At 68.5% G+C, this 83659-nt stretch carries 82 protein-coding genes, 1 tRNA gene and 1 pseudogene (1 of these 84 only partly in view); 44 read left to right on the top strand and 40 right to left on the bottom strand.

Annotated features, from left to right (window positions below):
- Positions 1-111: 111 nt before the first annotated feature.
- From JHY01_RS09515 to JHY01_RS09470, 10 genes are all read right to left on the bottom strand, one after another.
- A complete protein-coding gene (locus tag JHY01_RS09515; RefSeq protein WP_205325382.1) occupies positions 112-468 on the bottom strand; it encodes a VOC family protein in 357 nt (118 codons plus the stop codon).
- 66 nt (positions 469-534) lie between these two features.
- On the bottom strand, positions 535-1008 hold the full coding sequence (locus JHY01_RS09510) for a twin-arginine translocase TatA/TatE family subunit (RefSeq protein ID WP_205325381.1): 474 nt from the start codon (positions 1006-1008) through the stop codon (positions 535-537).
- A 66-nt stretch (positions 1009-1074) separates the two neighbouring features.
- A complete protein-coding gene (locus JHY01_RS09505; RefSeq protein WP_205325380.1) occupies positions 1075-2508 on the bottom strand; it encodes a S1C family serine protease in 1434 nt (477 codons plus the stop codon).
- Positions 2509-2696: 188 nt separating this feature from the next.
- Positions 2697-2864, bottom strand: a complete 168-nt coding sequence (locus JHY01_RS09500; protein ID WP_091030400.1) for a DUF3117 domain-containing protein — start codon at positions 2862-2864, stop codon at positions 2697-2699.
- A 184-nt stretch (positions 2865-3048) separates the two neighbouring features.
- Positions 3049-3579, bottom strand: a complete 531-nt coding sequence (locus JHY01_RS26550; RefSeq protein WP_240192556.1) for a hypothetical protein — start codon at positions 3577-3579, stop codon at positions 3049-3051.
- Positions 3580-3591: 12 nt separating this feature from the next.
- Positions 3592-4035 (bottom strand): DivIVA domain-containing protein, encoded by a 444-nt coding sequence (locus tag JHY01_RS09490; protein ID WP_205325379.1) that lies wholly within the window; start codon positions 4033-4035, stop codon positions 3592-3594.
- 15 nt (positions 4036-4050) lie between these two features.
- Positions 4051-4716 (bottom strand): hypothetical protein, encoded by a 666-nt coding sequence (locus tag JHY01_RS09485; protein ID WP_205325378.1) that lies wholly within the window; start codon positions 4714-4716, stop codon positions 4051-4053.
- Positions 4713-7289 carry an FtsK/SpoIIIE domain-containing protein gene (locus tag JHY01_RS09480; RefSeq protein WP_205325377.1) on the bottom strand — a complete coding sequence of 859 codons (2577 nt, stop codon included), beginning with the start codon at positions 7287-7289 and terminating at the stop codon, positions 4713-4715. The genes JHY01_RS09485 and JHY01_RS09480 overlap by 4 nt, the downstream gene beginning before the upstream one ends.
- Positions 7290-7513: 224 nt before the next feature.
- Positions 7514-8773, bottom strand: a complete 1260-nt coding sequence (locus JHY01_RS09475) for a M18 family aminopeptidase (protein WP_205325376.1) — start codon at positions 8771-8773, stop codon at positions 7514-7516.
- Between the two features lie 193 nt (positions 8774-8966).
- Positions 8967-9131, bottom strand: coding sequence for a hypothetical protein (locus JHY01_RS09470; protein WP_205325375.1), 165 nt, complete (start codon positions 9129-9131; stop codon positions 8967-8969).
- Between the two features lie 153 nt (positions 9132-9284).
- Here JHY01_RS09470 and folP point away from each other — a divergent pair, with 153 nt between their 5' ends.
- Entirely contained in the window at positions 9285-10148 is an 864-nt protein-coding gene (gene folP / locus JHY01_RS09465; RefSeq protein ID WP_205325374.1) for a dihydropteroate synthase, read from the top strand.
- A gap of 46 nt (positions 10149-10194) precedes the next feature.
- On the opposite strand, the gene JHY01_RS09460 is transcribed toward folP, so the two are convergent.
- Positions 10195-10884 carry a TIGR00730 family Rossman fold protein gene (locus JHY01_RS09460; RefSeq protein WP_205325373.1) on the bottom strand — a complete coding sequence of 230 codons (690 nt, stop codon included), beginning with the start codon at positions 10882-10884 and terminating at the stop codon, positions 10195-10197.
- A complete protein-coding gene (gene dapE / locus JHY01_RS09455; RefSeq protein ID WP_205325372.1) occupies positions 10881-11951 on the bottom strand; it encodes a succinyl-diaminopimelate desuccinylase in 1071 nt (356 codons plus the stop codon). The genes JHY01_RS09460 and dapE overlap by 4 nt, the downstream gene beginning before the upstream one ends.
- A 39-nt stretch (positions 11952-11990) precedes the next feature.
- On the opposite strand from dapE, the gene JHY01_RS09450 reads away from it, so the two are divergent.
- Positions 11991-12920 (top strand): DapH/DapD/GlmU-related protein, encoded by a 930-nt coding sequence (locus JHY01_RS09450; RefSeq protein ID WP_205325371.1) that lies wholly within the window; start codon positions 11991-11993, stop codon positions 12918-12920.
- 138 nt (positions 12921-13058) lie between these two features.
- Positions 13059-13433: a YbjQ family protein gene (locus JHY01_RS09445; RefSeq protein WP_205325370.1), complete on the top strand. Its 375-nt coding sequence runs from the start codon at positions 13059-13061 to the stop codon at positions 13431-13433.
- 273 nt (positions 13434-13706) lie between these two features.
- Here the strand turns inward: JHY01_RS09445 and JHY01_RS09440 are convergent, their stop codons facing one another.
- Complete coding sequence (locus JHY01_RS09440) at positions 13707-14843, bottom strand: Mrp/NBP35 family ATP-binding protein (protein ID WP_205325369.1); 1137 nt, start codon at positions 14841-14843, stop codon at positions 13707-13709.
- A 100-nt stretch (positions 14844-14943) separates the two neighbouring features.
- Here JHY01_RS09440 and JHY01_RS09435 point away from each other — a divergent pair, with 100 nt between their 5' ends.
- Positions 14944-15780, top strand: coding sequence for a PhzF family phenazine biosynthesis protein (locus JHY01_RS09435; protein ID WP_205325368.1), 837 nt, complete (start codon positions 14944-14946; stop codon positions 15778-15780).
- A gap of 2 nt (positions 15781-15782) precedes the next feature.
- On the opposite strand, the gene amrA is transcribed toward JHY01_RS09435, so the two are convergent.
- Positions 15783-16442 (bottom strand): AmmeMemoRadiSam system protein A, encoded by a 660-nt coding sequence (gene amrA / locus JHY01_RS09430; protein WP_205325367.1) that lies wholly within the window; start codon positions 16440-16442, stop codon positions 15783-15785.
- Positions 16443-16802: 360 nt separating this feature from the next.
- On the opposite strand from amrA, the gene JHY01_RS09425 reads away from it, so the two are divergent.
- A complete protein-coding gene (locus tag JHY01_RS09425) occupies positions 16803-17717 on the top strand; it encodes an SDR family NAD(P)-dependent oxidoreductase (protein ID WP_205325366.1) in 915 nt (304 codons plus the stop codon).
- Positions 17718-17835: 118 nt separating this feature from the next.
- Positions 17836-18456, top strand: coding sequence for a vitamin K epoxide reductase family protein (locus tag JHY01_RS09420; protein ID WP_205325365.1), 621 nt, complete (start codon positions 17836-17838; stop codon positions 18454-18456).
- A 49-nt stretch (positions 18457-18505) separates the two neighbouring features.
- Here JHY01_RS09420 and cysC read toward each other — a convergent pair whose 3' ends face one another.
- A complete protein-coding gene (gene cysC / locus JHY01_RS09415) occupies positions 18506-20050 on the bottom strand; it encodes an adenylyl-sulfate kinase (protein ID WP_205325364.1) in 1545 nt (514 codons plus the stop codon).
- 355 nt (positions 20051-20405) lie between these two features.
- Between cysC and ppc the strand changes: the two genes are divergently transcribed.
- A complete protein-coding gene (gene ppc, locus JHY01_RS09410; protein ID WP_205325411.1) occupies positions 20406-23162 on the top strand; it encodes a phosphoenolpyruvate carboxylase in 2757 nt (918 codons plus the stop codon).
- 168 nt (positions 23163-23330) lie between these two features.
- Here the strand turns inward: ppc and JHY01_RS09405 are convergent, their stop codons facing one another.
- Positions 23331-23729 (bottom strand): nuclear transport factor 2 family protein, encoded by a 399-nt coding sequence (locus tag JHY01_RS09405; RefSeq protein ID WP_205325363.1) that lies wholly within the window; start codon positions 23727-23729, stop codon positions 23331-23333.
- An 82-nt stretch (positions 23730-23811) separates the two neighbouring features.
- On the opposite strand from JHY01_RS09405, the gene JHY01_RS09400 reads away from it, so the two are divergent.
- Together JHY01_RS09400 and JHY01_RS09395 are read left to right on the top strand one after the other, a co-directional pair.
- Positions 23812-24393, top strand: coding sequence for a TetR family transcriptional regulator (locus JHY01_RS09400; protein ID WP_205325362.1), 582 nt, complete (start codon positions 23812-23814; stop codon positions 24391-24393).
- Between the two features lie 105 nt (positions 24394-24498).
- On the top strand, positions 24499-25320 hold the full coding sequence (locus tag JHY01_RS09395; protein ID WP_205325361.1) for an RNA methyltransferase: 822 nt from the start codon (positions 24499-24501) through the stop codon (positions 25318-25320).
- A gap of 42 nt (positions 25321-25362) precedes the next feature.
- On the opposite strand, the gene JHY01_RS09390 is transcribed toward JHY01_RS09395, so the two are convergent.
- Positions 25363-26076 carry a hypothetical protein gene (locus tag JHY01_RS09390; RefSeq protein WP_205325360.1) on the bottom strand — a complete coding sequence of 238 codons (714 nt, stop codon included), beginning with the start codon at positions 26074-26076 and terminating at the stop codon, positions 25363-25365.
- A gap of 888 nt (positions 26077-26964) precedes the next feature.
- On the opposite strand from JHY01_RS09390, the gene JHY01_RS09385 reads away from it, so the two are divergent.
- Positions 26965-27639, top strand: coding sequence for a hypothetical protein (locus JHY01_RS09385; protein ID WP_205325359.1), 675 nt, complete (start codon positions 26965-26967; stop codon positions 27637-27639).
- Here the strand turns inward: JHY01_RS09385 and JHY01_RS09380 are convergent, their stop codons facing one another.
- Positions 27640-28503, bottom strand: a complete 864-nt coding sequence (locus JHY01_RS09380) for an arylamine N-acetyltransferase (protein WP_205325358.1) — start codon at positions 28501-28503, stop codon at positions 27640-27642.
- Positions 28504-28688: 185 nt separating this feature from the next.
- Here JHY01_RS09380 and JHY01_RS09375 point away from each other — a divergent pair, with 185 nt between their 5' ends.
- The 3 genes from JHY01_RS09375 to JHY01_RS09365 all read left to right on the top strand — a co-directional run bounded on the left by JHY01_RS09375 (position 28689) and on the right by JHY01_RS09365 (position 34504).
- Positions 28689-29507: a metal-dependent hydrolase gene (locus JHY01_RS09375; RefSeq protein WP_205325357.1), complete on the top strand. Its 819-nt coding sequence runs from the start codon at positions 28689-28691 to the stop codon at positions 29505-29507.
- 127 nt (positions 29508-29634) lie between these two features.
- Positions 29635-33240, top strand: coding sequence for a transcription-repair coupling factor (gene mfd, locus JHY01_RS09370; RefSeq protein ID WP_205325356.1), 3606 nt, complete (start codon positions 29635-29637; stop codon positions 33238-33240).
- Positions 33241-33385: 145 nt separating this feature from the next.
- Entirely contained in the window at positions 33386-34504 is a 1119-nt protein-coding gene (locus tag JHY01_RS09365; protein WP_205325355.1) for a site-2 protease family protein, read from the top strand.
- Positions 34505-34516: 12 nt separating this feature from the next.
- Here JHY01_RS09365 and JHY01_RS09360 read toward each other — a convergent pair whose 3' ends face one another.
- The 4 genes from JHY01_RS09360 to JHY01_RS09345 all read right to left on the bottom strand — a co-directional run bounded on the left by JHY01_RS09360 (position 34517) and on the right by JHY01_RS09345 (position 38820).
- Positions 34517-35239 (bottom strand): SDR family oxidoreductase, encoded by a 723-nt coding sequence (locus JHY01_RS09360; RefSeq protein ID WP_205325354.1) that lies wholly within the window; start codon positions 35237-35239, stop codon positions 34517-34519.
- Positions 35240-35309: 70 nt separating this feature from the next.
- On the bottom strand, positions 35310-35579 hold the full coding sequence (locus tag JHY01_RS09355) for a DUF2277 domain-containing protein (protein ID WP_205325353.1): 270 nt from the start codon (positions 35577-35579) through the stop codon (positions 35310-35312).
- An 89-nt stretch (positions 35580-35668) separates the two neighbouring features.
- Positions 35669-38002, bottom strand: coding sequence for an endo-1,4-beta-xylanase (locus tag JHY01_RS09350; protein ID WP_205325352.1), 2334 nt, complete (start codon positions 38000-38002; stop codon positions 35669-35671).
- 128 nt (positions 38003-38130) lie between these two features.
- Complete coding sequence (locus JHY01_RS09345) at positions 38131-38820, bottom strand: TioE family transcriptional regulator (RefSeq protein WP_205325351.1); 690 nt, start codon at positions 38818-38820, stop codon at positions 38131-38133.
- Between the two features lie 117 nt (positions 38821-38937).
- Here JHY01_RS09345 and JHY01_RS09340 point away from each other — a divergent pair, with 117 nt between their 5' ends.
- The 3 genes from JHY01_RS09340 (at position 38938) to JHY01_RS09330 (ending at position 40672) form a co-directional block, all read left to right on the top strand.
- Positions 38938-39528, top strand: a complete 591-nt coding sequence (locus JHY01_RS09340; protein ID WP_205325350.1) for a hypothetical protein — start codon at positions 38938-38940, stop codon at positions 39526-39528.
- Positions 39529-39617: 89 nt separating this feature from the next.
- The gene (locus JHY01_RS09335) at positions 39618-39947 is read left to right on the top strand and encodes a helix-turn-helix transcriptional regulator (RefSeq protein WP_205325349.1); all 330 of its coding nucleotides are present in this window, start codon (positions 39618-39620) and stop codon (positions 39945-39947) included.
- A complete protein-coding gene (locus tag JHY01_RS09330; RefSeq protein ID WP_205325348.1) occupies positions 39947-40672 on the top strand; it encodes a cation diffusion facilitator family transporter in 726 nt (241 codons plus the stop codon). The genes JHY01_RS09335 and JHY01_RS09330 overlap by 1 nt, the downstream gene beginning before the upstream one ends.
- Positions 40673-40736: 64 nt before the next feature.
- Here JHY01_RS09330 and JHY01_RS09325 read toward each other — a convergent pair whose 3' ends face one another.
- Together JHY01_RS09325 and JHY01_RS09320 are read right to left on the bottom strand one after the other, a co-directional pair.
- The gene (locus JHY01_RS09325) at positions 40737-40985 is read right to left on the bottom strand and encodes a DUF397 domain-containing protein (RefSeq protein WP_205325347.1); all 249 of its coding nucleotides are present in this window, start codon (positions 40983-40985) and stop codon (positions 40737-40739) included.
- Positions 40982-41788 carry a helix-turn-helix transcriptional regulator gene (locus JHY01_RS09320; RefSeq protein WP_205325346.1) on the bottom strand — a complete coding sequence of 269 codons (807 nt, stop codon included), beginning with the start codon at positions 41786-41788 and terminating at the stop codon, positions 40982-40984. The genes JHY01_RS09325 and JHY01_RS09320 overlap by 4 nt, the downstream gene beginning before the upstream one ends.
- A 523-nt stretch (positions 41789-42311) precedes the next feature.
- Between JHY01_RS09320 and JHY01_RS09315 the strand changes: the two genes are divergently transcribed.
- A complete protein-coding gene (locus JHY01_RS09315; protein ID WP_205325345.1) occupies positions 42312-42575 on the top strand; it encodes a hypothetical protein in 264 nt (87 codons plus the stop codon).
- Positions 42576-42688: 113 nt separating this feature from the next.
- Here the strand turns inward: JHY01_RS09315 and JHY01_RS09310 are convergent, their stop codons facing one another.
- Positions 42689-43114, bottom strand: coding sequence for a hypothetical protein (locus JHY01_RS09310; RefSeq protein ID WP_205325344.1), 426 nt, complete (start codon positions 43112-43114; stop codon positions 42689-42691).
- Positions 43115-43170: 56 nt separating this feature from the next.
- On the opposite strand from JHY01_RS09310, the gene JHY01_RS09305 reads away from it, so the two are divergent.
- The 7 genes from JHY01_RS09305 to thpD all read left to right on the top strand — a co-directional run bounded on the left by JHY01_RS09305 (position 43171) and on the right by thpD (position 48825).
- Positions 43171-43671: a MarR family winged helix-turn-helix transcriptional regulator gene (locus tag JHY01_RS09305; RefSeq protein ID WP_205325343.1), complete on the top strand. Its 501-nt coding sequence runs from the start codon at positions 43171-43173 to the stop codon at positions 43669-43671.
- A 184-nt stretch (positions 43672-43855) separates the two neighbouring features.
- Positions 43856-44446, top strand: coding sequence for a hypothetical protein (locus tag JHY01_RS09300; RefSeq protein ID WP_205325342.1), 591 nt, complete (start codon positions 43856-43858; stop codon positions 44444-44446).
- The gene (locus tag JHY01_RS09295; RefSeq protein ID WP_205325341.1) at positions 44443-45390 is read left to right on the top strand and encodes a MazG family protein; all 948 of its coding nucleotides are present in this window, start codon (positions 44443-44445) and stop codon (positions 45388-45390) included. Before JHY01_RS09300 ends, JHY01_RS09295 begins: the two co-directional genes overlap by 4 nt.
- Before the next feature lie 75 nt (positions 45391-45465).
- A complete protein-coding gene (gene ectA, locus JHY01_RS09290; protein ID WP_205325340.1) occupies positions 45466-46092 on the top strand; it encodes a diaminobutyrate acetyltransferase in 627 nt (208 codons plus the stop codon).
- A gap of 112 nt (positions 46093-46204) precedes the next feature.
- Positions 46205-47479 carry a diaminobutyrate--2-oxoglutarate transaminase gene (ectB, locus tag JHY01_RS09285; protein WP_205325339.1) on the top strand — a complete coding sequence of 425 codons (1275 nt, stop codon included), beginning with the start codon at positions 46205-46207 and terminating at the stop codon, positions 47477-47479.
- Positions 47476-47889 carry an ectoine synthase gene (locus JHY01_RS09280; RefSeq protein WP_205325338.1) on the top strand — a complete coding sequence of 138 codons (414 nt, stop codon included), beginning with the start codon at positions 47476-47478 and terminating at the stop codon, positions 47887-47889. The genes ectB and JHY01_RS09280 overlap by 4 nt, the downstream gene beginning before the upstream one ends.
- A 48-nt stretch (positions 47890-47937) precedes the next feature.
- Complete coding sequence (gene thpD / locus JHY01_RS09275) at positions 47938-48825, top strand: ectoine hydroxylase (protein WP_205325337.1); 888 nt, start codon at positions 47938-47940, stop codon at positions 48823-48825.
- 88 nt (positions 48826-48913) lie between these two features.
- On the opposite strand, the gene JHY01_RS09270 is transcribed toward thpD, so the two are convergent.
- The gene (locus tag JHY01_RS09270) at positions 48914-50377 is read right to left on the bottom strand and encodes a hypothetical protein (RefSeq protein WP_205325336.1); all 1464 of its coding nucleotides are present in this window, start codon (positions 50375-50377) and stop codon (positions 48914-48916) included.
- A gap of 19 nt (positions 50378-50396) precedes the next feature.
- The gene (locus tag JHY01_RS09265) at positions 50397-50909 is read right to left on the bottom strand and encodes a SigE family RNA polymerase sigma factor (RefSeq protein ID WP_205325335.1); all 513 of its coding nucleotides are present in this window, start codon (positions 50907-50909) and stop codon (positions 50397-50399) included.
- Between the two features lie 224 nt (positions 50910-51133).
- On the opposite strand from JHY01_RS09265, the gene JHY01_RS09260 reads away from it, so the two are divergent.
- Positions 51134-51208 (top strand) — tRNA-Gln (locus tag JHY01_RS09260).
- Between the two features lie 619 nt (positions 51209-51827).
- Here JHY01_RS09260 and JHY01_RS28085 read toward each other — a convergent pair.
- Positions 51828-52823: pseudogene (locus JHY01_RS28085) on the bottom strand (recombinase family protein); the annotation flags it as partial.
- 532 nt (positions 52824-53355) lie between these two features.
- Between JHY01_RS28085 and JHY01_RS09245 the strand changes: the two are divergent.
- Positions 53356-53937, top strand: a complete 582-nt coding sequence (locus JHY01_RS09245; RefSeq protein WP_205325334.1) for a hypothetical protein — start codon at positions 53356-53358, stop codon at positions 53935-53937.
- Positions 53938-54056: 119 nt separating this feature from the next.
- Complete coding sequence (locus tag JHY01_RS09240) at positions 54057-54587, top strand: hypothetical protein (protein WP_205325333.1); 531 nt, start codon at positions 54057-54059, stop codon at positions 54585-54587.
- A 177-nt stretch (positions 54588-54764) separates the two neighbouring features.
- Here the strand turns inward: JHY01_RS09240 and JHY01_RS09235 are convergent, their stop codons facing one another.
- From JHY01_RS09235 to JHY01_RS09225, 3 genes are all read right to left on the bottom strand, one after another.
- The gene (locus JHY01_RS09235) at positions 54765-55238 is read right to left on the bottom strand and encodes an NUDIX domain-containing protein (protein WP_205325332.1); all 474 of its coding nucleotides are present in this window, start codon (positions 55236-55238) and stop codon (positions 54765-54767) included.
- Positions 55235-55930: a TauD/TfdA family dioxygenase gene (locus tag JHY01_RS09230; protein WP_205325331.1), complete on the bottom strand. Its 696-nt coding sequence runs from the start codon at positions 55928-55930 to the stop codon at positions 55235-55237. The genes JHY01_RS09235 and JHY01_RS09230 overlap by 4 nt, the downstream gene beginning before the upstream one ends.
- Before the next feature lie 62 nt (positions 55931-55992).
- Positions 55993-56538 carry a hypothetical protein gene (locus JHY01_RS09225; protein WP_205325330.1) on the bottom strand — a complete coding sequence of 182 codons (546 nt, stop codon included), beginning with the start codon at positions 56536-56538 and terminating at the stop codon, positions 55993-55995.
- 250 nt (positions 56539-56788) lie between these two features.
- On the opposite strand from JHY01_RS09225, the gene JHY01_RS09220 reads away from it, so the two are divergent.
- Both JHY01_RS09220 and JHY01_RS09215 read left to right on the top strand, forming a co-directional pair.
- On the top strand, positions 56789-57979 hold the full coding sequence (locus JHY01_RS09220; protein WP_205325329.1) for a helix-turn-helix transcriptional regulator: 1191 nt from the start codon (positions 56789-56791) through the stop codon (positions 57977-57979).
- Positions 57980-58001: 22 nt separating this feature from the next.
- On the top strand, positions 58002-58481 hold the full coding sequence (locus tag JHY01_RS09215; RefSeq protein ID WP_205325328.1) for a hypothetical protein: 480 nt from the start codon (positions 58002-58004) through the stop codon (positions 58479-58481).
- Positions 58482-58565: 84 nt separating this feature from the next.
- Here the strand turns inward: JHY01_RS09215 and JHY01_RS09210 are convergent, their stop codons facing one another.
- A complete protein-coding gene (locus JHY01_RS09210; RefSeq protein WP_205325327.1) occupies positions 58566-59690 on the bottom strand; it encodes a hypothetical protein in 1125 nt (374 codons plus the stop codon).
- Between the two features lie 285 nt (positions 59691-59975).
- On the opposite strand from JHY01_RS09210, the gene JHY01_RS09205 reads away from it, so the two are divergent.
- Positions 59976-61325: a hypothetical protein gene (locus JHY01_RS09205; protein WP_205325326.1), complete on the top strand. Its 1350-nt coding sequence runs from the start codon at positions 59976-59978 to the stop codon at positions 61323-61325.
- A gap of 247 nt (positions 61326-61572) precedes the next feature.
- Here JHY01_RS09205 and JHY01_RS09200 read toward each other — a convergent pair whose 3' ends face one another.
- Both JHY01_RS09200 and JHY01_RS09195 read right to left on the bottom strand, forming a co-directional pair.
- Positions 61573-62742, bottom strand: a complete 1170-nt coding sequence (locus tag JHY01_RS09200) for an IS701 family transposase (protein ID WP_205325325.1) — start codon at positions 62740-62742, stop codon at positions 61573-61575.
- Between the two features lie 261 nt (positions 62743-63003).
- Positions 63004-64083: a replication-relaxation family protein gene (locus JHY01_RS09195; RefSeq protein WP_205325324.1), complete on the bottom strand. Its 1080-nt coding sequence runs from the start codon at positions 64081-64083 to the stop codon at positions 63004-63006.
- Positions 64084-64175: 92 nt separating this feature from the next.
- Here JHY01_RS09195 and JHY01_RS09190 point away from each other — a divergent pair, with 92 nt between their 5' ends.
- From JHY01_RS09190 to JHY01_RS09165, 6 genes are all read left to right on the top strand, one after another.
- The gene (locus tag JHY01_RS09190) at positions 64176-65606 is read left to right on the top strand and encodes an ATP-binding protein (protein ID WP_205325323.1); all 1431 of its coding nucleotides are present in this window, start codon (positions 64176-64178) and stop codon (positions 65604-65606) included.
- A gap of 84 nt (positions 65607-65690) precedes the next feature.
- Positions 65691-66101 carry an MFS transporter gene (locus JHY01_RS09185; protein WP_205325322.1) on the top strand — a complete coding sequence of 137 codons (411 nt, stop codon included), beginning with the start codon at positions 65691-65693 and terminating at the stop codon, positions 66099-66101.
- Positions 66102-66211: 110 nt separating this feature from the next.
- Positions 66212-67249 carry an L-histidine N(alpha)-methyltransferase gene (locus tag JHY01_RS09180; RefSeq protein WP_205325321.1) on the top strand — a complete coding sequence of 346 codons (1038 nt, stop codon included), beginning with the start codon at positions 66212-66214 and terminating at the stop codon, positions 67247-67249.
- Between the two features lie 122 nt (positions 67250-67371).
- Positions 67372-67530, top strand: a complete 159-nt coding sequence (locus JHY01_RS09175; RefSeq protein WP_205325320.1) for a hypothetical protein — start codon at positions 67372-67374, stop codon at positions 67528-67530.
- On the top strand, positions 67527-68723 hold the full coding sequence (locus JHY01_RS09170) for a YcaO-like family protein (protein ID WP_205325319.1): 1197 nt from the start codon (positions 67527-67529) through the stop codon (positions 68721-68723). The genes JHY01_RS09175 and JHY01_RS09170 overlap by 4 nt, the downstream gene beginning before the upstream one ends.
- Before the next feature lie 7 nt (positions 68724-68730).
- A complete protein-coding gene (locus JHY01_RS09165) occupies positions 68731-70152 on the top strand; it encodes a TfuA-like protein (protein ID WP_205325318.1) in 1422 nt (473 codons plus the stop codon).
- A gap of 51 nt (positions 70153-70203) precedes the next feature.
- Here JHY01_RS09165 and JHY01_RS09160 read toward each other — a convergent pair whose 3' ends face one another.
- The 3 genes from JHY01_RS09160 to JHY01_RS09150 all read right to left on the bottom strand — a co-directional run bounded on the left by JHY01_RS09160 (position 70204) and on the right by JHY01_RS09150 (position 73340).
- Complete coding sequence (locus JHY01_RS09160) at positions 70204-71055, bottom strand: arylamine N-acetyltransferase (RefSeq protein ID WP_205325317.1); 852 nt, start codon at positions 71053-71055, stop codon at positions 70204-70206.
- Positions 71056-71329: 274 nt separating this feature from the next.
- Positions 71330-72910, bottom strand: coding sequence for a multicopper oxidase family protein (locus tag JHY01_RS09155; protein ID WP_205325316.1), 1581 nt, complete (start codon positions 72908-72910; stop codon positions 71330-71332).
- Complete coding sequence (locus JHY01_RS09150; RefSeq protein WP_205325315.1) at positions 72903-73340, bottom strand: hypothetical protein; 438 nt, start codon at positions 73338-73340, stop codon at positions 72903-72905. The genes JHY01_RS09155 and JHY01_RS09150 overlap by 8 nt, the downstream gene beginning before the upstream one ends.
- 86 nt (positions 73341-73426) lie before the next feature.
- Here JHY01_RS09150 and JHY01_RS09145 point away from each other — a divergent pair, with 86 nt between their 5' ends.
- A complete protein-coding gene (locus tag JHY01_RS09145; RefSeq protein ID WP_205325314.1) occupies positions 73427-74299 on the top strand; it encodes a LysR family transcriptional regulator in 873 nt (290 codons plus the stop codon).
- On the opposite strand, the gene JHY01_RS09140 is transcribed toward JHY01_RS09145, so the two are convergent.
- Complete coding sequence (locus JHY01_RS09140) at positions 74296-75036, bottom strand: TetR/AcrR family transcriptional regulator (protein ID WP_205325313.1); 741 nt, start codon at positions 75034-75036, stop codon at positions 74296-74298. The two genes, JHY01_RS09145 and JHY01_RS09140, sit on opposite strands and share 4 nt — an antisense overlap.
- Before the next feature lie 127 nt (positions 75037-75163).
- Here JHY01_RS09140 and JHY01_RS09135 point away from each other — a divergent pair, with 127 nt between their 5' ends.
- From JHY01_RS09135 to JHY01_RS09120, 4 genes are all read left to right on the top strand, one after another.
- The gene (locus JHY01_RS09135) at positions 75164-76369 is read left to right on the top strand and encodes a DUF418 domain-containing protein (protein ID WP_205325312.1); all 1206 of its coding nucleotides are present in this window, start codon (positions 75164-75166) and stop codon (positions 76367-76369) included.
- A 101-nt stretch (positions 76370-76470) separates the two neighbouring features.
- The gene (locus JHY01_RS09130) at positions 76471-77406 is read left to right on the top strand and encodes an NADP-dependent oxidoreductase (RefSeq protein ID WP_240192583.1); all 936 of its coding nucleotides are present in this window, start codon (positions 76471-76473) and stop codon (positions 77404-77406) included.
- A gap of 41 nt (positions 77407-77447) precedes the next feature.
- Positions 77448-77975 carry an NUDIX hydrolase gene (locus JHY01_RS09125; RefSeq protein WP_205325311.1) on the top strand — a complete coding sequence of 176 codons (528 nt, stop codon included), beginning with the start codon at positions 77448-77450 and terminating at the stop codon, positions 77973-77975.
- An 85-nt stretch (positions 77976-78060) separates the two neighbouring features.
- Positions 78061-79281, top strand: coding sequence for an MFS transporter (locus JHY01_RS09120; protein ID WP_205325310.1), 1221 nt, complete (start codon positions 78061-78063; stop codon positions 79279-79281).
- 60 nt (positions 79282-79341) lie between these two features.
- On the opposite strand, the gene JHY01_RS09115 is transcribed toward JHY01_RS09120, so the two are convergent.
- Complete coding sequence (locus tag JHY01_RS09115; RefSeq protein WP_205325309.1) at positions 79342-80523, bottom strand: homogentisate 1,2-dioxygenase; 1182 nt, start codon at positions 80521-80523, stop codon at positions 79342-79344.
- A 192-nt stretch (positions 80524-80715) separates the two neighbouring features.
- On the opposite strand from JHY01_RS09115, the gene JHY01_RS09110 reads away from it, so the two are divergent.
- Positions 80716-81537, top strand: coding sequence for a hypothetical protein (locus JHY01_RS09110; protein WP_205325308.1), 822 nt, complete (start codon positions 80716-80718; stop codon positions 81535-81537).
- A complete protein-coding gene (fahA, locus tag JHY01_RS09105; RefSeq protein ID WP_205325307.1) occupies positions 81534-82772 on the top strand; it encodes a fumarylacetoacetase in 1239 nt (412 codons plus the stop codon). The genes JHY01_RS09110 and fahA overlap by 4 nt, the downstream gene beginning before the upstream one ends.
- A 23-nt stretch (positions 82773-82795) precedes the next feature.
- Here the strand turns inward: fahA and JHY01_RS09100 are convergent, their stop codons facing one another.
- Entirely contained in the window at positions 82796-83290 is a 495-nt protein-coding gene (locus JHY01_RS09100) for an Lrp/AsnC family transcriptional regulator (RefSeq protein WP_205325306.1), read from the bottom strand.
- A 130-nt stretch (positions 83291-83420) separates the two neighbouring features.
- On the opposite strand from JHY01_RS09100, the gene hppD reads away from it, so the two are divergent.
- Positions 83421-83659, top strand: partial view of a 4-hydroxyphenylpyruvate dioxygenase gene (gene hppD, locus JHY01_RS09095; RefSeq protein ID WP_205325305.1) — the start only. It continues 949 nt past the right edge of the window; only the first 239 of its 1188 coding nucleotides appear in the window; the start codon lies at positions 83421-83423; its stop codon lies beyond the right edge, outside the window.

Here is an 83659-nt window from a genome sequence, read left to right as displayed (position 1 = left end):
GGGCCCCCCCCCCCCCACCCCTACCCACACCCCCCCCCCCCCCGGGGGGGGGGGGGGCCCCCCCCCCCCCCCCGCTTCCGTTCGTCCGGAGGGCGGCGCCCGACGCGGTTCTCACATCGTGACGAGGCAGAACGGGTGCCCCACGGGATCGGCGTAGACCCGGAAGGTCTCTCCGCCGCCCGGGAGCCTGCGTGCGCCGAGCGCCAGCACCTGCCGCTCGCCCTCGTCGAGGTCGCCGACCTTCACGTCGAGGTGCATCTGCTGCGGGACGGTGGGGTCGGGCCAGGTGGAGGGCATGTAGGCCTCGGCCTGCTGGAACGCGATGCCGGGCTGGTCCGCCGAGATGCCGATGACGACCCAGTCGCCGTCGTCCTGCACTTCGACCATGCCGAGCATCTCGCGGTAGAACGACGAGAGCGACTTCGGGTCGGGGCAGTCGATGATGAGTCCGTGCCAAGTGCCGATCATCGACCCAGGGTCGCAGACGGGACCGACACGATCAACCGGTTCGACCGGTCTCGCCGGTCGGACGGCTCAGGTCACGTCGTCGAAGCTGGCGCTGCGCTCGCTGGACCGCTCGGCGGCCGGTTCGGCCGCGGCGTCTCCCGAGCCGTTGGACCCGTTGGCATTCCGGGTGAGGCTGCCGCGGTTGACACTGCGACGGGTGCTCTCGATGTCGCGCGTGGTGTCCGTGAGGCCCTCCTTGAGCGGCTTGGCGCCGTCCTGGAGGTCGCGCATCGTGGACTTGAGGGGGCTCGTCAGCATCTCCTGGTCCTCTTCGGTCAGGATGTGCTTGCGGACGAAGGTCTTGGGGTTGAGATCCTCGGGCCGGATGTCGGTGCCGATCTCGCGGCTGAGGTCCGCGGCGGCGTTCGACGCCATGTTGCGGGCCTTCGAGATGAACCGGCGCAGGTTGGCGAGCGCCTTGGGCAGCTTGTCGGGCCCCCAAAGGAAGATGGCGATGAGGATGATGACCAGGAACTCGGTTCCGCCCAAGCCTCCGAACACGCTGATCTCCTCATGACTGCCTGTGCTTGCTGATACCTGAAAAACCTGCGCCTAGCGTACCCCCACTCAGTCCGTAGCCGCCTCCAGCGTGACCTGGGCACTGTGTTCCTCGCCATCTCGCTCGTACACGACGGTCACAACGGTGCCCGGTGCGAGTTTGCGGATGAGCGCGATGAGTTCGGTGTTCTGGGCGACCATGTTGCCGTTGAAGCTGGTCAGGACGTCCCCGTCCTGGAGCCCGGCGTCGTCGGCGGGGGATCCGGGGACGACCTTGCTGAGGGTCACGCCGATCCCCAGTTCGGATTCTCCGAGCTCGGCGCCGAGCACGGTGTGGCTGGCCGATCCGGTCGCGATGATCTCGTCGGCGATGCGCTTGGCCTGGTTGATCGGGATCGCGAAGCCGATGCCGATGTTGCCGGCCTCGCCTTCGGCGGCGGTGGAGGCGATCGCCGTGTTGATGCCGATGACCTGCCCGGCGATGTCGGTGAGCGGCCCGCCGGAGTTGCCCGGGTTGATGGCGGCGTCGGTCTGGATCGCGGCCATCACGGACTCGACTTCGCCGTTGTTGTTCTCGGTGAGCACCGGCCGGTCGATGGCCGAGACGATCCCCTCGGTGACCGTGGAGGAGAGCCCGAGCGGCGCGCCCACGGCGAGCACGGGGTCGCCGACGGCGACCCGGTCGGAGTCGGCGAGGACCATCGCCGGGTGCTCGTCGCCTTCGATACGCAGGACGGCGACGTCGGAGTCGGGGTCGGAACCGACGACCTCGGCGGTGGCCACGTTGCCGTCGCTGAAGAGCACCTCGAGGGCGGCGGCGGGTTCGGTGCCGCCGCCGACGACCACGTGGTGGTTGGTCATGACGTAGCCGTCGTCGGAGACGATGAAGCCCGAGCCGTTGCCGCCGTTAGAGGTGAGGACGGTGACGACCGAGGGCATGATCTGCTCGACAACGCCCGCGACGGAGGTGACGTCGCGTTCGGTCTGCGGTTCGGCGCCGAGGAAGCTGCCGGTGCCGGAGCCGGACCGGGTGGCCCATATGCCGATTGCCGCGCCGAGCGTGCCCGCGATGAGCGCGGTGACGGCCGAGACGGCGATGACGATGCCGAGCGCGGGCCTGACGCGCGGCGTGCGGGCCGGGAGCGGTTCGGGCGCGGGCGCGTTGGGGACCGGTCGGGTCTCGATGACGGCGTGGCTGGTGGGGTCGCGCCACGGGTCGGAGGCGGCGGCGGGGTTCCACCAGGCCGACTGGTCGGGCTGCGGCGGCGCGTGGGTCGGTCCGCTCATGGAGGGCGCTCCGGGAGGCGCGGGCGGGTAGGCGCCCTGCTGCATGCCGGAGGCGGCGGATCCGTACGGCGCCGGCGTCTGCGTCTGCCCTGCGTGCGACATTCCCGGCTGCGGTGCGGCCTCATACGGACCGTTCGTCCGCGGCGCGCGGGAGACCGGTTCGGGGTGTTGCGGATTGCCCGGTTCTGCCTGGGGCGGCTGGGTGCCGGAAGTCATGACTGAAAGTCTATGCCGGAATTGCCGCTCGTTCACCTGCCCCGCCATTCCGCCCGGTGTCGGATGGTCCGCGCCGCGGGTCGCGGGCAGCAGAGGGTGAAGGACCCGCTCCGCGCGTACGGAGCGGGTCCTCAGGTCCGATCGGCAGCGGGGTGACCGCCGTGGTGGGGGGCGTGGTGGAGAAGGGACTACTCCAGGGCGCCCTGGAGCTCCTTGTTCAAGGTCGCTGCTTCTTCCGGGGTCATCTCCACGACCAGCCGCCCACCGCCTTCGAGCGGAACCCGCATGATGATGCCGCGGCCCTCCTGAGTAACTTCCAGTGGGCCGTCGCCAGTCCGCGGTTTCATGGCCGCCATTTTGGTCTCCCCTCGATCCAAGGCCGCAGGTTGCGACTCGACGTTGCTAGATCAAGTTTCCCCGATGACGTGGGCGAAGGCCAACTCGCCCCTCCGGGTATGTGACAATGTTGCGTAGAAATCTACCGGAAAGTGCCTTTTGCGACTTGCGTGATTTTTCTTAACGGAGTATGACCCCGGTCACTCACTCCTCCGGGTCCTGCTCATGCTCGACGCCCAAAAGGAACGAAGTGCCCTCAAGTTCCCTTCCGTACGGTGCAACGAACGTCGGCAGTTCCTTCGGGCCGAGCGAGCGGATGTACGACCAGAACTGGCGTACCGCCTCCGCTTTGTCGACCGCCTCGATGGGCAGCGAGAGGGTCACGAGCCAGTCGCTGCGGCGCTCAGGGATCGGCAGGGTCCGGACCAGGTCCTCCCACACCTCCGGGTTGAGCGGGGTCCAGGCTTCCTTCCCGAGGCCCTCGGCGTCGTTCGCGGCGCTGTAGACGCGCTCCGTCTCGGCGGTCGGAGCGGGCGCTTCGAGGCGGCGGCGGTAGGCGACGGCCGCACCGACGACCTCGCCGAGCGCGAACACGCCCTCCGGGCCCGCCAGCGCCACCTCGTCGCCGTCAGCGGCGTTCTCGGGGAGCGCCGCCGCGGGCTCGACCGCTTCGACCTCGTAGGCCTGTTGCTCGGAGTACTCGTCGTCGTTCAACGCCAGCAGCCAATAACGCATGGGCTTATCCCATCACGCCTCGCCGCGCGGCGCCGTCTCGCCGCCGCCCTCGCGCCCTGCCTCACTCCCGGAGGCGTCGGCGTCGGTCGCGGGGCCGTCGGGAGTGGACTCGTCCTCGCCGGCGAGCCGCAGGGCGGCCTCGGCGGAGGGGTCCGGCTCGGCGGTGCCGTCGAGCTGCGACCGCATCTCGGCGAGCATCTCGTCGCGGCGGCCGATCTCCCAGGCGAGGCGGTTCAGCGCCGCGTCCACTTGGTCGGTGCGGTAGCCGCGCAGGCCGGTGTCGAACTTGACGGAGGCGACGGCGGTCTCGTCCACCGACTCGCCCTCGCCGAGGCCGAGCGGCGGGCCCGCCGCGGTGATGTCCAGGAGCGTGTCGCGGCCGGTGGCCCACACGACGATCGAGAAGGCGATCCACACGCCGATGACGGCGACGATGACCGGCAGCACGAAACCCACAGGAGGCTCCTCCAACTAGAAGAACGCGAAATAGGCGAACAGCGCCATTGTGCCGACCGCGAGGGTCACTCCCAGACGCGGGTTGTGGGGGACGACCGCCTTGATGGGCCTGCCGCTCCGGTCCAGCAGCGGCAGGCGCGGCCGATTGGCCATCCCCACCAGCACGTATCCCACGATCAGCGCCATCACCGGCAGCAGGAACGTGACCCACCACAGCGACTCGCCTTCGCCGCCCGTCGCAGCGAAGTAGACGAACTGCACCGCGAGGCACGCCACCATGCACGAGCCGTAGACGAGCAGTTCGCGGAGCACGTGATGCGCCTTCGGCAGCAGCGTCGGCCGCTGCGCGGCCCGCGTCGTCGCCGTCCGGGCCAGCTCGGACTCCCGCAGGGCCGTCTTCGCGCGTTCCAAGACCCGGTCGGCATCGTCGGTGTCTTGCCCCGGAGGCAAGTCGGCCGCATCGGCGTCGACTTGCTGCGGCGTCAAGTCGGGCGTCGAGTGGCGCAACCGCGCGCACAGCTCCGCGAGCGCCATCGTCTGGTCGTCCAGTTCGGACCGCACCTCGCGCAGCGCCTCGCGGCGCCGCTCCAGCCGGCGGGTCGCCTGCGCGGTGCTCGCGGTCGTGTCGGCGTCGAGCCGTGTCAGTTCGTGCACCAGGTCCTCATAGGCGCTGAGACTCATCGCGACTCCACCTTTCCGGGGGTCTCCTGGACGGGCAGGCCGTCGAGCCGGCCGGGCCGCACGTACGGGACGGTGAGCGTCTCGGTGCCCGCGTGCCGGTCGATCACCAGGCACCGGTTGGTGCGGGCCTCCCAGGTGCGCTCGTAGCCGCCGGTGATCGCGGCGAGGTCGTTCCCCGCGATGTTGAGCGCCACGACCCCGGCGCAGTGCTCGCGCCCGGCCGAGCCGCCGATGTCGTCGAGGAACCGGCGCGCGCCACGCCACCAGCCGAGCAGGTGCACGCCGTCCGCCGGGCCGTGGAGGAGCAGGTCGCGCAGCGCCGAAGGCTGCCCGTCCGCGCCGTCGGCGCCGAACCACACCAGGTACGTCGGCTTGTCGCGCTTCCCGCCGAGGATCGTCCCCGGCGCGAGCCGGCGGCACTCGTGACCGCCCGCTTCGAGTTCGCCCGCGACCTGCCGCACCGTGTCCTCGACGCCCACGGCGGTCGCCACGACCTCGAACGCGACGCTCTCCGGTTCATGCTGGCGCCCGAGCGAGATCGCGGCGGCGGCGAGCACGTCGGCCGCCACCGCCGAAGTGCCCAGTACCGCCAGGTGCCGTCCCGGGCTGCGGTCGAACTGGTAGCCCACCGAGGACATGTGCACGTCGACGGCCCGGCCGAGCAGCGCCACGGGCGCGTGCGTCGGAGCGAGGTCCGCGAACCGCGGATCGTCCTCGAGGTGCTGCTCGTCGAAACCGCGGAAGACGATCGGCTCCACATCGGAGTCGCGTCGCTCCCACAGCTGCCGCCGCAGGCCCGTGAGCAGGTCCTCGGCGCTCGAAGCGTCGGGGAACCGGCAGGTCCGGTTGCGGCCCTTGATGCCCCCGGCGTCGTTGATGACGGCCTGGCCGACGCCGATGCCCTCCGCCGCGTCGTTGCCCTCGTCGAGCAGGTGCTTCGCGCCCGGCAGCGCCACCCGCAACGGGAACTGCCCGAAGATCGAGTCCTTCTTGGAGTACAGCGCCTCGATGCCGGAGATCGTCTGGCTCGCGAGCACCAGGTGCACGCCGTACGAGCGGCCCTTCCGCGCCAGCTCCTCCAGATGCGCGACCGCTTCGCCCGCGAGGCGGTCGTTCCCGGCGAACAGCACGTGGAACTCGTCGACCACCGCCACGATCCGCGGCAGCGGCGTCTCCGGACGCAGCTCGCGCAGCCGCGCCAGTCGCGTCGCCCCGGCCCGCTTCATGAGCCCCGCGCGCCGCGACAGCTCGGCCCGCAGCGCCCCGAGCACGGCCACGCCGTACTCGCGGTCGGACTCGACCCCGACGGCCCGCACGTGCGGAATCCACGACGGATCGAGCGGTGAGGGCGTGAACTCGGTGAACGAGACGCCCTCCTTGAAGTCGAGGAGGTACAGCTCGAGTTCGGTGGGGGAGTAGCGGGTCGCGAGCCCGTAGAGCACGTCGAGGAGGAACACGGTCTTGCCGCCGCCGGTCCGACCGCCGATCAGCCAGTGCGGGGTCGCGTCGTCGAACGCGACCTCGACATCGCCCCCGGTGGAGCTCCCGGCCTGGTCGCGGCCGATCACCGTCGACAGGCCGTCCCGGCTCGAAGCCGACCACAGCACCTCCGGCACGAGGTCGGCGACGCTCAGCTCCCCGGCCTCCTTGCGCTGCTGCGCCCGCGAACCGTAGACGGCGCGGGCGAGACTCGGCGGCGGCGCGGCATCGAGCCGCACCGGCAGCGGCAGACTCCCGAGCCGCACGTCGTTCTCGTTGCAGCGCAAGTACGTCGCGTGCTCGATCGCGGGCAGCGACTCCCGGTGCGGGAGTTGCCTCCACCCGCACAGCACGAGATGGCAGCGGGCCGAAGGCCCCGCGTGCGCCAGCGCGGCCAGCCGCTCGCGCGTCGAATTGCCGACCTCAGGTGGCAGACCGGCGATCACGATGAGATGGAACGGCCGGTCGGCGATCGACTGGCCGCGTGCGGCGATGTCGCGCAGTTCGGTGAGCCGCTTCTCCGCGGCCGTGAGCACCCGCCCGAGCGCGAGGTGGTCCGTGGCCACGGGACCGGCGATCCCGGCGTCCACGAGCGCCGTGGCGGGCGCGAAGACCTGCCCGAGGGTCACCCCGTCGACCAGGCTCAGTTCGAGATCGGGCTGCGCGGCGGTGATCCGCAGCAGCAGCGACTGGAGCATCCCGGCGACGCGCGGGTCCGCGGCGTCGCCGTCGCACACGAGGTGGCCCTTGCCGAGCAGCCCGGCGAGCGCGGGGAACGCGGGCGCGTCGTCGAGCTCGGCTCCGCCGACGGGAAGCAGCGTGGCGGTCCCGATGCGGACCGCCTCGGTGGACGGCGCGTCCGTCCACAACGGCGTGTCCGGCGCGATCGCGGCCAGGTCGTCGCCGATCCACCCGGTCGCGGTCTGCGACGCGACGGCGCGCAGCCGCTCGGCGAGCGCATTGCGCCGCTGTTCGACTCCCGTTGCGGCCAAACGCGAAGCATCGTCCTGGAGTAGCGACTGGGCCTGGTCGGCGGCGCCGGCGGCCTCACGCAGGCGCGCTGCCGCCCGCTCCAATTCGGTCCGCCAGGTCAAAGCCGCCTCCTTGAGGAATGCACGGCTCGCAAGCTTCGCCGCGGGTGCTCGTCTACGGCTTGCAAGCTTCGCCGAGGCCGGGTGTGTCGACGAGACCACCATACCGGGACCGGGCTCCGGCGGCACGGCGCGAATGCCCTGCGCCCCAACACGCCGTCACCTCACGAGCCCCTTCCGCCCCGCAGGCGTCAGCCGAGGCGCGACCCGCACCCGCAGCGCCGCGCCTAGTGCGTGAACAGACCCAGCGCCAGGTCCGCGAGCAGCCCCGGGTCCTCGGCGCCGCACAGCTCCCGGGCGGAGTGCATCGACAGGATCGGCAGGCCCACGTCCACCGTGAGCATCCCCAGCTGCGTGCCCGAGATCGGGCCGATCGTGGTCCCCCCGGGGATGTCGTTGCGGTTCACATAGGTCTGCCACGGAATGCCCGCGGCCTCGGCAGAGCGCCGGAACAGCGCCTGCTCCTCCGCGCCGCTCGCATAGCGCTGGTTGGCGCTGACCTTGATCATCGGGCCCGCGCCGGGGATCGGCCGGTGGCCCGGCTCGTGCTTCTCGGGGTAGTTGGGGTGGACCGCGTTCCCGGTGTCGGAGGACATCATGGCGCTGGCGGCGATGGCCCGCGCGTACGTGTCGAAGTCGTCGCCCATGAGCCGGTGGAGCACCGATTCCAGGAACGGGCTCTGCGCGCCCGAGTAGGTCATCGAGCCGATCTCCTCGTAGTTGAACGAGGCGAGCACGGGGACGCGGGTTCCGGTGGCCTCGGCGGCGATGAGCGCGCTGACGCCGGCGTGCGTGCTGGTGAGGTTGTCGAGTCTCCAGGCGGCGAACAGCTCCTCGTCCTTGCCGAGGTACGCGGGCTCGTCGAGGGCGACGGTGAAGAGGTCGTGGCCGAACACGTCGGCGGCGTCGACTCCGGCCTCGGCGGCGATGAACTCCAGGAACTCGCCGTCGCGCGGCTGTCCGAGGCCCCAGATCGGGGTGAGCTGCGACTGGGCGTTGAGCTTCTGGCCTTCGTTCACGCCCCGGTCGAGGTGGATCGCGAGGCGCGGCACGCGCAGCAGCGGTCGGTCGACGTGCACGAGCACTTCGGAGCCGTCGCGCATGACGAGCCGTCCGGCCACGGAGAGGTCCCGGTCGAGCCAGGTCTGGTGCGGCACGCCGCCGTAGACCTCGACGGCGATCTGCTTCCATCCGGCGGCGCCCGTGTCGGGCCGGGGCTTGACCTTGAACGTGGGCGTGTCGGTGTGCGCGCCGAAGATCCGGAACGCGTCGTACGCCTCGTCGTTGATGCGCCAGGCGATGATCGAGCCGTCCCGCACCGTGTAGTAGCCGCCGATGTCGACCGGCCATTCGTCGGCCTCGATGAGTCGCCGGAACCCGGCCGCCTCGAGCATGCGGCCCGCTTCGGCGCACGCGTGGTACGGGGTGGGGCTTGCCTTGATGTATGCGGCCAGGTCGTCGGTGTGCGACCGGTCGAAGCGAGGCATCGATGTGCTCCTTAGGCGGGTGGCTGCAGCGGCTGGAGCGAGCTTACCGGCCTGCGGGAGGAGCGGACTCTGGTGCGGGAGTCGATGTGCGGGGGATTCGGGGCGGGGGGGTTCGGGCCGAACAGGGGCGCCTCGCGCCGGCTGCGCCGGTGCGGTGGAGATCCTGGCGGTCGTGACCGCCGGGTTCGGTCGGTCAGGCCGCGCCGCGGCCTGACTTGCGCCGGATGAGCCCGAAGACGATCGTGCCGAGCAAGAGCACGATGCCGATGATGCCGAGCCAGAGCAGGCCTTCGAGTGCGATGCCGACGATCGCGAGCACCACCCAGACGATGATCAGAATCCAGAGAATTGTCCACATGCCCTCATCGTACGACTCGGGCTTGCCGAAAGGTACGTATCAGGACAAATTCGGAGAAGTTTTCACTGGCGGGCGCTCGGGCGCCGGTCGGCCGCGCCTGCCTCCGGACCAGCGAGTTTGCACATCTCGGTGCGAGTAACCGACCATTGGACGATGCGAGCGTTGAAACTGGGCCGACGGGTGTTCGATGAGGGCGATTACGCGGTGATGGCGATCGTCAACCGCACGCCCGACTCCTTCTACGACTCGGGGGCGACGTTCGCGTTCGAAGCGGCGGTCGCCGCGGTCGACACCGCGGTGGCGCACGGTGCGGACATCGTCGACATCGGCGGCGTCAAGGCGGGCGACGGCCCGGAGGTGAGCGCGGCCGAGGAGATCGACCGCGTGGTGCCGTTCATCGCCGCGGTGCACGACAAGCATCCCGACCTCGTCATCTCGGTGGACACCTGGCGGGGCGAGGTCGCCCGGGAGGCGGTCGCGGCCGGGGCGGAGCTCATCAACGACACGTGGGCGGGCTGGGATCCCACGGTGATCGAGGTCGCGGCCGACACCGGCGCGGGGTTCGTCGTCTCGCACACCGGCGGGCTCGAACCGCGGACGGTGGCGGCGAAGGCCGTCTACGGGGACGTGGTCGCGGAGGTCCGCACCGAGCTCGTGGAGCGCGCCGAGGCCGCCGTCGCGGCGGGCGTGCGCGCCGACGGCATCCTCATCGACCCGACCCACGACTTCGGCAAGACCACCTACCACTCCCTCGAGTTGACCCGCCGCCTCGACGAACTCGCGGCGACCGGCTGGCCCGTGCTGGTCGCCTTGTCCCGCAAGGACTTCGTGGGTGAGACGCTCGACCTCCCGGTGGACCGCCGCCTCAACGGCACCCTCGCCGCGACCGCGATCTCGGCGTGGAACGGCGCCCGCGTCTTCCGCGCCCACGATGTGGCCGCCACCCGCGAGGTGCTCGACATGGTCGCCGCCATCAAGGGCGACAAGCCTCCGAAAGCCCCGCAGCGCAGCCTCTGAGCACGCGAACGGCCGCCGTGCGCGTGCACGGCGGCCGGTTCGTCTGCTATCCGCGCCCGCGCTGCATGTGCTCCACGGCCTCGTCGAGGTCGTCGGTGACGAGCAGCAGGTCCACGTCGTCGGGGCTGATCTTGCCCTCGCGGACCATGGCGCTGCGCAGCCAGGCGACCAGGCCGCCCCAGTAGTCGACGCCGATGAGCGCGATCGGGAACTTGCCCACCTTCTCGGTCTGCACCAGCGTCAGGGACTCGAAGAGCTCGTCCATGGTCCCGTAGCCGCCCGGGAGGGCGCAGAACCCGCACGAGTACTTGAGGAACATGACCTTGCGGACGAAGAAGTAGTGGAAGTCCAGCTGGATGTCCACGTACGGGTTGATGCCCTGCTCGAACGGCAGCTCGATGCCCAGGCCCACGGACTTGACCCCCGCGTCGGCCGCGCCCCGGTTGGCGGCCTCCATCGCGCCGGGGCCGCCGCCGGTGATGACGTTGAACCCGGCCTCGCCGAGCTTGCGGCCCAGCTCGATGCCGAGCTTGTACTCGTCGCCGTCGACGCCGGTGCGCGCCGATCCGTAGACGCCGACGGCGTCGCCCAGCTCGGCCGCTTCGAGCGTGTCGAAGCCCGCGACGAACTCGGCCTGGATCTTCATGACCCGCCAGGCGGCCTTCTGCTTCCACTCTTCACTGTGCGCGACGTCGAGCAGGCGCTCGTCGGCGGTGATGCGGCGCTTGATCGTCATGATTCCTCCACATAGGCTCGCAGCGCGTCCGCGCAGGCGCGGATGCGCGGGATCTCGACGCGTTCGTCATGCTTGTGGGCGAGGTTCGGGTCACCCGGGCCGAAGTTCACGGCCGGGATGCCCAGTGTCGCGAAGCGGGCCACATCGGTCCAGCCGAGTTTCGCACGGAACCCGCCTCCGGCGGCGGCGACGAACTCGGCGGCTTCGGGCCGGTCCAGGCCGGGGCGGCAGGACGGCGCGGAGTCGGAGACCTGCACGTCGAAACCGGTGAAGACCTCGCGCACGTGCGCTTCGGCGGCGGCCTCGTCGCGGTCGGGCGCGAACCGGAAGTTGACCTCCACCCAGGCCTCGTCGGGGATGACGTTCCCGGCCACACCGCCGCCGATGAAGACCGCGTTCAGGCCTTCCCGGTAGGTGCAGCCGTCGACGTCGACCTCGCGGGCCTCGTAGGCGTTCAGCCGCTCCAGGACGGGCGCGATCTTGTGGATCGCGTTCTCGCCTTTCCAGGACCGCGCCGAATGGGCCCGCTTCCCGCCGGTGGCCACGCGCGCCCGCATGGTGCCCTGGCAGCCGGCCTCGACGAGCCCGTACGTCGGCTCGAGGAGGATCGCGAAGTCGGCGGCCAGCAGCTCCGGGCGGGTCTTGGAGAGCTTGTTGAGGCCGTTGTGCTCGGCCTCGATCTCCTCGCAGTCGTAGAACGCGAAGCTCAGGTCGAACTTCGGCTCGGGCACGGTGGCCGCGATCCACAGCGCGAGCGCCGTGCCCGACTTCATGTCGGAGGTGCCCAGGCCCCACAGCACGTCGCCGTCGAGGCGGGTGGGGAAGTTGTCGTTGACCGGGACCGTGTCGAGGTGCCCGGCGAGCATGACGCGCCGTCCCCGGCCCAGGTCGGTGCGGGCGATGAGCGTGTTCCCGACGCGTTCGGTGGTCAAGTGCCCCATGTGTTTGAGGGCCGACTCGACCTCGTCGCAGATCTCGGCCTCGTTCCAGGACACGGACGGGATGTCGCACAGGGCCCGGGTCAGCGCGACCGGGTCGGCGAGGACTGCCTCACTCAAAACTGTCACATCCGAAGACGATACTCGCCGCGTGGATAGGCTCTCCGCATGAGTGATTTCCTGACTGACGGAGCATGGGGCGTCGGTGTGGCCACGGTCGCCGCCGACGGCACGGTCCTCGACGTGTGGTTCACGCGCCTCGGCCTCGGCGAGGCCCCCACGGGTGCGGCCGCGCCGGAGCTCGACCGGGTGAACCCGACGGGCACGACCTCGAAGGGCGTGTCGATCACCGTCAAGTCCCTCGCGGAGGAGCCGACGGACACCGCCGACGTGTACCTGCGGCTGCACCTGCTCTCGCACCGGTTCGTCATCCCGCACTCCATCAACCTCTCCGGCATCTTCGGCCTGCTGCCGAACAACGCCTGGACGAACTTCGGCCCGGTCCCGGCCACCGAGGTGAACGAGGCCCGCCTCAAACTGCGCGGCGAGGGGGGCACTCTGCAAGTGAAGTCCCTCGACAAGTTCCCGCCGATGGCCGACTACGTGACCCCGACGGGGGTGCGGATCGCCGACGCCTCGCGGGTGCGGCTGGGCGCGCACCTCGCCGAGGGCACCACCGTCATGCACGAGGGCTTCGTGAACTTCAACGCCGGGACGCTCGGCAACTCGATGGTCGAGGGCCGCATCTCCGCGGGGGTGCTCGTGGGCGACGGCTCGGACATCGGCGGCGGCTCCTCGATCATGGGGACGCTCTCGGGCGGCGGCAAGGAGGTCATCTCGATCGGCGAGCGCTGCCTGCTCGGCGCGAACGCCGGGATCGGGATCTCCTTGGGCGACAACTGCGTCGTGGCCGCCGGCTGCTACGTCACCGCCGGTTCGAAGGTCACCACCCCGGACGGCGCGGTCGTCAAGGCCGCGGCGCTCTCGGGCAAGGACAACCTGCAGTTCTGGACGAACACCCAGACCGGCGTCCTCGAAGTGCGCCCCCGCTCGGGCACCTGGGGCGAGTTGAACACCGCCCTGCACAGCGCCCAGTAGACGAGCAGACGACGAGGCCCCGGCATGCGCCGGGGCCTTCGGCCTGCCCAGGGTGTAGTACCCGGGTGCTACTCGCGTTCGCGCGGTTCATCCCGGAGATCGAGGTACGGCCGCCGGATCTTGCATAGCCTGGTCGGCATGGACAGAGTTGGAGAGTTCGGCGCCGCCAATCCCACCGCTTCGGGCTTCGTGGTCGTCACGACCGAGAACGTGCCCGGCTACGAGGTCACCGACACCCACGGCGAGGTCTTCGGCCTCACGGTGCGGTCCAGGAACTTCTTCTCCGACGTCGGCGCGGGTTTCAAATCCCTCCTCGGCGGCGAGCTGAAGGGCCTCACGAAGGCCCTCGCCGCCTCCCGCGAGGAAGCGCTCACGCGCATGGTCGAGCAGGCGAAGTCCCTGGGGGCCAACGGGGTCGTGATGATGCGCTTCGACGTCTCGGACGCCCGCGACATGGGCACCGAGGTGTGCGCCTACGGCACGGCCGTCACGGTCCGCAGGAAGACCGCTTAAAGCTTCATTCAGGAAACTGGGAAAACGAGCGGCGGCCCTCAACACCCGAGGGCCGCCGCTCAAAAAATGTCCGGACCCGATGCCGTTCGGTTCGGGCGTGGTCGGCGTGTCGGATCAGGCCCGAGCGGGGTCAGGGCTGCGTTAGCGTGGGACATGAAGGCCTCCAGGTGCGTGAAGCGGTCGGTTTCGACAGCTCCACTTCACAACCGGAGGCCTTCACCTGTCAGACGAATCCGCTACTACCCGGCGGAACAACGTCCTTGGACATCACATCTAGACCGGGCTCAGACCAAGCTGTTTGCCCGCGAGCGACACCTTCCGCACCGCCAGCTGGTCCGCGATCGCGCGGATCGCCTGCGACGCCTCGCAGTCGGGGTCCGAGATCACCAGCGGAACGCCGGCGTCCCCGCCCTCGCGCAGCTTCGGGTCGAGCGGGATCTGGCCGAGCAGCGGCACGTCGGCGCCCACGTCCCGGGTCAGCGCCTCCGCGACGGTCTTGCCGCCGCCGGAGCCGAACGGCTCGATGTGCGAGCCGTCGGGCAGCGCCATCCACGACATGTTCTCCACCACACCGGCGAGTTTCTGGTGGGTCTGGGTGACGATCGCGCCGGCGCGCTCGGCGACCTCCGCGGCCGCCTGCTGCGGGGTCGTGACGACCACGAGTTCCGCGGTGGGCAGCAGCTGCGCCACCGAGATCGCGATGTCACCGGTCCCGGGCGGCAGGTCGAGCAGGAGCACGTCCAGCTCGCCCCAGTACACGTCGGCGAGGAACTGCTGGAGCGCCCGGTGCAGCATCGGACCGCGCCACACCACGGCGGTGTTCCCGGGCGTGAACATCCCGATCGAGATGACCTTCATCCCGTGCGCCTGCGGCGGCATGATCATGTCCTCGACCTGCGTGGGCGCGCCTTCGACGCCGAGCATCCGCGGGATCGAGTGCCCGTAGATGTCGGCGTCCGCGACGCCGACCGACAGGCCCTTCTGCGCCAGGGCGGCGGCGAGGTTCACCGTCATCGACGACTTGCCGACGCCGCCCTTGCCCGAGGCGATCGCGAACACGCGCGTGCGCGATTCGGGCAGGTTGAACGGGATCACCGGTTCGGCGCCCGCGCGGCCGCCGCGCAGTTTCGTCTGCAGGTCGGCGCGCTGCTGCTCGCTCATCACGCCGAATTCGAGTTCGAGTTCGGAGACGCCGTCGACGCCGTCGACGGCGCCGGCGATGTCGCGTTGCAGCGTGTCGCGCATGGGGCAGCCCGCGACGGTCAGGAGGATCTTGAGCGACAGTCGACCGCCGTCGACATCGACGGTGTCGACCATGCCCAGCTCGGTGATCGGGCGGCGGATCTCGGGGTCGTTGACGTGCGAGAGTGCTTCGTGCACGGCCTCGACGACGGCAGCGTTGTCAGACATGACTCAATCGTAACCACGCAATTCGGTTCGCCAATGTGAGCGTAGCCTTACCGCACCCGAGGTCCCGCCCGCCGCGACCGCGCCGCGCTATAACTGGCCCATGCTTCCCTTTGCGATCTACGACGTGTTCTCCGACCGCGCCTACGCGGGCAACCAGCTCGCGGTCGTCTACGACGGCAAGGACCTCACCACGGCCCAGATGCAGGCGATCGCGCTCGAGTTCAACTTCTCCGAGACCGTGTTCGTGCTCCCGGCCGCCGCGCCGGGCGCCGACTATCTCGCGCGGATCTTCACCCCTGCGGAGGAACTCCCGTTCGCCGGGCACCCCACGATCGGCGCGGCGATCGCCGCCGTCGGGTCCGGGCGGGTGCAGGCGGACAACGGCACGGTCGTCCAGGAATGCGGCGCCGGTCTCATGACGATCGCCGTCGACGGCGGCACCGCGAAGCTCACCTCGACCGCGATCGCGGTCGGGCCCGCGCTCGACCCGGCGACCGCCGCGGCCGCGATCGGCCTCGACCCCGCCAAGATCATCGGCACCCCGAAGAACGCCAGCGCCGGTCTCGACCACAACTTCGTGCGCCTCGCCGACGAGGACGTGCCCGCCGCGGTCGACGTGCCGGGCCACCTGGAGAAGGTCTACATGTTCAGCTTCGACGAGGCCTCGCATGCGGTCCACGCGCGCCTGTTCCACCGCGGTGTCGGGGAGGACCCTGCGACGGGTTCGGCGGCCGTGGCGCTCGGCGTGCACCTGGTCGACCAGGGGCTGCTCAGCGGCGACGGCATGCACGCGTATGAGATCGCGCAGGGCGCCGAGATCGACCGCCCGTCCGTGCTGCACGGCGAGGTCGTGGTCGAGGACGGCGCGATCGTGTCGGTCTCGGTGACGGGCGCGGCCGTGAAGGTCGCCGAGGGCACGCTGGTGACGCTGCCCTAGGTTCAGGCGGCGAATTCGCGGGCCGCGTAGCGTTCGGCCGCAAGGTCTTCGGGCCAGGCGGCCGAACGCAGTTCGGTCGTCCACAGGTGCCGCGGCCAGCGGCCCTTGCGCAGCAGCGCGGTGACGAACCGGTCGGGTTCGGGCAGGCTCGCCCACACCGACGGCAGGAAGGTCGCGCGGCGGCCGCCGGTGTCCTTGAGGGTCAGGCCGTCCCGGCCGGGGCGCAGGTGGTCGAGCAGGGTGGTGAAGGCCCGCACGGCGATCGGTTCGGACGGGGACAGGATCGTGACGGTGATGCGCAGCGACCCGACCTCGGCGGCCTCGACCGGCGGCAGGCGCGGGTCGCGCGCGGCGAGGCGGGCGTTGCGGACCACGTCGATGCCCAAGGGCCGCAGCGCGGTCAGGGTGCCGACGCAGCCGCGGAGGCGGCCGTCGCGTTGGAGGGTCACGAAGGTCGCCTCGCGTTTCGCGAGCGCGGCGGTGTGGGCGGCGGCCTCCGGCGCGGCGTTGTCGAGGACGCCGCTCGTGCAGACGGCACTGTCGAGCACGGTGCCGATGAGGGTGGCCGCGCCGGGCGGCCGCGGGTCGAACGAGGTCGCGACCGCGCTGCTCGCCAGCGCGGTCAGCACCGGTCCGAGGCCCGACTCGGGGTGCGCGTCCATCAACCGATGGTGCCATGCGGCGGGACGCGAGGTCCGGCCGATGTCCGTTCGTGTCGGACCCGGCGGGATAGTCGCCGGGGGCCCTGCTTACCCTTCGCGCTCCAATGCGGTTTCGGTTCAGGCGGTGGTCGGGTTGTCGGTCCTGGTGCCGGTGTCCCGCGGTTCCCGGTGAGCAGGGCCGACGGCATCGCCTCTCGTGGTGGGCGGGGGTTTGCGGAGGGCCGTCCGCGGGGCCCCGATCGCCTGCGGCGCTTCGTCTTCGCAGGGCTCTCGGGGCGCGGGTGACCCGATGGTGGCGGTTTGGCGCGGTTCGGCCTGCCGGTGATCTGTTTGGTAACGGTCACGTGAGAGACTGCGGGAATGAGTGAACCGCGCACGAGCGCCGACGCATTCGACTCGTCCTTCGACCGCGCCGCTTACGACGGTGACGCGTACGCCACCGTCGATCAGGGCCTCGCCGAAGTGATCGACCTGCCGTCGAACGGCGGGTCGCAGGCGACGCAGCCCGCTCGCGGGCGGCTGCAGGAACTCGACTCGCTCGCCGGGAAGATCGCGCTGGTCACCGGTGCGGGCTCGCCGGACGGTATCGGGTTCGCCATCGCCACGCGGCTGCGGCTCGCGGGTGCGGCGGTCGCGATCGTCTCCACCACCAAGCGGATCCACGAACGCGCCGAGGAGATCGGCGCGATCGGTTTCGTCGCCGACCTCGCCGACGAGGCCGAGGTGGGCGGGCTCGCCGATGCGGTCGTCGAAGCGCTCGGGGAGGTCGACATCCTCGTGAACAACGCCGGGCTCACCTCGAAGTCCGATCCGACCGTGGTGAAACCCGTCGCGCAACTGTCCTATGCGGACTGGCAGACGGAGCTGACCCGCAACCTCGACACCGCGTTCCTCGTCTCGCGCGCCTTCGTGCAGTCGATGGCCGAGCGCGGCTGGGGCCGGATCGTGAACGTCGCGGCCACCACCGGGGTCGTCAACGCCGTCCCCGCCGAGGCCGCCTACGCAGCCGCCAAAGCCGGGGTCACCGGCCTCACCAAGGCCCTCGCCACCGAGGTCGTCGCCGACGGCGTCACCGTGAACGCGATCGCGCCGGGCCTCATCCGCACCGGCTCCTCCACCGTCCCCGAACTCCAGAAGGGCCTCGACGGCCCGATGGGCCGCCCCGGCAGCCCCGAGGAGGTCGCCGCGGCCGCCGTGTTCTTCTGCGCGCCTTCGGCTTCGTACATCACGGGGCAGACCCTCGTCGTCGACGGCGGCAAGTCGCTCCGGGCCTGAACCGCTGCAAGGCGGGACAAGTCGGGACGTAGGTCCGCAACTTCCGCCTTGCCGGTGTCGTTAGATTCGCATGGGCATGATTGCACCGGCCGTATCGGCCGAGACGGAGGAATCGCGGATGGACGAGGCATTCGGGGAGAGCACACTCGAGATCCGGGGGCGCACGGTCACCGGCCTCGTACTGCTCCTGGGCGGGCTGGTCGGCCTGGCCGCCGCCTTCGACCTGACGTACGAGCGCATCGCCTCGCTCATCGACCCCGAGCACGCGATCTCCTGCGACTTCAACCCGGTGCTGTCCTGCGGCACCGTGATGAACACCTGGCAGGCCTCCGTGTTCGGGTTCCCGAACCCGATGATCGGCCTCGTCGCGTTCCCACTCGTGGTCTTCACGGGCGTCCTGCTCCTGTCGAAGGTCTCCCTGCCCCGCTGGATCGCGCTCGCCTTCAACCTCGGCACCCTCGGTGGGCTCGTCTTCGTGTCGTGGCTGATCTACCAGTCCGTGTACCGGATCGGCGTGCTCTGCCCCTGGTGCATGGCGGTGTGGACGGTGGTCCTGCCGATCTTCTGGTTCTCCACCGTGCGCAACCTCCGCACCGGCGCGATCCCGGTCGGGCAGGACTGGCGCGACGCCGTCGACGACCTCCTGCGCTACCACTGGATCGGCCTGACCCTGCTCTACGCCGCGGTCGTCATGATCGTCGGCACCGGCTTCTGGGACTACTGGTCCACCCTCTTCTAGCGAGCACGACGAAGGCCCCGGGCACGAGCCCGGGGCCTTCCCCATGGTCCTAACCCAGCCGCAGCCCGGTCGGCTCCAGCCAGCCGCCGTCCGAAAGGAATTCGAGCACCTGCTCGACCCCTTCCCCGATGGTGATCTCGCTCGTGTCGATCGTCAGCTCCGCCGCGGGCGGCTCCTCGTACGGATCCGAGATCCCGGTGAACTCCGCGATCTGCCCCGCACGCGCCTTCGCATACAGCCCCTTGCGGTCCCGCGACTCGCACACCTCGAGCGGCGTCGCCACGTGCACGAGCACGAAGTCGGCGCCCGCCGCCTCGGCCATGCGCCGCGCCTCGGCCCGATCCGCCTCGTACGGCGCGATCGGGGCCGCCATGCCGATGCCGCCGTGCCGCGCCACCTCGGCCGCCACGAACCCGATCCGGCGGATGTTCACCGACCGGTCCGCGCGCGAGAACCCGAGCCCGCTGGAGAGGAGCCGCCGCACCACGTCGCCGTCGAACAGCGACACCGTGCGCGTCCCGTCCTCCAGCAGCGCCTCGTAGACCCCGCGCGAGATCGTGGACTTGCCCGAACCCGAGAGGCCCGTGAAGAACAGCACCAGCCCGCGCTGGCGGCGCGGCGGCCGCGCCTTGCGCAGCTCCGCGGCCACGCTCGGCGGCGTGTGCCATTCGGGGAGGCCGAAACCGCGGTCGAGCATGTCGGCGATCTCGGCGTCGCTCAACGCGTTGCGCCGGAACGGCGGCTCGATGTCCTCGATCGGACGCCACTGGCCGTCGCGCGTGTCGTACGCCAGCTCGCGCGGCACCATCGAGCGCACGCCGTCGCCGCCGCCGAGCCCGTCGCGGCCGGTCATGATGTGGGTCGCGCCGTAGGCCGCCGCGACCTTCGCCGTGAGGAGTCCGTCGCGGAGCTTGTCGCCGCGCTTCGACAGCGGCACGGTCAGCACCGTGGCGGTCGGCAGCCGGTCCTTCGCGGCCAGCACCGAGCGCACCAGCGCCGCGGTCGGCAGCCGCAGTTCCCGGTCGCCGTTCGTCTCGTCGCCGGTGGGGATCATGACGAGCACGTGCGCGGCCAGATTGTGCGCGGCGCGCGCGAGCTGCGCCAGCTGGGGGCGGTGCAGCGGCCGGTCGGCCACGAGCGCGAGCACCCGCGGCTTCGTGTACGTCGTCTTCGCCTGCTCCGGAGTCGCGCGCAGTCCCGTGAACACGCCGTGCGCGGCGTCGGCGATGCGCCGCACCGGGCCGCCGACGCGGACCATGTCCGGCCCGAGCGCGTCGAGGCTGTGGCACTCGACCGCCGCGACCGGTGCCCCCTCCGGGTCCGTGATGCGAAGCACACGACGCTTCGGGTCGGGGTTGTCGAGCAGCCGGGCGGTCGCGATCGGCACGTCCAGCGTCACCGGGACCGGCCACGCCGTCCCGTCAGGGAGCACCCCGGTGCGCGTCACCGCCCGCGCCTCCGCCTCGCCCATGAACCCGCGCAGGGGCGCGTACGCGCCGTAGAGCAGCAGTTCAAGGTCGGCGAGTTCGTGCGGCAAGGGGGTGTGGCTCGGCGCCTCGGCGAGGATCTCATCGGGCAGTACCCAGTCAGACATCGGCGGTCGGGATCCCTTCGCAGTGCTTCGGGCGGGGCGTCATCGTTTTCGGTCGCACCAGCGTATGCCACGGGTCCGTCACTCGCACCACCCGCGCCGTGCGCTTATGAACCGGATCGTCCCGCATGGCGGACTGAGAAAGTGGCGCAGCCATTACCGGTAAGTTACGCTGACGGAGCTCATTCACGGCTGCGCAAGCGGATGCCGTGAGTGCTTGACTACGGCTACGCAAGCGGGCGCTGACGGCGCTGAACGCGACCGCCCGGCGGGCCCGACCAGTGCAGCAGTGACCGCGGACAAGGACGTCGGCGCGGCCAACCCCTCGGGTTTGCCCAGACCACCAGTGGAGACCTCCATGGACTACTTCGACTCCTCCAGCGGAACCGACGACAAGCAGCTCCGCCGCGACATCCGCCGGCTCGGCAACCTGCTCGGCCAGGCGCTCGTCCGCCAGGAGGGCCCGCAACTGCTCGAGCTCGTCGAAGAGGTCCGCGGACTGGTGCGTCACCAGCCCGAGGCCGTCGCCTCCCGCCTCGCCAAACTCGACGTGAACGAGGAGGTCGACCTCGCCCGCGCGTTCGCCACCTACTTCCACCTCGCGAACATCACCGAGCAGGTCCACCGCGCCCGCGACATGCGCCGCTCCCGCGCCGAGAACGGCGGCTGGCTCTCCCAGGCCCGCGCCGAGATCACCGCCGAGGACGTCCCGGCCGACCAGATCGCGGCCGCCGCCGAGCGCCTCGAAGTGCGCCCCGTGTTCACCGCGCACCCCACCGAGGCCGCCCGCCGCTCCATCCTCATGAAGCTCCGCGGCATCGCCGACCTCCTCGACGCCGAGACCGCCGAACGCGCCGTCCTCGGCTCCGCCGACGTCGACGCCGTCAACTCCCGCCTCGCCGAGATCATCGACCTCCTCTGGCAGACCGACGAACTCCGCGTCGAGAAGCCCGAGCCCACCGACGAGGCCCGCAACGCGATCTACTACCTCACCGACCTCTACCGGGACGCGGCCGCGCGGGTCCTCACCGACCTCAACGCCACCCTCACCGACCTCGGCGGCTCCCCCCGCCCCGGCCACGCGCCGCTCAAGTTCGGCACCTGGATCGGCGGCGACCGCGACGGCAACCCGTTCGTCACCCCCGAGGTCACCAAGCAGGTGCTCCTCATGCAGCACGAGCACGGCATCGCCGCCGCCGAAGGCGCCGTCGCCACACTCATCAACGAGCTCTCCGTCTCCCAGACCGTGCGCCCGGCCGCCCAGGAACTCCTCGACTCCGTCGCCGCCGACTTCAAGGTCCTCGACAACATCCCCGAGCGCTACAAGCGCATCTACGGCGAAGAGCCCTACCGCCTCAAGGCCCGCGCCATCGAGGCCAAGCTCGCCAACACCCGCACCCGGCACGCCGAGGGCCTCCCGCACCGCGCCGGCTTCGACTACGCCGACGGCCGCGAGCTCATCGCCGACCTCCAGGTCATGCGCGACTCCCTCGCCCGCCAGCGGGGCCAGCTCCCCGCCAAGGGCGTCCTCGACCGCGTCATCCGCACCGTCGCCGCCTTCGGCCTCCAGCTCGCCACCATGGACGTGCGCGAGCACTCCGAGGCCCACCACGCGGTCCTCGCCGAGCTCTACGACGCCACCGGCGAACTCGACAAGCCCTACGCCGACCTCACCGCCGAAGAGCGCGACGCGCTCCTCGAGAAGGAGCTTTCGGGCCAGCGCCCCCTCGCTCCCTCCAACGTCGAGCTCGCCGAACGCAACCGCAAGACCTTCAACGTCTTCCACGCGATCCGCGACGCCCAGGTCCAGTTCGGACAGTCGATCGTCGAGTCGTACATCATCTCGATGACGCATGACCCGGCCGACGTCCTCGCCCCGGCGATCCTCGCCCGCGACGCCGGGCTCGTCGACGTCGCCCGCGGCCGCGCCGACATCGGCTTCGTCCCCCTCATGGAAGAGGTCGAAGACCTCGCGGGCGCCGACGCCCTCCTCGACCGGCTGCTCAGCCTCCCCGCGTACCGCGCGATCGTCGCCGCCCGCGGCGACGTCCAGGAGGTCATGCTCGGCTACTCCGACTCCAACAAGGACGCCGGCATCACCGCCAGCCAGTGGAACATCCAAAGCGCCCAACGGCAGCTGCGCGACGTCGCCCACAAGCACGGCGTCCGCCTGCGCCTCTTCCACGGCCGCGGCGGCACCATCGGCCGCGGCGGCGGCCCCACCCACGAGGCGATCCTGGCCCAACCCTCGGGCACGCTCGACGGCGCCATCAAGATCACCGAGCAGGGCGAGGTGCTGTCCGACAAGTACACGCTGCCCGCGCTGGCCCGCGAGAACCTCGAACTCACCGTGGCGGCTTCGCTGAAGGCGACGCTGCTGCACACCGAGCCGCGCCACCAGCCGGACGTGCTGGGCCGCTGGTTCGGCGTCATGGACCAGACCTCGGAGGCCTCGAAGGCCGTGTACCGGGAGTTGACCGGGCAGCCCGGCCTCGCCGACTACTTCTGGGCGGTGAGCCCCACGGAGCTGCTGGGCGCGTTGAACATCGGTTCGCGCCCGTCGAAGCGCCCCAACACGGACGCGGGCCTGGGCGGCCTGCGCGCGATCCCGTGGGTCTTCGGCTGGACGCAGTCGCGCCAGATCGTGCCGGGCTGGTACGGCGTGGGCTCGGGCCTCGCGGCCGCCCGCGAGGCGGGCCTGGGCGAGGACATCGCCGAGATGTACGAGAAGTGGCACTTCTTCCGCAACTTCGTCTCCAATGTGGAGATGACGCTGGCGAAGACGGACCTGTCGATCGCGGAGCAGTACGTCTCGACCCTGGTGCCCGCCGAGCTGCGGCCGATCTTCGACGTGATCAGGGCCGAGCACGAGCGCACGGTCGCCGAGGTCCTCGCGCTCACCGGCGGGGAGCGGCTGCTCGACGCGAACCCGCAGCTGGCCCGGACCCTCGAGGTCCGCGACCGCTACCTCGCGCCGCTGCACCACCTGCAGATCTCGCTGCTCAAGCGCTACCGCTCGGAAGGCGGCGCCGACGGCGACGTCGACCCGCAGCTCAAGCGAGCCCTGCTCATCACCGTGAACGGCATCGCGGCGGGCCTGCGCAACACCGGCTGATCCGCCACGGCTTCGACATCGTGAGCCGAGTCGCGGCCGATCCGACCACTTCGAAGGCCCGCACCTGTTTCCGCAGGTGGCGGGCCTTTGTCGTACCCGTGTGGGAGGGTGTCATTTTCACTGGTAGTGGTGAAGGTGGGATCGGGCGGGTACCCGGGGCCTCCCGTATCAGCTGCGTTCGGGGTCGGGCAGGGTCCGCGTCAGCATCCGCCCCTCGCGCATCCGCCCGTCGGGCGTGAAGCGGCCGAAGAAGTGCACCTCGATCGCGAGGTCCTTGCCCTGCTGGACGGCGTGCAGCGTGTACCGGGCGGCGATGCGGTCGCCGTCGGCGACGGCCTCGTGCACCTCCCAGCGGCCGTTCGGCCGCTTCTTGCGCACCGGCCGGGTGTGCGCGATGAGCCGCTCCCGGTCGATGCGGACGCCGTCGGCGATCTGCACGACGTCCGGGGTGTGGAAGCGGTCGACGACGGCCGCGGCCTCCTCGTCGCTCGACAGCAGGGCCTCGTGAAAGCCGGTGAAGAAGTCGGCGATGAACTGCTTCGGGTCGGTCCGGTCGAACGGGCTCATGGTGTTCCCTTCGCGGTGGTACTACAATATTTGACAGTCTGTAAGAGTTTCATCGATCAATAAGTTTGTCAAGGTGTAAACATTGAGTGAAGCCCCCGCCCGCAACCGGCGCGCCGACGCCGTCCGCAGCCGAGCGGCCATCCTCGACGCCGCCGTCCGCACCCTCGACGACGACCCGGACGCGGGCCTCACGGCCGTGGCCGCCGCCGCAGGTGTGACGCGCCAGACCGTCTACGCCCACTTCGCTACCCGCGAGCGGCTGCTGCGTGCGATCGCCGACCGGATCACCGAATCGGCCGCCGCCGCCATGGACGCGGCCGAGGACGAGCCGGGGCCCGCCACCGACACCCTGCTGCGGATGCTCGACGCCGCCACCCGGGCCGCCCGGCGCCACCCGGTGCTGCTCGCGACGCTCAGCGCCCTGCCCGCAGACCCCGCGGCCGATCGCGAACGGCACGCGCCGCTGACCGACAGGATCGCCCGCGTCATTCAACGGGGCCAACGCGAAGGCGAATTCGACGACGAACTGCCGGCCGCGTGGCTGGCGTCGGCGACCATCGCCTTGGCCCACACTGCCGCCGAAGCTCGGGACGAGGGGCGAATGACGGTCGACGCCGCGACCGAGGCGTTTGAAACCAGCCTGCGGCGCCTGCTCGCGGCGTGAGCCGCTGCGCGGGCCCGCGCACAGCCTGGATTTCTCGGCGGTGCCCGCCCGGCCACGCGTGGTAGGTTCTGCGCACTTGTCCCCACTACCCGAAACGCGGAGGCCATGGCGAGAGTCCTGCAGGTAAGCGTCCGAAACGCCCGCTTCCAACAGTGGGAGACCCTGCTGCGCAACCGCACCAAGCGACACCGCGCCGGATCGTTCCTCGTCCAGGGGGTCCGGCCGATCTCGCTCGCGGTCGAGCACGGCTGGAACATCGAGGCCCTGCTCTACGACGCCGACCGCCCGCGCCTCTCCGACTGGGCCCGCGGGCTCCTCGAACGGCCGCACCTCGAGCAGGCCGCCGTAGCCGCCCCGCTGCTGGCCGAGCTGGGGGAGAAGGAGGACGACAACCCGCCCGAACTCCTCGCCCAGGTCGCGATCCCGCACCGCAAGCTCGCCGACCTCCCGTTCCGTCCCGACTGGCTCGGCATCGTGATCGACCGCCCGACCAGCCCCGGGAACGTCGGCTCGCTCATCCGCTCGGCCGACGCGTTCGGCGCCGACGCCGTGATCATCACCGGCCGCAACGCCGCCGATCCCTACGACCCCAAGGCGGTCCGCGCCTCGACCGGAAGCCTCTTCGCGATGCCCGTGGTCAGCGCCGCCTCGGCGCACGAGGTCGTGGAATGGGCGCGGAAGCAGGAGCACGCGCCCGCGATCGTCGGCACCGACGAGCGGGGCGAGCTGGCATTGTCCGCGCACGACCTGCGCGGCCCGACCCTGCTCGTGGTCGGCAACGAGACCACCGGCATGTCGAAGTCCTGGTTCGAACTCGCCGACGCCACGGCCCGGATCCCCATGTCGCCCAAGGCCGCCTCGTCGCTGAACGCCGCCAACGCGGGATCAGTGGCCCTCTACGAGGCCGCCCGCCAGCGCACCGCCTGAACGATCTGAGCGGCCCGGGTCCGCCGGTCTCGACGGCACCGGTCAGTAGGTCCCGCCGCGACGGGCGGGCTTCGGCGTGATGGTCGCCCGCTTCCCGAGGAACCGTTCGTCGACGACTTCGACCCGCGGTGCGAAACGCGCCGCGGCCTCGGCGATCGGGACCGCCCTGCGCGGGGAGAGGCGGACGCTGCGCGAGTTGAGCATGGCCCCCAGTCGTACCGGTGAGCCGTCCGGTCGGGCCTCGCGGCTCCGCAGCTGCTTCTCGGTCGGCTCGCGCTGCGAGACCCCGTACCAGTCGTTGGTCTTCTCGACACCGATGCGCGCCTCCCAGGCCGGGATCAGCCACAGCACTCTGCAGGGCATGCGCCACAACACGATCCGGGCGACCTCCTCCCAGGGGAGGTCGACGTCCGGCTCTTCGTGCCGCATGTACATGCCGGTGAAGGCCTCGGAGAACAGGCGGATGCCGTGCGGCCCCACTATCGCGGCGGCCGGTCGCCGCAGCAGGTGGTAGGCCTTGAACCCCGACCAGAGCAGGAGCGGCACGAGGGGGACCAGCACCCCGACCCACGCCGGCGCTTCGCTCTCGGAGCCACTCGAGTCCTCATAGGTGACGAGTTCGGTGCCCGCGCTCGAGAACGCCCACGGCGAGGCGGCCATTGCCGCAACTGCAATCGCGAACAGGACCGCGTCGCGAGGGCGCACCCGTTCGGCCACTTCGACCTCGTGTTCGCGGGCTTTGGACTCGGGCGTCATCGTTCGTCCCCTGGCCGTCGGGCGGTTGAGGACTCCGATTGTCGCAGCCGCTCAGGCAGAGGTCTTGTTCGCCCGCTCGGTGGTCTCGTCGTCGGCGAGGGTTCTGCTCGTGCTGCTTTGCCGCGTGTATCCACAGTGCCTGGATCTCGGATTGCTCCAAGGTCGCTTCGGCTTGCGGTTCAGGCGGGCGGCGACGGAGAGGTGGGATTCGGGGTGGGGTTGGTTGGCGGGTGGCGGGTGGCGTTTCGGGGTGGGCGACACTCCCGGCCGCGGGGGTCGGCGCGGTCGGTTCCTTTGGCGCACAGTGAGGTTGGGGCAAAACATGAGATCCCTCTATCCCTGTGGGTGATGACAGTCAGGGGCTGCGTGAGGGATGATTGATGTACGCACAGGGATACGGAAAACGTACAGGTGGCGATTAGGTGCAAGCAGACTAAGCCAAGCCTCTGGCCGAAACCCAAACCGGACCGATTCCGAGCCGACGCTCCTTCTCAGGGCATCGCGCTCAGTCCCCGCGTGCTATCGGGATCCACAGCGGACCACGGCCCTTCCTTGGGACGTGCTGGGTGGGAGATCGCCGGTCGGGATCACCTCGACCGGAGGCAGTGTCCAGAACGAGGCGCACACCGGTAAGACCGCCAGCATGATCGGCAATGACGGCCGGGCAACAAGGACCCGGTCTACCCATTCCTCCATGCGAGGCAACGCAACATCCCTGGTCTTGACTCACGATTCCCGGGATCGGAACCACCTCCCGGGCAAGCGCATCGGGAGAAGACGAAAGGAAGGGAGGCGACTCCGGTCGCGCTGATCGCGGCTCTCGCTCACTCTGGCGGGGGAACACGCTCACCCTCGAAGGGGAGTTCGCGAGCACCGCTGGTAGCGACCATGGATTCGAACCCGCTGTTCGGCGGGCACCACCACCTGAGCATGGGAGGACACATGACTGCGCTTATCGATCCCTTGGCCGGCAATGACTTGTCGGCGACCGGTTCGACGCCTCGCCGTGCACCGGCCTTCGGTGCCGCGATGTGCGGCGGCGCGATCGTATTCGCCGCCACCGGGTTTCCGGGGGTCGGTGCGGCACTGCCGCAGTCGACCAACTGGGCGGGGTTGGCAGGAGTGCTCCTGGTGTTCGCGGGGTTCCGGGTGTTCGGGATCCGTCATCGCGCGGCATCGGGGCGGCTCGGGTCCTGGGGGCGCGGCCTGGTGATGGCCGGGCTCGTGGCGACGGCGGTCGGCTTCCTGGCGAACGCGGTCGGGCCGCTGGTGCCGGGCGGGGCCGAGGGGATGGTGGGGCTGGCGGGTGTGCCCGCCTGGGTTCTTTCGCATCTGGTCTATATAGGTGCGACGGTGCTCGGCATGGCGTGCTTGCGGAAGCGATCAGGTCCGCTTCCCGCAGCGGTCCTGATGATCGCAAGCCTGCCTTTGCTGGTCCTCGGTGTCGCTGCCGGTTTGAGCTTGGGTGAGCCGGCCTCAGGGTTCGTCACCTGGGCCGCTACCGAGGGGCAGGCCGGGCTGGTCTGGTCGCTGGTCGGGGTCCGGCTCTGTCGCCGGGACTGACTAGACCGGGGCCTGTTTGGCGGCTGCGTCGTCGGCAAGCCTGCGTTCGTGCTGCTCGGCGGCCTTCGTCCACAGCGTCTGGATCTCGGCGTCGGCGAGGGTGAGGTTGAACCGGCCCCGCAACACGGCCGCGAAGTCGGCCGAGTCGGCGATGACGCGTGCGGTCTTCCCTTCGGGCTGTTTGGGATCGTAGACCGTGAGGGTTCGGGCGCGCAGGACCCAGATGTCGGTCTCGCCGGGGTTCTGGACCGTGAGGGTCTTCACGAACGGCGAGTCCGGTGCGGTCGAGAGCTCTGTGCACTTCGCTTCGAACTCGGCCGCTTCGCGGCGGTCGAGCGTGAAGTCGAAGGTCAGGTTCGCCACTCGCGGGTCGATCGAGCAGCGCCATTCGTGGTCGCCGAGGCTCCAGATCCCGAAGTTGAAGGGGCCGACCCGATAGCTGCCGTTGCGGATCGGCAGCGGGTCGCGGAAGCCCGTCCCGATGCCCGCGTCGGCCAGGTACTCGTCGCCCCCGGCGAACCGCACCACGAGCGGCATGTGGTTCCACCAGTTGCCGTCGCCTTCGGTCTCGCGGGCCACGCCGCCGAGGACGCGGCGCACGTCGAAGCCCATGGCCTCCAAGGCATGTGCCAGGACCCCGTTGTGCTCGTAGCAGTACCCGCCGCGGCCGCGTTCGACGAGCTTGTCGTACAGCGCGTCCGCGTCGAGCCGGATCGGTCTGCCGAGCTGGATGTCGAGGTTCTCGTACGGGATCGCGTCGATGTGGGCGCGGTGGATCCGGCGCAGCGCGTGCAGCGTCGGGCGCCTCGGGGCCCTGATCCCGACGCGCTTGAGATAAGCCGCGAGCTGCGAGGAGTCGAACACTCCTCGACCATAGCGCGAGACCCCGCGGCGGGCAGGCGTCGTGATGGTTCCGATATGGGAATGATGTTGCGGGGCTGAAGGTTCGTCACGCCTGGGACCGGGCATGTCGTGCGCGTGTGGGATAGTCTCCACAGCTTTCAGACTCTGCTCCCTATACCGCCCTTGAAGGAGTCCCCACTATGGTCATGGGCCCGACCCACGCCATGTCCGGTGCCGCCCTGTGGCTCGCGGGCTCGGCCGTAGCCGCGACCGCGTTCGGCATCGATCAGACCGCCGCGGAACTCGCCGTCGGCACGGTCGCCTGTGCCGGCGCCGCCCTCTACCCCGACATCGACTGCGCCGGCAAGGTCACCGAGAACAAGGGCGGGTCCACTGTGGCCCGATCATTCGGCGTCGCCTCCCTGATGGTCGCCGAGGTGGTCGAACGCCTCTGCTACTGGTTCTATCTGATCACGAAATCCAAGAAGGACAAGAAGCGGAAGAACGGGCACCGCACGTTCACGCACACCGCCTTGCACGCGGGCATCGTCGGCGTCGGAGCGGGCCTCTTGGGCGCGTACGTCGGCAAGTACGCCGTCATCGCCATCCTGTTCATCCTCACCGGGCTCGCGGTGCGGGGGCTCATGGGCGAGACCGTCAGGAAGTACGGCTGGGTCGTCACCACCGGCGCCTCCATCGCGCTCGCCTACGGCATGTTCCACCTGCTCGACGAACGGCGCTCGTACTGGATCATCGGCCTCGCCATGGGCATCGGCTGCTTCATCCACGTCCTCGGCGACATCATCACCAAGATGGGCTCGCCCCTGTTCTTCCCGCTCCCGATCCAGAAGAAGCGCTGGTTCGATGTGGGCGGCGGCCACGGCATCAAAGCCGGCGGCCCGGAGGAGACCCGCGTCCTCCTGCCGGCGCTCACCGTGCTCACGGTCCTCGGCATGATCTACTTCCTGCCCGAGGTCCAGGACTTCCTCTTCGACCGCGGTCCCGGCGTGGGCGCCACCGAATAATCTCGGTCCGTCCGGCGGAACCCGCGAGGTAGACTCGACCGGTTGCCGGAACCAGGCCCTGAGCCTGGATTCCGGCCAATCGTCGTGCCTCGAGCACAGCCGAACCCGGAACCTCGCAGGAGTCCGCATGTCCGAAGGCCGATCCGTTCCGAAACTCGCCAGCCTGCTCACGCTGGCGGCGACAGCGCCGAAGCTCGCCCGCATCGCCGAGCTCGCCTCCTCCTCCGACCGCTCCGTGGACGTCGTCGCCGTGCCCGGCGCGCGCCCCCTCGCGCTCGCCCAGGCCGCCGCCCACGCCCGCGGCCCGGTGCTCGCGATCACCGCGACCTCCCGCGAAGCCGAAGAACTCGCCGAATCCCTGGCCTCCTTCATCAGCGAAGAGGACATCGCGCTCTACCCCGCCTGGGAGACGCTGCCGCACGAGCGACTCTCCCCGCGCTCCGACACCGTCGGCGCCCGCCTCGAACTCCTCCACCGCATCCACGCCGGCGACGTCCCCCGCGTCATCGTCACCCCCGTGCGCGGCGCCCTCCAGCCCCAGCTCAAGGGCCTCGGCGAACGCGAGCCCGTGCGGTTGCGGCGCGGCGACGAGACCGACCTGTTCGACCTCGCCGCCCATCTCGTCGACCTCGCCTACGAGCGGGTCGACCTCGTCGAGAAGCGCGGCGAGTTCGCCGTGCGCGGCGGCATCCTCGACGTGTTCCCGCCCACCGCGCAGCACCCGCTGCGCCTCGAGTTCTTCGGCGACGAGGTCGACTCCATCCGCGAGTTCTCGGTCGCCGACCAGCGCTCCCTCGACGAGGCCCCCGAGCTCCGCGCCGTCGCCTGCCGCGAACTGCTCCTCACCGACGAGGTCCGCGAGAAGGCCGCCGCCCTCGGCGAGTCCTATCCCGGGCTCGCCGAGATGTGCGCCAAACTCGCCCAGGGCATCCCGGTCGAGGGCATGGAGTCGCTACTGCCCGCGCTCGCCGGACCCGAAGAGCTGCAACTGTTCCAAGAGGTCCTGCCACGGGACGCCCTCGTCGTCGCGATCGAGCCCGAGCGCATCCGCACCCGCGCGCTCGACCTCGTCGCCACCTCGAACGAGTTCCTCGAGGCCTCGTGGGCGGCCGCCGCGGTCGGCGCCGAAGCGCCCGTCGACTTGGGGGCCGGCACGTTCCACGACCTCGCCGAGGCGCGCACCGCCGCGCTCGCCAAGGGCCAGCGCTGGTGGACGGTCTCGCCGTTCGCCGTCGCCCCGGAGGAGGCCGAGCAGGACGCGATCGCCGCGGAACTCGCGGCCATCACCGGCGAGCCGATCCACTATGGATCGGTGCAGGCGGACGAGTCGGTCACCGTGGACCTCGGCATCACCGAGACCCCGCGCTACCACGGCAACACGCCGCAGCTCGTGGCCGACATGCAGGCCTGGACCCGCGAGGGCCGCGCCGTCGCCGTGGTCTACCCGGCCCTCGGCGGGGCCGAGCGCGCCGCCGAGCAACTGAGGGCCGAGGGGATCGGCGCGCATCTGGAGTCCGTGCCGCAGGAGTTCCGTTCCGGCGAGGTCGTCGCCTGCACCGGCACGCTCGCGCTCGGGTTCGCCGATGCCGCTTCGGGTCTGGTGGTCGTGACGGCCGCGGACATCGCGGGCGGCAAGGCCCTCGCGGCCCAGAAGCCGCGGAAGGGCAAGGCGACCAAGCGGCGCGGCATGGTCAACCCCCTCGAACTGTCCCCTGGGGACTTCGTGGTGCACGACTCGCACGGTGTGGGCAAGTACGTCGAGATGGTGCGCCGCGCGATCGGCGGGGCCGAGCGCGAGTACCTGGTGATCGAGTACGCCGCCTCGAAGCGCGGCCAGCCCGGCGACCGTCTGTTCGTGCCGACCGACTCGCTCGACCAGCTCACCCGCTACGTCGGCGGCGAGCAGCCCTCGGTGCACAAGCTCGGCGGCGCGGACTGGCAGAAGACGAAGCGCCGCGCCCGCAAGGCGGTGCGCGAGATCGCGGCCGAGCTGATCCAGCTCTATGCGGCCCGGCAGGCGGCCCAAGGGCACGCGTTCAGCCCGGACACGCCGTGGCAGCGCGAGCTCGAGGACGCCTTCCCGTACATCGAGACCCCCGACCAGATGTCGGCCATCATGGACACCAAGGCTGACATGGAGGCGCGCGTCCCGATGGACCGCCTCGTCATGGGCGACGTGGGCTACGGCAAGACCGAGGTCGCCGTGCGCGCCGCGTTCAAGGCCGTGCAGGACGGCAAGCAGGTGGCCGTGCTCGTGCCGACCACGCTCCTCGCGAGCCAGCACTACGGCACGTTCGTGGAGCGCATGGGCCAGTTCCCGGTGAAGATCAAGCAGCTCTCGCGGTTCCAGTCGACGCGTGAGGCCGCGGAGATCCAGAAGGGCATCGCGGCGGGCGAGGTCGACATCCTCGTCGGCACGCACCGGCTCCTCCAGGCCGAGACCCGCTTCAAGGACCTGGGTCTGATCATCGTGGACGAGGAGCAGCGGTTCGGCGTGGAGCACAAGGAGAAGCTGAAGGCCCTGCGCACCGCCGTGGACGTGCTCACCATGTCCGCCACACCGATCCCGCGCACCCTCGAGATGGCGGTCACGGGCATCCGCGAGATGTCGACGATCGCGACCCCGCCCGAGGAGCGCCACCCGGTGCTGACCTATGTGGGCGCTTGGGAGGCCAAGCAGGTCGCCGCCGCGATCCGCCGCGAGCTGCTGCGCGACGGGCAGGCCTTCTACCTCCACAACCGCGTCGAGTCCATCGACCGGGCCGCCACGCGCCTGCGCGAACTCGTCCCGGAGGCGAGGGTCGCGGTGGCCCACGGCAAGATGACCGAGACACAGCTCGAGCAGATCATGCAGGGCTTCTGGGAGGGCGAGTACGACGTGCTCGTCTCGACCACGATCATCGAGTCCGGCATCGACATCCCGAACGCGAACACGCTCATCGTCGAGCGCGCCGACCTGCTCGGCCTTTCGCAGCTGCACCAGATCCGGGGCCGCGTGGGCCGCAGCCGCGAGCGCGCGTACGCGTACTTCCTGTACCCGCCGGAGCAGCCGCTCTCGGAGACCGCGCACGAGCGCCTGGCGACGATCGCCCAGCACTCCGAGCTCGGCGCGGGCATGTACGTGGCGATGAAGGACCTGGAGATCCGCGGCGCGGGCAACCTCCTCGGGGCCGAGCAGTCCGGGCACATCGCCGACGTCGGCTTCGACCTGTACCTCCGCATGGTCGGCGAGGCGGTGGCGTCCTTCAAGGGCGGGGCGGAGGAGCCGCCCGCACCGGTCAAAGTGGAGCTTCCGCTGGATGCCAACATCCCGTTCGACTACGTGGAGGTCGAGCGCCTGCGCCTGGAGATGTACCGCAAGATCTCCGAGGTCCACAGCGAGGCCGAGCTCGACGAGGTGCGCGAGGAGATGGAGGACCGGTACGGTCCCGCGCCCGACCAGGTGCAGACGCTGTTCCACCTGGCGCGCTTCCGCCTCCTCGCCAGGAACCACGGCTTGACCGACGTCGCCTTGCAGGGCAAGAACCTCCGGTTCTCCACCGTGGAGCTGCCGGACTCGAAGCAGCTGCGCCTCGGCCGGCACTACCCGGACGCGCACTACAAGGAGGCCGCGGGCCTCATCAGCGTCCCGCGCCCGACCACGTCGAAGATCGGCGGCAAGCCCTTGGAGGGCCTGGCGCTCCTGCAGTGGTGCGCCGACCTGGTCAACGACATCATCCCCGAGGCGGCCTGAGCGGACGCCGAGCCGGTCGTCTTCGACTCGGCGCTGCACCCGAAGCCGGGCTCCACGCGCGCGTCCGGCGCCGGCTTCGCCCGTTACGGACTGAACTTCCCGGTCGCGGCCGTTACACGGCGCGATGCCGGGGGTACCCCCGAGCATGGGCGCGACCTTGAAGCTCGGGACCGTCGCCGGAGTCAAGATCGGCGTGCACTGGAGCGCGCTCGGCACCGTGGTCCTCTTGTTCGCCCTGGTCACCTCCGGTCTCGCGCACGCCTACCCCGACCAGTCGACCGTCGCGCATGTCGCCTCCGGGCTCGTCGCCGCGGTGCTGTTCATGGCCTCCCTGTTCACCCACGAGATCGCCCATGCGGTGGTCGCGAAACGCCAGGGCCTCGAGGTCGAGGGCATCACGTTGTGGCTGCTCGGCGGGGTCTCCAGCATCCGCGGCGAGGCCTCCCGTCCCCGCGCCGATTTCGCGATCGCCATCGTCGGGCCAGCGGCCAGCCTCGCGTCCGCCCTGGTCTTCGCCGCCCTCGCCTGGTTCCTGGCGTTCATCGGGGCCGGCCCTCTCTGGGTCGCGGTCGCCTCGTACCTGGCCGTCATCAACGTCCTGCTCGCCGCCTTCAACCTCATCCCGGCCGCGCCGCTCGACGGCGGCCGCATCCTCCGGGCCGCGCTCTGGGCCGCGCGCGGCGACCGCGTGAGCGCGGCCGTCTGGGCGGCGCGAGCGGGCCGCGGCTTCGGCATGTTCCTGCTCCTCCTGGGCGGCATGGAGTTCCTGTTCGGCTACAGTGCCGGCCTGTGGTGGCTGATGCTCGGCCTGTTCATCCTGCTCATGGCCGGAGCCGAAGAACGGCAGGCCCAGACGGGGGCGGCCCTGGCGGGTCTGCGGGTACGCGACGTCATGACCCAGGACCCCGACACCGCCTCCGGCGACCTCCCGGTCGAGGCGTTCCTGCACGACTACACCCTGGTCCGCCGCCATTCCTCGTTCCCGCTGCTCGACGAGCGGGGCCGCTTCGAAGGGCTCATCACGTTCGACCGCCTGATCGCCGTCCCCGCCCGAGAACGCCCGACCACGACCCTCCGGGAGGCCGCCTGCCCGCCCGGCGAGGTGCCGGTCGCCGACCCCGGCGAACCGGTGACCGACCTGCTGCCGCGCCTCTCCGCAGCCGCCGACCGGCGCGCCCTGGTCTTCAGCGGCGACCGGCTCGTCGGCATCGTCACCCCGAGCGACATCAGCCGCGCGGTCGCACTGCACCTGCCCCGCAGCTGACCTCCCGGCCCTTCACGCCTGCTCGAAGTAGAACGACTTGATGAAGCAGTCGCGCGGCTGCCCGATGGCGAAGCGGACGCAGTCGACCAGCGAACGCGCCGACAGGGCGTCCCCGTCGCCGCGCTCGGACTCCCATGCGGGGCCGAGCGGGTCGGGGTTGTCGAAGTCCGGCGGGTACAGCGAGATCACTCGGACCCCTTTGGGACGCAGCCGCTTCGACAGCACATCGGTGAACCCGGCCTGGGCGGCCTTCGCGGCGTAGAACGCCTCGTGCGCCTCCGACCGGTGGTTGCCGTGCTCGCCGCAGCCCGACACCATCGTCACGATGTCCGGCCTGCCGCTGCGCAGCAGCAGCGGCAGGAACGCCTTGGTCGCCAGCACGGTCCCGGTCGCCCCGGCGTTGATCGTGGCGACCACCTGCGCGTCGTCGGCTTCGAGGAACCCGCCCGCGTCCAGGTACGGGGCGCCGTTGTTGAAGAGCACGTCGATCCGGTCGGCCACCTCGCCCGCGGCCGCGGCGAACTCGCGCACCGACTCGGGGTCGGCCAGGTCGCATTCGAACGCGTGCGCCCGCCCGCCGACGTGCCGCACTTCCTCCGCGACCGCCTCCACCGCCTGGAAATCGCGGGCGGAGAGGAACAGTTCGGCGCCGTCCCGCCCCAGCGAGACCGCCAGGCTCCGCCCGAAACCGCGACCGGCCCCGGTCACGACCACCCGATACCCTTCGAACCGCATGACGACCTCCTCACATGTGGAAGTCTCAGCTTCCCACCGAGGACTCCGCGGGGAATTCCTCGGACCGGTCTTAAGCCCCGAAGCGCTGGGCCGCGCGGGCCTTCGCCTTCGCGGCCTCGACCTCCCGGTCCTTCGGCGGCGCGGTCGTCACCAGGTTGTCGAGCAGCTCCTGGGTGGCGGCGGCGATCGCGGCGACGGCCGCGTCGAAGGCCTCCCGGTTGGCCTGCGACGGGTGGGTCGAGCCGCTGATCTTGCGCACGTACTGGAGCGCGGCGGCGTGGACCTCCTCGTCCGTGGCCGGCGGATCGAAGTTGAACAGGGTCTTCACACTGCGACACATACCCCCATGGTGGCACGCGGGGACGACATCGCACCGGATGCGCACGAGGGCGGGACCTCGCGGTCCCGCCCTCTCATGCGCTCATCCCGTCACTCGCCCCAGGCGGCGGCGCGGCGCTGCCGCAGGACCAGCATGGTGCCGCCGACCGCGAGGACCGCGGCCGAGACGATGGCGACGGACAGACCGGCACCGGTGATCGGCAGCTTGCCGCCGCCCCCGTTGTCGTTCTTGACCTTTTCGACCAGTTCGGCGATGCCCCAGTTCTTGTTGGTGCTCCAGGACTGGCCCGTCGGGTCGTACCAGGTGTGCGCGGCGGTGCGGACACCGTCGGTGGCGTCGTTGACCTGGAGGTCCAGGCCGTGCTCGGCGCCGACCGCGCCCTGGCCCTCGGCCAGCGCGATCGCGATCTCGACGGTGTAGCCGGTGCTCGTGACCGCGGCGGCGCTGGTGATCTCGCCCGCTTCGGGTCCGTTGCCGCCCAAGGTGACCACGTTGGTGAAGCTCACGCGGTACTGGCCGTCGGCGTCGCCGTAGCCGCCCTGCTTGGTGTTGCCGGGGTTGAGGAACACCTCGACGGAGTCCTGCTCCCAGGGGTTGGCGCTGCTCTCGTCCAGAGTCGGGTCGGTGACCTCGAACAGGGTGTAGATCGCGTGCTCGTCCCACATCAGCGAGACGTCGGCCGTGGCGCCGTCGGCGCCGCCTTCGACGAGCACGTCCGTGGCGACCGTGGCGGCCTTCTTCCAGGCCTTGTCCTTGTCGCCGTCGATCACCGGGGCGGTCTTGGCCTGCGGCACCTGCACGCGGGCGTAGTCGGGCACCGGTTCCTCGGGGATCTCGGGGAGGTGGCTGGGGTCGACGATGCCCCAGTAGGCCCATTTGGCCTGGAGGTCGTCGTCGAAGGGCAGCGGGGACTCCAGCGGGCGGGTGCCGTTGAAGCCGCGCAGCCAGGAGCGGCCGTCGTGCACGCCCCAGGCGGTCACGGATGCGAGGTCCTTCTCGCGGAGCATGGCGAACAGGTCGCGGTAGTAGTGGCCCTGCTGGACGATGCGGGCCTCGTACTCGGGGAACTCCACGCCTTCGACGGGGGCGCCGATGGCGACGTCGAGCTCGGTCACCGCTTGGAGGACGCCGAGTCCGGCGAACTTGTCGATGCTCGCCTCGATGTTGCTGAGGGGGGTGTTGAGGCTGATGTGAGTCTGGTGGCCCACGCCGTCGACCGGGACGCCGTCGGCGAGCATGTCGGCGACGAGGTTGTAGAGGTTGTCGCGCTTGGCCGGGTTGTCGGTGCCGTAGTCGTTGATGAAGAGCTTCACGTCGGTGGCGCCGACGGCGTCGAGCTGCTCGCGGGCGATGCGGAAGGCGTGCGAGATGTACTCGGGGCCTTCGAAGATCTGGAACCAGCGGCTGTTGCGGTGGACCTCGGCGGCGTTGTCGCTGATGACCTCGTTGACGACGTCCCAGGCCCAGACGCGGTCGCCGTAGTGCGCGGCGATGGCACCGATGTGCGCTTCGAGGCGGTCGAGCATGATCTGCTGGTCTTCTGCGGAGCTGCCAAGGGGCTCACCGGCATTGGGGTGATCGGCGGGGTAGGTGAACCACCAGTCGGGGGTCTGGCTGTGCCACAGGAACGTGTGGCCGTAGACCTCCATGCCGTTCGCTTCGGCGTGCTCGACGATGTCGTCGGCGGCGTCGAAGGTGAAGGTGCCCTCGGTCGGCTGGATCGCTTCGACCTTCATGTGGTTCTCGGCGGTGACCTGGTTGAAGTGCTTGTTCAGCAGTTCGCCGTTGGGGCCGTCGAGGTCCCGGGGGTCGATCGCCGCGCCGAAGGGGAACGAGTCGGCGAGCACGTCCTTGAGCGACGGGATGCTCAGGTCGACGCCGGGCGGGGCGATCTCGGTGATCTGGAAATCGTCGATCAGGTACGAGGCGTCGGGGGTCGGGGACTCCACATAGAACGTGAGGGCGTCGGCGGCGGAGGCGATGCTGTACTCGCCGCTGAGCGTGGCCCATTCGCCGCCGACGGCGGCCTGGTAGACGAGGCTGTCGTAGGCGGTCTCGCCGCCGGCTTCGCGCTGGACGGTGGCGCTGATCTGGCTTCCGGCGCTTTCGGCGGCGAAGCGGACGTCCAGTGAGATCTCGTACACGCCACCGGCGGTGATGTGGTCGGTGAGGTCGAGCGCGGGGCCGTTCCAGTCGGCGGTGCGGCCGGTGGTGAGGAGGGCGCCGTCCTCGACGGCGAGGGTGACAGGGCCGCGCGGGGCCCAGTCGCCGACGGTGCCGTCCTCGAAGTCGGCGGCGTAGACGACGGTGCCCTCGTCTTGGGCGGCGGCGGGTTGGCCGAAGGCGAGCGCGGCGGGGAGGACCAGCGCTCCGGCTCCGGCGGCGAGGGCGCGCAGGCGCCCAGGTCGGGGTTGACGTTCCATGGCTTTGCGACTCCATTGCGGAGGAGGGAAAACGAAGCTTCGGAAGTTTCGACAAGTTTCATGAAACTTTCCGAGAATGACCGTGCCATGGTAAGTGGGATATCAACACTTGTCAATCAGCGAGTTCATCAGATGAGCCGCAGGTACCGGCTCACCTGCGCGGCGGCGTCGAGCATCGCGACCCCGCGCTCCGTGAGCCTCCGGCCCCAGCCCTCGAGCGCCCCGGCCAGCTCCTCGGTACCGCCGGCGGTCCGGACCTGCCGCACGACCACGGCGATGCGCTCCAGCGGATGGTCGCCGCGCCTGAGCAGATGGGCGAGCTCGGCGTCGCGCACGTCCTCCTGCCGGAACAACCGGTACCCGGTCACCGGTTCGCGTTCAGGGGCGAGGATCCCGGCCTGCTCCCAGTTCCGGATGGTCGCGGCCGTGACCTCGAGCCGCCGCGCGAGTTCCCCCACGGTGAGCGGCGGCCCGGTGAACCGCGCGGGCGCGGGCACGGCCGTGAGGTGCCCGATCGCGGCGCGCACGGCGTCGAGCGTCTCCCGGTCGCGCAGCAGCCGCAGGTGCCCGCGATCGATCAAGGCCAGCGCGCCCTCGGTGTCTCCCGCATTGAGGGCGTTCATGATCCGGCCCGCCGTCGCGTGCCCGTGCGCCGGGATCAGCGCCAGGAACGCCCGCAGCGCCGCGGCGTGCGCCTCGGTGTAGACCCGGTACCCGCTGCGCGTGCGCGACGCCGCCGGAATGAAGCCGTCCCGCTCGTAGTTGCGCACCGCCTGGGTCGAGAGTCCGTGCTCGCGGGCGAGGTCGGAAGGTCGCAAGGTGTCCACTGTTCGAAGACCCTAACCGAACCGCGCCTGCCGCGATCGCCGCTTCGCGGTTCCCCTCAGGGGCATTGCGGCCGTACGCTTGAGGACCCGGCAGCTTGGAGCCCCGCCATGAGCACCCAGTTCGATTCGGAAGCGCTGTACGACAAGCCGCACTCGGTCGACCTCGCGCAGGTGATGATGGTGTTCCAGTACTTCATGCTGGTCAGCGTGAGCGTCGGCGTCGGGCCCCGGGTCTTCAACTGGTTCAAGGACGAGACCGAGAACGTCCCGCTGCTCTCCGACATCGAGGGCGCCATCGAGATCGGCAGCGGCTACCCGATCGCGGCGGTCGTCCCGGCCCTCGTCATCTACACCGTTCCCTACGTCATGGTGGTCCTGGCCCTCGGCCTCGGCCGCAAATGGGCCCGCGCCGCCGCGGTCGTGATCGTCCCGCTGAACGTGATCATCGGCATGACCGCCGTGGTGCGCACCTACGGCGAGGTCTTCGCCCTCATCGTCGCACCACTGTGGATATTCATCGGCCTGTGCGTCCTCGGCGGCCTCGCCGCCCGCAGCGCCCGCCGATGGTTCCGCCAAGGCGGCTGGGAACCCTGGTACGTGCGCTACGAGATCGACCAGATCCAGGGCATGCGCCCCCGGCCGCGTCCCCGCCGCCGGCCCCGCATCGCCCACGACCCCAATGAAGCCGACGCCGACTGACGAAGGGGTCCAACCGGATTTGATCCCTGGCGAAACCCTTCTTTGGTACATGGTTCGATGAATACACGATTCCGTGTACTATTGGCGTCGTGGAGACCCTGACCTACGGACAAGTCCTGGCCCGCTTCGGCCATGCGCTGTCCGACCCGACCCGCTCGCGGCTGCTCCTAGCGCTGCGCGAAGCCCCGGGCTACCCCGCGGACCTGGCCGAGACCCTCGGCGTCTCGCGTCAGTCCCTGTCCAACCACCTCGCGTGCCTGCGTGGGTGCGGCCTGGTCGTCGCCGTCCCCGAAGGCCGCCGCACCCGCTACGAGCTGGCAGACCCCCGACTCGCGCACGCCTTGGGCGACCTCCTCGGCGTCGTCCTCTCGGTCGACCCGCAGGCCTGCGACGCGACCGACGAGAAGGACTGCTGCTGATGGCCGCCCCGATCTCACTCTCGCTCAAGCCGACCGGCCCCACCCCCGAACGCCGCGCCCAACTCACGCGGATTATCCGGTTCCTGGTCGCTGGCACCATCGCCTACAACGTCATCGAAGCCGTCGTCGCCATCACCGCCGGAACGATCGCGTCCTCGACGGCGCTCATCGGATTCGGGCTCGACTCGATCATCGAAGTCGCTTCGGCCGCGGCAGTCGCCTGGCAGTTCTCCGCAACGGACCCCGAAGTTCGCGAAGCGCGCGAGCACCGGGCGCTGCGCATCATCGCGTTCTCGTTCTTCGCCCTCGCCGCCTACGTCACGTTCGAGTCGATCCGAGGACTCATCAGTGGTGCCGAGGCCGAGCACTCCACGGTCGGCCTCATCCTCGCCGGGGTCTCGGTGCTGGTCATGCCGATCCTCTCGGCCGCACAGCGCAGGGCCGGAAGGGAACTCGGGTCGGCAACTGCCGTAGCCGACTCCAAGCAGACGCTGCTGTGCACTTACCTGTCGGCGGTGCTGCTCGTCGGCCTCGCGCTCAACAGCCTGTTCGGCTGGTCCTGGGCCGACCCGATTGCGGCCCTTGGCATCGCCGCGGTTGCGGTGAGAGAGGGCATCGAAGCGTGGAAGGGCGACAACTGCTGCACTCCGGTGGCGGCCGCGTTCGCCGATGATGCCAAGGCCGAATCGGCCAGCGACGACGGCTGCTGCGGCCACGACAAGTGAGACAACCGCGAAATGCGGAACGGCCCCGCCGAGGTGGCGGGGCCGAGCTGTGTTCTGGGTCGGACTACCGGTCGGCTCGCTGGAGCAGCGCGGTGAAGTCGGCGGTCTTCAGCTCGAAGATCGGGGAGTCATCGCCAAGCTTGCTGTCACGAACCTGGAAGCCGGTAGCTGCCGGGCGGGCTTCCACGCAGGCGCTGTTTTCTGCGCCGTTGCTCCGGCTCGACTTGCGCCACGGGGAGACCCTTAGCTCCACGTAGTCGCTGTTCGCGGTGCCCTGGCTCCGGCTCGACTTGCGCCACCCATCCTGGCTCATCGCTGGAACTCCTTCAGAGACTTGGCTTGTCGGAGCCCTCCTTCGAAGATCTGGTGATACTTGCCCACGGCATCGCTGTTCTCGTAGAACCGGCGCTCGAAGGGGCTCTCCAGATAGACGATGCTGGGATCCTCGTGATCTCTGAAGGATAGTACGTAGAAGGGGACATCAAGCATTGGATATGGCCCGCCAGAGAACGGCAAGTACTCGATGGTCACGTTCGGATGCTCCTCGATTTCGAGCAATCGATCGAGCTGTTCTTCATCGCAGCCGCAGCGCAGGACCATCTCAGTAAGCAGATACTGCAACTTGATCGACTCAAGTCGGCTCGACAGCGTTTCCTGCCTGGCAAGTCGATCCTCGATCAGCACTGGGATCCGCTCTGGGGAGACATCGCCGCGCTGAAAGAGCCGCCGCATGGTCCGCTCGGTCTGGATCTCGCCTGGCACGAACATGGTTTCAAACTTCTTCAAGCCCACTGCCAGTCGCTCGAACTCTAGGTAGACATCCCAGCCCGAGTTCTCGACCGCGTGGCTAGGCTGCGCCCAGATCTCATCATCCACAAAGCGCCAGATGCGCTCCAGCTCGAACCTCGTCTGCCTTGGTGCTCCGTAATACTCCGCGAGCCTGCCGATGACCACGAAGGTCACCCGCACTTTGACTCCGGCTTCGAGCCGCTTCAGCGTCCGAGTCGATCCCACGATCGCCGCAGCCTCTTGATCGGTGACTTTGATCCCGGCCAGTTCTCGTTGCGCCTCAAGCTCACGCCCGACCTGCCTGCGAAGTTCAGATGCCGTCGACATCAACTCAGTATCGCAATCACAACAGATTGTGCAACCTCAAGAACCGCTGGATTCCGGATGGCAGTTTGGCAGGCCCAACTGCCATATTCTTATGGCCCAACAAATCTCATCTGTCGGATTGCCAACAGTCCGACCTGGTGTTTCGCCTTGAGACAGAGCCCGCTTCTCCCTACTCTCGACTCAATACCGCAGAAGCGGATGGGAGGAGAACGAGAGATGCGAGAGCCATCGACCGCGCCGGATGCCGTTCCGGACCCCCTTGTGCGGGGCCGGTTCAGTGACGGGCAGCGCCAATTCACGGTCCGCGCTTCAAGAGCGCCGGACTCGTTCCAGGTGTTCTCGGGGGCCAATCGGGCGGACGTCGTGGTGATCGTGTCCGGCCTGGCGAGCTGGAATCTGAGAGCCACCTGGGGAGACGGATGGCGCTCGTCCAGTGAGGAGTGGAAGTCGTGGTTCAAGGACCAGGCCTTCATGGTCTTCTACGACGGCCGGCCGCCGACACTCGGAAAGGTCCGTGTCTGCAATGGCTGAAGCCAAGCACAAGCAGGGCGTGTACCTCGGCGAGTTCCAGCGCGGGCCGGCCTTCTTCACCGTCTTCCAGACCTCGACCGACCCGAGCGTCTACCGGGTCGACTGCCGCGACAGCGGCGGCGGCCCGAACCCTTGCGCCACTTTCGAAGAGGGCATCAACGAGTCGCCGTACTGGCACGGCGCGTGGAACAGTGACAAGTGGTGCCCGTGGATTGTCGCCGAAACGCGCAAGGTCGTGAAGAAGCGCAACCGATAGGGAGCGCCCCGGCTCGGTGAAGCTCCAGGTCCGAGCCGTGCGAGCGCCCCGCCGAGGGCCGACCGATCCTGGTGGGGGATCGGTCGGCCCGCCTCGCCGCTTGGCATTGCCCGTCAGTGAGGTCGCGGTTTCAGTCGATCGGTGGCCCAGATCAGGGTGAGGCCGACCAGGATCCCGGTGGCGAGGAGCGCGGCGGTGCCGGGAGTGAGCAAGTCGATGCCGGTGCGGGCATCGGCAAAGCGAGCCAGCAGCGGTCCGGCTACTGCGGCGACGACCGCGGCGGCCAGGTTGAACGCGACCTGGATGGCCCGAGGAACCAGGGGTGCCGCGATTGCGAAGCACAGCATGGCCAACGCGAAGACGTTCAGTGCCGGCACGATCGTCGCCTGTGCCGAGGAGTACTGGTCGTCGCCGATTGCGGGCCAAGCACGCTCGGGGATGAGGAAGGCACCGGTGGCCGCGACGATCCCGTAGCCGACGATCGCGATCGCCCCCAGCAGGATTCGCCGCCACACCGACGCCAAAGCAGTTGTAATCATGCAACTGATTCTAGGATCAACAGTTGTCAAAGTGCAACTGTTGTAGGATGGCATCTATGAGCGGTCGCGAGCCAGAGCCTGACGAGGTGATCGAGCGGGCTCTCGTCCGCATCAGGCGCGACCAGCAGTCCCGGCGCCTCCAGCGCCGCACGGCCGGAGGCGATCCGGCTGCGGCATCCGCGGCGAGTGCCGCCCGTTTCCGCTACCTCGACGCCCTCGACGGGAACGGGCAGGGCCTGTCCATCTCGCAGATCGCCGACGCGATCGACGTGGACCGGCCGCGCGCCAGTCGCCTCACCGCGGAACTGCTCGCCGACGGCCTGATCGAACGTGAGACCGCCCCGGGCGACTCCCGTTACGCCCGCATCCGACTCGCCGCCGAGGGCCAGGGCCTCGTCGACCGCGTCCGCGCCGGCCGTCGCGGGAGCGTCGCAGAAGCTCTCGCCGAGTTCACCGATGGCGAGGTGCGGACCTTCGCCGAGCTGCTCGAACGCTTCGTCGACGCATGGCCGCGAGATCGATCGTCATCGAAATCCGAACCCCGCGGCGAACGCTGAGACCCGGCCCCGGCCGCTGCCGTCCGCGTCTCAGGTGGGCGGATTGTGGAGGAATCCTTGGTGAGGCTAAGGTCACAGGGGCAGTCGAGTGAAGGGAAGTGCTGTGCGCATACTGAGGCTTGTCACGGTGGCGTCGGTCGGGCTCTTGGCCTTGGGGGCCTGCGGAAGTGAGCAAGGGGCCGCGATGTTCGTCGGCGACCAGCGCGTCACGGAGGCCACGCTCGACAGCTATGTCGACGGCGAGGTCAGCTCGTACCTCGAGCAGGGCGCGACGATCGAGGAGATCAGCTACGCGGACAGCCGCCAGAAGGCCGCGTTCATCGTGCTCTTCGCCGAATTGGGGCAGGCCATGGACTTGGAGGCCCCCGACACGAACAACGCCGCGAACGAGTTCGAGGCCCAGTACATGGAGGCCGCCAAGTACTACGACGACATCGCCGCGGCGGCCGAGCCCCGCGAGATGACCGACGCGGAGCTCGAGGCGCTGAACACGGCGGTCTCGGGCGACCAGAACCTGCTGCAGCGCGCGGTGGAGGGCTGGATCGCCTCGGAGGGGCTCACCGAGCAGGAGCTCATGGAGTTCAACATGGCCGCCCAGGCCGACCCGACGGTGGTCCAGGAGGCCGTGTGGCGCTGGGGCGAGCAGCAGGCCGGGTTCGCCGACGACCTCAACGAGTACGTCGACGAGTACGACATCGCCGTGAACCCGCGTTACGGCGCGCTCGACATCAGCCCGCTCGTCGGCGTGTTCACCGTCGAGGTGCCGCAGCGTTGAGCGACATCATCTGGCTCCTGACCTCGCCGCGCATCCCCGCCGGGCTGCTCACCGTCGAGGCCTGGGACGCCCTGCAGGACGCCGAGGCCGTGGCCGCGTTCTTCGAGAGCCCGACCGTCGAGGCCGTGCGCGGCGCCGGGATCGACGTCGAGCTGGTCGAGGACGCCGCCGAGTTCATCGAGACCGGCGGCGTCTGGATCGTCGGCGAGGACGGCGACGAGGAACTGCGCGAGGCCCTCGCCGAATACGTTGCGGGCGGTGAGATCGAGCTCGAGATCGTCTACGGCTCTTGGGATCCGCCCGGTGCGAGGCTGCTCGACCTGGTCGAGGCGGTGGCCCGGCTGCGCGCCGAGGACGGCTGCCCGTGGCATCTCGAGCAGACGCACGAGACGCTCGGGCCGTACCTGCTCGAGGAGTCCTACGAGGTCCTCGACGCAATCGCGAACGGCGACGCCGAGGAGCTCCGCGAGGAGCTCGGCGACCTGCTGTTCCAGCCGCTGCTGCACGCCGCGCTCGCCGAGGACTTCGACATCGACGACGTCGCGGGCGACCTGGTCGAGAAGATCATCCGCCGCCACCCGCACGTGTGGGGCGACGCCGACCCGGACGACCTCTACGAGCACTGGAACGAGGCCAAGGCCGCCGAGAAGCCGGAACGCGACCATCCGGCCGACGGCGTCTCCCGCCAATTGCCGTCGCTGTCGCTGGCCGCCAAGGTCATCGAGCGCTTCCACGACCAGGGCGAGCCGCTCGAGCTGCCGGAACTGCCCGACGGCCTCAAACTCGAAGCGGACGAGGTGGGCGACTTCCTGCTCGCCGCCGTGGCCGCCGCGCGGGCGGCCGGGGTCGATCCCGAGCTGGCGTTGCGCAAGTCGATCACCGAGCGGGCCGGGCTCGAACGCCTCGACCCGCAGGGACACGTCGCGGAGGCGATCGAGCGCTAGATCATGCAATCACAACTTCACAATATCGTTCTCGTAGCCTTAACAATCGCCGTTTTCTTTGCTACGGTCGTTCCCATGCCATCCGGTGACGCAAGTGACAGCGGCTCGCAAGGCCCGGCCACCCAGGTCAGAGGACGAATCGACCCCAGCGGAGACCTGAGCTTCGGCTCGCCCACCCCCGCCGAAGGGGCCGAACTGTGGAACCTCGCCAGCGAGGCGGGGAACCTCGATGTCAACAGCAGGTACGCGTACCTGCTGTGGTGCCGTGATTTCGCGGCCACGAGCGTCGTCGCCCGCGATCCGAGAGGAACGATCGCGGGCTTCATCACCGGCTACCGCAGGCCCGAAGCGCCGGACGTGTACTTCGTCTGGCAGGTCGCGGTCGCACCCGGCTTCCGCCGCCGGGGATTGGCTCGGACCATGCTCGACCACGCGGTCGTTCGCATGCGCTCCAACGGAGTCCGATTCGTCGAGACGACGGTGACTCCGGACAACAAAGCGTCGATGCGCCTGTTCGAGTCGTTCGCGGAAGCGAACGGCGCGGACCTGACGCGCGACGTGCTGTTCTCTGAGCGAGAGCTCGGCTCCGGCCATGAGCCGGAGGTGCTTCACCGCATCGGGCCGCTTGCGCACCCGATCAAGGAGCACAGTGGACCGTTCACCAGTGCGGCGAAGCCGCACGACGGCGCGCTGCCGGACTGAGCCAGCCCTACCCGGGCACCGAATTGAGCCGGCCCGGGTATGCGCCCGGTCAGGCCGTGCCCACGGCCGCCGGGAAGCGGAGAACAGCCAACAGGCCGACCCAGAAGAGATCATGCAGGTTTTCGAACAGGTCGAATCAGAAGTCCGCTCCTACTGCCGCAACTGGCCCACGGTGTTCACCACCGCGAAGGGCAGCCGCATCGACGACGAGCAGGGAAGGTCGTACATCGACTTCTTCGCCGGTGCGGGTTCGCTCAACTACGGGCACAACCACCCCGTGCTCAAGGAGGCCCTCCTGGCCTACCTCGCCGAGGACAACGTCGTCCACACCCTCGACACCTACTCGGGGGCGAAGCGCACCTTCCTGGAGACCTTCCGCGACGTCGTACTCGCGCCCAGGAACCTCGAATACAAGGTCCAGTTCCCGGGCCCCGCCGGGAACAACGCGGTCGAGGCCGCACTCAAACTGGCGCGCAAGTACACCGGTCGCGAGACCGTCGTGTCCTTCACGAACGGCTTCCACGGCATGACCCTGGGGGCCCTCGCGGTCACCGGGAACTCGATGAAGCGCGGCGGCGCGGGCGTGCCGCTCAACAACGCCGCGACCATGCCCTACGACAACTACATGGACGGCCAGACGCCCGACTTCCTGTGGTTGCGCAGCCTCTTGGAGGACTCGGGCTCCGGTCTCGACCAGCCCGCCGCGGTCATCGTGGAGACCGTGCAGGGCGAGGGCGGCATCAACGTCGCCACGCACGAATGGCTGCGCGGGCTCCAGGAGGTGTGCCGCGAGCACGGCATGCTGTTCATCGTCGACGACATCCAGATGGGCTGCGGTCGAACGGGTCCGTTCTTCTCGTTCGAGCGCTCGGGGATCTACCCGGACATCGTGACGCTCTCGAAGTCTCTGTCCGGCATGGGATTGCCGTTCGCGCTCACCCTCATGAAACCCCACCTGGACGTGTGGGACCCGGGGGAGCACAACGGGACCTTCCGCGGGTTCGCGCCCGCGTTCGTCACCGCCACCGCCGCGCTCGAGACGTTCTGGCGCAACGACGACTTCACCGCCCAGGTCGACGCGAACGCCGCCTGGCTCGACGGTGAACTCTCCGACATCGCCGCCAGCCACGCCGGACTCGGCATCACCACCCGCGGCCGCGGCCTCGCCCGCGGCATGGTCTTCGAGAACCCCGAGCACGCGGGTCAGGTCTGCAAGGAGGCCTTCGCGAACGGCCTGCTCATGGAGACCTCCGGCGCCGAGGACGAAGTCGTCAAGTTCCTCCCGCCGCTCACCACCAGCCGCGCCGACTTCGAGGAAGGCGTCGACATCGTGCGCGAAGCCGTCGCCACGGTCGAGAAGGAAGCCGCCGCGAAGGGGGCCGCATGATCGTCAGAAGACTCGAAGACCTCATCGGCACCGAGTTCGATGTCGAAGGGCACGACCGCGACCAGGCCAAGGGCACGTGGCGCTCCCGGCGCCTCCTGCTCGCCCGCGACAAGGTCGGCTTCTCGCTGCACGACACGGTCCTGTTCGCCGGGACCTCCACCACCATGCGGTACGCCAACCACGTGGAGGCCGTGTACGTCATCGAAGGCTCGGGCAAGCTCCGCGACCTCGAGACCGGCGACGTCCACGCCCTCACTCCGGGCACCATGTACCTGCTCAACGGCGGTGAGCGGCACACGCTCGACGTCGAGCAGGACCTCCGCTGCGTGTGCGTGTTCAACCCGCCGGTCACCGGCCGCGAGGTCCACGACGCCGACGGCACCTACCCCCTGCTCACCGAAGACGACTAGCCGATCTGTGCGCCGCATGCCCTGCGGCGCAGTGAGGAGCGAACGACAATGCAGTCCACCGACCTCTACCCCACACGGCGCTTCAAGGAACCGCGCCTGGTCTACCGCACCGAAGACCCCGCCGTGTGGGGCCGCCCCGGCGACGGGCCGCTCACCGAAGAGCAGCTCGGCACGCATGAACTCGACGGCTTCACCGCCATCGAGCAGCTGCTCGAACCCGACGAGCTCGCCGCGGCCCAGACCGAACTCAACCATCTCCTGCAGGACCGGTCCCTCGACGGCGACGAGCGCGTGATCCGCGAGCGGAGCACCGACGAGATCCGCTCGGTCTTCGACGTGCACCGCCTCTCGTCCCACTTCGCCGAGCTCATCCGCGACGAGCGGATCGCCGGGATCGCCCGCCAGATCCTGGGATCCGACGTGTACGTGCACCAGAGCCGCGTCAACTACAAGCCCGGTTTCGGCGGCGCCCCGTTCGAATGGCACTCGGACTTCGAGACCTGGCACGCCGAGGACGGGATGCCGCGCATGCGCGCGGTCAGCCTCTCCCTGGCGCTGACCGAGAACTACCACTTCAACGGTTCGCTGATGATCATGCCGGGCTCGCACCAGACGTTCGTCTCGTGCGTCGGCGCCACCCCGGAGGACAACCACAAGGCGTCCCTGGTGAAGCAGGAGGTCGGCACGCCCGACCACGATTCGCTGCGGATGCTCGCCGACAAGCACGGCATCCACCAGTTCACCGGCCCCGCCGGCTCGGCGATCTGGTTCGACTCGAACTGCATGCACGGCTCGAACGGGAACATCACGCCATTCCCGCGCTCGAACCTGTTCATCGTGTTCAACAGCGTCGAGAACGCTCTGGAAGCGCCGTTCGCGGCCGAGAAGCACCGCCCGGAATACCTCGGCTCCCGCGACTGGCAGGTCCTGCGCTAGGCGGCCCTGCCGCCCCGACGGGGGATGACGCGGGCCCGACTCGACGGAGTCGGGCCCGCGTCTCGCTGCTTCAGATCACGTTGCGGCGCTAGTTCTCCGGGATCTGCGGCTCCGCCGCGGCGTCGTACACCGGAGCGGGCAGCGCGCTCAGGACGTCGGTGAGTTCCTCCCGCTCGAACGGGACGCTGCCTGTCCACCGCACCGAGATCGCGACGGCCCAGCCGTCGGGGTCGAACCGGGTGACCTCGAATTGGTGGTTGGTGTACTCATCGGGATCCGATGCGCCCTCGGGAGACTCCTGCGGTTCGATGATCTCTTCGAACGTCCAGACCGTCCCGTCGTCCTCCGTCTCCGACTCGCAGACGGCACCGTCCAAGCAGCGGTGCAGCTCCGGGCCGAACTCGGGCGACTCGGCGATGCCCGGAAGCCAACCGCCCGGCAGCGTGTAGTTCAGGTCGAACGGGGCCTCGCCGCCGCCGTCGGCGAACACCATGACCCCCGACGCGTGGTAGCGGCGCTCGACGACCGAGCCGTGATTCGAGCTTCCCAGGTACTCGGCCGTGCCCTCGCCGAGCGAGGAGCCGGGCATCTCGGCCTGGATCAAGAAGCGCGCCGCATCGGCCGAGGCCTGTGCCGACCCCTGAGCCGACCCTTCCCATTCGGCGTCGTAGAGCCAGCCGGTCGGGACCTCCACCAGCTCATCAACGGGACGCAGCTCGCTCGTGTCGAAGGCCACCTCGGGCATCGACGCCACGGCCGCGGTGAAGTCGTCGAAGGCGATCGCGAACTCCTGCGACCCCTCCCCGCAGCCCATGTCCCACACGGCGTACAGACCGCTGCCGTCGGGATAGGTCAGCAGGGCTTCATACGCGCACTCGTGATTCACAGTGGTGAGCGTGCGGCCGCCGTCGAGATCGGTGGTTTCGAGCTCGTCGGTCCAGTCGGCATCCTCGTACCAGGGACTGCCGCTGGCGCTGATCACATGTTGCGGAAAGAGCTGCTCGGTGACCGGCCCCGGCTCGGCGGTCCAGCCGCCGGGCAGCAGCGCCTCGACGCTGAGCACCGGTTCGACATTGCCGTCGTCTTCGAGCGAGGAAGCGCTGGCCACAAAGCTGCGCAGCCAGGTCTGGCCGTAATTGCCGGGCGACTGGCGGGGCACGAACCGGAACGGCTCACCGTCAGTCTGGACCACCCCCGCCCGGTCGAGCAGCGGCTGGAAGGCCCCCACAGCGTTCTCTTCGAGGAACTCCCGCTCCTCGTCGGTGCCGAACCCCTCAGAGAGTGCATAGGGGTAACCGGCCATCGCGGTCTCATCGACCGCTTCAGCGGGCGGATTCGCGTCCCGGTCGGCACCGGGCAGCCCGACCACGGTCAGGGCGAGAACCGCGGCGATGGCGGCGACGCCGGTCGCGGCGGCCCCGCCCACCAAGGCGCGCCGGCGGCGGCGCACGCGGTAGCCGTCGTGCACGATCCGGTCGAGGTCGAACTCGGAGGGCGGGGCTTCGGGCAGGGCGGTGCGGAACAACGCCTTGGGATCGTCTTGCAGGTTCATCGGTATTCGCTTCCTTCCGCTAGACCCGGGCCAGGACTTGGGAATCGTTGAGGAGCTCTTTCAGCTTGCGCAGGCCCTTGGCGGACTGGCTCTTCACGGTTCCCGTCGAACAGCTCATGGCGGTCGCGGTCTCGTCGACGGACAGTTGCTCCCAGTACCGGAGCACGAGCGTCGCGCGTTGCCTGGCGGGCAGCAGCTTCAGCGCCGCCACCAGTTCCATCCGCACGTCGACAGCCTCTTGCGGACGATCGACTTCCTGAACGGGCAGTTCGGGACTGGCTCGCTCACGGCGGACCCAGGCCAGGCGCCGATGGGAGATGAACACGTTGGTGACGATCTTGCGGACGTACGCCGGAGCGCCGCCCGGCTCGACGCGCCGCCAGGCCGCGAACATCTTCGTCAGCGCTTTCTGCACGATGTCGTCGGCCTCATACCAGTCTCCGCACAGCATGTACGCGTACCTGCGCAGGCTCTCGCGCTGGGCGATGGCGAAGGATCGGAACTCGGCCTCTTGCTGCTCCTCGGACTTCACGGGGCCTCTTTCGGGTGACGGGTCGGAGCCGGGCCGGCCGCGGCGTGGTGGATTCGGAGCGGCCCGACACGCCTAATACGCGGGAACCGACCCCGGGGTTGCCCGGGCCCGCCCGAGTTCACCCGCGTTGCGTCGATCACAGGAACCCGTTTGGAGGGGCGCGGGCGCATCCGGTACAGTTACATCCCGTCGGCGCCACAAGCTTCGAGGCGTCAAGACACCATTGGGGTATGGTGTAATTGGCAACACGGCTGATTCTGGTTCAGTTGTTCTTGGTTCGAGTCCAGGTACCCCAGCCAATTTCGTCTTATCCAAACAGACAGGCCCGCTGAGCGGGCCTTTTGTTTTGCCCCGATCAACTCCCGCGCGACTCCGAGTCGCCGAAACCAGCGGCTCCAGCAGCTCAGCGACTTGGTTATCAATAACCCGAGGCACCCGATCCCCGTCCTCGACTGTGACGAAGAGCCGCCCGAAGAACCCGGTATGAACCGCCCGATGGTGTGCCTCCGGCAGCACCTCCAGGAACCGCCGAGGATCCTCCAACAACTCCAACACGAGGTCCACCGCCCGCCTGGCGGTCTCCAGTCCAGCGCTCCCGACCCGCTCAAGCTGCTCGCCGATCCGAGCGAGCTGGTCCCGGAGGTCCCGAACCTTCTCGTTCAGCCGAGCTCGCGGCCAGTCAGGTTCACCGACCAGCTCCAAGAGCTGATCCTGCTGACGTCCCAGTCGCTCACGCTCGCTCGACAACTGAGTCCGAAGCTCCTCATCGACGCGCTGGCGATCGACCACTGCCTGCTCGATCTGCATCCGAAGCTCAGCCGCCAAGGCCGGCGGAATCCGAAGCCTGCCGTAGTGCGCCCGCACTTCGGCTTCCATGACCGCCACCGGGACCCGCTCGCTGCGGCAGGTCTTGTCTGCCCGGCCGCTGCAGACGAAGTACGAGTACTTGACTCCGCGGCCGTTCGTCACGGTGTCGAGGTAGAACCGAGTCCGGCAACGCGCGCACCAGATGACGCCCTTCAACGGGTGGTCGTACACCCGCTTCCGGATCCCACCGTTGGTCTGTCGCAGCACATCCTGCACCCGGTCGAACAGTTCCTGACTCACCAGCGGCTCGTGCCGTCCCTGGTGCTCGATGCCCTTGAAGGTGACCCGCCCGAGGTAGTAGCGGTTCCGCAGGATCGTTCCGACGGTGTACATCGGGATCTCCCGCCCTGCGGGGCACCGCTTGCTCGGCCGAGTTCGAAGCCCCGCATCGGTGACGGCCCGCTGCAGCTCCTTGAGCGAGTACGTCCCGCTCGCGTACAGCTCGAACATCATCCGGATGAAGGGAGCTCGCTCCTCGTCCACGACCACGGTCCGGACCTCGCGGCCCTCGATGGTCTCCCCGACATTCCGGTACCCGATTGGTGCCTGGTGCGGAGTTCCGCCGTTGGCGGCCTTCGCACCCATCTTGTAGGCCACATCCGCGCCTGACGCGCGCGACTGGTACTCGTTGACCCCATCGAGGATCGTGGCCACGAGATCGCCGATGTAGGTGTCCTCGGTGTAGTCCATGATCGAGATGAGCTGCACACCAAGCTTTTTGAGATCCCGCCTGGTGAGCGCTGCATCCGCCGCATCCCGATGCATCCGCGACCGCGCGTAAACGACGATCGCCCCGACATCCTTCTCGTTCCGGATGCGCGCCATCATCTCCAGGAACTTCGGCCGCCCGTCGACCGTCATGCCGGACTTCCCCGGCTCGACGTACTCGCCCACGACCTCCATTCCAAGCTCCTCGGCCCGGCGCTGGCACGCCTTCCGCTGCGCTGGAATCGAGTTCCCCTCCGGGTCGTAGTCCGTCTCCAACTGTCCCCGCGAGGACACCCGCAGATAGAGAACGGCACGCTTCGCCCTGACTTCCTGACTCATGATTGATCGGCCTTCCGACTGGATGATTCGGTCCGACCCGCCGCGTCCGCCCGCTCAGGCTCGACCCCAGCACTCCGCTCCGACTCCAGCACGGCATCGATCAAACTCTCCACGATCAGCCGCACATCAACGTCATCCCGAAGCGCCCCGGTCACCCGCACGCGGACCTCTCTGCCACCCATGAGGCTCACCGCCCCGCCAAGGCAAAACAGCAGGTCAATGTCAAGATAGACCCGCTTCGCGGCAACGTCGAGCGACGCGAACTATCCAACTCCGGAGCACGGAAAGGCTTCACGCAGTCAGGAGGAACTCCGAGAAGGGCACCAAGAACGACGCCTTCAGCAAACAGCAAAAGAACGATCAAGCGGGATGTCTCGCCGCATCGATCGATATGACCTGGACCTAACAATTTTACCGTTTGCCCAGATAACGGCACAAGGTCAAGCGTCTCCGATCGCGGACAGAAACCGAGGCGACAGGAGCTCAACTCGATCGCTACGCTCGGTCAGCCACATAGGAAAGGAGACAGCGCATGGGACGCAACCTGACGAAGTTCGTCGAGGCGGATCAGCCTGTCAAGTACATGGGCGGCTTCGACTACGCGCTGGTGCACTGCCCGCGATGCGACGACATGGCGATTCGCCGACAGTGCCACGTGACTTGCGGGTCATGCGCGTTCACGGACAGGCTTCGGCGAGAGCCCAAGGCCAAGCCGGTGGAGCCACCCCAGATCGTCATGTGCCCTGAGTGCAACCGCTATGTCGGCACCTATAGATCCGACCTGCGGCTGCAGCGACTGCGCTGCCGAGGCTGCGGCTGGGCCAAGGAACCGGCCGCTAACCGCCCGTGGGCGGCTCCGAAGCGGAATCAGTGGCCGCAGCTCTGGCTCGAGACAGATTTTCGCGGTAAGTCGCTGTGGGCGCGGAACGATCAGCACCTGAGCTTCCTGGAGGCCTACGTCGCCGCCGGGGTGCGGGACGTCAGCCCGTTCAACCGCACCATCGCGAGCAGGCTCCCAGCCTGGATCAAGTCCGGCAAGAACCGCGAAGACCTGCTCCGCGCGCTGGCAAAGCTGCGGGCACGGCTGCCAGAGAACATGCTTCCGGCACGCTAGATGCATGTCTCGGTTGGCGAGGTTCTTGAGACAGGTGCGAACATCTCTACGACGGCCGACACGAGGGACGGACGGTTGTTCCAAACAGCGATCATGAACAGAACTTCGAAGGAGACGCCATGTCCGCGATCAAGAGACTGGAGTCCGCGATCCCTGCAATGGTGCAGTTTCGTGCCGCCGAGCCGCGTGGCGTGCGCTGGGAGGTGCTGCACGAAGAGCTGGGGGTAGAGCTTCCCTCCGACTTCCGCGCTTTGGCGGAGGCTTATCCAGCGCTGGTGTTGGAGAATTTTCTCTACCTCGAGTTGCCCGAGCCTGGGAAAGAGTCGCTTTTCGTTGCGGCCCATCGGCAAGCGGCCGAGATCCTCGATGATTGGCGCAATCAGGGTTACGCCGCATGGTACGTCCCGTTTCCAGAACCTAGTGGATTGCTGCACTGGGCGTCGTCAGATGTAGGAGACACCTTTTACTGGCGAACCTGGTCGGAATCCCCCGACGACTGGTCGGTCGTGGTCTCGGGTGAGAACGGCGACTGGTCGGAGTATGCGATAGGCGTCGTAGATTTCCTTGCCGCGCTCTACCGCAAAGACTTCACCATTGGGGGCATGCCCAAGGGTTGGCCGGGCGATGACCCCGATGTGGTAGCTGGCTGACCGCTGCCCGGCTCTCAAGGATTCCGTCCAGATCATGCTTGGACGAGTTCACGAGACACCTTGTGGCCGATGGACTGTGGGAGATCGCCGAGCCCTGGCATCGGCGGTGCCGAAGCGCGCAGGATGGCGGCATCCAACGGATCGGTGATCGGGAGGTCTTGGCCGCAATCGTGTTCATCAGTCTGCGTGAGATACCGCAGCGATGAGCCACCGTGAGACAGGTGCTGGGCCAAGCTGACGCACGTCTTTGATCCATCGTGCCTCAGCCAGTTCAGGAGAGAGAGAAACCTCCTCGTCCGGAGCGACTGCGCGCAGGATCGTCAAGGTGTCTCGTTTGCCCTCCAGGGTTGTCGTCACCGTGTTCAGGACCATAAAGTCTTGTGTCGGGAGCGAGAGCGAAAGCTCCTCAGCTACCTCCCGAGAGATGGCTTGCTCGGGTGTCTCTCCGGCGGGTTTGTAGCCGCCGCCGGGGAGGCCCCAACGGGTGGGATCGCTGTAGGAGTGGCGGACCACGAGGAACCGACCCGATCCGTCTGGATGCACTAGAAGGGCCTTCACTCCGAACGTCGCCGGCTTGCGGACCCTCCACCACAGCCGCATCCCCGGCGCGACCGCGCGGAGGATCGGGGCGGGTAGGCGGATGTGTCTCATCGGGCGATTATGACGGTCCTGAAGTGCGGGTCGTCGTAGCGGTAGCGGATCATCCGGCGCGCGCCGGTGAATGGCTCACGGGCATGGATCATTGCCCGGTTGTCCACGACAAGCAGGTCACCAGGGCGCCACCGATGCACTACCGCGATCGCTTCGGACAGAGCAGCTTCCACCTCGGTGTACATCGCCGCTTCCGATAGAGAAGGCGGTAGCGGTCCGCAGACCGTATTGGTCTCAAGTGCAGATCGAAACCGCAGGGCCAGCCCATGCTCGGGGGTCTCAACGATCAGGGGCTGAGTCGCGGACGTCGGCCGCCAGGCGGTTGAGTATGCGATGCGGACCTGAGCCATCTCCGGTCGCGACTCCAGCAGAGCACGGGCAGCAATCCGGCCGTCGTAGAGGCAGGTCGCACCGCCACTGGCCGACGCGGACAGGCATCCGAGCGCGAAGTACCGCAAAGGTTCAGGATCGTCCAGCTGCTCGGTGTGGCGAGGCAGCCATTCCTGGGAACCATGCGCTTCCAGCACACGAACCCCCACCCATGCAGCACCGACGTGCGCACCGAACCGGACCGCCGCCTCCGTGAGCGAATGCGGATTCGCCTCGGAGCGGATGAGGGCGTATCCGCGAACATTCAAGTCCAGAACTATCTCATCGAGGTCGACGGCGACAGACTGCACAATGATCTCCAAATCAAGAGGAAGTCTGGGGTGCGGAGCCACCGCCCACCCGGTGGCTCCGCGGGGGAGAAGGGTCAGAGCGCGCCGCGTTCGACGGCACGAAGGAGGATCGCCTCCACTTCGGCTCGCCATTGGCGCCGCCGTTCTTCGGGAGTGGCTTTCCATCTGGGACGGGTGACCATCCCGCAGATTCGACCGCTCTCATGGAGGAGATCGGCGATGGGAGTCAGCTCGTTCATCGCATTGACGAGACAGAGCACCACATGCTCAGCGGCCGTGACGGGCTCGACGGCGAAGCGGAAGCCGTCGATCTCGAACGTTCCGACCACACTGTTCGGAAGCGGCTCGGGTTCGCGTGGCTCCGGACGGTCTGCGTGCCAGGCGGCAACGAGCGCGGCAATCTGGCTCCGCTGCTGCGACTTCCAGGTGTCGGTCTGCTCCCGCCACGGCTCTTCCCACCGGACTTCACGGACGACACCGCCCGCGTGCAGCGCGTACCCGATCTTCACCGGTGTCCCTTGCTGGTTGAGCCACACGGATGCATAGCCGGTGCCCCGCCGCGCCATGACCGTGAGCTTGTTACCCCGACCTGTCAGCCATGAGCCGAGGATTTCAGGCATCGCACGGTTGCCCTTCTCGTCTCTGACTCGTAGTCTCTGAGCCGTCACCATTTCTCCCTTTGGCGGATCTGGTGAGGCGGCCCGCCCGAAGCTTGGAACCCGAAGGCGGGCCGCACAACACTGGCTTGCGCACCGCCTGAGCAGCCAGGGCCCATGTGTAAGCGGTGGATGACTCTCGGGAGCCATGCTTGTAGCATCGTCTACTGCGAAGCCGACAGGAAGACCCAAACCGTCTACAAGGTGTCTACAGATGACCCCAGGACAACAACTGCGAGCGGCGCGAACCGCTGTTGACCTCAGCTTGGGCGACATGGCCCGCCGCTTGCCCTGGAGCAAAGCAGCTCTAGGGTTCTACGAGACTGATCAGCGCCCTGTCCCGAGCGAAGTGATAGTGGCGTATACCGAAGTCGTCGGTCAGGAACGTCGACGACTTGCCGAGGAGGACGACATGCGGCGCAGGGCTTTGCTCTCACTCGGAGCCGCAGCGGTGCCGGGTCTCATCGCCGGATCACCGTTCCTCCCAGACAACGGCCTCAAGTCCCTCGGCGACACCGAGCTCGATCAGTTGGAAACGCTGGCGACTCACTACCGAGACTGGAACGAGCGCACCGGAGGAGGTCTTCAACTCCGAGCCGTCCTCGTTCAGATCGTCCAACTTGCGGAACTGGCGGAAGTCGACCGAAACCGCTCCCGTCGTGCTCGAACCTTCAAGGTCATGGCCCGCTTTTCGCAGACGGCGGCCACGATGTTCTGGGACACGGGCGACGACGGCAAGGCCCGCCGGTGCTACGAATTCGCGCTGCACGCATCAGTTGAGGCTCGCGATCGCTACGGCGAGGTGAAGGCGCTTGTCGGCATGGGCCGCCAGGAACTCATTCTCGGCAATCCTGGCGAGGCGCAGGAACTCACGAGCCGTGCGCTTGAACGCGCCTCCGGCCATGTTTCCGCGGCGCTGATGGCGAAGGTATACACCCGCCACGCATGGTCGAAGTCCAGTCTCAGCGACATCAACGAGTTCCGCAGAAGCACTGATCTAGCGGCCGAGTTGCTCGCCGACGCGAACGACGACGGTGGAAGCTCCTTCGACCTGGCCGAGTTCGCCGGCACCACCGGAGCACGACTCCTCGAGATGGCGCATGAAGACCGAAGCCTCGCAGCCGAAGCCGCCTCTTCCATCGAAGCCGCCATCACTGCACGCGACCCGCAGAAACTCCGATCACTCGCCCTAGACCAACTCGGGCTCGCACAGGCGCGGATGCTGCAAGGGGAACTTGAGGAAGCCTGCATGCAAGGCAACCGAGCAGTCGAAACCGCGACGAGGACTGGTTCTTCCCACGTCCGAACCAAGCTCGAGAACCTGCGCGCCCTCGCCGCGACCTACGAGAACGAATCCTGCGTCGCAGAACTCCGAGACCACATCGACACGGCCTTGGCAGCCTGACCTCATCCATAAGGAGCACCAATTGCGGATCGGCATCACCGGGCACATGAACCTCTCCCCGGAAACCGTTGACCTGGTGCGAGCCGCCATCAGCGAAGCGCTCGAGGAGTTCCAGGACGGAAACCTGGTCGGATTCAGTTGCCTCGCAGCAGGCGCGGACTCGATCTTCGCCCAAGCAGTCCTCGACGCCGGCGGCAAGCTGACAGTGGTCGTATCCTCCGCGGACTACCGCGACAAGAAGGTCGACCCAGAGGACCAGCCCGCCTACGATCGCCTGCTCTCACAAGCCGCCGAGGTCAATGCAATGTCCTTCGAGACCGGCGGACGAGAAGCCTACGCAGCATCCAACGATCACATCCTCACCTCGATCGACCACCTTTTCGCCGTCTGGGACGGCCAACTCCCAGCAGCCAGGGGCGGGACCGCCGACGCAGTAGCCCAGGCCCAGACCCGCGGAATCCCCGTAACGATCATCTGGCCTAGTGGGGCAAAACGAACTTAATATGCGAGATTGCCAAGCGACTATGGTTAGAGGCAGGACGCGTGGTTTGCGCTCTTCGTAAGATCAGCTTCAGGTTCGGAAACCTCACCAGGTGCTGAATACCTTTGCCAGCCGTTCTGTCACATCGGCAACGTCTCTGTCAAAGCCCTCGAAAGTCGCCCCAGGATAGACAGCCTCAACGATTCCGAAGAACGGGCGATCCGGATCGATCGGGATTACACTTTTTGGGATCTCGTAGTGCATGCATCGATTTCGAATCCGCGTGCCGCCTTGAGAAAGAAGACGCTGTGTTGATTCGCTCTCCAAGAGTACTCGAATGTTACGCATGGCTGACGAGTCCAGCGACAGATGTCGTTTTGAAACTTCTTTTAGAGCGGTTAGCGAATGATATAGTGTTACAACTCGTGCTCTAAAGACAGAATCCTCATGTCCCTTAGCTGTCTGCGGCAGGAAGAGCCTTGTGCAATTCAGATCACCCTCGATCATGAGGAGGAGCAATTTGAGCCTATCCGGGAATTTCGGTTCATAGCGACTGGCGAGAAAGCGATCTGAACGCCTATTCTTCCCGATAACTTTGTGAGCAGAAAGATGAAGCGAGGCCTGCGGCTCGGGTAGCTGCAGGTCCGCCCCCATGAGAACTGCCATAGTACTGGCCCACTCATCTGTCACGTCGCTGATAGCCTCGCCGAACATTGACCTTTCATTGGCTCCATCAAGACCTAGTCGGTAGGCGGCTGAAATTGACGTCCCGACAATTGAATGTCCGATTTGATATATTCCGAGGTCTGTCTCCATCCAGCGCAACCATCGTGGCACTCTTCCTGTAAACACGCCACGCATACGCTCCAGCGCAAGCTCGATCGCCGCAAGAATATCCTCATTTGTCTTCTTTTTGTCGTCGAGAAGCTTGGCCATGTGACGGGCTCGCGCGGTGATTGACTGGAACCGCTCCTTGAGTATATCGGCCAGCACTGGGATGCCGACCTGAGGATTACCAGACCGAATTGCTGCGGCCCCTTCGTACGCGATCCGTACGAAGTGGTGGCCCAGAAGTAGGGCGGTGTAGGCACTAGCCTCCCTTGATTTACGCGCCGAATAGACAACATCCTGAACCCATCGCGCGTCTTGAGCAATGATGAATCGCGTGGCCATTCCGCGCTGGGCGGCCGCGTCTACGGGCCATTCTGCAGTTCTCAGGGGTGTGGCCATGGTCAGAGCGTATCTGGTTTCAGGTCCGCTGCGTCGACCCGGTTTGAGCGGGCTAGTGGAACCCATCGGCCTCGCCGAGGGACAAGCCATTGCGACCGAGTGCAGTGCTTGTCCGGTGTCGATGACTGGCAGCGTCACATTGACGGTCCGGGTGCGGGGCAGACGAGGGAAACGGTGTAGCACACTAACATAAATCCGGCAAATTGACTTACGCCCGCCATTGACGTATCTGGCAATCTGGCGAATGGGGTCGCGCGCTTGCTTCGAAGCTGGGATTATCGACCCATGAGTATTGGAGCAGCTACACCCCTGGTGCCCGTTTATCCCTTTAACAGGCCAGGCGAGCCAGTCATTCTATTTGACGGTTTGATCGGGGGTGTCCAAGATGCGGACATCGACGGAAAAGTGCAACTTGTCTGCTCGCCGCGGCCAGGTATCGAGTGGAATATCAATACTAGTAGCCCTTTGAGAGATCTGAATGAGTCCGACGTAGAACTGTATCTACGGAAACCCTCGGGGGATGTGAGACTGGCGGGATTTTGGCTTAGCCCCGATCGTGGAATCTCGAATGGTATGTCGCATGGTCCGGATGATGCACTGCTTGACCGCATGGTCGTTCATTGGTTCAATCTTCCGAACTGGATTGGCCGGGGCAAATTGACAACTGAAGTGGAAGGCCAGGAATGGTGGTGGCTTGGCCGATTTGAAATGGAATCTAATGGATGGATGATCGTATTTGACTCCAGGCCGAATCTTAGTCAAGTGCTGAAGGAAACCCAGCGCTCCCAATCGTATTTGATGACACATGTTATGGAATTGCGTCGAACGGAAGACAGAAAGTTCACGGCTATTGAAGCTCAACCGGTCCTTGAGGCTTTGCATATCGGGATCTCGTTTGCCTTGGGCCGTTGGGCTGCGCCGATGCTCTCGGTGGGACAAGATGCTACGGAAGAAACAGTCTGGATGGAGTGGGGTGTGAGGCACTGCGATCCCGTTAGAAGCATTTCGTCAGGGTGGTGGTTCGACCGAGATCTTGATTCTCTGGACAACCTCTTGAGCAGAATAATCCCGGAAACTGCAAATCCCGACAAGCTGGCCCAGCTTCGATTGCAGTTGATGCTTGCTATCACATCGATCAATGATCAAAGCTTCGTGGAGCAAAGGATCATTAACGGGGCTGCGGGTTTGGAGCATCTAGAATGGCAGGAATTGGCGCTTAGTGGCCGAATGAGCAAGACGAAGTATCGGCAGGAGATCTGCTATCTTGGGATCAAGATGAATGCGGCAGGCCGTCTTCGTTTGCTTCTCCGTGAAGCGAATATATCAACGGCTGTCGATGAAATCTTGTCACCGGCTATGTTCGAGTACTCCGAGGGCGACGGTGATGAGGTTTTGGATGGTCCCGAAGTTATAACACGGATTCGCAACAAATTGGTTCATCCGAAGGGTTCGCAAGAAGCGGTGTATCGAAATAAAAGCCTTCTCAGAGAAGTCTGGTGTTGTACACGCCATTATCTTGCGCTACTCATCCTCCATTCATTGGGATACAGCGGTTCGTACCGTGACATGCGGAAACTTGACGGCTGGGCGGGCGACGTGGCGCAAGTGCCCTGGACAAAATTAACGACTGTGTAGAAATGTCGAAATCTATGAGTTCCTGAATTGATGACCCGGGTGCGTAGGATTTCAGAATCTCTCGCCCTGGGAGTAAGTATTCGGGGTTCCGGGCTGTGCATGGTTATCGTGCCTAGCTTGACTACCGTAAGTTCTCAGGGTGGTCGTTGTTTCCGCTGGTAGTGAGCTTGTCTGACCTTTTCGCGGCAGCGGCGTTGCCAGTTGACAGCGGCGAGTGTCTCGGTTAGGGAGCGGGCGGTGGGGAGGATCAGGCCCAGTAGATGCCGGATGACCGGTGCGCTGAGGCGATCGCGTCCGCTGCTTCTTTTGGGTCGGTCGCGGCGGTGGTCTGCAGGAACGCGTGCGCGAACATCGCCAAGGTGACATGCCGGTGCCACGAGGTCCAGGTCCGCACCTGGTAGTGGTCCATCCCGCACTGCCCCTTGGCTTCGGCGAAACAGGTCTCGATGCCCCACCGAGCACCGGCGATGCGGATGAGCTGCTGCTTGCCGGTGCCCTCGGGCGCGAAGCACAGGTAGTAGGCGATGTCGGCGGGGTCAGCGATCGACCGGCGGGCCAGCACCGAACGGGCATAGCCGGCCCGCAGCTCGCCGCCGGGCGGCAGCAGGCCCCAGGCCCAGTCGTATTCACGCGGGCCGCGTTCGCCCTCGCCTTGCGACAGCCGCGTCCACGCCGCCGCCGGTGCCTCGGCGATGAGGTTGGCGATCTCCCGCTTCCGACCCTCGGCGTCGGCGACGACCTGGCTGCATTTCACTTCCAGCACATAGGAAATGCGCGCCTCCTCGAGGCTGCGGCGCGTGAGGTGGTCTGAGCCGTAGGCCGAGTCGGCGGCCACCCACCCGAAGGCCAGGCCCGCATCGCGCAGCCGGGCGATCATGCGCCGGGCGGTACTGGGCTTGGTGACGAGGCCTTGGTCCAGGCGCGCCTGGGGGACACCGGCCCGGCGGCACCGGTCGGGGTCACCTATCCAGGAGGCCGGCAGGTACAGTTCCCGGTCGACCAACGCCCGCCCGCGGGGACTGACCAACGCCGCGAACACCCCGATCTGGCAGTTGTCCACTTTCCCTGAAGTTCCGGTGTACTGCCGTTGCACCCCAACCGAATAGCGGCCTTGCTTGAGGAACCCGGTGTCGTCGACGACCAGCACCGCATCGGCCCCGCCGATGGTGTCCGAGACCGCCCGGGCGAGCCGGTCACGCACCAGGTCGGCATCCCACAGCGCCCGCATCAGGAAGTTCTGCACCGTATCGGGCCTGGCATGTCCGACCGCTTCGGCGATCTGCCAGCCGTTCTTCCGCTCGACCGGTGCGAGCAGCGCCGTCAGGTACTCCCTGGCATGCCTGCGGGTCTCGAACCGGAAGAAGTCATCGGCGATGAGTCCGAACCATTCGCCCAGGCGATCCCGCCACGAGGCCACCTCAGCAGCCTCAATTTCCGCTACCGCACCCACCATGATCAGAAGCTACCCAGACACCGGCCCCAGCGCCACCGCCAACCTGGGCCGGACGGAATCCGAATGCCGTTGCGCTGCAACGTTTGTGATCAACTGTCGGCAATCCGTCACGCCTACTTACGGTAGTCAAGCTGCGGAAACTGCGGTTTCGCCTGTGTGGCTGACGGGTGGGGGTTGTGCGTGGGGTTGGGTGGGGGCCGATCTTGTGCGGCCGACCCCCTGGGGTTAGTTGGCGGTGTTCGGGCTTCGGATCTCCCGCGCTACGGCAGGGAGTTCGAGGAGGTTGTGGATGCCGGTCCAGCCGAGGATGTTCCAGCGGCGGTCGGTGAAGGCGTCTGGGAATTCCTCTGGGTGGGTGAAGGTGCGCTCGTTTGGTGTCGAAGCGCAGACGGCGACCGCCAGTGTTGGGTTCTCCCAATCGGGGAGATCTGCCTTCCAGACCTCGGTGCCGACGGGTAGGAAGTTGCGGAGGCGGCGCTCGCTGGGGAGCTCTATCAGCAGGACCGAATCTCGAAGGTCTGGGTTGCGGATGGTTCGATCCCTGTAGCTCTTGATCTTGCGGGCGAGGTAGGCGAGGGTCTCGGTTCCTCGGTCGTGTTCGAGCCAGAAGGGGAGCGTCGTGCCGTCGCCCCAAGCGATCTCGCCCTTGCCGTCGGGTTCGATCCCCGTGATCCAGTGGTCCTTCTCGAGCCTGCTGACGCTGATGTCGGAGTGGTTCCGCGCTGAGTAGTGCAGGCGGCTGAAGAAGGCGTTGATGCCTTCGGTGTGGGGTCGGTTCCGGGATAGGAACTGGTGTTGGGCCGTGAAGGTGGCCGCTTGCTTCGTCGGGGGTTTCTCGCCCTTGATCAGGGCGAGGACGCACTGGCCTCTCCAGGCGAGGACGTAGCGGTACGCCTTGCTCTCCGGGTTTCGCCAGCGTTCGAGGAGCCCTAGCTCGTGGAGCGTGAGGAGGCGGGCTCCGGCTTGGTGGCGGGAGGGGAAGAAGATCGCCTCGATCATGCCGGCGGTCATGATCTTGTGCTTCTCCAGGGCTTTGAGGATGTCAAAGTCTCGCCTGGTCAGGCGGTTGGTTATCTCGTTGAAGTCGCCCTTGTTCGTACCTGGGATCCGCTTCGCGCACATGCCGCTTCTCACCGCCTTCCCGTTGCGGCGGAGTCGGTCTCGGCGGTGAGGGGTGTTGTGAGGCGGGCGTGCAGGGCCTGTACCTGGGGGTATAAGTGCCCGTACGTCTCCAACAGGCCAGCAAGTAGATCTCCATCCGAACATCGGGTCCGCGAAGCGGGCCCGTTTGTCGTCCTCGATCATCTCCTCCATGTTCTCTGGACGGCTCGCCGCAGAGCGATTAAATGTAAATGTCATGCCCGGAAATGTAAACCTATGTGGTTTACATTTACTGCATGGCAGAGGACATCGAAAGCATCCTGAACGAACTCCGCGAGGCGGGCGGGGGCACCGCGTCCATCGAGGTCAAGGCCGCTGCGGGTGGGCTGCCCGATTCCCTGATGTCTACGCTGAGCGCGCTTGCGAACCTGCCTGGAGGCGGGTTGATCATTCTGGGTCTCGATGAGCGCGCGGGGTTCCGTCCTGTAGCCCTGTCGGACCCTCAAGAACTCAAGCAGGCGCTGGCTTCGAAGGCTCGGCACTTCGAGCCACCGGTCCGGCTGACCTTCGAAGACGCCGTGATTGAAGGATCTCCGGTGGTACTGGCGCGTGTTCATGAGTGCGACCCGTCCGCCAAACCATGCCGTGCCGCCAAGTCCGGAGCGGCATACCTTCGAGGCTGGGATGGCGACTATCGAATGTCCGCTCTGGAGGAGCAGGCGTTCCTTGCCCAGCGAACCGCTCCGGTCTCCGACCGTCAGGCTTGTACCGGAGCGACTTTCCAGGATCTTGATGAGGTCCTTACCGAGTCATACGTTCGCACCGTCCGCGAACGTGATCCACAGGGACTCGGACGCTTTACGGATCGTGATGAACTGCTGCGGCGTTCAGGCGTCCTTGACACTCATGGCGTCCCGACGGTCGCCGGAGTGCTGGCTCTCGGCGCTTATCCCCAACAGTGGTTCCCGCGCTTCGCCATTCAGGCTGCCGTCGATACCGGTCAAGGTGGCGCGAAAGGGGTGCGAGCCCGCGATCAGAGGCTGATCACAGGACCGATACCGCGCCTCCTCGATCAAGCGATGGAGTGGGCCAGGACCAACTTCGCCACCGACATCGTGGCGGGTGCCGATGGATCGGTGGTCGACCAGACCGCCTACCCGCTCATCGCCTTCCGCGAGTTGGTGGCAAACGCGCTGATACACCGCGATTTGTCCCCATGGTCCACCGGCATGGCTACGGAAGTACGCCTCCGGCCGGACCGACTCATCGTGTCCAATCCTGGTGGGCTGTACGGCATCACGGTCGAAAGGCTGGGTAGGGAAGCGGTGAGCTCGGCCCGCAACGCCCGACTCCTCAACATCTGCCAGTATCTCCGAACTCCCGCCAACGGACGTATCGTCGAGGCTCTGGCCACCGGCATACCGACTGTCGCCCAGGCCCTGGCTGAAGCCGGCCTGCCCGATGCGCGCTACACCGACACCGCGATTCGGTTCATGGCCGTGTTGCCCCGAGCGCGCACGGCTCCGAGGGCGAAGCTGAAGGGTACCGCCGCCAAGGTCTACGACGCACTCTCCACCGAGCTGAAGACAGTGGCCCAACTCGAAGCCGAGCTGGGACTGCAGCCTCCGACAATTCGGCACGCACTGCGCAACCTGCGAGCCGACGGGCTGATCGAACAGATCGGAGGCCGCGGCAAGAGCACCGGCTATAAACGGCTTACCGACTGAGGTCGCTGAAGGAAGGGAGCGAAAGGTCGAGGTTCTCCAGGTCATTGGCAGCCGCGAGCGCCCGGCGCGGTCGGCGTTCCGCTCATGGCGACGGCGGCGGCGCCGCCCCTGTGGCACACCGTCCTACTGTGGATGCTCGTGGGCGTCTTCCACGCGTACATCGTGCTCGCGCAGGTGCGGTTCGCGCAGTTCATCCCTGACGGCATGCGTTCGCGCGCCATCGGTTTCGCCGCGGCGGGCCTCCAGACCGCGCGGGGCCTGGGCATTGCCATCGGCGGCGTGCTGGCTTCGGCGATCTCGCCTTCGGCCGCGATCGGCATCTGCGCCGCCGCCGGCTCCCTGGGCGCACTCGTCATCGGCGTCGTCTCCCGCATCGACCGGGCCGATCCCGAGGCCCCGCCGCGATCGCCGACCATGACGGTCCCGGTGAACCGGACCCAGGGGACGGACGTCCATTCTCGGGAAGACCTGGATCCGCGGTCGCGCGTGCACTGAGTCGGCCGGGTGGCTTTCGTTGTGACGCAAGAGAATAGAAGACAATTGCGGGTGGAGGGATGCCGGAAGCGGTGTTCGCCTCGGCAGGGGGGCGTCGGTAGAGTCTGAGCGTGGCGGAAATCGAGCAGCGCATGGTGTCGCCGGGCGAAGAGTTCTATCGGACGTATACGGCGGCGCAGGTCAAGGCCGTCGTCGCGGCGCTGAGCGAGCGCGCCGAATTCCCTTACGAGTTGACGTATCTCGGCGGCGGCAGCCGGCTGTGGCACAACGGTGAGACGGTGTCCAACAGCGACAACACGCCGGTGCTCGGCGACATGGACACGCTCCTGACGCGGTATGCCGAAGAGCTGCTCGCCCTGGCGCCGGCGTCCTGGTCGGTACGGATCGTTGACCTCGGGCCGGGTACGACCCGTCCGGTGCGCGGGCTGTTGCGGCGTCTGCTGGACCGGTCCCGGCTGGAGGGGTACCGGGCGATCGACATCAGTGCTGAGCTGCTTGCGCTGGCACGTGAGAACCTTGTCGCCGAGTTCCCCGAGCGCGCCGAGGGTTTCGATCTGCGCCGCGGGGATTTCACCGGCTCTGATCTGGCCCAGGTCCTTTCCGCCGCGGACCCGCACCGCGATGACCTCGGTCCGGCCCGGTTCGTCGTCCTGGCGGGCGGGACCCTCTACAACTTCGCAGACCCCGGTCGGGTGCTCCGCCATGTCGGCGAGGCGATGCGCGAGGGGGACGTGCTGCTGCTGACGTTGCGCATCGACACCGGCGTCGACCGCCCCCCGTTCATGGACCGGGTCAGCGTCGGCGGGCCGTACAAGCCGCAGCAGCTGGCCGGGCTTGATCTGCTGGGCATCGACCGGTCCTGGTACGTGCCTGAGACCGGCTACGACCCCGAGCGCAGCGAGGTGTTCGTCCGGGTGCGGTTCAGCGAACCGGTCGCCGTGAACGTCACAATGGACGGTCGTCAAAGGACCATCTCATTCAGGGCGGGCGACACCGTGGTCGTTTGGCGATACCTGTACGTCGACCGTTCGGCGCTCGTAGACCAGCTGACCCGCAGCGGCTTCGCTGTGCGCCTGCTCGAACAGGGCGAGTCCGGCCAGGTGGTGCTGGTCGCCGCAACACTGGCGGAGCGAACGAGGACGGACTGACGAGCCGCGTCCGTACACTGTCGGTGGTCAGAACGCAAGTCTGGTGTCGCGCAACACGATCCCGTAGGATTCGGCCTACCCGGGCTCGTCTCGGTGAGGCCGGCTGACGATAGGAGCTTGACATGGCTTTCATTCTTCCCACCGACGAGGAACTTCGCGCCGAACTCGAAAAGCGCGCGACCGACTACCTGGACGCCGCGGCGACCCGCAAGGACTCGTCCTGGGCCTTCCAGTTCTCCCAGGCCGCGGAGGTCGACCCTGCCGACGTGCACGGCGCGTGACCGACGGATTGAAGCTCCGGGCCGTCGCCGATCCCGGCGGCGGTCCGGCAGTGGACGCCGTACCTGACGACGCCCCGAAGGCGTGCTGGTCGGGCACGCACCGGGCCCTGGCCCCTGCGGAGACCCTGCGCGAGATCGAGCCGCTCTTCCCGGTCTTCGGCATCACCCGCCTGGCCGACGTCACCTGGCTCGACGAGATCGGCATCCCCATCTACCAGGCGGTGCGGCCCGACTCATGGACGCTTTCGGTGAGCCAGGGCAAGGGCCTGACGGCCGAACTGGCCAAGATCTCCGCCGCGATGGAGTCGATCGAGTCCTGGCACGCCGAGCGCGCGCAGCCCGGCGACACGGTCGCCACCGTGGCCGACATGGAGCGCGAGTGCGGCTACCGCGTCAGCGACCTGACTCTGGAGCCGCGACACGTCCTGCGACCGGGCCTGAAACTGCGATGGACCCGGGCGAGACGGCTCGACGGCGATGCGGACGCCTTCCTGCCCAGCGACCTCCTGCAGTTGGACGGCCGGGTCCGTCCGACATGGACGCCTCCGCTGTTTATGTTGAACAGCAACGGCCTCGCAAGCGGCAACACGTTCACAGAAGCGGCCCTGCACGGGCTGTACGAGGTGATCGAACGGGACGCGCTGAGTCGCGCCGAGACCGCCGAGCCCCGCTTCCTCGACCTTGCCACTGTGGACGGGTCTGCGGCCGGAGTGCTGGAGCAGTTGGCCGCGGCCGAGATCGACGTGCGCGTCGAAGTCCTGCCGTCCCCGACCGGCCTCGCCTGCTTCCGCGCCACGATCTGGAGCGAGATGTTCCCGGTGTTGTTCGCCGGGGCCGGAGCGCATCTGGACCGGGATGTCGCTCTGTGCCGCGCTCTGACCGAGGCGGCCCAGTCCCGCGTCACCGAGATCGCCGCCGCCCGGGACGACCTCAGCTCGGGCTCCTATCGGCGCGCCCGCACCGGACGCACCCCGAAACCGGCGCCGCCGCCGCAGGCCGACATGGTCGGGTACGACCCGATCCCCTCCGTCCGGAACACGAGCCTCGCCGAAGACGTCCGCGACGCCGTCGCCGGGGTGATGGCCGTGACCGGCCGGTCCCCGCTCGTCGCCGACCACACCATCGACGAAGTCGGCATCCCGGTCGTGCGCGTCGTCGCCCCCGGATTGCTGTGCGATCCGGTGATCCTGTGAGGAACCGATGACCCGCTACCTCTTCGTCGGACCGAGCCTGCCCGACGCCGCCCTCCTCACCGGGAACGACATCGTCGTGCGCCCACCGGTGGCGGCTGGCGACCTGCTGCGGCTCGGAGCGCGCCCCGGGGACGTGGTCGGCATCGTCGACGGGTACTTCCACCAAACGAGGTCCGTGCGGCACAAGGAGATCCTCGACCTGCTCGATGCCGGCGTGACGGTCCTGGGGGCCTCCAGCATGGGGGCGCTGCGCGCCGCCGAACTCGACGTCCTCGGCATGGGAGGCATCGGCGGGATCTACCGCGCCTACCGGCTCGGCGAGCTGATCGCCGACGATGAGGTCGCGCTGGTGCACGGGCCCGCGGACGAAGGGTACCCGGCGGTCTCGGAGCCCCTGGTCAACATCCGGGCGACGCTGGACCTCTGCATTCGGGAAGGCGTCCTCGACACGGCCACCGCAGAAGGACTCGTCACCGCGCTGGCCCACCGGCCGTACCGGCTGCGCTCCTACCCGGACGCGCTCCACCTGGCTCGCCGGGCGAACGTGCCGGATGCGACTCTCGAGCGGCTGCGGGCGGTGTTCGCGACCCGGGCCGTCAATCGCAAACGTGAGGACGCTCTGCGGCTCATCGGTGTTGTGCGCAGGCTCGGCGACGACCGGCCGGGCGCCGCCCGGCCGCGCGTGAACCGGGCGCCCACCGTCTTCCTGCACCGCTGGCGGCTGGGTGCGCGCTCCATCGACACCGCCGACGGCCCGGTCGCCGAGATGAGCGTCCTGCGGGCCTGCCAGCTCTTCGCAAGCGACTACCCCGCCTTCCAACGTGAGCTGGTTTTCGATGCGCTGGCTCGCGAATGTACTGAGACCTGCGGTCGGAGCGACGCGCTCGATCTGCTCGACGCGGCCTTGGCGCACGCGCAGCACCGCGGCGTCATCCCCGACCTTCGATCACTCGAACCTGGGGACCTGGACTTCCTCGACCCGTGGCTCACCCCGGCCGAGCGGACCAGGCGTTCGGTACGCGACCGGCTCGCCGTGTTCCTGGTCCGCAGCTTCCAGATCGCGCCCGGCATACCCCCGGAGGGCCTCGCGCTCGACAGGCTCCGCTCCCAGCCGTTGGCAGCGAAGGCGGCGCGGGTCGTCAGCGCTGCCGCGCAGATGAACGAGCAGGCGCGGCAGCTCCAGGACGACTTCGACATCCACTCGCTGTCGGCGGACCGCATCCTGTCATTCCTAGCCGGGCGGTGGGGCACTGAACCGGAGGACCTGGAACTGCGTGCGCTCGACAGGGGCATCGCCTCCCTGGACGTCCTGGTGGCAGCCGCGCGACCGTACTACCTTCTGGCCAAGTACAACCCAGATCTCGTAGATCTCCGAGTGGACGCGGCATCAGGAACGGCAGAAGAAGCCGAGACGCCCGGTCAGGTTTGAGCCGATGGCCGCGAGCCGAGGCGTTCGGCCAGGTTCTTCACGACGCCGACGTCAGTCTTGTTCGGACAGGGCGGTGAGCCTGCGCACCAGCAGGTCGGCCTCGTCGGGGTCCGTGCGGATGCCGAAGACGTCGTCGAGGAGCTCGGGCACGTCGTGCGGCTTGACCGTCTCCTTGGTCGCTGCCGCGCCTGCCCGCTCAGTCGTCCAGGCGAGCGCGTCGAGCGTGTCGTACCGGTCGGTGCGCATGCGCTGCACGAAGGGGCGGATGACGAACGGGGAGCGGTCATTCGAGGCCACGAAGTGGTTCCCGACTGCGAAATCGACCGGGTACTGCGGGTTCTCGGTGAAGACCTGCCGGATCTCCCAGCCCTCCTGGGGATTGGCTCTGTCCCGCAGCTGGTGCACGGCCCAACCCGATGAGCCGTAAGTGATCTTCTGCCAGCGCAGCAGGTACGGCCACGGCCCCGCCTCGCTCTTTGCGCCGTCGACCAGCGCGATGGGCTCCAGCGGACTGGCGCCGAAACCGACGTCGGCCAGCCAGCGTGCGCCGTCCACCTCCACGAGCAGCATCGCGTGCGTCGCCGGGCGCGGCTTGTCCGCACCCAGCTGCACCCGGCCCGAGACCGCCGTGAAGCGGAAGCCCAGCCGCTCCAGGGCCGCGGCGAAGAGCGTGACGTGTTCGTAGCAGTAGCCGCCGCGGCCGCGACGCATCAGCTTGTCCTGCAACGTGGCGAGGTCAAGCCGGACCTTCTGGTACAGGAATCCGTCGATGGTGTCCCATCTCACGGTCAGCACATGCGCGCGCTGCAGGGCCCGGAGGGTCTCCAGAGTCGGAGCGCGGTCGCCCTCAAAGTGCAGGAATTCGAGATACGCGTCAAGGTCGAAGTCCTCGCTGTTCCACATGTGTGTGGCAACGTTCTCGGCGCGCTTCACTATTCCGCTCGAGCCGATTGCGGACGCGCACGGAATCCGGCCCGCTTCAGGGCGATCGACCGACTGGCCGCCGATCGGCGCCTGCTCGTCTTCGGTCCGGCGGGTCAGTCCTGTCGGCGCAGTCCCGCGATCAGTAGTCGGGTGACGGTGTCCACCCCACCTTCAACGGGCGCGACGAGCGCGGCGGCGTTCCGAGCTCGCCGGTGAACGTCCCGGGCATCCGCCGCCTCGCATTCCTGCTCGGCTAAATGATCTCGAGGTTCGCCATCATCCCCATGTCCTCGTGTTCGGCGTTGTGGCAGTGGAAGAGGTAGCGGCCGCGGTAGCCGTCGAAGCGGGTGATGATCTCCGCGGACTCGCCGGGGCGCAAGGCGATCGTGTCCTTGAGCCCGGCGTCGTGGGGGAGCGGCCCGCCGTTGCCGCGGCCGAGGACGCGGAAGCCCACGAGGTGGAGGTGCACCGGGTGGTGGACGTCGGCGATGAGGCGCCAGACCTCGATGTCGCCGAGTTCTGCGGTGACGTCGGTTCGATTGGGGTCGAACGGAAGTCCGTCGATGAGCCAGCCGTGGCGGCCGTTCATCCTCCCGGTGCGGAACGCGAGGTCGCGCACCACGGCCGCCGCTGAGCGGTCCCATTCCGGGAGGTCGGAGGCGAGCGTCTCGGGGATCGGCATGCCCGCTCCCTCGCGCACGACATGGAACGCCATGACGTCGCCGGTGCGGCCGGAGCCGAGGCGGTTGGCGAGGCGCACTTTCGTGCCGACCGGCACCCCGTTGAGATCAAGTAGCAGGTCATAGCGTTCGGCGGGGGCGATCGGGAGCCGCTGGAGGCGCACCGGGGCGGCGAGGAGGCCCTGGTCGGCGCCGATCTGGACGAGCGGCAGCCGCCGGCCCACATCGGTGACCGCTTCGAGTTCGTAGTGCCTCGCGTTGGAGCCGTTGAGGATCCGCAGACGATAGAGCCCCGTGTCCACTTCGTGCACGGGCCAGGGAGCGCCGTTCACGAGGATCACGTCGCCGAGGACGCCCGCGGTGAACCGCTCCTCGACGCCGATCTCCCCGGTCAGGGTCGGATCGAGCGACGGGTACGCGAGCTGCCCGTCGGCGTCGAAGGCGCGGTCGGCGATCATCAGCGGGAGCTCGTGGTCGCCGCGAGGCAGGTCGATCGCGTCCTCGATGTCGTCGCGCACGAAGTGGAGCCCGGCGAGGCCGCGCCAGATCGCCGGGGCGGTGAAGTCCATGCGGTGGTCGTGGTACCAGAGCATCGTGGCGCGCTGGTCGAGCGGGAAGCCGTACTCGCGCTGGACATTCGTGACGACGGCGAGGTCGTCGGTCCCGGCGTGTCCGCCGTGTCCGTGCGCGGCGGTCGCGGTCCAGCCTTCGGGGAGGACGAGGTCGGTCGGGTAGCCGTCGGAGGAGGCCGGAGTGCGGCCGCCGTGAAGGTGGACCACGGTGGGCACCGGGAGCTCGTTGCGGTGCGCCACGGTCACATGCCGTCCGCGCCGCGATTCGATGGTGGGCCCGGGGAAGACGCCGTTGTACGTCCACAGTCGAGTCGAATGGCCGGGGATGATCTCGGCCTCGGTCTCCATCTGCACCATCTCGTACCGGTCGCCCTCGGAAGTGGAGGCGACGGGCGCGAGCACTGCCGGGATCGGCAGGGGCATCCAGAACGCCTGGGGCAGTGGCACTTCGCTCACCAGCTGTTCGCCCGTGGAAGCGGGACGGCGGGCCCAGGCGGCCGAGAGCGCCAGGCCTCCGGCGGCGACGGCGCCGATTCCCGCGCCGATGCCCAGCAGTCGCCGCCGCGACACGTGCTCAGCCATCGGCCCGCGCCTCCTTCATCCGGCGAGGCAACGGCCGCATCCACAGTGCCGCAAAGGTCACGGTGATCCCGGCGATGAGCGCCACGCCGAGTGGGAGGTGCAGCCAGAGCGCCCCCTCGATCCCGGCGAGGTATTGCGCCATCCCGCCGAGCAGCAGGGCCAGCGAGGCCCAGAACGGCCAGGCCCGGCGCACCCGGATCCAGACCGCGGCGGCCGCGCCGACCTGCGCGATGCTGATGAGCGACAGCAGGTCTGCGCCCATCGCGTGCGCGGCGAGGCCCTCGAAGTCGCCGCTCAGGTAGACGCCCGCGAACGTCGGCTGGGCGAATCCGCAGATCAGGAGGAGGGTCGCCGCCGCGCGCAGCACCCAGCCGCTGGCGGCCGTGCGCGCTTCGGGCGGCGCTTCGTCGAGGGTCGCTTGTGGTTCCACGGCGACGACGTTATGACCTTGCGGTTAAGTCAGCAAAGACCAATATCGCTATGGTGCTATAACACCGATGGCATGAGAGGACGTCAATGGAGCTGAACGCCCTGCATCAGTTCCTCGCGGTCGCACGTGAGGAGCACCTCAGTCGAGCGGCGGCGCGGCTCCGTGTCGCGCAGCCCGCCCTCAGCCGCACCATCGCACGCCTCGAAGCCGAGCTCGGCACGCCGCTGTTCGACCGCGCGAGCCGCTTGCGGCTCAACGCGACCGGTGCAGTCTTCCGGGACCATGTGGAGCGCGCGCTCGGTGAGCTCGAGGCGGGACGCCGGGCGGTCGCCGAATCCGCGCTCGGCGGTGCGGCGTGCGTGCGGCTCGCCTCGGAGACGTTCCTGCCGCTCACCGGTCCGATCGCCGCGTTCAAGGCCGCGCATCCCGAGGTCGACGTGCGGCTCTCGCAGATGGCCCCGCACGAGATGGAGCAGGCCCTGCGCGCCGACGAGGTGGACCTCTGCCTCGCGTCGCAGCCGGTGAGCGCCCCCTGCGTCGCCTCCGAAGTCGTGCACGTCGAGCAGGTCTGGCTCGCCACGCCGCCGGACCACCGTCTCGCGGCCGCATCGCAGGTGACGATGGAGGACCTCGCCCACGAGCCGTTCGTCATCACCCGGCCGGGCCAGTGGCAGCGGCGACTCCTCGACTGGCTCTTCGCCGACCGCAACCTCCAGCCGCACATCGTCTGCGAGATCGACGAGCCCGCCGCCACGTACACGCTGGTCGGCGCGGGTCTGGGCTTGAGCATCTTCCCGCATATCGCCCGCTTCACCTTCCCCGAGCCGGGCGTGGCCTGGGTGGGCATCGACCACCCGCACTGCAGCCGCACGCTCAGTCTCCACTGGGTGAACAGCGACCGGCTTCCCGCGGCCGCGCGCCTCATGCGCGCCCAGATCGCGGACTGGAACTGGCCCTAGCGCCCGATCGCGGCGGCGACGCCGTCGAGGATGAGGTCGAGGCCGAAGTCGAAGTCGGCCTGCGCGGTGTCCGCGCCGGTGTCTTCGAATGCGGCCGAAGCGAACAGCGCGGCGGCGTCCGGGAACCGCTCGGGGGAGACGAGGGCCGCCATCGCGCGGCCGTAAGCCTGCTCGGCCGCCGCCTGGTCCTTGCCGGTGTCCGACCGGCCGGCTTCGAGTCCTTGCGTCAGTTGGGCATTGGCGCGCACGTACTCGCCCACGAGCATGATCGTGCCGACCTTCGCGCCCCAGTCGAGTCCGGTGGTCCGGAGTGCGCGCAGCGCGGCGTCGAACCAGCCGATCAGGTTGGGACCCTGCGGCGGTCCCGAGACGGGTGCGGTCGCGAGCCACGGGTGGCGGGTGAAGAGCGCTCGCTGCTCGCCGGCCCACAGCCGCAGCCGTTCCCTCCACGGCCCGGTGCCATCCAATGAGGAGGGAACCGGGCCGGCTGCCGCGTCTTGCATGAGGGCCAGCAGCTCGTCCTTGGAGCCGACGTGGCGGTAGAGCGACATCTTCGTGACCCCGAGGGATTCGGCGACCCTCGGCAGTGTCGCCGCCGCGAGACCCTCGCGGTCGGCCAGTGCGACGGCGGCGTCGACGACCTGTCCGACGTCGAGCTTCGCGGGCCGCCCGAGGCGGGACTCCGACGAGATCCGCCACAGTCGTGCCAGCTCGGCAGGCACTGCTGCCTCGTCCATGCGCTGCGGTCACCTCCGTCCCTTGGCCGCTCGGCTTGCGGAAGCATCATCGCACATGCTATTAATATCTCTAGGATAGTATCTATGAGATATTAATGCCACCGATCGCGAACCCCGAAGGATCGACATGACCGCTCCAACCGCCCTCGCCGAACCGCGCATCCGCCGCGGCCCCGTGCGCCCCACCGAAAGGGCCCTCGCGCCCGACCTCGCGCGCGGCGCGATGCTCCTGTTCATCGCGCTCGCCAACAGCGCGGGCTACTTCCTCGCCAGCGCGCCCGGCGTCGAGACCGATCCTCACGGGTTCGAGCGCTTCTACAACCTCTTCATGGTCGAATTCATCCACGCGAGGGCGTTCCCGCTGTTCGCGATCATGTTCGGCTACGGCCTCGTCCAGCTCGCCCGCCGCCAGAGCGAAGCGGGCGCGACGCCCGGCCAAGTGCGGCGGGTCCTCTTGCGCCGCAACGGCTGGCTGTTCGTGTTCGGCATCGCCCACGGCGTGCTGCTGTACTCGGGCGACTTCCTGGGCGCATACGGGCTCATCGGCATCGCGTTCACGCTCCTGCTGCTGCAGCGCACGGACCGGGTGCACCGCTTCGCGCCCTGGTACCTCGCCGTCGGCGGCCTCTACGTGCTGGTCCTCGCCGCACTGCTGGGGACGGGCTTCCAGCCGGGCGATGCCGCGATCCCCGTGTCGCCGTTCCCCTCCGTCGAAGCGCCGGCCTACCTCGCGTCGGTCGGCGAGCGGCTCGCCGAGTGGCCGGTGCACACCGCGATCCTGCTGCCGATGATCCTCATGGTCTGGGTCGGCGCGTGGGCGGGCCGCCGCCGCTTCCTCGAGGAGCCCGAACGCCACCTGCCGCTGCTGCGCTGGACCGCGTTCGGCGGTGTGGCCGTCGCGGTCGCCGCCGGAATGCCGATGGCGCTGCTCAGCGGCGGTTTCCTGCGCGTCGGCGAGGACACCGCCGCGGCGATGAAGCTGCTGTACGAGACCTCGGGCTTCTTCGGCGGCGTGGGCTACGCGGCCCTCTTCGGCCTCCTCGCCCACGCCCTCACCCGCAGGCCCGCGGGGGTCATCGTGACGGCCGTGAGCGCGCTCGGGCAGCGGTCGCTCAGCGGGTACCTGTTCCAGTCCGTGGCCTGGCTGGTCCTGGCCACGCCGTTCCTCCTCGGCTTGGACGAGCGGGTCGGCAGTCCGCTGCTGGTCTCGCAGGCCTGCGCACTCGCCGTCTGGGCGCTCACGGTGGTCGCCGCGTACCTGGCGCACCGTCGCGGCCACCGCGGCCCGGCCGAGACGCTCCTGCGGCGACTCACTTACGGCCGCAGACGCTGACGATGCCCGGGGCCCGCCGCGGCGGGCCCCGCGCCGCGTCCGACCTAGAATCGAGCCCTACTCGTCAGTACTCGGAGAGACAAGGACCCGCCGTGCCAGAGATGATGCGCGCCGTGACGCAATCCCGCCTCGGTGGGCCGGAAGTACTGGCGCTGACCGAGGTCGAGCGGCCCGAACCGTACTACGGCGAGATCCAGGTCCGGGTCCGCGCGGCGGGCGTCAACCCCGTCGACCCGGCCGCCCGCGAGATCGGACTCTACATCGGACAGCCGCCGTTCATCCTCGGTTGGGACGTCTCCGGCGTCGTCGAGAAGGTCGGCATCGGCGTCACCCGCTTCAAGCCGGGCGACGAGGTCTTCGGGATGCCGCGCTTCCCGCACCAGGCCGGAACGCACGCCGAGTACGTGACGGCTCCGAGCCGCCAGTTCGCCCGCAAGCCCGCCTCGCTCTCGCATGTGGAGGCCGCCGGACTCCCGCTGTGCGGACTCACCGCCTGGCAGGCCCTTGTGGACCACGCCGGACTCGCCGCCGGCCAGACCGTGCTCATCCACGCCGCCGCCGGAGGCATCGGCCACCTCGCCGTCCAGATCGCCGAATCCATCGGCGCCAGGGTCATCGCCACCGCCAGCGCGGGCAAGCACGACTTCGTGCGGGCGCTCGGCGCCGACGAGGTGATCGACTACCGCTCGGTCGACTTCGCCGAGGTCGTCTCGGACGTCGACGTCGCGCTCACCACCCTCCCCGGCGACTACGCCGAGCGCTCGGTCTCGGTCATCCGCGACGGCGGCGTGCTCGCCCAGCTCTACTACTCCCTGCGTGACGCCGAGTTCCCCGAAGCGGTCGAACGCGGCATCCGCACCGACTTCATGCTCGTCGAACCCGACCTTGTCGGCCTGCAGGCCCTCGCCCGCCTCGCCGACGACGGGCGACTCAAAGTCCATGTCTCCCAGACGTTCCCGCTCGAGGACTTCGTGAAAGCCCACGAAGCGATGGCGACCGGCAGCGCGATCGGCAAGCTCGTGATCACCGTCGACTAGGCAAGGGCACCGCCGCATTCCCGCGCTGGCAGAATACGGCGGTGCCCATCACGATCGCTCATCTCAAGGACCAGCTCGCCGCCTACCTCGTGCGCTGGCCGGAGGACTTCGAAGTCGTCGCACCGCTCCTCGCCCTGACCGGCCCGGACGCGTTCGACCGCTCGACCATGACCGGCCACGTCACCGCCTCGGCCGTCCTCGTCAACCCCAAGGGCGAGGTGCTCCTCATCCACCACAAGTCCCTCGACCGCTGGCTCCAGCCCGGAGGCCACGTCGAACCGACCGACGACTCACTGCCATCGGCCGCCTTGCGCGAAGCCGTCGAAGAGACCGGCATCGACCCCGCCGCCCTCACCCTCGCCGACCCGGTCCCCGTCCACGTGGACATCCACCCGATCCCCGCCAACCCTCGCAAAGACGAAGGCGCCCACCGGCATTTCGACGTGCGCTACCGCTTCGACTGCGACGATCCCGAACTCGCCCCGCAACTCGAAGAGGTCCACGCCGCCGAATGGCGCCCCGCCACCGACCTCGACAGCGAGGACTTGGCAGCGCGCCTCCAGGGTTGACGTCGCCATCGTGCCAGCATCCCGCTGCGCCGCCTGATGAGCTGGAACGCACGCACTTCCCGCAGCCAGGACAGGACGCACGTCGATGCACACCACCGCTCCAGGACACACGAGGACGACCGAGCCGGCGAACCGCTCCGGCCCCGCCCCATGGCCGGCCGTGGTCTCGGTGGCGACCGGCATCTTCGCCATCGTCACCACCGAGATCCTGCCGATCGGCCTGCTGACCTCCATCGGCGCCGGATTCGCGATCACCGACGGCATGGCCGGGCTGATGATGACCATGCCGGGCCTCCTGGCCGCCGTCGCCGCCCCGCTGGTGACCGTCGCGACGGCGCGCTTCGACAGGCGCGCGATGCTGTGCGCCCTCATCCTGCTGCTGGCCCTGGCCAACTTCCTCGCGGCGGCGGCCACGGACTACTGGCTGCTGCTCCTCTCCCGGGTGCTCGTCGGCGTCACCATCGGCGGCTTCTGGTCGATCGGGGCCGGCCTCGCGAACCGGCTCGTACCGCCCGCAGCGGTCGGCCGGGCGACGGCGGTGATCTTCTCCGCGGTGCCGCTGGGGTCGGTGCTCGGCGTCCCGGCGGGCACCTTCATCGGCGAGATCGCCGGATGGCGCACGGCGTTCGTCGTCATGGGCGTCCTGAGCACCGCAGTGCTCGCGGCGCTGGCCCTCACCGTTCCGAAGCTGCCGCCGGAGCGGCCGACGCGCCTGTCGGAGCTGGGGAGGATGCTGAGAGGCACCGGCACGCGATTCGCGCTGGCGCTGACGTTCCTCATCGTGGCGGCCCACTTCGGCGCCTACACCTACGTCACGCCGTTCCTGGAGGACGTCACGTCGGCGGGTCCGGCCACGGTCACCGTGGTCCTGCTCGTCTACGGCGCGGCCGGGATGATCGGCAACTTCCTCTGCGGGGCCACCGTGTCCCGGTACCCGCGGGCCACGTTCGCGGCCGTGGCGACCGCGATCGCGGCGAGCACGCTGCTGCTGCCCGTCCTCGGCGACGGCCTCTTCGGAGCGATCGCGCTCCTCACGCTCTGGGGCGTCTCCTACGGCGGCGTCCCGGTCTGCTCCCAGACCTGGTTCGCCAAGTCCGCACCGCGGTCCATTGAGGCCTCATCGGTGCTGTTCACCGCGTCGTTCCAGGCCACCATCGCCGTCGGAGCGCTCGCGGGCGGCGTCGTCGTCGACCGTGCTTCGCCCGCGGCGATCATGTCGCTCAGCGGCGTAGTCGCCGCATTTGCGGCCGTGATCGTCCACGCGCACTACGCGAAGCGAGTCCCCTGGCCCGAAACGAAGCGCTGACCCAGCGCAGCCGGTCGACTCGCCGAGCCCGCCGGGCACAGGAGCCGACCGCCGCAAACGTCAGGCCGGGTCGCGGTTCCAGGTCCAGGCGTAGTCGGTGTCCTCCACGTCGAGGGCCGGTTCGCAGAGTTCGAGCGGGCGGAAGGTGTCGACCATGACGGCGAGCTCGTCGAAGTAGTCGGCGCCGATGGAGCGTTCGGGCGCGCCCGGCTGCGGGCCGTGCGTGAAGCCGGACGGGTGCAGGGAGATCGAGCCCTGCTCGATGCCGGATCCGCGACGGGCCTCGTAGTTGCCGCCGCAGTAGAACATGACCTCGTCGGAGTCGACGTTGTGGTGGTTGTACGGCACCGGGATCGCGTCCGGGTGGTAGTCCACTTTGCGCGGCACGAAGTTGCAGATGACGAAGTTCGGGCCCTGGAACACCTGATGCGCGGGCGGCGGCTGGTGGATGCGGCCGGTGATCGGCTCGAAGTCGTGGATCGAGAACACCCAGGGGTAGAGGCAGCCGTCCCAGCCGACCACGTCGAACGGGTGGTGGGCGTACGTGAACTTCGTCCAGAGCGTCGCGCTGCCGCGGCCCCGGTGCTGCACGTAGACGTCGACGTCCTCGCCGTCCACGAGCAGGGGTTCGGCGGGGCTGCGCAGGTCGCGTTCGCAATAGGGGCTGTGCTCGAGGAACTGGCCGCGGACGCTCAGGTAGCGCTTCGGCGGCGTGATGTGGCCCGTGGACTCCACGACCAGGGTCCGCAGCATCTCGCTGCCGGTCGGGACGACCCGGTAGATCGTCGACATCGGCATGATCAGGTAGTCGCCCTGGGCGACGTCGATCGCGCCGAACGACGTCTCGACGTGCGCCTCACCGGACTCGACGTAGATGCACTCGTCGCCGATCGCGTTGCGGTACAGCGGGGAGGGCTGGTCGGCCAGTGCGTACGAGATACGGCAGTCCGCATTGGAAAGCAGGTGGTGGCGGCCGAAGATCGCATCGCCCGCGCCGTCGAGCTTGTGGGTGCGGAAGTGGCGGGGCTTGAGGGGGTGGTTCGCGACCGGCTCGGCCTTCTCGGGCCGGTGCTCGGTGCTGGAGGAGATCGCGGTCGGCCGGAAGCGGTGGTAGAGCAGCGATGAATCGGAGGAGAAGCCCTCCTGGCCCATCAGCTCCTCGGAGTACAGGCCCCCGTCTTCCCGGCGGAACTGCGTGTGTCGCTTGTCGGGGATCTGCCCGACGGAACGGTAGAACGGCACGTCGACTCCTTTGTCGGTTCGCGCGGCGGGCGAGGGTGACGCCCGCTCGGCGGCGGTTATGCCCTGAGGATAACCTTCCGGCCGTTCCATTTCGAGAGGTCCGCGCGCGCCCGCGCGCGACCCGGGCCCAATCGCGCACGAGCTGCGCGGAGCGCTGGACCCGGACTCCGGGGACCGCCTAGGCTCGGCAGCATGGTTGGACCGATACCCGCGATGCTGCGGGGCCTGATCGATGACGCGGCGCTCTTCCCACCAGGAAACGCGCCCATGGAAGCGGCCGTCCCCGCCCACCGCGGGTACCGCCAGTCCTGGTACGAGGCCATGATCGGCCCGTTCCTGGTACCGCAGACGCGGCTCCCCGAGCTCAGCCGCGAACTCCATCCGGGAAGGGGCGAACTGCACATCGGCGTCATCGTCGACGGGGACCTGGAAACGGTCGCCGCCGACGTCGACGAGCTCCCGCAGCAGGTCACCGTCGTGCACTACGAGTCGCGGCACGCCCTCGAGCACCTCAGCCAGTACGCGCCCTCATGGGGCGGGCCGGTGTTCGCGGAGCTGCCCTTCGGGGACGAAGCCCTCGACGCGGTACGCGCCACCGGCTTCACCCCGAAGTTCCGCACCGGCGGCCTCGCCGCCGAGTTCTTCCCCGCGCCCGAGACCCTCGCCTCGGCGATCGCGGGCTGCCGCCTCCGCGGCCTCCAGTTCAAGCTCACCGCCGGGCTGCACCAGGCCGTGCGCCACCGCGATCCCGTGACGGGTTTCGAGCATCACGGCTTCCTGAACGTGCTGGTCGCGGCCGCCGACGCCGCCGAGGGCGCCCGAACCGAGGACCTCACCGCGACCCTGGACTCGACCGACGCCGAGGACCTCGCCGACCGCGCCCGCCGCGTCCTGGGCCGCCCGCGCGCGCTGTGGACCGGATACGGCTCCTGCAGTATCGACGAACCGCTGGGCGACCTCATCGACCTGGGACTCCTGCACCGAGGGACCCAGCACACGAAGGACAGCGTATGACCGCCACCAGCTGGGTCGAGGGCGCCGACGACGGCCCGTTCGGCCTCCACCACCTCCCGTACGGCGTCTTCTCCACCGCGAAGGACCCCGCCGCGCGCATCGGCGTCCGCATCGGCGACCAGGTGCTCGACCTCCGCGCGCTCGCCACCGGCACGTTCTTCCTGCCCTGGATCCGGCCCGCGTTCCACGAGCACGACCTCAACGGCTTCATGACGATGGGCCCGTCCGCGTGGCGCCTCGTGCGCCACCAGCTCACCGAGCTGCTGAGCGACCGCCGCTTCCAGGACCAGTCCGCGACCCTCCTCACCCCGGTCGCCAAGGCCCGCATGCACCTGCCGTTCAGCGTGGCGGACTATGTGGACTTCTACGCCTCCGAGGAACACGCCACGAACCTCGGCCGCCTCTTCCGCCCCGACTCGGAACCGCTGCTGCCCAACTGGAAGCACCTCCCGGTCGGCTACCACGGCCGCGCCGGCACCGTCGTTCCCTCCGGCACCCCGATCGTGCGGCCCCGAGGCCAGCGGAAGTCGAAGGACGGCCCGATCGAATTCGGCCCGAGCGCGCGCCTCGACATCGAGGCCGAGGTCGGCTTCGTCGTCGGAGTCGGCACCGAGCTCGGGACCCCGGTCGGCCCCGACGACTTCGCCGAGCACGTGTTCGGCGCGGTCCTCGTCAACGACTGGTCCGCGCGCGACATCCAGGCCTGGGAGTACGTGCCCCTCGGGCCCTTCCTGGGCAAATCCTTCGCCACCTCGATCGGGCACTGGGTCACGCCGCTCGACGCGCTGGCCGGAGCGAAAGTTGCCGCGCCCGTGCAGGATCCGTCCCCGCTCGGCTACCTCCAGGAGGCCGAGCGGTTCGGCTACGACCTCCGGATGTCCGTGCGCTGGAACGGGACCGAGGTCTCGCGGCCGCCGTTCGCCGGCATGTACTGGACCCCCGCGCAGATGCTCGCGCACATGACCGTGAACGGTGCTTCGCTGCGCACCGGCGACCTGTACGCCTCCGGCACGGTCTCCGGTCCCGAACCCGGGCAGCGGGGCTCTTTCCTGGAGTTGACCTGGGGCGGCAAGGAGCCGGTCGAGGTCGGCGAAGGAGAGCACCGCACGTTCCTCGAGGACGGCGACACGGTGGTCATCGGCGCGACCGCGCACGGCGTGAACGGCGGCGAGATCGGCCTGGGCGAGGTGACCGGGACGATCCTGCCCGCCCTCAACTTAGGGCCTGTCGAGTGAATCCGGGTGGCCGCCATCCGGATTCACCGGACAGGCCCCAGGTCCGCGGCCTGCTTGACGAGCGGGAGGGTCCGGTACGGGATCTGCTCGGCCAGGGCGATCACCGTCGTGGCCCGCTGGACCCCTTCGCTCGCCAGGACGCGGTCGATCACGCCCTGCAGCTCGGCGTTCGTGCGCGCCACGATCCGGCACAGCATGTCGCCCTGCCCCGTGACCGTATGCGCCTCAAGCACTTCCGGGATCTTCGCGAGCCGCTGCGCCATATGCTCGTGCCCGACCGCCTGCCGCAGCTCCAACGTCACGAACGCCGTCACCGGATACCCGAGGGCCGCGGGCTCGACCCGCGGCCCGAAGTCGCGCACGACCGCCCGCTCGGTCAGCTTGTCGAGCCGCGCCTGCACGGTCCCGCGCGCCACGCCGAGCCGCCGCGAGCACTCCAGGACGCCGATCCGCGGCTCCGCCTCGAGCAGTTCGATGAGCCTCGCGTCCAGCGCGTCGATACCCGCATCGTTGGTCATATTGCCCAGTGTATGCGCCCTCCTACTGCAAGATTTGCGCAAGTTGCCCATCGTCGGAACGACTGCTTGCCCAGTCTCACGTTTTGGACAATGATCCGGGGGTACTGCTCTCGAGGACGAGGAGGCCGCCATGGTCGACACTGCCAACCGCCCCAGTGAAGCCGAGCTGGTCGGCCCCGACTCGCCGAGTCTCGTGGGTGCGGTCGAGCACGACATCCGCGAGGACGCCTTCCCGATCAAGGGCTGGGACCACGTCCGCTACTACGTGGGCAACGCCCGCCAGGCCGCCCACTACTACTCGACCGCGTTCGGCATGACCGTGTTCGCCTACCGCGGCCCCGAGCAGGGCTACCGCGAGCACGCCGAGTT

The sequence above is a fragment of the Glycomyces sp. YM15 genome (assembly GCF_016918015.1).
Lineage (GTDB): Bacteria > Actinomycetota > Actinomycetes > Mycobacteriales > Micromonosporaceae > Glycomyces.
This window is presented reverse-complemented; position numbering and strand designations above follow the sequence as displayed.

Excerpts from the sequence above, each read along its gene's own strand:
- JHY01_RS09515 (WP_205325382.1), bottom strand. The coding sequence starts at position 468 with ATGATCGGCACTTGGCACGGACTCATCATCGACTGCCCCGACCCGAAG.
- JHY01_RS09505 (WP_205325380.1), bottom strand. The coding sequence starts at position 2,508 with ATGACTTCCGGCACCCAGCCGCCCCAGGCAGAACCGGGCAATCCGCAA.
- JHY01_RS09500 (WP_091030400.1), bottom strand. The coding sequence starts at position 2,864 with ATGGCGGCCATGAAACCGCGGACTGGCGACGGCCCACTGGAAGTTACT.
- JHY01_RS26550 (WP_240192556.1), bottom strand. The coding sequence starts at position 3,579 with ATGCGTTATTGGCTGCTGGCGTTGAACGACGACGAGTACTCCGAGCAA.
- JHY01_RS09485 (WP_205325378.1), bottom strand. The coding sequence starts at position 4,716 with ATGAGTCTCAGCGCCTATGAGGACCTGGTGCACGAACTGACACGGCTC.
- JHY01_RS09475 (WP_205325376.1), bottom strand. The coding sequence starts at position 8,773 with ATGCCTCGCTTCGACCGGTCGCACACCGACGACCTGGCCGCATACATC.
- JHY01_RS09470 (WP_205325375.1), bottom strand. The coding sequence starts at position 9,131 with ATGTGGACAATTCTCTGGATTCTGATCATCGTCTGGGTGGTGCTCGCG.
- folP (WP_205325374.1), top strand. The coding sequence starts at position 9,285 with ATGCGAGCGTTGAAACTGGGCCGACGGGTGTTCGATGAGGGCGATTAC.
- JHY01_RS09460 (WP_205325373.1), bottom strand. The coding sequence starts at position 10,884 with ATGACGATCAAGCGCCGCATCACCGCCGACGAGCGCCTGCTCGACGTC.
- JHY01_RS09450 (WP_205325371.1), top strand. The coding sequence starts at position 11,991 with ATGAGTGATTTCCTGACTGACGGAGCATGGGGCGTCGGTGTGGCCACG.
- JHY01_RS09445 (WP_205325370.1), top strand. The coding sequence starts at position 13,059 with ATGGACAGAGTTGGAGAGTTCGGCGCCGCCAATCCCACCGCTTCGGGC.
- JHY01_RS09440 (WP_205325369.1), bottom strand. The coding sequence starts at position 14,843 with ATGTCTGACAACGCTGCCGTCGTCGAGGCCGTGCACGAAGCACTCTCG.
- JHY01_RS09435 (WP_205325368.1), top strand. The coding sequence starts at position 14,944 with ATGCTTCCCTTTGCGATCTACGACGTGTTCTCCGACCGCGCCTACGCG.
- amrA (WP_205325367.1), bottom strand. The coding sequence starts at position 16,442 with ATGGACGCGCACCCCGAGTCGGGCCTCGGACCGGTGCTGACCGCGCTG.
- JHY01_RS09425 (WP_205325366.1), top strand. The coding sequence starts at position 16,803 with ATGAGTGAACCGCGCACGAGCGCCGACGCATTCGACTCGTCCTTCGAC.
- JHY01_RS09420 (WP_205325365.1), top strand. The coding sequence starts at position 17,836 with ATGGACGAGGCATTCGGGGAGAGCACACTCGAGATCCGGGGGCGCACG.
- cysC (WP_205325364.1), bottom strand. The coding sequence starts at position 20,050 with ATGTCTGACTGGGTACTGCCCGATGAGATCCTCGCCGAGGCGCCGAGC.
- ppc (WP_205325411.1), top strand. The coding sequence starts at position 20,406 with ATGGACTACTTCGACTCCTCCAGCGGAACCGACGACAAGCAGCTCCGC.
- JHY01_RS09405 (WP_205325363.1), bottom strand. The coding sequence starts at position 23,729 with ATGAGCCCGTTCGACCGGACCGACCCGAAGCAGTTCATCGCCGACTTC.
- JHY01_RS09395 (WP_205325361.1), top strand. The coding sequence starts at position 24,499 with ATGGCGAGAGTCCTGCAGGTAAGCGTCCGAAACGCCCGCTTCCAACAG.
- JHY01_RS09390 (WP_205325360.1), bottom strand. The coding sequence starts at position 26,076 with ATGACGCCCGAGTCCAAAGCCCGCGAACACGAGGTCGAAGTGGCCGAA.
- JHY01_RS09385 (WP_205325359.1), top strand. The coding sequence starts at position 26,965 with ATGGATTCGAACCCGCTGTTCGGCGGGCACCACCACCTGAGCATGGGA.
- JHY01_RS09375 (WP_205325357.1), top strand. The coding sequence starts at position 28,689 with ATGGGCCCGACCCACGCCATGTCCGGTGCCGCCCTGTGGCTCGCGGGC.
- mfd (WP_205325356.1), top strand. The coding sequence starts at position 29,635 with ATGTCCGAAGGCCGATCCGTTCCGAAACTCGCCAGCCTGCTCACGCTG.
- JHY01_RS09365 (WP_205325355.1), top strand. The coding sequence starts at position 33,386 with ATGGGCGCGACCTTGAAGCTCGGGACCGTCGCCGGAGTCAAGATCGGC.
- JHY01_RS09360 (WP_205325354.1), bottom strand. The coding sequence starts at position 35,239 with ATGCGGTTCGAAGGGTATCGGGTGGTCGTGACCGGGGCCGGTCGCGGT.
- JHY01_RS09355 (WP_205325353.1), bottom strand. The coding sequence starts at position 35,579 with ATGTGTCGCAGTGTGAAGACCCTGTTCAACTTCGATCCGCCGGCCACG.
- JHY01_RS09350 (WP_205325352.1), bottom strand. The coding sequence starts at position 38,002 with ATGGAACGTCAACCCCGACCTGGGCGCCTGCGCGCCCTCGCCGCCGGA.
- JHY01_RS09340 (WP_205325350.1), top strand. The coding sequence starts at position 38,938 with ATGAGCACCCAGTTCGATTCGGAAGCGCTGTACGACAAGCCGCACTCG.
- JHY01_RS09330 (WP_205325348.1), top strand. The coding sequence starts at position 39,947 with ATGGCCGCCCCGATCTCACTCTCGCTCAAGCCGACCGGCCCCACCCCC.
- JHY01_RS09325 (WP_205325347.1), bottom strand. The coding sequence starts at position 40,985 with ATGAGCCAGGATGGGTGGCGCAAGTCGAGCCGGAGCCAGGGCACCGCG.
- JHY01_RS09320 (WP_205325346.1), bottom strand. The coding sequence starts at position 41,788 with ATGTCGACGGCATCTGAACTTCGCAGGCAGGTCGGGCGTGAGCTTGAG.
- JHY01_RS09315 (WP_205325345.1), top strand. The coding sequence starts at position 42,312 with ATGGCTGAAGCCAAGCACAAGCAGGGCGTGTACCTCGGCGAGTTCCAG.
- JHY01_RS09310 (WP_205325344.1), bottom strand. The coding sequence starts at position 43,114 with ATGATTACAACTGCTTTGGCGTCGGTGTGGCGGCGAATCCTGCTGGGG.
- JHY01_RS09305 (WP_205325343.1), top strand. The coding sequence starts at position 43,171 with ATGAGCGGTCGCGAGCCAGAGCCTGACGAGGTGATCGAGCGGGCTCTC.
- JHY01_RS09300 (WP_205325342.1), top strand. The coding sequence starts at position 43,856 with ATGTTCGTCGGCGACCAGCGCGTCACGGAGGCCACGCTCGACAGCTAT.
- ectA (WP_205325340.1), top strand. The coding sequence starts at position 45,466 with ATGCCATCCGGTGACGCAAGTGACAGCGGCTCGCAAGGCCCGGCCACC.
- ectB (WP_205325339.1), top strand. The coding sequence starts at position 46,205 with ATGCAGGTTTTCGAACAGGTCGAATCAGAAGTCCGCTCCTACTGCCGC.
- JHY01_RS09280 (WP_205325338.1), top strand. The coding sequence starts at position 47,476 with ATGATCGTCAGAAGACTCGAAGACCTCATCGGCACCGAGTTCGATGTC.
- thpD (WP_205325337.1), top strand. The coding sequence starts at position 47,938 with ATGCAGTCCACCGACCTCTACCCCACACGGCGCTTCAAGGAACCGCGC.
- JHY01_RS09270 (WP_205325336.1), bottom strand. The coding sequence starts at position 50,377 with ATGAACCTGCAAGACGATCCCAAGGCGTTGTTCCGCACCGCCCTGCCC.
- JHY01_RS09245 (WP_205325334.1), top strand. The coding sequence starts at position 53,356 with ATGGGACGCAACCTGACGAAGTTCGTCGAGGCGGATCAGCCTGTCAAG.
- JHY01_RS09240 (WP_205325333.1), top strand. The coding sequence starts at position 54,057 with ATGTCCGCGATCAAGAGACTGGAGTCCGCGATCCCTGCAATGGTGCAG.
- JHY01_RS09235 (WP_205325332.1), bottom strand. The coding sequence starts at position 55,238 with ATGAGACACATCCGCCTACCCGCCCCGATCCTCCGCGCGGTCGCGCCG.
- JHY01_RS09225 (WP_205325330.1), bottom strand. The coding sequence starts at position 56,538 with ATGCCTGAAATCCTCGGCTCATGGCTGACAGGTCGGGGTAACAAGCTC.
- JHY01_RS09220 (WP_205325329.1), top strand. The coding sequence starts at position 56,789 with ATGACCCCAGGACAACAACTGCGAGCGGCGCGAACCGCTGTTGACCTC.
- JHY01_RS09210 (WP_205325327.1), bottom strand. The coding sequence starts at position 59,690 with ATGGCCACACCCCTGAGAACTGCAGAATGGCCCGTAGACGCGGCCGCC.
- JHY01_RS09205 (WP_205325326.1), top strand. The coding sequence starts at position 59,976 with ATGAGTATTGGAGCAGCTACACCCCTGGTGCCCGTTTATCCCTTTAAC.
- JHY01_RS09195 (WP_205325324.1), bottom strand. The coding sequence starts at position 64,083 with ATGATCGAGGACGACAAACGGGCCCGCTTCGCGGACCCGATGTTCGGA.
- JHY01_RS09190 (WP_205325323.1), top strand. The coding sequence starts at position 64,176 with ATGGCAGAGGACATCGAAAGCATCCTGAACGAACTCCGCGAGGCGGGC.
- JHY01_RS09185 (WP_205325322.1), top strand. The coding sequence starts at position 65,691 with ATGGCGACGGCGGCGGCGCCGCCCCTGTGGCACACCGTCCTACTGTGG.
- JHY01_RS09175 (WP_205325320.1), top strand. The coding sequence starts at position 67,372 with ATGGCTTTCATTCTTCCCACCGACGAGGAACTTCGCGCCGAACTCGAA.
- JHY01_RS09165 (WP_205325318.1), top strand. The coding sequence starts at position 68,731 with ATGACCCGCTACCTCTTCGTCGGACCGAGCCTGCCCGACGCCGCCCTC.
- JHY01_RS09160 (WP_205325317.1), bottom strand. The coding sequence starts at position 71,055 with ATGTGGAACAGCGAGGACTTCGACCTTGACGCGTATCTCGAATTCCTG.
- JHY01_RS09155 (WP_205325316.1), bottom strand. The coding sequence starts at position 72,910 with ATGGCTGAGCACGTGTCGCGGCGGCGACTGCTGGGCATCGGCGCGGGA.
- JHY01_RS09145 (WP_205325314.1), top strand. The coding sequence starts at position 73,427 with ATGGAGCTGAACGCCCTGCATCAGTTCCTCGCGGTCGCACGTGAGGAG.
- JHY01_RS09140 (WP_205325313.1), bottom strand. The coding sequence starts at position 75,036 with ATGGACGAGGCAGCAGTGCCTGCCGAGCTGGCACGACTGTGGCGGATC.
- JHY01_RS09135 (WP_205325312.1), top strand. The coding sequence starts at position 75,164 with ATGACCGCTCCAACCGCCCTCGCCGAACCGCGCATCCGCCGCGGCCCC.
- JHY01_RS09130 (WP_240192583.1), top strand. The coding sequence starts at position 76,471 with ATGATGCGCGCCGTGACGCAATCCCGCCTCGGTGGGCCGGAAGTACTG.
- JHY01_RS09120 (WP_205325310.1), top strand. The coding sequence starts at position 78,061 with ATGCACACCACCGCTCCAGGACACACGAGGACGACCGAGCCGGCGAAC.
- JHY01_RS09110 (WP_205325308.1), top strand. The coding sequence starts at position 80,716 with ATGGTTGGACCGATACCCGCGATGCTGCGGGGCCTGATCGATGACGCG.
- fahA (WP_205325307.1), top strand. The coding sequence starts at position 81,534 with ATGACCGCCACCAGCTGGGTCGAGGGCGCCGACGACGGCCCGTTCGGC.
- JHY01_RS09100 (WP_205325306.1), bottom strand. The coding sequence starts at position 83,290 with ATGACCAACGATGCGGGTATCGACGCGCTGGACGCGAGGCTCATCGAA.